Raw genomic sequence first — 114409 nt, 5'->3', positions numbered from 1 at the left:
TGTCGCAGCGCCAGCGTCATCGCGGGCCGGACTGGAGTGGCGTGTTTGTCGATGCCGGGGTGATCCTGGTGCACGAGCGCCTGGCCATCGTCGACCCGGCCAGTGGCGCGCAGCCGTTGCGTTCACGCGACGGCGCGCTGGCGCTGGCGGTGAACGGCGAAATCTACAACCACCGCGAGTTGCGTGAAGCCAGTGATTACGACTTCACCACCGGGTCGGACTGCGAAGTGATCAACGCGCTGTATCGCGATGTGGGCGCCGACTTCGTGGAACAACTCAACGGCATCTTCGCCTTCGCCTTGTGGGATGGCGAGGCGAAGCGTTACCTGATCGCGCGTGACCCGATCGGGGTGTGTCCGCTGTACTGGGGCCACGACGCGCAGGGGCGGCTGTGCGTGGCCTCGGAAATGAAGGCATTGGCAGGCGTGTGCGCGGATGTGTCGGCTTTCCCGCCGGGCCACGTTTACGACAGCGCCAGCGGCGAACTGCGCCGCTACTACAGCAAGCCATGGCGCGAGTACGCGGTGACGCAGGGCCATACGCCGACGCCGGCCGAATTGCGCCAGGCTTTCGAGCAGGCCGTGCATCGCCAGTTGATGACCGACGTGCCGTACGGCGTGTTGTTGTCCGGCGGCCTGGATTCATCGCTGGTCGCCGCCTGCGCTGCGCATTTCGCGCGCGAGCGGGTGGAAGACAACGATCGCAGCGAGGCCTGGTGGCCGCGCCTGCATTCCTTCGCGATCGGGCTGGAAGGCTCGCCCGACCTGGCCGCCGCGCAGGTGGCCGCCGATGCGCTGGGCACCGTGCATCACGGTTTCGTCTACACCTTCTGGGAAGGGCTGGACGCGCTGCCGGAGGTGATCCGCCATATCGAGACCTACGACGTCACCACCATCCGCGCGGCCACGCCGATGTACCTGCTGGCGCGGCGGATCAAGGCGATGGGCGTGAAGATGGTGCTGTCCGGTGAGGGCTCGGACGAGATCTTCGGCGGCTACCTGTACTTCCACAAGGCACCGTCCGCCGAAGCTTTCCACGAGGAAACCGTGCGCAAGCTGGATGCCTTGCACAGCTACGATTGCCTGCGTGCCAACAAGTCGATGATGGCCTGGGGCGTCGAGGCGCGGGTGCCGTTCCTCGACCTGGAATTCATCGACGTGGCGATGGGCATGGATGCGAAATACAAGATGGCCGGGCAAGGCAGGATCGAGAAAGCCGTGTTGCGCGAAGCCTTCGAGGGCGCATTGCCGAAGGAGATCCTGTGGCGGCAGAAGGAGCAGTTCAGCGACGGCGTCGGCTATGGCTGGATCGATGGCCTGAAGGCGCATGCCGAGCAATCGGTGAGCGATCGTGAATTCGCCGCCGCGGCAGCGCGTTATCCGTTCAACACGCCGGCCACCAAGGAGGCGTATTTCTATCGCCGCATCTTCGAACAGCACTACCCGGGTGAGGCTTGCGCCGCCACGGTGCCGGGTGGCAAGTCGATTGCCTGTTCGTCGCCGGCCGCGCTGGCGTGGGATCCCGCGTTCGCCAATGCGGCCGATCCGTCCGGCCGGGCGGTGAAGGGGGTGCACGAGCACGCCGTGGGCTGAAACGGGTCCGCTCGCACGGCGGTCCGTTTATCCGGGCGCATGCCTCGCCGGCATGCGCTCTGCTACCATGGACGGCCGTTTTCCCCATGATTCCGACCATGATCGAGACCAATCCCATCCATGCGCAGATTGCGGACCTTCGGGGCCGTGTCGAGTCGCTTAGGGGGTATCTTTGACTACGCTTCCAAGAGCGAACGCCTTGAGGAAGTAACCCGCGAACTGGAAAGTCCCACCGTCTGGGACGATCCGCCGCGCGCGCAGGAACTGGGCCGCGAACGCGCCCGCCTGCATACCGTGGTCGATGGCATCGACACGCTCACTGCCGGCCTCACCGATGCCGACGAGCTGCTGGACATGGCCGTCGCGGACAGCGATGACGAAACCGCCCAATCGGTGATCGACGACCTGGCCAAGCTTGAATCGAAGGTCGACAAGCTGGAATTCCAGCGCATGTTCTCGGGCAAGATGGATGCCTGCAACGCCTTCGTCGACATCCAGGCCGGCGCCGGCGGCACCGAGGCGCAGGACTGGGCCGAAATGCTGCTGCGCATGTACCTGCGCTGGTGCGAGTCGCGCGGCTGGAAGGCCGAGCTGATGGAAGCCAGCGGCGGCGACGTGGCTGGCATCAAGTCCGCCACCATCCGCGTCGAGGGCGACTACGCCTACGGCTGGCTGAAGACCGAGATCGGCGTGCACCGGCTGGTGCGCAAATCGCCGTTTGATTCGGACAACCGTCGGCATACCAGCTTCACCTCGGTGTTCGTGTCGCCGGAAGTCGACGACAGCATCGAGATCGACATCAATCCGGCCGATCTGCGCACCGACGTGTATCGTTCATCCGGCGCCGGCGGCCAGCACGTCAACAAGACCGAGTCGGCGGTGCGCATCACGCATATCCCGACCAATACCGTGGTGGCCTGCCAGACCGGCCGCAGCCAGCACCAGAACCGCGACACCGCGATGAAGATGCTGGCCGCCAAGCTGTACGAGCTGGAGATGCAGAAGCGCAATGCCGAGCGGGACGCGCTGGAGGCGACCAAGTCCGATATCGGCTGGGGCAGCCAGATCCGCAACTATGTGCTGGACCAGAGCCGCATCAAGGACCTGCGCACCGGTGTCGAGCGCACCGATACGCAGAAAGTGCTGGACGGCGATCTGGACGAATTCATCGAGGCCAGCTTGAAGTCCGGCCTGGAGGCCGGTTCCAAACGTGCGGATGCGTAAGTGTTGATCCGTTTTCCTTAGCTCTTACCGAACGGGAGTCATGCCATGAACAGCAAGAAGATCTGCGGCATCCTGATCGCCGGCGCGCTACTCGCGACGTACGGCGTGGTGGCGCAGGCCAGCCCGGGAGGCTTCGGCCAGGACGTCAAGCAGGATGCGAAAACCGTAGGCCATGGTGTGGCCGATGGTGCCCGCGACGTGGGTCATGCGACCCGCCGCGTGGCGAAAAAGGTCGGACACGGCGCCAAGGAGGCCGGCGTAGGCATCGGCCATGGTGCGAAAAAGGCCGGCATCGCCATTGGTCACGGCGCGAAAGAAGGCTGGGAAGCCACCAAGGACGCAACAAAGAAAGTGTTTGGCAAGGGCGGTTGATCGCCCGGGTTTTCAGCATGATCCCGTTCGCCCCGAGCGCAGGCCCGCAGGGGTGGAGTCGAAGGGCCGCGCCGCCTGGCGCTTCGACCCCGCCCGTTGTCGCAAGCTACGCTCGGCACGAACGGAAATATCGAGTCACTCCACAAGAAAATCAGCATCAGCCGACGTGAGCGCGCCGGCCACCACGGAAGCCCCATGAGCGAAGCCACCGATACCCCGATCATCGACGAGAACAAGCTGATCGCCGAGCGTCGCGAGAAACTGAAAGCGTTGCGCGGGCAGGGCATCGCCTTCCCCAACGACTTCAAGGTCGACAGCTTTGCCGGTGACCTGCAGGACGAGTTCGCCGACCGTGAGGTGCATACGGCCGAAGCGATCGAGGCCTCGGCGCGTCGGGTCAAGGTGGCTGGGCGCATCGTGCTCAAGCGCGTGCAGGGCAAGGTCAGTTTCGTGCAGTTGCAGGACATGACCGGGCGCATCCAGCTGTTCGTGCATGCCGGCACCGTGGGCGAGGTCTACGACGCCTTCAAGGGTTGGGACATGGGCGACATCGTGGGCGCCGAAGGCGTGCTGATGCGCACCAAGACCGGCGAATTGTCGATCAAGACGGATCAGCTGCGCCTGCTGACCAAGAGCCTGCGCCCGCTGCCGGACAAGCATCACGGCATGGCCGACGTCGAGCAGCGCTATCGCCAGCGCTATGTCGACCTGATCGTCACCGAGGAAGCGCGCGACACCTTCCAGAAGCGCTCGCGCATCATCGGCTTCATCCGCCAGTGGCTGGAGGCCGCGCCGCGCCGCTTCATGGAGGTGGAAACGCCGATGATGCACGTCATCCCCGGCGGTGCCACGGCCAAGCCCTTCATCACCCACCACAACGCGCTGGACATGGATCTCTACCTGCGCGTGGCGCCGGAGCTGTACCTCAAGCGCCTGGTGGTCGGCGGCTTCGATCGCGTCTACGAAATCAACCGCAACTTCCGCAACGAGGGCGTGTCGACCCGGCACAACCCCGAGTTCACCATGCTCGAGTTGTACCAGGCGTACGCCACCTACAACGAGATCATGGACCTCACCGAGAGTGTGATCCGCGAGACGGCCAAGGCGGTGATCGGCAGCACCGAATTGACCTGGGACGGCGCGCAGATCGACGTGGGTCCGGCTTTCCGCCGCTGGACGATGGAAGATGCAGTGCTGGAGCTGAACCCCGATATCAAGCGTGAGGAATTGCGCGACCGCGCGGCGATGGCTGCGCATGCGAAACGTCTCGGCGTGCAGGTCAAGGACGGTTACGGCTGGGGCAAACTGCTGCTGGAAATCTTCGAGAAGACGGTGGAGCACACCCTGATCCAGCCCACCTTCATCACCCAGCATCCGGTCGAGGTTTCGCCGCTGGCGCGCGAGAACGACAGCGACAAGGGCATCACCGACCGCTTCGAGTTGTTCGTCAACGGCAAGGAACTGGCCAACGGCTTCTCCGAATTGAACGATCCGGAAGACCAGGCCGCCCGTTTCAAGGCCCAGGTGGAAGCCAAGGACGCCGGCGACGACGAGGCGATGCACTTCGACGCCGACTACATCCGCGCGCTGGAGGTGGGCCTGCCGCCCACCGGCGGCCTCGGCATCGGCATCGACCGGCTGGTGATGCTGCTTACCGGCTCGGCCTCGATCCGCGACGTGCTGCTGTTCCCGTACATGCGGCCGGAAGGCTGAATTTGCGGATGACGCAAGCCCCGAAGGCCCGCCGCGTGCGGGCCTTCGGCGTTTCAGGCAGGGGGTTTCAGCGGAAGGCTGTCGGGCGCCGACCGGACGCCTTGATCCGAAAGCCTCCGGGTGATGATTTTCCGGAATCCCGTGCGACAGGGCGCAGTCGGGTAAAATGGTGAATCGCCCCAGCTACGGAGTCTGCATCATGTGGTTTGCCATCATCGCCAAGGATCATCCCGGTTCCCTCGACAAGCGCATGGCGGCGCGGCCCGCGCATCTGGAGCGACTGAATGCCTTGCAGAACGAAGGGCGCATGCTGCTGGCGGGTCCGTTTCCGGCGATCGAATCGGAAAATCCCGGTCCGGCCGGCTTCACCGGCAGCCTGATCATTGCCGAGTTCGCCAGCCAGGCCGACGCCGAAACCTGGGCCAAGGCCGACCCCTACGTGGCCGCTGACGTGTATGCGGACGTGGAGATCAAGCCGTTCCGCAAGGTCCTGCCGTGAGCGAGCCGATGGTCGACGAGATCCGCCAGCGCCTGATCGCGGCGCTGGCGCCCGTCGAACTGGACGTGCTGGACGAGGGCCACAAGCACGCCGGGCACGCCAATGCCGGCAAGGGCCATTTCCATGTGCGCATCGTCAGTGCCGCCTTCACGGGCATGCTGCCGGTGAAACGGCATCGCATGGTCTACGCTGCCCTGGATGACCTGATGAACGATGGCATTCACGCCCTGTCCATCGATGCCAAGGTGCCCTGAGCGCGGCATGGCCGGAGTGAGTCGCCTGTTGCGGTCTGATTCGCCAATCGAGGAGTGAACGATGCCGGACCGGCCCCGCGACGGATTCGCCTGGGAACGTGCCGCCCGGGCAGCAACCCTCGGCTTGCTGGTCCTGCTGGTTGTCTATACCGCCTGGTATCTGTTGCGTTACAGCGATTTCAGCAATGACGATCTGGACAACCTGGTGCTGATGCGGCACACGGGTTTCTGGCAGTTCGTGCTGATGCCCACCGATGTGCACTACGTGCCGTTGCATCGCCTGCTCAGCTGGCTGGTGTACCACGTCGACCCGATGGCGTTCGGGGTGGCGGTTGCGGTGATGCTGGCATTCCATGTGGGGACACTGGTCTATCTTGCCGCCAGCCTGCGCTTGCTTGGCCTGGGCAAGTCGGGCGGCCTGCTGGTGTGTGGTTATGCCGCGTCGGGGCTGGTGATCTACGGTCTGGCCTGGTGGGCGCATGCCGAACATCGGGTGCCCTATGTCTTTTTCGACATGTGCGCCATCTACCATTACCTGGCGTGGTTGAAGGGCGGACGTTCGCGCCACTTGTGGATGGCCGCATTGGCATTCGTGCTGGCTTTCGGGTTTTACGAAAAGGCAGTGATGATTCCCCTGCACATGCTGGTCGCAGGGTATCTGGCCGGGGAACAGCGTTTCCGCGAACGTCTGCTGCATCATGCGCGGCCGCCACTATTGCTGGTGGTGGGATCCGGTATCTATGTGCTTGTCTATCTCCTGCTTCACCCCGGCAGCGCCCAAGCGTCCCTGGCGCCGGCTCTCAGGGCGGACCTGGAGTTCGTGAAGGTGCTGTTCGCCGGGGCATCCGGCATCGGTGTGGAAACGGCTCGCGACGTCCCCGCGCACGGTTGGTCGTGGCAGCTGGCCACGATGCTCGCGGCAGGCTTGGCAATGCTGTTGTGGGGCGTTGGCCGGCGGCGTGGAGGCTGGAAGGTGTTGCCGGCCTTGCTGCTGGTACTGATGCTCGACAACCTGCCGATCGTCATGTCCAATCGCATCGCCTTGTTCGGACTGATGTCTCCGCACCAATATCGGTTCGGATACGAGGAACTCCATTTGGCGGTGCTGTTCATCGGGATCTGGTGGGCGCGCACAGCATTTGTTCCGACCTCCGCAACGGGCAGAAAGGTGGCCTGGTCGGCGGGATTCCTCGCGGTGCTGGCTTTTGCCGGGCTGAATGCCTCCGATATTCGGACGAGCCGTCATGCGACCTGGAGCAACCTGTGGCTGATGGCTGAATCGCATGCCTATCTGGCGCACTTGCGGCAAGGGCTTGCGGTGATCCGAAATCCGCGCCCGGTCTTCGAAAACGCCGCCGTGCCCGGTTACCTGTCGATTTTCCGGGGCACGCCGGACCTGCGTACCCTGCTTCCCCTGTTTGTTCCATCGGTCCGTTTCGATAGTGCCGCGCAAGCTCGTTACAGGGTGCTGCAAAATGGACAGATCGTTCATGTTCAGTAACTTGGCGGGTGTCGTGGTGGCCGTGCGCAGGCACGACCATTTGCCGATACGGGCCTGATCCGGGACACTTGGCTGGCTGTCCTGCACGCCAGCCGTATCTGATTCTTTCCACGGACATTTCATGCGTCTCACCACCATCAAACTTGCCGGATTCAAGTCCTTCGTCGATCCGACCACGCTGCACCTGACCGCCAACATGACAGGCGTGGTGGGGCCGAACGGTTGCGGCAAGTCCAACATCATCGACGCGGTGCGCTGGGTGATGGGCGAGAGCGCGGCCAGCCGCTTGCGTGGCGATTCGCTCACCGACGTGATCTTCTCCGGGTCCACCTCGCGCAAGCCGGTGGGCCAGGCCACGGTGGAGCTGATCTTCGACAACGCCGACGGCTCGATCCAGGGCGAGTACGGCCAGTACGCCGAGATCTCGGTGAAGCGCCAGGTCACCCGCGACGGACAGTCGTCGTACTACCTCAACGGTGCACGCTGCCGTCGCCGCGACATCACCGACCTGTTTCTCGGCACTGGCCTGGGCCCGCGCAGCTACTCGATCATCGAGCAGGGCATGATCTCGCAGATCATCGAGGCGCATCCGGAAGAGCTGCGCACGCACCTGGAAGAGGCGGCCGGCATCTCCAAGTACAAGGAGCGCCGCAAGGAAACCGAGAGCCGCATCAAGTCCACTCGCGAGAATCTCGACCGCGTGAAGGACGTGCGCGACGAGGTGGACAAGCAGCTCGAACACCTCAACCGCCAGGCCCGTGCGGCCGAGCGCTGGAAGGCGCTGAAGGAAGAGCAGACGCGCAAGGAAGCCGAACTGCGTGCGCTGGAATACCGGGCGCTGAAGAGCCAGCACGACGGCGAGGGCGAAGGCCTGTCCGCCGCCGAGATCGAGATCGAGAAACAGCTTGCCGGCCAGCGCCAGATCGAGGCGCAACTGGAAAGTGTGCGCGAGCGTCACAACGGCGCCAGTGAGCACCTCAACGCCGTGCAGGCCGACGTATACAAGGTCGGTGCCGAGATCGCCCGTGTCGAGCAGCAGGTGCGCCACAACAAGGAAAATGCCGAGCGCCTGGTGCGTGCGCAGACCGAGGTCGAGCGTGAGCACGCCGAGCTGGCCGAGCACATCGGTGCGGATCGACAACAGACCGAGGCGCTGCGCATGGCGCTGGCCGAGGGCGAGCCGAAGCTGGAAGCCCTGCAGCAGATGCAGGACGACACCGCCGAGGCCCAGCGCAGCACCGAAGCGAAGCTGGCCGATTGGCAGCAGCGCTGGGACACGCATACACGCACGGCTGGCGAATCCAACCGCGCTGCGGAAGTGGAGCGCACCAAGCTCAACTATCTCGATCGCCAGGCGCTCGATCTCGGCCGCCGACGCGAAGCGCTGGAGACGGAACAGAAAGCTACCGATGTCGCTGCCCTCGATGCCGCCGCCGAACAGCTCAGCCAGGAACACGAGACCCAGCGCGAGCGCGTCGAGTCGCTGGGCAGCCTGCTCGATCAGCACAAGGGCAATCACGAGAAGATCCTCGAGGAGGAACGCCAGCTGCAGTCCTCGTTGAACGAAGCGCGTCAGCAACTGCAGACGGCCCGCGGGCGGCAGGCCTCGCTGGAAGCGTTGCAGACCGCGGCGCTGGGTCAGGAAGAAAGTGCCGCCAGCGAATGGCTGGGCAAGCTCGGTCTGGACAAGGCGCGCCGCCTCGGTGCTTCGCTGCAGGTGGATGCCGGCTGGGAAGCTGCGGTGGAAACCGTGCTGGCCGGCCTGCTCGACGGCGTGCTGGTCGACGACCCGGTGGCGCTGGCCGCCGAATTCAACGATCTCGGTGAGGCCGATATCGCCTTGCTGCATGCCGAGCCGGGCGAGCCCGGTGCTGCCGGCACGCTGGCGGCGCGTGTGCGCGGTCCGGTCGCGGCGCTGCAGCTGCTGGCTCGCGTGCAGACCGCCGACACGCTGGATGAAGCACGCCAACGGGTCGGCTCGCTCGACGGCGGGCAGTCCGTCATCACCCGTGGTGGCGAATGGCTGGCCTCGCACTGGGCGCGCGTGCGTCGGGCGCAGGGCAACCAGGTCGGCGTGCTGGCGCGCGAACGCGAGCTGCGTACGCTGACCGAACAGGTCGCCACGCTGGAAGCGCAACTGGAAGAAGCCGGCGAACAACTGGAGGTGCTGCGCACGAGCAAGTTCGAGGCCGAGCGCGCTCGTGACGATGCGCAGCGCGAGCTGTACAACGCACATCGCCGTCAGTCCGAGTTGGCCGGCCAGTTGCAAAGCCACCGCGGCAAGGTGGAAACGGCTCGCGCCCGCGCAGAGAAAGTGGCTGGCGAATTGTCGGCCCTGATCGAGCAGATCGACGAGATGCAGGGCCAGACCCGCGAAGCGCGTGCGCGGCTGGACGAGTCGGTCAACCACATGGGCGATCTGGAGGACCAGCGCCGCGAGCTGGAGAACGAGCGCCGCGCCTTGCTGGAGGCGCGCGAGGAAGCACGCATGAACGCGCGCGAGGCGGCCGACCAATCACACGCGTTGGCGCTTTCGCTGGAGTCCAAGCGTTCCTCGCTGGCGTCGCTGGAACAGTCGCTGGCGCGCATGGACACCCAGTTGCGCCAGATCGAAGCGCGTCGTGGCGAGATTGCCGAGCAGCTCGCGGCCGGTTCCGATCCCATCGCCGAACTGGAGGCCGAGCGGCAGACTTACCTCGACCAGCGCCTGCTGGTCGACAAGCAGTTGGTTGAGGCACGCCGCGCACTGGAAGATTGCGACATCGAGTTCCGCAAGCTCGAGCAGCAACGCCAGTTGGCCGAGCAGGGGCTGTCCGCGCTGCGCGAAGGCTTGTCGCAAAAGCGCCTCGCAGCCCAAGCGCTGCAATTGCGCGCCGAGCAACTGGCCGAGGCGATCACCGGTTCCGGGCTCGAGCTCGAACCGCTGCTGGCCGAGTTGCCCGAAGACGTCGACGCCGCGCAGTGGCGTCAGCAGCTGGTCGATATCGGCCAGAAGATCGTGCGGCTGGAGCCGGTCAACCTGGCCGCGATCCAGGAACATGCCGAGCAGAGCGAGCGCAAGACCTATCTCGACAACCAGCTCACCGACCTGACCGATGCAATGGAAACGCTGGAGGGTGCGATCAAGAAGATCGATCGCGAGACCCGCATGCTTTTCAAGGAAACCTTCGAGAAGGTCAACGCCGGCGTGCAGGAACTGTTCCCGCGCCTGTTCGGCGGCGGCCACGCCTACCTGGAACTCACCGGCGACGACCTGCTCAGCACCGGCGTGTCGATCATGGCGCGGCCGCCAGGCAAGCGACCGTCCAACATTTCGTTGCTGTCCGGCGGCGAAAAGGCGCTGACCGCGGTCGCGCTGGTGTTCGCCATCTTCGGCCTCAACCCGGCGCCATTCTGCCTGCTCGACGAGGTGGACGCGCCGCTGGATGAAGCCAACGTGGGGCGCTTCTCCAACGTGGTGCGCGAGATGAGCGAGAAGGTGCAGTTCATCTTCATCAGCCACAACAAGGCTGCGATGGAAGCGGCCCACCAGTTGTGCGGCGTGACCATGCGCGAGCCGGGCGTGTCGCGATTGGTGCAGGTGGATCTGGCCGAAGCGGCTAAACTGGCCGGCGCCGCCTGAGCTCGTGAAGAAGTCTTGAGGAAACCATGATGACGCTGCCCCTCGTGTCCGCCTTTGCCTGGAACCCCGCCGTCGGCATTCCGCTGCTGATCGTCGGCGTGATCGTGCTGGCGTTGATCTGGTTGTTCGGCAAACCGAAGCAGGAGCAAGGGCGTCGGCGCCCGGCAGCCCCGGTCGAGCACGGGACGGGCGAGCGGCGCGAGCCGACCCTTGGTGGCAACAGCCTGGCCGACGATCCGGCTTTCGATGATTTCGGCAAGCCAGCCGGCGGCGCGGCCGAGCCGGCGCCGCAGCAAGGCGAGCTGGACATGGGCTTGCGCGAAGAGCTCGAACGGCTCGGCGCCACGCTGGCCGGCGAACGCGGTGGCGGCAGCCCGAAGAGCCGGCCGCCGATGAGCAGCACGGCCGCTTCCATCGTGAACACGCTGCGCAGCCCGGGCGAGGGCGCTGCGCCGCTGCCGTCCGCTGCCGCGGCACCGGCTCCTGTGCCTGCGCCCGTGCCGGCTCCAGCACCTGCGCCGGCGCCCGCGCCTGTTGCCACGCCACCGCGTTCCGATCTGGGTCGTCGCCCGGCACAGATGCAGGTGGAACGCATCGTCACCCTGTTCGTGATGGCGCGCGAAGGCGCCCACTTCAACGGGCCGGACCTGGTCGTGGCCGCCGAAAAGGCCGGCCTCGAATTCGGCGACATGGGCATCTATCACCGCTTGGTCGACGGCAAGCGCGAGCTGGGGCCGATCTTCAGCGTGGCCAACATGCTCAAGCCCGGCAGCTTCGACCTGGGGCGGCTTGACGCCTTGCGCACGCCCGGCGTGAGCTTCTTCATGACGCTGCCGGCGCCGGTGCCGGCACTGGATGCATGGGATGCCATGCTGCCCATCGCGCAACGCCTGGCCGAATTGCTGGATGGCCAGGTGCTCGACGAGGAGCGCAATGCGCTCGGCCGCCAACGCATTGCCTATATCCGCGACGAATTGCGTGGCTGGGATCGCGGCCACGAAGGCGAAGAGATCCATTTCGGGCATTGATCGCCGGGATGCGTTCCCGAGGTGGGAACGGACTCAGTCGCGATGCTTTTCGTTTTCCGCGGACCGCGCCGAGGGCGTCGTGGCTGAAGCTGCTCCCACGGGAAGTCGCCCCCACTCTGGGTCAGGTTGAAGCCGTGCAGGAGCGCGCCCTGTGCGCGAAAGGTTTTCGCGATACCCGGCCAAGAGCTATTCGTGCACGACGTGCGCTCGAAACAGTGGCGATGCCGGCTTCAGGTGGTGGGGGACGCTGCGTCCGTGTTCCCGTCGTCGTCGCGCAACCTGCGCACCAGCATGCTCTGTGGCGTGGACAACGGCAGGTTGGCAGCCCCCAGCCGCTTGAGGATGTCGAACAGCAGGTCGCTTTTCACGCCCGATACCTCGCGCGGACTGCGCACGTAGGCGACGATGCTGAAAGTCATCGCACTGGCGCTGATGTCGTCCAGCCGGACCACCGGAGCCGGCGTTTCCAGCGTTGATGGATGCGTGTGCAACGCTTCGAGCATGTGCTGGCGTGCCGCATCGGCATCGGTACTCAACGGCATCGGCAGCAGGATGCGCACGCGTCCCTGCGCGCTGCTGTGCGTCACGTTGCGCACGTTTTGCGTGATCAGTTGCGAGTTGGGCACGATCATGGTCGAGCGGTCGCCCAGCTGGATTTCGGTGGCGCGCACATTGATGCGGCGGATGTCGCCCTCCACGTCGGCCAGGCTGACCCAGTCGCCCACCTTCACCGGCCGCTCCACCAGGAGGATCAAGCCGGAAATGAAGTTCTGCACCACCGCCTGCAGGCCGAAGCCGATGCCCACGGACAGCGCGCTGGCGATCCAGGCGATGCTCTGCAGGTTCACATTCAGCGCCACCAGCGCCAGCGCGAAGACCAGCACGCCGCCCAGGTAGCCGAGCAGGGTGACGATGGAGTCGCGCATGCCCGGTTCCATCGTGGTCTTGGGCAGCAGTTGTTCGCCCAGCCAGCGCTTGAGCACGCGCAGTGCCACCAATCCCAGCACGAACACCGCGATCGCGCCCAGCACGGTACCCGGTTCGATCTTGAGCTGGCCCAGCTTGAGCCCGCCGAACAGCAGTTGCGCGCGCTGCGCCAGCTCGGCCGGGCCGGCGTCGAAAGGCACCAGCACCAGCGTCAGCGCCAACAAGGCAAGCAGCACGCGGCTGATGCCGGTGAGCAGGGTGGATGCTTGTTCCAGCGTGTCCGGAGCAAGGTCGAAACCTGCCTGCAGGCGCTGGCCGCTGCGTCCGCGCGGTGACAGCAGCGCCTCGAAAAGATCGGCTACCAGTTGCAGCAGCAGGTACAGGCTGGCTGCCACCAAGCCAGTCCACAGCATCTGTACTGCCACGAAGAAGGCCAGCGCGATGAAGCCCGTGCACACCGCCAGCCAGCACGTGACCACGCCCAGCGCGGCGGCGAAGCTCAACAGGCCCACCCACAATGGCCGCCGGGTCGGCGTGTCGCCGCTGGCATCGGTTTCGCGCCGCGCGTGGCGCAGATGCAGCAGTACCAGCCCGATCAATGCGCTGACCATCAATGCCAGCAAGGCGTGAAGTAGCACCGTCGCTGAAAGGCTGGAGCCTATGCTGCGAATGATGCGTTCGGTGAGGCCGGTGAGCAGCGCCGCGCCGCCGAGCAGCCAGGGGTAGGCGCGCAGTCGTTGCGTGGCGAGGTCGGACAATGGCAGCAATCGCCACGAGGTGTGCCGAGCGGACAGCATGGCGCTGCCCAGTCCGGCGATCAGCGCAGCGAAGCAGACGATGCGGACTGCCGCAGCAGCCAGGGCATCGAGATCGCTGTCCAGGGTGTCATTCCAATTGATGCCCATGTGCAGGCATTGCGCCGCCAGCCCGATCACCAGGGTGGTGGACAGCGCCATCACGGTGGCCATGGCACTGCGCCGCAAGTGCCCATCGGGTAGCCAGTGCGCGGCGACGTGCTGCCAGAGCCGATGCAGCGCCCAGCGGCCGGCGGCAAGCAGCAGCAGCGCGGCCAGCATGAAAGCCTGCAACGGTGTCCGGTTCGGCGGTTGCCAGGCATCGTGCCAGGCGTCGCTCCAGCGGCTGGCCAGGCGCCGGAAGCGGGCCATGTCGTTCGGTAGCGAGTCGGCCTGGTCGCTCCAGAAGGCGTGGCCCAGCGGCGTGTCCGTGCGCGCGGCCAGGCGCGCCTGGAACTGGTCGTTGCGCAGGCCGGTGATCTGGCTCACCAGTTGCAACGCATCCAGGTTCAGCGATCGGGCCTGCACCAGTTGCGCGTTGAGGCTGGTTTCGGCCTTGTCCAACTGGCGCCGCTGCGCCGCCACTTCCGGCGCCTCGGCGGGTGCGCCTTTGGCCGGAGGCGGCCCGAGCACGGTGACCTGGGCCTGCAGTGCCGCCATCTGCGGCGCCAGGCTGTCGGCCAGCTGGCGCGCCTGGTCCTGCACCTGCATGGCGCGCGTGCGCAGGTCGCCGAGTGCCGTGTCGCCGGCCGGCGTTTTCTGCGCATCCTTCAATGCGTCTTTCACGCTGTCGAGCTGGTCGCCCAGTTGCTGCAGTGCCTGGGCGGGCGTGGGCGCCGGCGTAGTGTGGTCCGTGTCCGGGCGCGCCCATGCCGCACCTGAGCCGAGCACCAGCAGAAAGGTCAGCAAGAAAGCCTGAAACACCGACAGGCGCGGGGATGGGGATGGCATGGCGCGCATGATCGGCGTGGCCTGCGCGGCGGTCAATCGGCCCGTGCGGCGCGCCTAGGCTTGCGTTCAGCCGGTTGGGGCGGATTGCCGGGACGGTGTCAGCGTAAAGCGCGTCGAAATGCAGTTAACGCAAATTGGTTTGCGTTGCAAACTTACTGACGTGCCACTTCGGAGCAAGACTCATGCACGACCCCATGTCATCCCGGCTGGACGAACTGGAGCGCCTGACCCGCGACTACGCGCGCTACTCGCGCAGCGCTGGCGGCCTGGCCTCGGTGCTGGGCGGGGCGTTCGCTCTGTTGGCGTACCTGGCGGGCGGTTTGCTTCCGCTGACGCCTGCACTGCGTATCGTGCTGGTGATGCTGCCGCTGGCGTGGGTGCTGGCACGGCAGTGGTTGATGCGGCGCTATTACCAGCGCTATGGCCGGGTGGAAGAGCAGGCACCGCTGTCGGTGCGGGTCACGCATCGCTTGTGCGTGGTGACGGTGGTTGGCGTGGCGATATGGGTGACCTACGCGTTGACCTCGCAGCCCCGACCGCTGAACGCCGGGGACTACGGCTATCTCGCACTGGTCTGGCTGCTGGCGCCGGTCGTCTGGTTCTGGTTGCGCAGTCCACTGGACTTCATCGTGGGTACCTTCCTGTTCTGCCAGGCGGCGGTGACGTGCGCGGGTTTCACCTATCCGGTGCTTGGCACCAGTGCGGCGGCCGCGAACCCGCCGATGGCGTTGATGACGGTGATGTTCCCGTTGGTCGCGGTGGTATTCATCGTTGCCGGTGTCGTCGAGCATCGACACTTCCTGGCCTTGCGTGAGCGCATGGCTCGCCTTCGCGATGGCGCGACGGCATGAGCGCACCGTCGCGCATCGGCGAGGTGATGGCGCTGGACCGGTTGGTGCATGAGCCAGCGCGGCTGCTGATCCTGGCCGTGCTGGCCAACGCAAAGGAAGTGGAGTTCGGCTTCCTCGAACAGGTAAGCGGGCTCAGCAAGGGCAATCTCTCCAGCCACATGAGCAAGCTGGAGGCCGGTGGCCTGATCGAGGTGAAGAAGAGCTTTCGCGGCAAACGTCCACTCACCGAGCTGCGCATCACCACGGCCGGCCGCAAGGCGTTGGCCGATTACCGGCAACGGCTGGCTGCCGTGATGCAGGAGCTTCCCGATACTCCCGCCACGAGGAAATCCTGATGCATCGCCTGTCCCTGACCCTGATAGCCGCGTTGGCAACCGCGGTACTTCCCGTTCATGCGCGCCCCCAGCAGTCTGTCCCGCCACGTCTCGATCGCATGGCCACAACGATGGTCGACGCAGGCGTGGCACCGGCCTTGGTCGCGGTGGTGGTCGACCACGGCCACGTGAGCATCCGCGGCTACGGCAAGTTGCCCGATGGCCGCGCGCCCGATGCCGATACCGTGTTCGAGCTGGGCTCGCTCAGCAAGACCTTCACTGCGCTGCTGCTGGCGCGCGAGCTGGAACAGGGCAAGGCCTCGCTTGATACCCCGGTGGGTCAGTGGCTGCCGGGCTGGTCGATACCCTCGCTGCACGGCAAGGCGATCACCCTGGGCCTGCTGGCCGAGCAGTATTCCGGCTTGCCGCGAGTGCCGGGCAACCTGGCCCCGCCGGCGCCGACCGATCCGTACGCCGATTACGGCGCGGACAAGCTGAAGCGCTTTCTGGCTGGTTATACCTTGCCGCGCGAGCCGGGTGCGCATTACGAATATTCCAATCTGGGCTTCGGCCTGCTCGGCTATGCGTTGGCTCGCCATGCCAGCTTGAGCTATGGCGCACTGCTGCAACGCGATGTGTTGCAGCCGCTGGGCATGCCGCATACCGGCGTGACGGCGCCGACGAAGGGCGCGCGGCTGGCACCGGGACACGGCCCCGACGGTGCGCCCGCGCCGGCATGGCATTGGCGCGATGCGCTGGCCGGTGCGGGCGCGATGCTCAGCGATGGCCACGACATGGCGATCTATCTGCAGGCCAGCATGGGCACGAAGTCCACGCCACTGGCCGCGGCGATCCGGCTGGCACAGCAGCCGCGCCGTGACGCCGGCCCGCTGGGGCGCATCGGCCTGGCCTGGATGACCACGCGCAGCGCCGATGGTGACGTGGTCTGGCACAACGGTGCCACCGGCGGCTACAGCAGCTTCATCGGCTTCAACGCCAGCCACCAGTACGGGGTGGTGCTGCTGGCCAACGGCTACGCCTCGAACCTGCTTACCGGCGTGGGCCTGGCGAGCTTGTCATCTGCATTGCCGATGCCGCCATTGCAGGTCTTGCCGGAAGCGACGCTGGAGCAGTACGTGGGGCGTTACGTGCTGGCGCCAGGCATGGTGTTCACCGTGAGCCGGCGCGGGCGGCAGCTCTATGCGCAGTTGACCGGGCAGCCGGCGCTTCCGGTATTTGCCTCGGCCAGTGACCGGTTCTCCTACACCGCCGTGCAGGCGGCGCTGGATTTCCAGCGTGATGCGCGCGGCCGGGTCGTGGCGCTGGTGCTGCACCAGAACGGGCAGTCCCGGCGCGCGCCGCGCACGCCATGACCACAGGCGATCGGCCGGTGGTCTGGGCATTTTCATCAGGAGAACGCGCATGACCGCTTCACTCGTTGTGATCCTCATCGCGATCATCGTGGCCAGCGCCTCCGCGCGCAGGCGACGACCGCCTCGCTGATCCGCAGGTTCGCCGCGTGTCGCACGACGCGCGGCCCTTGCGTCCTCGCGGTTGTGCATCCACGCTTGGGCCTTCTTCCCTGCACGCATCGCTCATGATCTTCCGCTGGTTCGAATCCCTCATCGATGCGTTCAAGGAGCCAGCCGACGAGATGCCACCGACGTCGGTCGGGCGTTTTTACCTGTTCTACCTGCGCCAGGTGTGGCCGTTGTTCGCCGCCGTGGTGCTGGTGGGTTTGTGCGTGGCGGGCATCGAGGTGGCGCTGTTCGGTTTCATTGGCCGGGTCGTGGACCTGGCCAAGGAGGTGCCGCAGCCCGGCTTCTTCCATCGCCACGGGCGCGAGTTGCTGTGGATGGCGGTGGTCATCGTGGTGGCGCGACCGATCTTCAACGCGCTGCACGATCTTCTGGTGAACCAGGCCATCGTGCCCAATCTCACCACGCGCATCCGCTGGCAGAACCATCGTTACGTGATTCGCCAGAGCCTGGGTTTCTTCCAGAACGACTACGCCGGGCGCATCGCCAACCGCATCATGCAGACTGGTGGCGCGTTGCGGCAGTCCACCGTGCAGGTCGTGGATGCGATCTGGTACGTGGTGGTCTATACCGGCAGTGCAGCGGCGCTGTTCGCGCATGCCAATGCCTGGCTGGCCTTGCCGCTGCTGGCCTGGGTGGTGTTCTACATCGGTGCCTTGGCGCTGTTCATTCCGCGCATCAAGCAGCGCTCGTGGCTGGCCTCGGCGGCGCGTTCAAAGCTGATGGGCCGCATCGTGGACGGATACGGCAACGTGCTCACGCTGAAGCTGTTCGCGCACGGTCGGCGCGAAGAGGCCTATGTGGCCGAGGCGATGGCCGAACAGAACGAAAAAACCCAGCGCATGACCCGCGTCACCACCGTGATGGATGCCAGCATCACTGCGTTGAACGGCCTGCTGATCGCCGGCACCTCGGCGCTGGCGCTGTGGCTGTGGAGCGAAGGCCGGGTAACGGTGGGCGCGATCGCGCTGTCCACGGGGCTGGTGATTCGCATTTCCAACATGTCCGGCTGGATCATGTGGGTGGTCAACGGCATTTTCGAGGACGTGGGCACCGTGCAGGACGGCATCACCACGATTTCGCAGCCGCGCCTGGTGCAGGATCGCGCGGGCGCCATGCCGCTGGAAGTGACCCGTGGCGCCGTGCATTTCCACGACATCCATTTTCATTACGGCAAGCAGGGTGGGGTGATCGCTGGATTGTCGCTGCAGGTGCGTGCAGGCGAGAAGATCGGCGTGGTCGGGCCGTCGGGCGCCGGCAAGTCCACCCTGGTCAACGTGCTGCTGCGGCTGTATGACCTGGAAGACGGGCACATCACCATCGATGGCCAGGACATTGCGCAGGTCACGCAGGAAAGCTTGCGCTCGCAAGTCGGCGTGGTGACACAGGACACCTCGCTGCTGCATCGGTCGATTCGCGACAACATCCTGTACGGACGGCCCGATGCGAGCGAGGCACAGGTGGTCGAGGCGGTGCGCAAGGCGCGCGCCGATGAATTCATCCCCACGCTTTCCGATGGCGAAGGTCGTGCGGGTTACGACGCGCTGGTCGGCGAGCGCGGCGTGAAGCTCAGCGGCGGTCAGCGCCAGCGCATTGCCATTGCCCGCGTGCTGCTGAAGGATGCGCCGATCCTGGTGCTCGACGAGGCCACCTCCGCGCTCGATTCCGAAGCCGAGGCGGCGATCCAGGAAAGCCTCGACATCCTGATGCAGGGCAAGACGGTGATCGCCATCGCCCATCGCTTGTCCACCATCGCCCGGATGGATCGGCTAGTGGTGCTGGACAAGGGCGTGATCGTGGAAACCGGCACGCATGCCGAACTGGTGGCGCGCGACGGGTTGTACGCGCGGCTGTGGAAGCGCCAGACCGGCGGCTTCGTGGCGGCGGAGGATGAACCGGCCTGAAGAAGAGGCCGGGCATGGACGCACCTGGCCTCGGCAGTCGACCGCGGATTCGCCACATCCGGTGTCCTCCAGCCACCCGCCCCCTCGACGTCATCCCAGCGAAAGCTGGGATCCAGCGACTTTCGGTTTTGGCGTACGCGCAAGGCACTGGATTCCAGCTTTCGCTGGAATGACGAGGGTAGGAGGGTGAGGTGGTGGGGGCTGTCGCCAGCCCCCGGTACTGCGTGTTGGCTTACAGCCCGAGCAGGCTCTCCGCCTTCACGTACTCCAGCGAGTGCGCCTGGGCCACTGGCTCGCAGGTGACCTTGCCTTCGCACACGTTCAGGCCGTTGCGCAGGTGCGCGTCCTGCGCCAGCGCCTGCTTCCAGCCCTTGTCGGCCAGCGCCAGCGCGAATGGCAGGGTGACGTTGTTCAACGCGAAGGTGGAGGTGCGTGCCACGGCGCCCGGCATGTTGGCCACACAGTAGTGCACCACGTCGTCGATCACGTAGGTGGGATCGGCATGGGTGGTGGCGTGCGAGGTTTCCACGCAGCCGCCCTGGTCGATGGCCACGTCGACGATTACCGAACCCGGCTTCATCGTCTTCAACATGTCGCGGGTAACCAGCTTCGGCGCGGCAGCACCCGGGATCAGCACGGTGCCGATCAGCAGGTCGGCGCGACGCACCAGTTCCTCGATCGCGGCGCGGGTGGAGAACACGGTGGAGATGGCGGTGCCGAACTGGGCCGACAGGCGCTTCAGCGCATCGGCGGAACGGTCGACCACGGTGACCTTGGCGCCCATGCCCACGGCGATGGTGGCCGCATGGCTGCCGGACACGCCGCCACCCAGAATCACCACTTCAGCCGCCGGCACGCCCGGCACGCCACCCAGCAGCACGCCGCGGCCACCCTGGGCCTTCTCCAGCGAATGCGCGCCCACCTGCGGGGCGAGCCGGCCGGCGACTTCGGACATCGGAGTCAGCAGCGGCAGCGAGCCGTTCGCGGCGGTGACGGTTTCGTAGGCGATGCAGATGGCGCCGGAGTCGATCAGGTCCTGGGTCTGCACGGCATCGGGTGCCAGGTGCAGGTAGGTGAACAGGATCTGGCCCTTGCGGAGCTTCTTGCGCTCGGCTGCCAGCGGCTCCTTCACCTTCACGATCATGTCGGCTTCGGCGAACACCTGGTCCGCGCCCTGGGCGATGCTGGCACCCGCCGCCACGTAGTCGGCGTCGTTGATGCCCGCACCCAGGCCGGCACCGGTTTCCACCAGCACCTGGTGGCCGTGATGCACCAGTTCCTGCACCGAGGAGGGGATGAGGCCCACGCGGTATTCGTGGTTCTTGATTTCTTTGGGCACACCGATGCGCATGGCAGTAAGTCTCTTGCTGGTGGGTGGATGTAAGGGGCGGCCGGCCACTGGCCTGAAAGTGCAGAAGTATGATCCGGATTACGAGCAATTTTGCGCGGATTTGTTGGCTTGTTGTCGATAAATGTAGAATTTAATTCTACGAAATAACAATGAGAGTAAAATTTAATGTCATATTCTTCCACGCAGCTCGATGAGCGTGATCGCAGCATCCTGCAATTGCTGCAGGAAGACGGTCGCCTGACCAATGTGGAGCTGGCCCAGCGGATCAACCTGTCGCCCTCGGCCTGCCTGCGGCGGGTGAAGTTGCTGGAGGAGCGCGGCCTGATCTCGCGCTACGTGATGCTGGTCGACGAAAAGGCCGTAGGCCTGTCCGGAACCGCCTTCGTGCTGGTCACGCTGGACCAGCAGGGCCGCGCCGCGCTCGATGCGTTCGAGGCGGCCATCCAGCACCATCCGGAAGTGACTGAATGCTGCCTGCTGGCCGGCGGTGCCGACTACATGGTGCGCGTGGCCTATGCCAACTCGGCCGACTTCGAGCGCATCCACACCGACGTGCTGACCCAATTGCCCGGCGTGGTGCGCGTGCACTCCACGCTGGCGCTGCGCACGGTGAAGAAGACCAGCGCGTTGCCGGTGTAGGTGAAAACAAACGCTTGACTCTGGACCTTGATCATGGGTCTAGACTTAGGCTATGAACACGCAAACCGTTTCCCTCACCATCGGTGCCGTCGCCAAGCGCGTCGGCGTGGCCATCGACACCATCCGCTATTACGAGCGCGAAGGCCTGTTGCCGGAACCGCAGCGGCGCGCTTCCGGCTATCGCAGCTATGGCGATGACGCGATTGCGCAGTTGCGCTTCATCCGTCGCGCCAAGAACCTGGGCTTCACGCTGGAGGAGATCCGCGAGCTGCTGAGCCTGTCCACCGACCGGCAGCGCGGCGTGAAGGCGGTGAAACAGCGCGCGCAGCAGCGGCTGGCGGCGATCGATCAGCGCATCGCCGAATTGCACAAGGTGCGCGACGGACTGGCCCAGTTGGTGGACTCGTGCCCGGGCCACGGCAAGCCGGAGGAATGTCCGATCCTGCGTGCGCTGGTCGAAGATCGGGACGAAGCATGAGCCCGGTCGATTCCTGCTGCCATGGCGAGGGTGCGGCACCGGGCGGAATGGCCATCGATCCCGTCTGTGGCATGACGGTGGATCCGGCCGCGACGAAGCACGCCAGCGTGCATGCCGGCCAGACCTTTCATTTCTGCTGTGCCGGCTGTCGGGAAAAATTCGAGGCCGAGCCGCAGCGATACGTCCGGCCCGTGAAGTCGTTGCCGCTCGAGCCGGCGACCGCGCCTTCCGCGTCGTCCTCGTGCTGTCACGGAAACCATGCCGCGAATTCCGGCGCGTCCGCCAAACGGCCCGGCGCGACTTCCACGGACCTGGTCTGCGGCATGAGCGTGGACCCGGACAGTGCGCAACATCGTGCCGAGCACGACGGTCGGACCTGGTATTTCTGCAGTGCCCGATGCCGCGAAAAATTCGTGGCCGATCCCTCAGCCTGGACGGGCGAACGCAAGCCATCGCCGGAGGCTCCAGCGGGCACGCTCTACACCTGTCCGATGCATCCGGAGGTGGAGCAGGTCGGGCCCGGCGATTGCCCGAAGTGCGGCATGGCGCTGGAGCCGATGTTGCCTGACGCGGATGCCGATAATGGCGGCGAGCTGGCGGCCATGACCCGGCGGTTCTGGACGCTGCTGGCGTTGACGGCGCCGGTGTTCGTGCTGGCGATGGGGCCCCATCTGTTTGGCTGGCATCTGCCGCCGCCGTGGGATCGCCTGTCTGGCTGGATCGAGGCGTTTCTGGCCAGCGTGGTGGTGTTGTGGGGCGGTGCGCCGTTCTTCCGGCGCGGCTGGCGTTCGCTGAAGCCGTGGCAACCGAACATGTACACGCTGATCGGATTGGGAGCCGGCGTGGCATGGCTGTACAGCGCGGTGGCGTTCATCTGGCCCGGAATTTTCCCGGCGGGCTTCCGCGATGCGCACGGTCGCGTTGGCGTGTATTTCGAGTCGGCCGCAGTCATCGTCACCCTGGTCACGCTGGGGGATTTCCTCGACATGCGCGCACGCCGGCGCACCGGTGCGGCATTGAAGGCATTGCTGGGGTTGGCGCCGAAGACGGCGCGACGCATCGCGGACGATGGCAGCGAAACCGATGTGCCATTGGACGAAGTGCGCACGGGCGATGTGCTGCGCGTGCGGCCGGGCGAAAAGCTGCCGGTCGATGGTGTGGTGATCGACGGCGCAAGCCATGTCGACGAATCCATGCTCACCGGCGAGCCGATGCCGGTGTCCAAACAGGTTGACGATGTGCTCACCGGCGGCACCGTGAATCAGGATGGTGCGTTGACCATGCGCGCCGAGAAAGTCGGTGGCGAAACCATGCTGGCGCAGATCGTGGCGCTGGTGGCCAAGGCGCAGCGCAGCAAGGCACCACTGCAACGCGTGGCCGACCGGGTGGCCGCGTGGTTCGTTCCGACGGTGGTTGCGGTGGCGTTGCTGGCGTTTGCCGTGTGGGCGCTGCTCGGCCCGCAGCCGCGGCTGGCGCATGCCCTGATCGCGGCGGTCTCGGTGCTGGTGATTGCCTGTCCCTGTGCGCTGGGCCTGGCCACGCCGATCTCGATCATGGTGGCCAGTGGTCGTGGTGCGCAGCAAGGCGTGTTGTTCAAGGATGCCGGCGTGATCGAAAGCCTGCGCGGGATCGACACCCTGGTGCTGGACAAGACCGGCACGCTGACGGAAGGCAAGCCGACCCTGGCCGATCTGGTGGTTCTCGGTGAATGGCCGCGCGAGCGGCTGCTGGCGCTGGCTGCTGCGCTGGAGCGTTCCAGCGAGCACCCGCTGGCCCGGGCCATTCTCCACGCAGCGAAAGCCGAGCATCTGCGCTTGCCGTCGGCGACCGACTTCCGCTCGGTGACCGGTCGCGGCGTCGCCGCCACCGTTGAGGGCGACGCCGTGTTGCTGGGCAACACCAGGTTGATGGCGGAGTCATCCGTTCCTGTCGATGACGATGCGAGTGCCCGCGCCGAACAGATGCGCGGGCAGGGCACCACGGCGATGTTCCTGGCCATCGATGGCCACCTGGCCGCCGTGCTGGCCGTGGCCGACAGGATCAAGTCGACCACGCCCGCCGCCATCAAGGCCCTGCATGCGGACGGCTTGCGCATCGTGATGCTGACCGGCGACAGCGCCATCACCGCGCAGGCGGTGGCTGGTGAACTGGGTATCGACGAAGTCCATGCCGATGTCTCGCCGACAGACAAGGCCGCGGTGGTGGAGCGCCTGAAAGCCGAAGGGCGACGCGTGGCGATGGCGGGCGATGGCATCAACGATGCGCCGGCACTGGCGGCGGCCGACATCGGCATCGCCATGGGCAGCGGTACCGACGTGGCGATGGAAAGCGCGCAACTCACCCTGGTCAAGAGTGATCTCGGTGCCATCGTGCGGGCACGCAAGCTGTCGCACGCCACCGTGCGCAACATCCATCAGAACCTGTTCTTCGCCTTCGTCTACAACGCCGTCGGCATACCGTTGGCGGCCGGCGTGCTGTACCCGTGGTTCGGCATCGTGCTGTCGCCGATGATCGCGGCGCTGGCGATGAGTCTGAGTTCGATCTCGGTGGTGAGCAATGCGTTGCGGCTGCGCAAGGTACGGCTTTGACAAGGCATGGCGTGACGCTTGTCATCGGCGATGGCTGACGACCGCTTCTGTCGACGAACAGGCTGCATCGCGAAGATATCTCCCACATCATCAAGTCACGGGAGATACCGCATGAACGCCATCGAAAACCTGCACCGTCACCTGCATCGCCACATGCCGCTGCTGATTGCCGCCAGCGCGACCGTCTGGACCGTCTTTGCCTGCGGCTGGTCGTTGTACGCGTTTGCCCATCCGTTGTGATGCCTGGCCACACGGGGAGGGCGTGCGCCGGTTCCGGATGGATGCTTTAAGCTTTGCGGGCCGGGTGCATGCCCGAGTCCGCCCCTCCCCATCAAAGCAATCGCATGAGCCGCAACCTCGCCGAATGGCTGGCGTATCAGGAGCGCGTGAATCCGCGCAGCATCGAACTCGGTCTGGAACGCGTGCGCCACGTGTGGCAACGCATGGGGGCGAGGCCGCCCGCGCGGCACGTCATCACCGTGGGCGGCACCAACGGCAAGGGCTCCACGGTAGCGTTGCTGGAAAGCATGCTGGAGGCGGCGGGACGGCGGACGGGTGCCTACACCTCGCCGCATCTGCTGCATTACAACGAGCGCATTCGCATTGGTGGCATCGATGCCGCTGACGAGGCGCTAGTTGCCAGCTTCGAGCGCATCGAGGCGGCGCGCGCCGAGATTCCGCTGACCTATTTCGAATTCGGCACGCTGGCGGCGCTGGACCTGTTCGCCCGAGCCGATCTGGATGTGGCCGTTCTCGAAGTGGGCCTGGGCGGTCGGCTGGATGCGGTGAACATCGTCGACGCCGATGTGGCGGTGATCACCACGATCGACCTCGATCACATGGATTGGCTGGGCCCGGACCGGGACAGCATTGGCCGCGAGAAGGCGGGCATTGCGCGCGCGGGGCGGCCGGCCATCGTGGGTGAACTGGATCCACCCGCGGGGCTGCTTGATGCGCTGGACGCCCGTGGCGCACGGGTGGTGCGCGCGGGTATGGATTTCTTCACGGAGCGGCATCCGGGCGGTTGGCGCTGGCGTCATCGCGACGGCACGGTGCTGGAGTTGCCCGATCCCGCCCTGGCCGCGCCGGTGCAATACGCCAACGCGGCGGCGGCGATCGCGGCCTTGCATGCCACGGATGCCGCCGGTACTCCGCTGTTGGCCGTGGACAGCCTGGCTAGCGCGGCCGCCTCCGGACTGCAGCGTGTCCGCGTGCCGGCACGCCTGCAATCGCTGGGGGGCGATCCGGAACTGTTTGTCGACGTGGGCCACAATCCGCAGGCCGCGCGCGCGTTGGCGGCGTGGCTCGCTGTGCAGCCGCCGGCCCGTGTGCATGCGGTTTACGGTGCGCTGGCCGACAAGGACGTGGCCGGGGTGATCGGCGTGCTTGGGCCGCATGTCGCGCACTGGCATCTGGCCGGCTTGGAGCATGACTCGCCGCGTGGCATGCCGGTGACGGCCCTGGCCGAACACCTGCGGCACGTGCTGCCGCACGCAAGCTTCGATCAACATGACAACGTCACCGCCGCCCTGGCTGCGGCGCGTGCTTCGGCGCAGCCCGGGGAGCGCATCCTCGCGTTCGGCTCGTTTTTCGTGGCCGCCGCGGTGGTGGGCGCGCCCTCCGCCTGAATCGCAAACCGCCGCTTATGCCATGAAGGCGGGTGCGGGCAGGTATAATCGCGCCGTTACGCGTTGTTCCGCCGTCCTTGGAGTGAACCTTGAACACACGTCTGCTTGGAGCCGCCGTCCTGATCGCATTGGCGGTGCTGTTCGTGCCGATGTTCTTCTCCAGCAAACCGCCGGCGGCGGGTGCTGACCAGCCGGTGAGCCTGGCGATTCCGCCGGCGCCGGACAGCGACCTGCAGACCAAGACCATGAGCCTGGTGCCGGGCGGCGCCAGTTCCGCGGTGGCGCCGGCTTCCACGGTGGGGCAGCCGGGAAACCCGGTGATTCCGATGACCACCACCACGCCCGGCTCGGGCAGCCAGCTGGCGACGGTGAACATCGGTTCGCGGCGTCCGCACGACGTGGGCACCGATGCCGCCGCTCCGGCGGATGCGCGTCCGGTGCAGACGCCACAGCCGACCACCACGACGCCAGCGCAGCAGCCGGTATCGAGGCCCGCGCCGTCCCGGCCGAGCACTCCGGTGACGAAGGCGCCCGCGCCGACGCCTGCACCGGCGTTGCCGCCGGCCACTGCGGCTCGCGGCCATTACACACTCAACCTCAGCGCCTATTCGGCCAGTGGTGCCGCGCACCTGATCCAGCGGGTCCGTGCGCTGGGCTATCCGGCCAGCGGCCACGTGATCCAGCGCGCGGGCAAGTCGCTGACCCTGGTCAACGCCGGCCCGTTCGAGACGCGTGCGGCGGCCGAGGCGGCTCGCCTGAAGATCGTGCAGTCGATCCCGGGCGCCCCTGCCCACCTGGAAAGTGGGGCCAGCACGCCCAGCGGCGATGCACCGGCAGCTCCCGCCGGCAGCCATGCGCGAGCGGGTGGCTGGGCGGTACAGGTAGCCGCGATGGGCAGCCAGTCCGATGCCAACGCCCTGCGCGACAAGTTGCGCGCGGCGGGTTTCGACGGTTTCGTGGACTCGGTCAACGTGAACGGCAAGCGCCTGTGGCGCGTGCGCGCGGGGCCGCAGACCCAGCGCGACGATGCGTCCCGCGTGCGCGACCAGATCAAGGCAAAACTCGGCCTGCCAGGCAATATCGTCAGCGTTCCCTGAGCGTTTGAACGGGGCTTGGGCATGGCTTCTTCCACTTCGAGGTAACGGACCGGGTGAGCTGGATCGACTACATCATTGTCGGCGTGCTGGGGCTGTCGGTCTTGATTGGCCTGTGGCGCGGCCTTATCTCCGAGGTGTTGGCGCTGGCCACGTGGGTTGCCGCGTTCTGGGTCGCATGGGCATTCGGGCCGGCGGTGTCGGCGCATTTCGAGCACAGCATCGACGTGCCGTCGATCCGTCTGGTGGTCGGTTACGGCTTGTGTTTCATCACCGTGCTGGTGCTTGGTGCGCTGGTGCGCTTCGTGATCCATCGGCTGGTGGAAAGTACCGGACTCAGCGGCACGGATCGGTTGCTGGGCATGATCTTCGGCTTTGCGCGCGGGGTGCTGCTGGTGACCCTGATGGTGTTCCTGGTGAGCTTCACCGCATTTACCCGCGACCCTTGGTGGAAACAGTCGGTGCTGTTGCCACAGTTCCAGGCGGCGGCGGCATGGTTGGGCGAACGCCTGCCCGCCGGCGTGCGCGAACATCTTCACCCGGACGCGTTGCAGGATCGCTTGCGCGCGCTTCCGGTCCCCTTGCCGGGGAGCCTCCAGCCCGCGCCCGGCAGCACGGCTCCATTGCCGGTTCCATCTCCCGCGACCGCAGCGATTCCCTCGCATTCGGCCACGATCAACAGCAGCAGGTAGCAGTTCCATGTGCGGAATCATCGGCATCGTCGGTACCACCGAAGTGGCATCGGCTCTTTATGACGGCCTGACCGTCCTGCAACACCGCGGCCAGGACGCGGCCGGCATTGCCACCGTGGATGGCGCGCGCCTGCGCCTGCATCGCGGCAATGGCCTGGTTCGCGACGTGTTCAACCAGAAGGCGATGAGCCAGTTGCACGGACGCATCGGCATCGGCCACTGCCGCTACCCCACGGCCGGTTCGGAGGGGGCGGAGGAGGCGCAGCCGTTCTACGTGAACTCGCCCTACGGCATTGCGATCGCGCACAACGGCAACCTGGTGAACACCGAGGAATTGCGGCGCCAGATGTTCGAGGACGACCGCCGCCACATCAACACCGATTCGGATTCGGAAATCCTGCTCAACGTGCTGGCGCACGAGCTGCAGATCCAGGAGCGGATGGCGCTGACGCCGGACCATATCTTCAAGGCGGTGGCTGCGGTGCATGCGCGTGCCCGTGGCGGTTATGCCTGCGTCTCGCTGCTGCTCGGCTACGGCGTGCTGGCGTTCCGCGATCCGAACGGCATCCGCCCGCTGGTGCTGGGCGAGCGGGTTACCGACGAGGGCCACGAATACGCGGTGGCCTCCGAGTCGGTGGCGCTGGACGTGCTTGGCTTCAAGCGCATGCGCGACGTGGCGCCGGGCGAGGCGGTGTTCATCACCAATGATGGCCAGCTGCATACGCGCCATTGCGCCGACGGTGCGGTGCATGCGCCGTGCATTTTCGAATACGTGTACCTGGCGCGCCCCGACTCGATGATCGAGAACGTGTCGGTGTACAAGGCACGCCTGCGCATGGGCCAGCGACTGGCCGAGAAGATCATGCGCGAATGCCCCGACCACGGCATCGATGCGGTGATTCCGATTCCGGATACCGCGCGCACGGCCGCCAGCTCGCTGGCCGAAGCGCTGGGCGTGCCGTTCCGCGAGGGTTTCGTCAAAAACCGCTACGTGGGCCGCACCTTCATCATGCCGGGGCAGGGCGACCGGGTGAAATCGGTGCGCCGCAAGCTCAACGCCATCGATCTGGAATTCCGCAACAAGACCGTACTGCTGGTGGACGACTCCATCGTGCGCGGCACCACCTCGCGGCAGATCATCCAGATGGCGCGCGATGCGGGTGCGAAGAAAGTCTACTTCGCCTCCGCTGCGCCGCCGGTGCGCTACCCCAACGTGTACGGCATCGACATGCCGTCCGTCACCGAACTGGTCGCCGCCGGTCGTACCGACAAGGAAGTGGAGCAGGTACTCGGCGCCGACTGGCTGATCTACCAGGACCTGGACGATCTGGTGTGGGCAGTGCAGGACGGCAACGAAGAACTGACGCAGTTCGATTCCTCCTGCTTCAACGGCGAATACGTTACCGGGCTCGACGAGCATTACCTGAAACAGATCGAGCTGCTGCGCTCCGACGACGCCAAGGCCGCCCGGCGCGACGTGTAGGGCCGAAGCTGCATGTAGGAGCGCACCCTGTGCGCGAAGGCTTTTCGTCGCGTGGCGAAGAGCTTTCGCGCACAGGGTGCGCTCCTACACAAACCCCATGACCGATCTCCATGCCACCGCCAAGGCTTGCCTAGATGCCGTTGACCCGGCCGAAAAGCTGCGCCTGACGCACGCCGCATGGGCGGCCGTGCAGGCAGGTGAGCTGTGCCCTGACCCGGCATCACCCCCACCCGAGCCGATCAGTGCGCCGGGGCGTCCTGCGAAACCACGGCTGGTCAGCGCTCGCCAGGTGCCGCATCGCGGTCTGGGCACGGACGAGGGTCGGGCGGCGCTGGTGCATGCGGTGGCGCATATCGAGCTGAACGCGATCGACCTCGCCTGGGACGCCGTTTATCGCTTCCGCGGCATGCCCGACGCGTACTACCGCGACTGGGCCAGCTGTGCGCACGACGAGGCACGCCATTTCGCGCTGCTGTCCGCCCGGCTGGCCGAGCTGGGCCACGTCTATGGCGATTTCGATGCCCATAATGGCTTGTGGGAGATGGCCGAGAAAACCGCGGGTCATGACACCGCCCGCATGGCGCTGGTGCCACGCGTACTGGAAGCGCGCGGGCTGGACGTGACGCCCGGCATGATCGAGCGCCTGCGCAGCGTGGGCGACGAGCGCACCATCGCCGTGCTGGAAGTGATCCTGCGCGAGGAAGTAGCCCACGTGGCCGCCGGCACGCGCTGGTTCCGCTGGTGCTGCGAACGCGACGGCAGCGACCCGTTCGACACCTTCTTCGAGCTGCTGCGTGATTACATGGGCGTCAGCCTGCGCGGCCCGTTCAATCGCCCGGCCCGGCTGGAGGCCGGTTTCGTCGAGGCCGAGCTGGATCGTCTGGCTGGACTGGCGCTGGTTGGCTGATTCGTCTTCAGGCAATCGATGGTGATCGATCTCATGTCTTGGAGTCGCCTGACTTCGTGCCATGCCGGTGAAAGAATCTCCGCCAACAGCCCGGAAAGCCCATCCGAGCCGCAACCGTCAGCTCATGTGCGGCGTGAGGTCTGCGGGAATGTTCCGGTCGCCGTAATGATGTCCGGTGCGGCACAATGTGCCGGTATACGTAACCGTTACGCTCGATAGCGGCAAGGAAACCGACGCATGTCTGCACGACGGTGTTCGGCACCCCATTGCTTGGCCGGCAATTCGACACCAGCACCAGCGGCCGCACTTGCCAGGAATCATGATGACCAGCTCCGAATCCACCAATACTGGCCTCGCGTACGCCGACACCCTGTGGAAATCGGCGGACACCCTGCGCGGCCAGATCGACGCCGCTGAGTAGATGGCACGTGAACTGACCGAGATGGTCAAGAAGATGCCCAAGCTCGACTGGACACAGCGTGAGTCGGTGAGGGCGAACCTGCGCCGCAACGTGCGGCGTCTGCTAGCCAAGTACGGGTATCCGCCCGACCTGGCCGAAGGGGCGACGCAGTTGATACTTCGTCAGGCTGAGTTGTCGACCGAGAACGGGGCATAGTAGCCAAGCTCATGCGCGACATCTGCACCGACGGTTGATTCGAGCCGGGTGCGAACTCACAGGGGATCATGGATGCAACCGAGCAAAACCACCGTCACCGGCCTGTTCAATTCGCCCTACCAGTACCAGATTCCGATTTTCCAGCGCGGCTATGTCTGGACGCTGGAAAAGCAGGTGGTGCCATTGTGGGCTGACATCCAGGATCGTGCCGACGCGCGGCTGGAACGCGACCAAGCGCAGCAAAGCGTGGGCGCCGCGGCACTCAAACCGTTGCAAAAGCACTTTCTGGGCTCGCTGGTGCTGACCCCGGTAACGCCACCATTCGGACGCGTGCCGGCGTACGAGGTGATTGACGGGCAGCAGCGTTCCACAACCTTGCAACTGCTTCTGTTGGCGTTCCGTGACGCTGCGCAGCGAGTCGGCGACAGTCAGCTGCCCAAGATGCTGGACACGCTCGTCCGTAACCCAGGCCCGTACACGGTGGACACCGACTACCACAAGGTCTGGCCCACCGAGGCTGGTCAGGACGAAATGCGGTTCCTCTACGAGGCCCAGAAGATCGAGGACATTTGCGCGGAGTATCCGGCTCGCGCTGGCCGGAAAAAGATCGAACGGCCGCTGCTGGTGCAGACGTACCTGTATTTCTACTTTGCCTGCCTTGCCTACCTGCAAAGCGTCGACCTTGCGGGTACGGGCGAAGCGGACGAACACACGCCCAGCGACGAGCTGGTCAAGCGGATTCGCAGCGGCAACGATGTGATGCCGCTGGAAGCCACGACTGCATTCGACCCCAAGCGTGCACAGGCGTTGTACATGGCGCTGGCAGAGAACGTGCAGATCATGACGCTGCAACTGGAGGCCGAGGATGATCCCCAGGTGATCTTCGAGACCCTCAATGCGCGCGGCGAACCGCTACTGGCTTCCGACTTGATCCGTAACTTCGTGTTTCTGGAAGCCGCGCGTGCCGGCAAACCGGTCAGCACGTTGTACGCGAAGTTCTGGAGTCCGTTCGATGTGGTGCCTGCAGGCAGCAAGGGTGTCACCAGCAACCGCTACTGGGCAGAAAAAGAGCGGCAAGGTCGCCTGACCTACCCGCGCATCGACCTGTTCTTTTACAGCTACACCGTGCTGCGCAGCCGCGAAACGACTCTCGTCGGGCATGTGTTCGAGGCGTTCAAGACGTGGTGGCAAAAGGAGCCGCGTGAATTGGAGCAGGAACTCAAACGCATCGTCACCGCCGGCAACCATTTCAAGGAATTGGTCTCGCCTGACGGAACCGGTTATCTGGCCGAGTTCGCGCGCTTGGTGAAGGCGCTGGATGTTGGCACCATTACGCCGGTGTACCTCGCGCTGCGCGAACGGCTGGCGGATGACAGTCAGGAGTTGCGGCAGGCCCTGAGCGATCTAGCCTCGTATCTGACGCGGCGTTCCGTATGCAACATGACCACCAAGGGCTACAACCGTTTCTTCATGCGGCTGTTGCAGGCGGTCGTGGCTGCCCAAAGCGAGCCACACCTAGCGCTGCGCAAGGTATTGCTAGCGGCAACGGCTGACAGCGAGCTGTGGCCGAGCGACGAGGCATTCAGGGCCCAGTGGCTGCACCGGCCTGTGTATCTCGCCATGAAGCCGGCAAGGGTATGCGGCATCCTGCGCGCGCTGGAATATGCCGCACGCGGAACCATGCAAGGCAGCAATCATGTTCCTGTGCAGTCCGCGCTCACGGTCGAACATGTCATGCCGCAAAGCTGGACGGTTGTGCCCAGTTACCAGCTGGACGGCATGACAGATGACCAGCGAGCAGCGCGCGATATCGCCATTCATGGCTTTGGCAACCTCACGCTGCTGACCCAACCCCTCAACAGCTCAGTGAGCAACGGGCCGTTCAATGACTGGCAGGATCCGTCCGGGCAGGCGGTGGAAGGCAAGCGCTCGAAACTAGGACAAAGCGCGCTGCTCATGAACACCTATTTCGGCCAGAAAGGCTTGGACAATTGGGGAGAGGAGACCATTGCCGCCCGTGCCGATGCCCTATATGACGCTGCGACGTTGGTGTGGTCACGTCCGGCGTCAGGTGCTGTGACGCCGACCGCGGTTGCACGCAAGCTTTCCGGCTGCGATACCAAAGGACAACAGGTCGAATCCACGCACACCGTACCAGCTGGCCACCATTGAACTCTTGCGGCCAGACAGCGCACGCACGGTGGCCCTACGGGCTTCACCTCTTTTTCGTTTATTTCGTATATTGCGATTGTTTCGTTTGTTGGGTAGACTGTGTTACCCAAGAGAAGACTTGGAAAGGATGAAGCTGCCATGTCTGCCCTAATGAACGAACAACTTGTCACGCCCCCGACCACCCCCGAAGAATCGAAGCTGGCACGCGAAAGCAGTCGGCTGCTGGCCGCGTGTATTGGCCGTGGCCCGACGGCGCGCTTGCGGGTGATCGACGGTGATGGCGAAATCGAAGTGCCAGTGGCTGCACTACGGATGCTGGTCGACATCTTGAACAACATGGCGGCTGGCAACGCGGTCAGCCTCGTGCCGATCCACGCCGAACTGACCACCCAGCAGACGGCCGACTTCCTCAACGTGTCACGTCCGTATGTGGTCGGGTTGTTGGAGCGTGGCGATCTTGCGCACCACATGGTGGGTACTCACCGTCGCGTGTATTTTCGCGACCTCATGGCCTACAAGGACGCCCAACTGGCCGAGAGCAAGACGCGGCTGACCGAGTTGGCCCGCGAGGCCCAGGAACAGGGCTTCTACTGATGTCGAACTTCGTCGCGTTGTACGACGCTTGCGTGCTGTACCCGGCGCCGCTGCGCGACTTGCTGATGCACCTGGCTGTGAGCGATCTGTTTCGTGCGCGCTGGACAACACGCGTTCACGACGAGTGGATGCGGAACCTGTTGGCCAAGAGGCCGGACCTCACGCGCGAGCAGCTGGAACGTACGCGTGACCGGATGAATGCCAGCGTGCCGGATTGCCTTGTCACCGACTACGAAGGTCTGGAAGCGCAGTTGACGCTGCCTGACCCGGATGACCGTCACGTTTTGGCCGCCGCGATCCTGTGCCAGGCCGGCACAATCGTGACATTTAATCTCAGGGATTTTCCAGCCGCAACGCTGGAGCCACTCGGCATCACCGCGCAACACCCGGACGAGTTCATCGAGCACGCTTTCGGTATCAGCCCAGCTGCCGTCATTGGGGCTGTGCACGATCATCGGGCCTCACTCAAGCATCCGCCGATGACGGTTGGTGACTTGTTGAATGGCTACATGAAACAAGGGCTCGTGACGACCGTGAGTCTGTTGCGACCGTACACCGCGCAACTCTGATAGTCGTGACACCCGCCGGTGTGTTTCGAGCGTGGCGCACAACGTGAAACCGTGTGCTCGCGAAGACATGCACAGCAGGTGGTTTAGGCAATCTGTAGGCAACGGGTACAAAAAAGCCACCGCGAAGGTGGCTTAAATGCTTGAATCTATTGGTCGGGGAGACAGGATTTGAACCTGCGACTTCTACGTCCCGAACGTAGCGCTCTACCAGGCTGAGCTACACCCCGTGGGAGCCGCGTATCTTAATGTCCGGATCGGAGCTTGGCAACAGGTTCGTGTGAATTCATCCTGCAGGCGCCGGGTCGGTGAAGGTCGGCCATCTGCTATCTTATGAGGCTGCCGTCGCACGGCGTTCCCCGTTACCGTCAGTAGAGGATTCCATGGCGCTTACCCCGGCCCGCACCATGCCAGGCGTGCTCGAGCTGTTGCCGCTCGACCAGATCGCGTTCCAGCGCATGCTCGACACGATTCGCCGCAATTACGAGCGCTTCGGCTTCCTGCCGGTGGAAACACCGGTGATCGAACATTCCGATGTGTTGCTGACCAAGACCGGTGGCGAGACCGAGCGCCAGGTGTATTTCGTGCAGTCCACCGGTGCGCTGGGCAAGGAAGGCACGCCCGAGCTGGCGCTGCGTTTCGACCTGACCGTGCCGCTCGCCCGTTACGTGGCCGAGCACGAGCGCGACCTGAGCTTTCCGTTCCGCCGCTACCAGATGCAGAAGGTGTATCGCGGCGAGCGTGCGCAGCGTGGGCGTTTTCGCGAGTTCTACCAGTGCGACATCGACGTGATCGGCAAGGATGCGTTGTCGGTGCGTTACGACGCCGAGATTCCGGCGGTGATCTACAGCGTGTTCCGCGAGCTGGACATTGGCGCGTTCACCATCCAGCTCAACAACCGCAAGATGATGCGCGGCTTTTTCGAGAGTCTGGGCATTGCCGATGGCGAGCAGCAGACCCTGGTGCTGCGTGAGGTGGACAAGCTGGACAAGCGCGGCGCCGATTACGTGCGCGACACGCTGACCGGCGAAGCTTTCGGCCTGCCTGCCGACGTGGCCGCGAAGATCCTGGACGTGGTGCAGGTGCGTTCCACCTCGCTGCAGGATGCCTTCGACAAGCTGGATGCGTTGGGCAGTGGCTCGGACACCATGGAGCAGGGCCGCTCGGAGCTGAAAGAGGTGCTTGGTCTGCTGCGTGACTTTGGCGTGCCGGAGTCGCACTACGCGCTCAACCTGTCGATCATGCGCGGTCTCGATTACTACACCGGCACGGTGTATGAGACCACGTTGAACGATCACCCGCAGATCGGCTCGATCTGCTCCGGTGGTCGTTACGAAAACCTGGCCAGCCAGTACACCAAGTCGAAACTGCCCGGCGTGGGCATCTCGATCGGCTTGACGCGGCTGTACTGGCAGTTGCGCGATGCGGGCCTGATCGACACCGCACGCAGCACGGTCGACGTGCTGGTAACGCAGATGGACGAGGCGCAGATGCCGGCTTATCTGGCGCTGGCCAGCGAGTTGCGCAGCGCCGGCATCGCCACCGAGGTGGTGCTGGAGGGCGGCAAGCTCGGCAAGCAGTTCAAGTACGCCGACCGCGCGGGCATCCGTTTCGTGGTCGTGCTGGGCGAGGACGAGATCGCCAAGGGCGTGGTCACGGTGAAGGACTTGCGTCGCGAAGACCAGTTCGAAGTGCCGCGCGAGGAACTGATCAAGACCCTGCGGGTGGAGTTGGAACAAGCCGCCGCGATGGGTTAGGGCAGCTGTTTCGCTGTCTATGGCGTCAGGCGTCGTAGTGACCAGGAATCGCCGTCTTCGGTGACGAAGGCGGCCGGGTGAACCGATTGGAGCATTCTGTAGTGAGCGAAACCATTCTTCTCGACGGCAGCCATTTCACCCGTGCCCAGCTCGTGGCCGTGGCTCGCCATGGCGCCAGGGTGCAACTGGACAGCGCGCAGCTCAAGCATGTGCAGCGTGCCGCCGATTTTCTCGCCGAAAAGGTGAATTGCGGCGAGCCGACCTACGGCGTCACCACCGGTTTCGGCAGCAACGCCGACAAATTGCTGGGCGCGCACCGCGTGCGCGACGAGCTGCCGGGCAGCCGCGAGCAGGTGCCGCAGGGCACGCTGATGGAAGAGCTGCAGCACAACCTGATCATCACCCATGCGGTGTGCGTGGGCGAGCCGTTTGCGCCGGACGTGGTGCGCGCCATGCTGGCAATCCGCATCAACACCTTGCTGCGTGGCCATTCCGGCATTCGCGTCAGCACGCTGGAAGCGTTGACGGCCATGCTCAACGCCGACGTGGTGCCGGTGGTACCGGCGAAAGGCTCGGTCGGTGCCAGTGGCGATCTGGCGCCGTTGTCGCATCTGGCGATCGTGCTGCTGGGTGGTGGCGAAGCGTTCTATCAGGGCGAGCGCATGCCCGGCGCGGAGGCATTGAAGCGCGCCGGCCTGCAGCCCGTGCGCCTGTCGTTCAAGGAGGGCCTGGCGCTCAACAACGGCACCGCGCAGATGCTTGCCACCGGCGCCCTGGCGTTGGATACGCTGGAATACCTGCTCGACCTCGCCGACACGGCGGCCTCGATGACGCTGGACGCGTTTGCCGGCCGCAGCGGCGCGTTGCGGCCGGAGGTGCATGCGTTGCGCCCGCATCCCGGGCAGGTGGCGGCGGCCGCACATGTGCGCGAGTTGCTGCAGGGTTCCACCCTGGTCGACATTCCTTACCATCTGGTGCCGCGCTTCAAGTCGTGGAGCGCCGAGGCGTGGGGCACGCCGGAAGACCAGGCACTGTCCTTCGACATCAGCTGGGACTGGGTGCCGGCCAACCAGCGCCATGGTCGCGAAGCGTTCTATGCGCGCTTCCTGCCGTTCAAGGGCGGCAAGAAGCACCAGCCGCAGGACGCCTACTGCCTGCGTTGCATGCCGCAGGTGCACGGCGCGGTGCGCGACGCGTGGGCCCAGGCCTGCCGCGTGTTCGACATCGAGTTGAATGCGGTCACCGACAACCCGCTGATCTTCCCGGACGCGGAAGACGCGCAGTTCATCGAGGACCAGGTGATCTCGGCCGGCCACTTCCACGGCATGCCGCTGGCACTGGCGATGAGCTACGTGAAAGCAGCGATCCCGGTGCTGGCGTCGATTTCCGAACGTCGCCTCAACAAATTGGTCGACCCGGCCAACAATGACGGCCTGCCGGCTTTCCTCACCGGTAACGAGGACGGTACCGATTCCGGTTTCATGATCGTGCAGTACACCGCCGCGGCGCTGGTCAACGACCTGGCCACGCGGGCGCATCCGGCCAGCGTGTATTCGGTGCCGACCAGTGCGAACGCCGAGGACCATGTCTCGATGGGCGCCAACGAAGCGCGCCACGTGCTGGAGATGGTGGACGACCTGGGCCACGTGCTGGCGCTGGAGCTGTACACCGCCGCGCAGGCGCTGGATTTCCGCCAGGAGATGCTCAACGCGGCCCGTCGTCTGGCGGCGCGTGGCGATTGGCGGGCGCTGGCCGCCAAAGTCGCCAACGCACCGCGCGAGGATCATCCAAGCTATGCGCAATTCGTCGACGAAGTGCAGAAGCTGATGGCGGCACTGGCGCACGTGGGCGATTTCCACGCCGGCGTTGCCGTGCGCAAGGCGCATGACGGTCTTCGTCAACAGGTGGGCTTCATGCATCGCGACCGTGCGATGGATGGCGATGTCCGCGTCGTGTGCGAACTGGTGCGGCAGCGGGCACTCCAGCCGGAGTGATCGGGCCGGTGATCGGCGAACACAAGAAAGGCGGCCGATGGCCGCCTTTCTTGTGTCTGGGGGCGATGCACCAAGGTTCGCGGGCGGGCAAGTGGGCTGTCTGCCGGCGCATGGATGGTATGACAGTCCCGCCGACGGGCTCGATCATGGCTTCCAGCGATGGCCATTGCGGAAGAGGCGCTTGCTGCACTGCGAAAAATCGCGTATGCTTTGATCCATTGTAATAACGCGTTAGTACATTATGAAGCGCCGATCGCTTGATCCGGAAACATCCATCGAGTCCGCCGAAACCAGTCTGTGCAAGGCTTTGCTGTCGCTGAAGAACGCGGCGGAGATGGCTGCGTTCCTGCATGATTTGTGCACGCCGGCCGAGCTGGAAGTGCTGGTGGATCGCTGGCGCGTGGTGCCGCTGTTGCTCGATGGCATGCCGTATCGGCAGATCCATGAGCGCACCGCAGTCAGCATCACCACCATCGGTCGCGTGGCGCGCTATCTCAACCAGGGTGACGGCGGCTACCTCGCTGCCGCGTCGCGGGCCACGCGCAGTCGTGCCACGGCCAAAAAATCACCCGCGAAACCCATATTGAAAAACGGGGCCAAGGCATGAAACCGCGCGATCGTTTGCGCATCGCCATGCAGAAATCCGGCCGGCTTACCGAGCCGGGTCTGGATCTGCTCAAGCGTTGCGGGCTCACCTTCCGGCAAAGCCGCGACAAGTTGTTCTGCTTCGGCGAAGGCGAGCCGGTGGACCTGCTGCTGGTCCGCGACGACGACATTCCCGGCCTGATTGCGCAGGGGGTGTGTGATCTGGGCATCGTCGGCCGCAACGTGCTGGCCGAGTTCCAGCTCACGGCGGGTCGCGAGACGGCGGCGTTGAGCGAGTTGCGGCCGCTGGGCTTCGGCCGTTGCCGCTTGTCGATCGCGGTGCCGCAGGAACTCGATTACCAGTCGCCGCAGCAACTGTCGGGCCTGAGTATCGCCACGTCGTATCCCGGCCTGCTGGGCGAATGGTTGCGCACGCAGGGCGTGGAGGCAGGCGTGGTGACCTTGGCGGGGTCGGTGGAAATCGCACCGCGGCTGGGTACGGCCGATGCCATCTGCGACCTGGTGCAGAGCGGCGGCACCCTGGTGGCCAACCAGTTGCGCGAGGCCGACGTGCTGCTTGAAAGCGAGGCGGTGCTGGCGGGTCCGGAAATCCTGCCGGCCGACGAGCGTGGCGACATGCTGGAACTGCTGCTCAAGCGGCTCGACGGGGTGATCCAGGTGCGCGAGTCGCGCTTGTTGCTGTTGCAAACCTCGCGCAGCACGCTGGAGTCGATTACCCGACTGTTGCCCGGTGGTCCGCAGCCCACCCTGTTGCCGGTGGAAGGGCAGCCCGATCAGCTGATGTTGCAGGCGTTGTGCGCTGGCGAAGTGAGCTGGCGGCAACTGGAAGAGATCAAGCGCGCCGGTGCCCGCGAGATGTTCGTGTTGCCGGTGGAGAAGATGCTGGCATGAACACCAAAGCGATCACCGTGCAGCGTCTGGCGTGGGAGCAGTTGGACGAGGCGGCACGTCGCGAGGCGTTGGCGCGTCCCGCGCAGTCACGCAACGACGAATTGCGTGCCGGGGTGGAACGCATCATCGAGGCCGTGCGCAAGGGCGGTGACGCCGCGCTGCGCGAGCTCAGCGCGACCTACGATCACTGCACACTCGATGCCATCGAGGTAGGTGCGGAGGAATTCGATGCAGCCGAAGCCACGCTGGCTCCGGCATTGAAGGCAGCCATCCACGAGGCGGCTGCACGTATCGAAACCTTTCATCGTGCCACGGCACCGCAACCCGCCGGCGTGAATACCGCGCCAGGTGTGCGGGTGGAGCGCATGTTGCGCCCCATCACGCGGGTCGGTCTGTATGTGCCGGCCGGCACCGCGCCGTTGCCGTCCACCGCATTGATGCTGGGCGTGCCCGCACGTATCGCCGGTTGCCGCGAAGTGGTGCTGTGCTCGCCGGCACGGGCCGATGGTCACTGCGATGCAGCCGTGCTTTATGCCGCGCGGGTGACTGGCGTGCACAAAGTGTTCAAGCTTGGCGGCGCACAGGCGATTGCGGCGATGGCTTACGGTACCGCCAGCGTGCCCGGGTGCGACAAGCTGTTCGGCCCGGGCAATGCCTGGGTGACCGAGGCGAAGTTGCAGGTGTCGTCCGATCCGGAAGGTGCCGCCATCGACATGCCCGCCGGGCCGTCCGAGGTACTGGTGATCGCCGACGCACAGGCCAACCCGGTATTCGTTGCGGCCGACTTGTTGTCGCAGGCCGAGCACGGCCCGGATTCGCAGGTGATCCTGCTCAGCGATTCGGATGCCTTGCTCGACAGCGTCGAGCGCGAGGTGCAGCGCCAGTGCGCCGAGTTGCCGCGGGCCGAGATTGCCGTGCAGGCGTTGTCGCGCAGTCGGCTGATTCGGGTCGCATCGCTGGCGCAGGCGGTGCAGGTGAGCAACCGGTACGCGCCTGAGCATTTGATTCTGCAGGTGGCTGATCCGCGCGCGTTGCTCGATGGCATCGACAGCGCCGGCTCGGTTTTCCTCGGCGCGTGGACGCCCGAATCGGTGGGCGACTACTGCAGCGGCAGCAACCACGTGCTGCCCACCTATGGCTACGCGCGCAGCTACAGCGGCGTGTCGGTGGCCAGTTTCCAGAAACAGATCACCGTGCAGCAACTCAGTGCCGAAGGCCTGCGTGCCATTGGCCCGTGCACGGCAATCCTGGCCGCAGCGGAGCAGCTTGAAGCGCACCGCCGTGCGGTGACCTTGCGTCTTGCAGCGCTGGGCGACGATGTGTTGGTCCCCCCCTCAACGGAGAATGTGGCATGAACGTGCTCGACCTGGCGCGACCGGAAATCCGCGTCATGCAAGCTTATTCCTCGGCCCGGATGGAATCGGCCGGTGGCCAGCTCATGCTCAACGCCAACGAATCGGCCTGGGCGCCGGTGGGCGACACCGGGCAGGGCTGCAACCGTTATCCGGACCCGCAGCCGGTCGCATTGCTCGACGCGCTGGCGCTGCTGTACGGCGTCCGTCGCGAGCAATTGCTGGTGGGGCGCGGCAGTGACGAAGCCATCGATTTGCTGGTGCGTGCGTTCTGCTGTGCCGGCGAGGATGCGATCCTGATCCAGCCGCCCACCTTCGGCATGTACGCGGTCTGCGCGCGGATCCAGAACGCGGGCGTGGTCGAGGTGCCGCTGGGCGACGATTTTGCGCTGGACGTGGACGCGGTGCTGGCAGCCGTCACTCCGGCGGTGAAGCTGGTATTTGTCTGCCGGCCGAACAACCCGGCGGGCCAGGATGTGTCGCGCGCCGACATCGAGCGCCTGGCGCAGACCTTGTCCGGCCGGGCACTGGTGGTGGTGGACGAAGCCTATGTGGAGTTCGCTGACGAAGGCAGCGTGGCCGACATGATCGACCAGTACGACAACCTGGCCGTGCTGCGTACCCTGTCCAAGGCCTGGGCGCTGGCCGGCGCGCGCATTGGCAGCCTGCTGGCGAGTGCCGAAGTGGTCGCCTTGCTGCGCCGGATCATGCCTCCGTACCCATTGCCGCAGCCCTGCGTGGATGCGGCGCTGATTGCGCTGTCCGGTTGGGGCCAGGCCAATGTGCGTCAACGTCTGGCCATCGTGCGCAAGCAGCGCAAGTTGATCGGTGAACAGCTCTCGCGCTTGCCGGGTGTGCGCGAAGTGCTCCCTTCGCAGGCGAACTTCCTTACCGTGCGCTTCGAGGATGCCGACGATGCCGGTCGGCGGCTGGAAGCGGCAGGCATCGTGGTGCGCGATGTGCGTCGTCATCCGCGCCTGGGCGATGCGTTGCGCATCACGCTCGGCACACCCGAGGAAAATGCGCGGGTGATCGGTGCGCTGAAGCGCCCATTGCTGCGTGGCCGTCGCACGGTCGGCGGCGCCATCCCGGGCAAGTGTGCATGAGTCGGAAGCTGCTCTTTGTCGACCGTGACGGTTGCCTGATCGAGGAGCCGGCCGATCAGCAGATCGACAGCTATGACAAGCTGGCGCTGCTGCCTGGCGTGATTGCCGCGTTGCAGCGCTTCGTGGCGGCGGGTTACGAACTGGTGATGGTCACCAACCAGGATGGCCTGGGTACGGACAGTTTTCCCGAGGCGGATTTCACCGGTCCACACCAGCTGCTGATGCGCATCCTGTCTTCGCAGGGCATCGGCTTCCGCGAAGTGCTGATCGATCGCAGCCTGCCGCATGAAGGCAAGGACACGCGCAAACCCGGCATTGGCATGGCACGGCATTTTCTCGCCGACGACAGCTGGAGTCGCGCGGCGTCGGCGATGGTGGGCGATCGGGAAAGTGATCTGCAATTCGCAGCCAACCTCGGCGTGCGCGGTTTTCGCGTGGGTCCGCAAGGTCACGATTGGGGTGCGATCGCGCATCAGCTGCTGGACGCGCCGCGCACGGCGACGGTGACGCGCAACACCAGGGAAACCCGCATCACGGTGGAGGTGGACCTGGATCGGGTCGCCGAGCCGCAGGTGCACACGGGTCTGGGTTTCTTCGACCACATGCTGGAGCAGATCGGCAAGCACGGCGGTTTCGCGTTGAAGCTGAACTGCGATGGCGATACCCACATCGACGAACACCACACCATCGAGGATTGTGCGCTGGCACTCGGCCAGGCGTTGAAGCAGGCGCTGGGCGACAAGCGCGGCATCGGTCGCTACGGCTTCTCGCTGCCGATGGACGAGAGTGCGGCGGATGCGCGGCTGGATCTGTCCGGCCGACCGTACTTCGTGTTCGAGGGCAGCTTCCCGCGTGAGCGCGTGGGCGAGGTGCCGACCGAACTGGTGCCGCATTTCTTCCGCTCGCTGTGCGAAACCCTAGGTGCCAATCTGCACCTGAGCGTACGCGGCGACAACGCGCACCACATGGTTGAAGCCTGCTTCAAGGTGGTGGCGCGGACCTTGCGCCAGGCGCTCCGCCGCGAAGGCAGCGAATTGCCCAGCACCAAGGGATCGCTGTAATGAGCGTGGTTCTGGTCGATGCCGGTGGCACGAATATCGGTTCGGTGCGCTATGCCTTGCAGCGGCTCGGCGTGGATGCGGCGCTGACCTCCGATGCGGCAACGATTCGTGCCGCAGACAAGGTGATCCTGCCCGGCGTGGGCGCAGCCGGTCCGGGCATGGCGCGGCTGCGCGAACTCGGTTTGGTCGAGCTGTTGCGCTCGCTGACGCAGCCGGTGCTTGGTGTCTGCCTTGGCATGCAGTTGCTGTGCGCGCATTCGGAAGAGGGCGATACCGAATGCCTGGGATTGATTCCCGCGCCGGTGCGTCGTTTCGTCGAGGCGCCTGGTGTGCGCGTGCCGCACATGGGCTGGAACCGGGTGGTTGCCCGGCGCGAACATCCGTTGCTGGCGGGTCTGGGTGAGGACGACCAAGCCTATTTCGTGCACAGCTATGCCGTGCCGACAGGCGACTGGACGCTGGCCAGCAGCGATTATGGCCAACCGTTCTCCGCAGTGATCGCGCGCGACAACTTCCACGGCATGCAATTCCACCCCGAGCGTTCCGCCGCCGTTGGCGCGAAGCTCCTGAAGAATTTCCTCGACTCATGACTTTTGCAGTGATTCCCGCCATCGACTTGCGCGGCGGCCAGGTGGTGCGTCTGAAGCAGGGCGACTATGCGCAGCAGACGACCTATGCGGCCGATCCGCGCGAACTGGCCCAGCGTTACGCAGCCGCCGGCGCACGCTGGTTGCATCTGGTTGATCTGGACGGCGCGCGTTCCGGCAATCTCGACAATCTCGCGGTGATCCAGTCCATCGCTGCCGACGGCATGGCGATCCAGGCGGGTGGTGGCGTGCGCGAGGAAGTCGACCTGCAACGGCTGTTCGACGCCGGCGTGCAGCGCGTGGTGCTGGGTAGCGTGGCCATCCGTGATCCCGAACGCGTGGCCGCATGGCTCGACGCCTACGGCGCGGAACGCCTCACGCTGGCACTGGATACGCGTCGCATCGACGGTCGCTGGGCCTTGCCCAGTGCCGGTTGGACCGAGGTCGAGGCGCGCACCCTGGACGAGTTGGCGCCGTGGTACGCCGAGCGTGGCGCGCGGCATCTGCTGTGCACTGACATCGATCGCGACGGCATGCTCGCGGGCTTCAATCTCGACCTCTATCGCCACCTGGCCGACAGTGTGCCGCAACTGGCCGTGCAGGCATCCGGCGGCGTGCGCTCGCTGGACGACATCCGCGCGGCACGCGAGGCTGGCGCGAAGGGTGTGATCCTCGGACGCGCCCTGCTGGAAGGGCGTTTCACGGTAGAGGAAGCTCTCGCATGCTGAGCCGCCGCATCATTCCCTGCCTCGATGTGCGCGATGGCCAGGTGGTCAAGGGCGTGCGTTTTCGCGACCACGTGGTGATGGGCGAGATCGTCGAGCTGGCGCTGCGCTATCGCGATGAAGGCGCCGACGAACTGGTGTTCTACGACATCACCGCCAGTCCCGAAGGCCGCAGCGTGGACCGCACGTGGGTGGAGAAAGTCGCCCGCGTGATCGACATCCCGTTCTGTGTCGCCGGTGGCATCCGCTCGGTCGACGAGGCGCGCGCCGTGCTGCATGCCGGAGCCGACAAGATCTCGGTGAACTCGCCGGCATTGGAACGACCGGAGTTGATCGATGCGTTGGCTGCTGCCTTTGGCGTGCAGTGCGTGGTGGTCGGCATCGACTCGCTGCGCGATGCCGATGGCGAATGGCGCGTACGCCAGTACACCGGCGATCCGTCCAAAACGCAGGCGCTGCCGCGCCGCACGCTGGACTGGATGATCGAGGCACAGCAGCGCGGCGCTGGAGAAATCGTGCTCAACTGCATGGGCAGCGACGGCGTGCGCCGCGGCTATGATCTGGAACAACTCTCGGTGGCTCGCGCGATCTGCCACGTGCCGCTGATCGCCTCCGGCGGTGCCGGTGAGCCGGAGCATTTCCGCGATGCCTTCGTCGAGGCTGACGTGGATGGCGCACTGGCCGCCAGCGTGTTTCACTCAGGCAGCATCGCCATTCCTGCGCTCAAGCGTTACCTGCATGAGCAAGGCGTGAGCATGCGTGTTTCCTAGGAAAGGCCTGATTTTGCTCGTCATCCCAGCGAGAGCTGGGATCCGGTGTCTCTCAAGCCTTGTTGCAGGAGTAAAGGCGCTGGGTTCCAGCTTTCGCTGGAATGACGAGGCCATGGATTTTCCCGCCAGCTTCAGTATTCGTCGGCAACAGGTGTCCTCATGACCGTCAGCAATCCCAACGATCTTTCCCGCCTCGACTGGGCCAAGGGCGACGGCCTGCTTCCTGCCATCGTGCAGCACTGGCGCAGCGGCGAAGTGCTGATGCTCGGCTACATGAACGCTGAAGCATTGGCCGAGACGCAGTCCAGCGGCCATGTCACCTTCTACAGCCGCAGCAAGCAGCGCCTGTGGACCAAGGGCGAAAGTTCAGGCCACGTCCTTGCACTGAAGAGTATCCGCATCGACTGCGACGCCGACACCTTGCTGATCCTGGCTGATCCGCACGGCCCGACTTGCCACATCGGTACCTCCAGCTGCTTTGGCGACAGCGCCGAAGTGCGCCCGCCACTGGGCTTTCTCGCCGAACTCGATGCGCTGGTCGAACAACGCCACGCCAAGCGGCCCGAAGGCAGCTATACCACCCAGCTGTTCGAAGGCGGCATTCGCCGCATCGCGCAGAAAGTGGGCGAGGAAGGCGTCGAAACCGCGCTGGCGGCAGTGGCGCAGGGCGATGAGGAATTGCTGGGTGAGGCAGCGGACCTGGTATTTCATCTCACCGTGGCATTGCGGGCGCGCGGGCTGTCGCTGGAAGATGTGGCGAAGGTGCTGGCAAATCGGCATCGCGCCAGGTAGGAGCGTGGGCGGCAGAAATCTTCCGGGCTGCAGAAGTGGCTGCGTGGTCCATATGTCCGTCGCTTCTTGGCCCATAGAACCACTATGGGCCGGCGAATCGTCGAAAATCTGTCCTCACGCAGCCACTTTTTCGCCTCGAAAGTTTCTACCGCCCACGCTCCCAGGGATTAAAAGACCGGAGAGCACCGCGGCCGGTAATGGCATTGAGCAGGCTCAGGGCGATCCGTGCCCTACGGGTGCAAGCCAAACTTCGCAGCACGCGCATCGATTCCCGGTTCCAGCGAGCGTGCCGCCGACAAGTAGGCTTTGCCCGTGGCGGCTTGGCTGCTGCGGAGTTCCGCCAGACCGAGGCCGTACCAGGACCAAGCCGACTTTGGCATCAGCGTGACGGCCTGGTCGTAGGCCTCGATCGATTTTGCGTAATGTCCCAGCCGCAGCTGCACCAAGCCTAGGCTGTCGAGATACGCGGGCTTTTTACCGTCGCGCCGGATCGCCTTGCGGCAATCGCGCAGGGCTTTGTCGAGCATCTGGTTGCTCAGGCTGCGCGCCCAGCAGCGTGCGTTGAGTGCCATGCCGAGCCTGGCGTCGTCGTCGTGCATCTGGATCCACTGGTCGAGCAGCGGCAGTGCAGCGGCCGGTTGACCCAGTGCTATATCCAGGGAGGCGATCTGTCGGGCCTGCGGTGAACCGGCCGTTGCCAGCGTGCTCGCTGCCGTCACGTCGGCTGTCGCACCGGTTAGATCATGCTGTTTGAGGCGAAATTCGGCGCGCAAAAGCAGGGCATCGATGTCTTTCGGATCAAGGCTCAACGACTTGTCCAGGTCGGCGCGGGCCGCATCAATCTGCTTCCCGGTTGCGTAAGCCCGCGCCCGAGCTGCGTAGTAAGGGGCTTCAGCCGGAGCCATCTGGATGGCCTTGCTCAAATCGGCCACGGCAGCATCGAGTTCGCCACGCGACAGGTGCGCCTCTCCCCGTAACGCATAGTCGCTGGCGGTGGTGAGCGCGGCTTCGCCGAGATTGGCAGCAGTGGCTGGATGGCTTCCATCAGTGGCTTTGGCGAAAGTGAATACGCGTCCGCCGTTATAGGTGAAGTACATTTTTCGCTGGCTGTTGGCGATGTACACATGATGGGCGAGCAGAAAGTCCACGCCGAGCAGCATGTCGGTGTCGCCGCCGATGCGGCCGTCAATGACCTCCATCTGGCTGTGATGGATGGTTTCCGTGCCGACTGAAAACGAATCAATCGGTACCGTCCAGGTCTTGACCGGCTTGGAGCCAATGCCGAAGCCGAGTCTGCCCACCTTGACGTTCGATCCGTCAAGATGGATACCGATCCGCTTGGCGGCGTCAAGGCTGAGCAAGGTGGCGTAGGCACCCGAATCAAGCACCGCCCGCACCTGTTTGCCATCTATGGTCACCTTGAGAAAGGTGCGCCGATCATTGTTGTTCTCGGCTGGCTCGGTGTCGACTACGTCGTAGTTGCCGCCTTTTGTCCAATACGCCAATGCGCTTTTTTTGCAGCCCTGGGGGCGGAATAGAGTCATTTTTCCGTTTTCCAGATCGATTTCCAGGTCGGCAAGGTCGAGCAGATTGGCGCCGAGCAATCCGCGGCCGATATCTGTGCCACCGACGATGAACTCGACACGTTTGATCGTCGTACCGAGGATGCCGAAATTCTTCACCTGCGCAAGATCGACGGAGGTAGAGCCGCCCACACCTCCCAAGCGAAAACCAAAGGGTGCAGGCCGCAGCCATAGTCCCAGCGACAGTGCCTTGGCACGCGACATCGTATTGAAGAACGCGCCGGTATCGAGGGTGAAGCGCGTGTCTTTTCCATCGACTTTCACGATGGTTGTGGCACTTTCACCGACCATGGCCACCGGCAATGTGCCGTAGGACATCAAGTGGCAGGTGCCCGCCCAAGCCGGGCTCGTGAGCAAAAGGAAGAGACCCGTCAAGCCCAGACGCAACGTCCTGATCACGATGTTCCCCCTTGTGCGCCGCAAGACCGCTATATGCGTATTTGGAATTCAAACGCCGATGGGTCACGGCGCTCGCGGCATCTTAGTGAAAAATGATGGGAAACTCCGAAGCCGAGGCTGATGGGCTGTTGAGCGTGCGCAATGCCGCTGCCGTCGTGGTCGACCGCATGAGCATGTCCCGCGCCGGTCTTTGCGGCTATCTGAAAGAAGTCCGAAAGAGACGAGCAGCCGGCGGTTGATTCACGCCGTGATCCGGGCCAGCCCGGCGGCAAGCTTTCATCGCTTCAGCCATGTTCAGCCCGAGCCCCTGTCTCTTGACAGGGTTTGGGCATCAATGCACTATCGTTCCACGTGTAATATTTTTATGACATGTGAAGAAATATTTTGAAAGAAATATCGCCCAGCGCGCAGGAACTCAGTAGTCGGTTGGCGGCGATCGCCAGTCCTCAGCGGATGCGCATTCTGGCGATGCTGGTGGGGGAACCCATGCATGTCAGTGAACTGGCGCGGCGGCTGGGCATGTCGCGACCGTTGTTGTACATGCACTTGACCAAGCTGGAAGAGGCCGGTTTCGTCACCGGGCACCTGGAATTGTCCGACGATGGCAAGGCGTTGAAGTGCTTCACGATTCATCCATTCAGTCTGACGATCGATCAGAAGACGATTGTCGCGGCTGTGGCGTCCGAATAAACAAGGGAGAGGGTCATGTTCAGCAGCTACGCGGTTTTTCTCATTCCGATTGTCGCCATCCTGGCCTGGGGCGCGCACGGCGTGGTCAGGGAAATCTACAAGGGCAAGGCGAGGGTGGCCGAGGCGGCCCGGGGCGATACAAGCAACGACACCGTTGCCGCCAACAGGCAGGTGTTGGCAAAGCTGGAAAGCATTGAGGCGCGGCTGGCTAGCGTGGAGAAGACGCTCAACGACATCCCGTCGTGAGTTTGTGGCATCAGGGCGCTGCGCTGGTTGTCGCCGGAGCGGGTGGTACCGGTCGGAATGGAACGGTCGGCCCCGGCGTGATTCCTTTGCGCCAGCGTGCCAGTTGCGCGGCGATGCCGCTACCGATGGATATCTGCGGTTTCGATGGGGTGAGCTTGTCGTGCTTTTCCCAATCGGCAATCTCGTGGCTGGCCTGGTGGAACGCATCGACGAAGTTGTCGGTGTGGTTCAGCGCGTCGACCAGCCAGGCGTGGCCGAAGTAGGTGATGTCCGATTCGGTGCCGCAGCCGAATGAGCTGCGGTCGCTGCGCGCGGCCGTCATCACCAGCGTGTCGCTTCCACGCAGCGGTGGAATGAAACCGCCGGAATAGCAGGCGTTCACCACGATCACTTTCCACTTGAACGGGTGCTCGGCGAGGATGCCGGGCAAGTCGGTGGCGCCGATCGCGTCCAGCGGCAACGGGTCCATGTCCACCAGCAGCTGGTGGTCCTCGCTACCGTGGCTGGTGAAATAGAGCATCAGGATGTCGTCGGGTTTCATCACCCGGGCAAGCCCATCCAGCGCGATTTCCAGATTGCTCCAGTCGGCCAGCGGTGCCGTCTGCAGCGTCGCAGGATTGTTCTCCAGCACCAGCGCATGCGTAGTGGAGCCGAAACGACGAGTGAACAGGCGGGCGACGTATTCGGCTTCGTTGCGGAACACATTCTGGCTGCCGTCGCCGGCGAAGGCGATCAGGTAGAGATTGGGCTTGCCGGGGACGCGCGGGCTCAGGTGGTTCAACGCGTCCTGCACCATCGATGGTTGCGCGTACATCACCTGTTCGGGCGTGGGTGCGCTGTCCGGCCAGGCGTTGTTATCGGCATTGTTGTCGGCGGGATTGACCGTGGAGCTGCTGCTGGCCGGCAGCGAAGTGGGTGATGCGGTGGTGGCGACAGTGGCTGTGCTCACCGGAACCAGTGGAACGGTAGGTGCGGGAGCGTGGCTGCCCGAGAACAGCATCAGCAGAACCCCTGCGGCGAAGGCGAGCAGGGCAATGATCACGGTGCGCATGGCGGATCGATCAGGGTGCGATGGCGTCGAAGTCGGCGAAGGCGGGGTGTTGTGACTGGGCCGGCAACGGATGTGGCGGACGCACCAGCCATGCCGTGCGGAAACCGGCGGCGCGGGCTGCGTCCAGCTCTTCGACGATGTCGGACAGGAACAGCAGGTGTTCCGGTTGTTCGCCGATGGCGTCGGCGATGCGTTCGTAAGAGGCGCGTTCGCGTTTGGGGCCGGTTTCGGTGTCGAAGTAGCCGGCAAACAGCGGGGTCAGGTCGCCTGCCTCGCTGTAACCGAAGAACAGTTTCTGTGCGGGTACCGAGCCGGAGGAATAGACATACAGGCGCAACCCGTCCGCGCGCCATGCGCGAAGCCGCGCAGCGACTTCGGGATACATGTGGGCCTGATAGTCGCCCGCCTCGTAACCTTCCTGCCAGATCATCCCCTGCAGCGCTTTCAGCGCGGTCGACTTGCGATCTTCGTCGATCCAGCGCAGCAGCAGTTCCACCACTTCCTGCCGGGTGGCCTCGACGTAACCGGCTTCTTTCGCAGCCTCGTGCAGCCAATGCTGTACTTCGGGGCGATCGCCATGGGTTTCGATGAAGGCCGGCAGTCGCTTGCGGGCGTAGGGAAACAGCACGTCCCTGACGAAGCTGATCGAGCTGGTAGTGCCTTCGATGTCGGTGACGATGGCGCGGATTTCGGACATGGTGGTTACCGCCGGATATCGGTGTGCAGGGTGCATGCAGCGTAACAACAAAGCGCCGCTCCGGCGAAGGCCGGGCGGCGCATGTGCGTGTCAGGGTTCCGCGATCAGCTGGCGGAAGCGGCCGCCGGATGTGGCGTCATGCGCGGGAACCGGTCGGCGATATCCTCGCCGGTGAAGTTCGCGACCCAGCCATCCTTGTTGGTGAACAGGCGGATCGCCACGAAGTACGGCGATTCGCTCATGTCGAACCAGTGGCGGGTGCCATCGGGCACGCCGATCAGGTCGCCGGCCTCGCACAGTACGTCGTAGACCTTGCCGTCGATATGCAGGGTGAACTGGCCCGCGCCGGCCACGAAGAAGCGCACCTCGTCCTCGCTGTGGGTGTGCTCGCTTAGGAATTTGCGCCGCAGCGTGGCGCGCTCCGGGTGGTCGGGCTTCAGGCTGATCACGTCGACCGACTGGTAGCCTTCCTCACGCATCAGGCGATCGATGTCGCCGTGGTAGGCGGCGATCACTTCGTCCTGGCTGGCGCCGGGGGCGACGGGCTGGTTGGCAGCCCATTGCTCGAAACGCACGCCGACGCGGCCCAGTTCGCGGGTGATGTCGGGATGGCTGGCGTATTCGGCCATTGGTGTCTGGGGCCGGGTTTCGTCGAAGATGCGCAAGCGGCTCATGCGGACAGTCTCCTCAAATCAAGTTCGCAGCCAAGCAGGAATTCCAGAGCTTCGAGGTGGCGGCGGGTTTCGGCCATGTCGCGACCCCAGGTGTAGATGCCGTGGCCATCGATCAGGTAGGCGTGCAGCGGTTTGCCGGCATCCAGCCATGCGTCCACTCGGGCCACCAGTTCCGGCATGTGCTGGGTGTTGGGGAAGACCGGGATTTGCAGCACGCTTTCGTGCGTGGTGTAGCCGGTGATGGCTTTTTGCAGCTCCCAGCCTTGCAGTCGCACCATGCCGGCCTTGGCGAACAATCGCGAGGCCACGCTCTGCGTGCGCGAGTGGGTATGCAGCACGGCGTTCATTTGCGGCCAGCGGCGATAAACCTGCGTGTGCAGCTCGGTCTCGGCACTGGGGCGTGCGTCGGTGCCCACGGCCTTGCCCTGCATGTCCACCAGCATGATGTCGTCGCGACCCAGTCGCCCCTTGTCGCGACCGGAGATGGTGATGGCCGCGTGGTCGGCATCCACGCGCATCGAGAAGTTGCTGCTGGTGGCTGGTGTCCAGCCGAGCGCCGACAGTTCACGTGCGGCAGCGGCCACGGCATCGGCGCGTTCGGCGAACAGCGTGGTTGGGATGGTTTCTGGCAAGGCCTGGCTCATGCAAATGGACGTCCAAATGAGTGGAACTATACATCATGCCCGCAGGGCTTCTTGGGTGGAAATGCGATCCATTCTCGCCGCGCCCGCGGTGGTAGGCGTAGCATAACGACGGTTTCACTGCCTTTGCGCAGTGCAAGTTGTGTCCACGACGGAGGTTCCCAATGTCGAACGAAGAAAGCAACGAGTCGCGTCGCCGTTTCCTCAAGATTGCCGCCGGCACCGCAGCGGTGGCGGTTGTTGCCGGCGGGTTGCCGCGGATGGCTCGCGCAGCCGATCTGCCGCATGTCACCGATGCCGATCCCACCGCCAAGGCGCTGGGTTACGTCGAGGACAACACCACGACCAAGAATCCCAAGCACAAGGCGGGTGACGATTGCTCGAACTGCCAGTTCTATTCCGGCGGTCCCACGGGTTATGGCCCGTGCCAGTTGTTCCCGGGCAAGTCGGTCAGCGCGAAGGGCTGGTGCGTGTCGCACTCGCCGAAAAAGGCCTGACCGCCTTTTCATTCGCCATGATTCGCTTGAAAGGCCGGCCTTTGCGCCGGCCTTTTTCATGGCTGCAGCGTGGCCGGCAGCACGGGCAACGGATGCGCGAGGCGCATGCTGCGCATGGGGCATGACTTGCCGGCCGGCAGAGAGGGCATGCCGACACGGATCGAATGGAGACGGAGGAGGCTGGAAGCGGAGGGCTTCGAAAAATGCTGCCCGACGCATCAGACTGAGGAGCTGACTCGCCTGACGCGCCGGGCGGCGATCCGGGGCCCACTGCCAAGTGATCAACCCACGGACTGAGGATCATACTCCGGTTGATCGGCGTGGGCGAACCATGAGCGCTGTTTCATGGTTGGTGCAATATTTTTACATTTAAATCAATGGCATGAGGCACTCTCCTAACTTCCGGGAAAGAATGCTCTCATGGATTGAATTTCGCGCCATTTAGGCGATTTTTGTGAATTCTTCGGGGATTTAAAGGGCGATCAAGGCTTTTCGACGACAATTGCCTGAGAGGCGTTTTTTTGCCGCCGAAGGTGGCTGTGACGGTAGCCGTAACCAAAGTAGATAAGCAGCCCGACCGCGGTCCAGCCGAGCATCAACGCCCAGTTGAACCACTCGAAAGTGAGCAGCAAGGCCAGGCAGCTGAGCACGCCGGCCGGGCAGATCACCCAGGCCCATGGCACGCGGAAAGTGCGCGGCAATTCGGGCGAGGTGTAGCGCAGGATCAGCACGCCGGCGCACACGGCGACGAAGGCGATCAGCGTTCCCATCGAGGTGAGGTTGGCGAGCAGGTCGAGCGGGAAGATGGCCGCCAGCACGGCGATGCACAGGCCGGTGATCACCGTGTTGATGTGCGGCGTGCGATGACGCGGATGGATGCGACCCAACACTTTCGGCAGCAGGCCGTCGCGCGACATGATCATGAAGATGCGCGGCTGCGCGATGATCATCACCAGGATCACCGACGACAGGCCGATCAGCGCGCCTACTTCCACCACCAGGCGCAGCCAGTCGAGTTGCGGATGCGCCCTGACGGCGGTGACGACGGGCTCGACGGTATCCAGCATCGAGTAGGGAATCAGGCCGGTGAGCACCGCGGCCATGGCCAGATAGAGAATGGTGCAGATGGCCAGCGACACCAGCATGCCGAAGGGCAGGTCGCGCTGCGGATTCTTGCACTCCTGCGCGGCCGTGGAGGTGGCCTCGAAACCGATGTAGGCGAAGAACACCATCGCCGCGCCGCGGAAGATGCCTGACCAGCCGTATTTGTCCGGCCCCTGTTGCGCAGGGATGAACGGGTGCCAGTTGGCGGTGTCGATATAGCGATAGCCGGCCACCACCACGATGATGATCAGGCCCACCTTGAGCGCGACCATCATCAGGTTGATGCCGGCCGACTCCTTGATGCCGACGTAGCACAGCCAGGTCAGCGCCAGCACGATGGCCACAGCCGGCAGGTTGATCAGCGCGCCGGTGGTGACCAGGTGGCCGTTGGTGAATGCCAGTGGCGCGGAACTCAGCGTCGACGGCAGATGCATGCCGAAATGGTCGAGCAGGCTGGTGAAGTAACCGGTCCAACTGGCGGCCACGGCCGAAGCCGAGATGCCGTATTCCAGCACCATGTTCCAGCCGATGAACCAGGCCAGCAGTTCGCCCAGGGTGGCGTAGGCGTAGGAATACGAGCTGCCCGAGATCGGGATCAGGGTGGCGAATTCGGCATAGCACAGCGCGGTGAAACCGCTGCAGATTGCAGCCAGCAGGAACGAGATGAGCACTGCCGGACCGGCGTGCTCGGCAGCGGCCTGGCCGGTGACCACGAAGATGCCGGTGCCGATGACCGCGCCAATGCCCAGGGCAGTGACGCCCCAAGGGCCCAGCGTACGGCGCAGGCCGTTGCCGTGCAGGTCATCGTCGTTGGTGAAGTCGGTCTTGCGGGCAAGAAGCTGCTTGAGCATCGGTATCGGTTTCTTCCGTAGGGGCGATAGCGGCCGGGTGCAAAAACGAACGAGCCGATGCACAAGGGCATCGGCTCGTTGGATCGGGTCAGGCGGCGGAACGACGCAGCTTGCTGTTGCGGTAGCCGTAGAAGCCGTAGATCAGGAAACCGATGGCGGTCCAGCCGAGGATCAGCCACCAGCGCTGCGTGAACACCTGCCAGAACAGGAACAGGCACGCGGCCGCACCCAGCGGGCAGACCACCCACGGCCACGGCACGCGGAACGAGCGCGGCAATTCGGGGCGGGTATAGCGCAGTACCAGCACGCCGATGCAGACGGTGGTGAACGCCAGCAAGGTGCCCATCGAGACCAGGTCGCCAAGCACGTCGACCGGGAACAGGCTGGCCAGCACGGCGGCGATCACGCCCACGATGATGGTGCCGATGTAGGGCGTGCGATGCTTGGGATGCACCTTGCCCAGCACCTTCGGCAGCAGGCCGTCGCCGGACATCGCGTAGAAGATGCGCGGCTGGCCCATCAGCATCACCAGCACCACCGAGCTCAGGCCCGCCAGCGCAGCGAACACCACCAGGATCTTCAGTACGCCCAGGATATGGCTGGCCATGCTGCCGGCCGCCACCGTGCCCAGCACGTAGTTCAGTGCGGTAGCCACCGGCTCGGGCGTATTCAGATCACGGAACGGCGCCAGGCCGGTCAAGGCGGCAGACATGGCGATGTACAGCACCGTGCAGATCACCAGCGAGCCGAGGATGCCGATCGGCATGTCACGTTGCGGATTCTTGGCTTCGCCGGCCGCCGTCGATACCGCGTCGAATCCGATGTAGGCGAAGAACACCAGGGTGGCCGCGCGGATCACGCCGCTCCAGCCATAGGTGGCGCCACCCTCGTTGGCGGGAATGAACGGGTGCCACAGCGATGGATTGAGGAAGTGGAAGGTCACCACCAGGAACAGCAGGATCACGATGACCTTGATCGCCACGATGATCGCGTTGACCGTGGCCGACTGGGTGATGCCGCGGTAGCACAGCCAGCTGATCGCGGCGACGATCAGCAGCGCCGGCAGGTTGATCAGGGTGCCGGTGGCCACCAGGTGGCCGGCCGCGTTGAAGGTGAACGGCGCCGAGGCCAGCGATGGCGGCAGCGTGAGGGTGAGGCCGGTCCAGTCGCTGAGCATGCGCAGCAACTCGTTGAAATAACCTGACCAGCCCACCGCCACGGTCGAGGCCGCGAACAGGTATTCCAGCACCAGGTTCCAGCCGACGAACCAGGCCACCACCTCGCCCAGCGTGGCATACGAATAGGAGTAGGCGCTGCCCGAGACCGGCAGCATGGCGGCGAACTCGGCATAGCACAGGCCGGCCAGCGCGCAGGTGAAACCCGCCATCATGAAGCTGATCACCAGCGCCGGGCCGGCGAACTGTGCGGCGGCGGTGCCGGTCAGCACGAAGATGCCCGCGCCGATCACGGCGCCGACGCCCAGCATGACCAGGTGCTTCGCGGTCAGTGCGCGTTTCAGCGTGGGATCGCCGTGCACGCCATGGGCATCGCCAAGGACGACTTCGCCAGCTTCCACCTCCGGCATGGCGTCGATCGGGTGGGTGGCGAACAGGTTCTTGAACATCAGGCTCCCCTCATGACAAACGATGACGCCCGCGGCTGTATCCGCTGCGGTGCGTTGTCCCTGCGTCTGCGACGCATCAGCGAGCCACCATAGCCCAGCGCGGCCCCGCCATACAAGCGTTGGCCGGTGTCTCAAGGAGGTATGCTGGGCGCTGTTTTGCAACACAAAAAGAGCGCACATGACGATGCCAAGCGAATCGCTGGACGCTGCCCTGCGGCACTACCATGACCAATGGCAGGGGGAGGGCGAGCCCGTCGCGCAGTTCGTCGAATTTCTGCATTCGCATGCGGATGTTTTCCGGCGCAGCCACGGCGAGGGACATTTCACCGGATCGGCCTGGCTGGTGAGCGCGGATGGACAGCGAGCCATGCTGATGCATCACCGCAAACTCGATCGCTGGTTGCAGCCCGGCGGGCATGCCGATGGCGATGCCGACCTGGCACGGGTGGCGCTGCGCGAGGCGCAGGAGGAGACCGGCATTGCCGGGTTGCGCGTGAAGGACAACATTTTCGACATCGACCGGCATCGCATCCCAGCGCGTGCCCACGAGCCGGAGCATTGGCATTACGACGTGCGCTACGTGGTCACCACCACGGTGACCGAAGCGTTTGCGGCGAACGAGGAATCGCTGGAGCTGGCATGGTGGCCGATCGACGAGATCGCGCAGGACGAGCAGGCGGACGAGTCGTTGCGGCGGATGGCGCGCAAGTGGCTGGCGCGCGCATAGCCTGGGCGGCTGTGGCTGCGGCGGAAGCCGCGCCTACGCGTATTTCGCCGGTGCCGGATTGAGGTGCCCGCAGCTTTCGCAGGTGCGGGCTTCGCGTGAACCGTAGAAGCGGTTGAATACTGGCGGGAAATCGTGCTCGATGCTTTCCAGCACGAAATACGCTTCGAACAGCTTGTGGTTGCAGCGCTCGCAGAACCACAGCAAGCCGTCCTTCTCGTGCGGCAGGCGGCGACGCTCGACCACCAGGCCGATCGATTCGGGCATGCGCTGGGGTGAATGCGGCACGCGTGGCGGCAGGTAGAACATTTCGCCGGCACGAATCGGCAGGTCGCGCGCCACGCCATCGTCCTGCACCTTCAGCACCATCTCGCCCTCGATCTGGTAGAAGAATTCCGGGCCTTCGTCCCAGTGGTAGTCGGTGCGCGCGTTGGGGCCGCCGACGATCATCACGATGAAATCGCCATCGACGATGCATTTGTTGCCCACCGGCGGCTTGAGCAGGTGGCGGTGTTCGTCGATCCAGCACTGCAGGTTGAACGGAGGCGTGAGGGCCATGTCCGGCGATCCATGGAAGATCCGCCTACCTTAGCGCCGCTGCTGCCCCACGCAAACCGCCCCGGCGGGCGGGGCGGTTTGCGTGCCTTGGGTCTTGCCGCCTCTGGACGAATGCCCGCGACTTTCCGCTTACGGCATCAACACCTTGTCGATCACGAAGATCACACCGTTGGATTGCATCACGTTGGCAATGGTGATGTGGGCGGTGTTGCCCTTGGCGTCGGTGACGTCCCAGCCACTGCCGTCCTTGCTCACGGTGAGGTTTTCGCCCTCGACCGTCTTCAGCTCGGCCTTGCCGCCGTGGGCAGCGGCTTTCGCGGCCAGGTCCTGCGCGGTGTAGCGACCGGGCACTACGTGGTAGGTGAGGATCTTCACCAGCGTGGCCTTGTTCGCGGGCTTCAGCAGGGTTTGCACGGTACCGGCGGGCAGCGCCGCGAACGCCTCATTGGTGGGCGCGAACACGGTGAACGGGCCCTTGCCTTCCAGCGTACCGACCAGACCGGCAGCTTTCACCGCGGCGACGAGGGTGGTGTGATCCTTCGAGTTCAACGCGTTCTGGATGATGTTGCGCGACGGATACATCGCGGCGCCACCCACCATCACGGTCTTGTCCATGTTGTTTGGCGTCGCGCTGGCCGCGAGCGGCAGCCCGATCAGGGCGAAGGCGAGGGCGGTGGACAGCACGCGGACATGGCGATTGAGCAGTTTCATGGGGTATCTCCCTGAGGGAATGACTTCCGGACTGGAAGCACAGGGAGATACGTGGCCCATGGGCCGGCGGATGCAATGGCGTTGCGGCGAAGGTTCAATCGCCGCCGGCGGCATTCACACTTCCAGCGTGGCCAGGTCGCCCTTTTCCTCAAGCCACGCCTTGCGATCGCTGGCGCGCTTTTTCGCCAGCAGCATGTCCATCAGTTTCGCGGTGCCATCGTCATCGCCCACGGTCAACTGCACCAATCGTCGCGTATCGGGGTGGATGGTGGATTCGCGCAGCTGCGGGGGATTCATCTCGCCCAGGCCCTTGAAGCGGGTGGTGCTGACGGCGCCCTTCATCTTCTCGCGCTCGATGCGATCGAGCATGGCCTGCTTCTCGCCTTCGTCGAGGCAGTAGAACACCTGCTTGCCCACGTCCACGCGGAACAGCGGCGGCATCGCCACGAACACGTGGCCTTCGCTGACCAGGTGCGGGAAGTGCTTGAGGAACAGCGCGGAAAGCAGGGTGGCGATGTGCAGGCCGTCGGAATCGGCATCGGCGAGGATGATGACCTTGCCGTAGCGCAGGCCGGTGAGGTCGTCCTTGCCGGGGTCGCAGCCGATCGCCACGGCGAGGTTGTGCACTTCCTCGGAAGCCAGCACCGACGTGGATTCCACTTCCCAGGTGTTGAGGATCTTGCCGCGCAACGGCAGGATCGCCTGGAATTCCTTGTCGCGCGCCTGCTTGGCGCTGCCGCCGGCGGAGTCGCCTTCGACCAGGAACAGCTCGGTGCGGCTGAGGTCGGTGGCGGTGCAGTCGGCCAGCTTGCCGGGCAGCGCCGGGCCCTGGGTGATCTTCTTGCGCACCACCTGCTTGGCCGCCTTGAGCCGCGCGCTGGCGTGCTCGATGGCGAGCTGGGCGATGCGTTCGCCGGTGTCCACGTTCTGGTTCAGCCACAGGCTGAAGGCGTCGTGGATCACGTTCTCGACTAGCGCGGCGGCCTGGCGCGAGGACAGCCGCTCCTTGGTCTGGCCGGCGAATTGTGGGTCGAGCAACTTGGCGCTGAGCACGAACGACAGCCGTTCCCACACGTCTTCCGGCGCCAGCTTCACGCCGCGCGGCAGCAGGTTGCGGATGTCGCAGAATTCGCGGATGGCGTTGGTCAGGCCCGAGCGCAGGCCGTTGACATGGGTGCCACCCTGCGCGGTGGGAATCAGGTTGACGTAGCTTTCCTGCACCAGTTCGCCTTCGGGCAACCAGGTCAGGGCCACGTCCATGCCTTCGGTGTCGCGTGCCACATGGTGCACGAACAGTTCCTGCGGCAAGGTCTCGGCCTGGCCCAGCTCGCCGCGCAGGTAGTCGTGCAGGCCGTCCTCGTAGAACCATTCGCTGGTTTCGCCACTGGCCTCGTCGAGCAATTTCACGCGCAGGCCCGCACACAGCACGGCCTTGGCGCGCAGCAGGTGCTTGAGCTTGCCCAGCGAGATCTTCGGCGAGTCGAAATATTTCGGGTCGGGCCAGAAGTGCACGGTGGTGCCGGTCTTCTTCTTCGCCACGCTGCCGATGATTTCGAGCTCGCTGACGCGATCGCCGTTCTCGAACGCCATGCGGTATTCGTTGCCGTCGCGACGGATGGTGACTTCGACGCGGGTCGACAGCGCATTCACCACCGACACGCCCACGCCGTGCAGGCCGCCGGAGAAGTTGTAGTTCTTGCCGCTGAACTTGCCGCCCGCGTGCAGCCGGGTGAGGATCAGCTCGACGCCGGGGACGCCTTCCTCGGGATGGATGTCCACCGGCATGCCGCGGCCGTCGTCGCTGACTTCGACCGAGCCGTCGCCGTAGACGACGACATCGATGTTTTTCGCGTGGCCGGCCAGCGCCTCGTCCACCGAGTTGTCCACCACCTCCTGCGCCATGTGGTTGGGGCGGGTGGTGTCGGTGTACATGCCCGGCCGGCGTTTGACCGGGTCCAGGCCGGAAAGGACTTCAATGTCGGCGGCGTTGTAGCGACTGCTCATGCGTGTGATCGGCGTAGACGGAACAATGCAGGATGGCGTCGGCCGCCCTGAGGGTCAAGCGCTGGTCGTGTCGGTCGGGTCACGCTGCGAGAGGCGGGGCAGCAGTGTCCAGAGGATCGACACGATGGCGATGCTCAGCACGCAGGCTGCTGGCGGCCACCAGCAATCGGCCACGCGCAGCAGGAGCAGGCTGGTCAGCAGCGACAGCAGCGTGCCAAGCAGCGCGGCTCCCCGGATGCGGCGCAAGCCGGGCAACCCGTAGAGCAGGCACGGCAAGGCCAGCAGCAGGGCACCCGTTGCGAATTGAGTGGTGAAGTCCAGCGGCGTGATCAGGCTGCCACGACGCAGCGATTCGAGCATGCTGGCCTGGTATTCCACGCCGGGCATCAGACCGTCCGGCGTGCGGATGATGTCGCCCATGCCTTCAGCGGTGGCGCCGACCAGCACCACGCGACCCTTGAGCAGCGAGGCGGGTACGCGACCATCCAGCACGTCGGCGTAGGACACCCGGCCAAACGTGCCGGCCGGCCCGGCGAAGCGCATCAGCGCATAGTAGTCACGCACCCACAGGTAGGGCGACGTGCCGGCCAGAGCGGGATTGCGCAGCCCCGGCAAATGGGCCGTGCCCGTGCCCGGATGATCGAGGCGGTAAAGCGCCAGCGCCAGGGCGGGCCAGTACGCACTGCCGAGCCCGGCTTTCAGGTAGACGCCGCGCGTGATGCCATCCGCGCCCAGGGTGACATCCACCTGGCCGAGGGCTTTCGCGTCCCGGGCCAGGACGGGGATGGGCTGGGCTTCCTCCAGCGTTCCACCCAGGTCGTCGGCCTCGGCGAAGACCGGCATCACCACGTGCCCATTGCGATGCAGGGCCGCAGCCAGGGCATGATCGTCGCGCGGGTGCGCGGTATCCGGGGTCGACATGGTGATGTCCATGCCGATGGCGCGGACGCCGGCGTCCGTGAGGCGATCGATCAACCGCGCATGCAGTGACCGCGGCCACGGCCAGCGACCGAGTTCGGCCAGGCTCTTGGGGTCGATCGCCACGATGACCGCGTCGTCGCCGGGCACATAGGTCCAGTGCCGCATGTTCAGGTCGTACAGCGATTCATCGATCGGCCGGGACACGTGGGTGATCAGCAACAGGGCAAGCAGTCCGGTGGCGGTGAGCCATACCGCGCCGCGCACCAGCCAGGCGAAGATGCGCGGCGACATCAGCGTGCCCGGCGTTGGCGAAGCGTGCGCGTCATGCTCGCTTCACAGCAGCAGCCAGAGCAGCGCGCCGCCACCGACGCCCGCAGCGATGCGACAGGGCATGCACGGCAACCTGATCTTCTGTGCCGGCCCCCAGTCGCCGACATAGCCGTCGGTGTCGATGGTCTGCACGCGCACATACCAGGTGCCCGAGGCGGGCTTGTGGATGTGCAGCCGGGGCTGGTCCAGGGTCTGGTCGATCTTCGGCTTGGCGAACGTGCTGCTGCGGGCCATCTGCACGTGATAGCGCTGGCCCGGCGAGCCAGCCGGCCAGCCCAGGGTCAGCTCGTTGCCCGAACGCGTGGGCGCACCCACGCTCGGCGCCGGCGGCGGCGCCACGCGGTCGAAGGGCAATGCATCGGTATACGGCCCCAATTGGCCGTGGCGGTCGCGGCTGGCAATGCGCCAGTAGTAGCGACCCAGCGGCAGCGCTTGCGGAGCCCGCAAGTGATCGCCGGTGAGCTGCGGACGTTCGGCCAGCAGATGGGTGAATTGTGCGTCGCTGGCCAGCTGCCATGAATAGGACGCCGCTTCGGAACTTTCGCTCCAGCGGAAATCCGGGCGCGGGTGGCGTGCCTTGCCGTTCGCCTGGGGTGCCTGCACCAGCGGTGGCTGCGGATGCATGGCCGCATGCACGGGGCAGGTCGCGTCGAGGCCTTCAAGGCCATCGGCATCGATACCGCGGACGCGCAACGCATAATGGCCATTCGGCAGGTCGGGCAGGCTGGCGTGCGGCAGGGCGCCGGTGACGCGATTGAGCAACAGCGTCTCGAAGCGGGTATCCGGGGCGATCTGCAGGCGGTAATGCCGGGCGCCGGACAGGGCTGGCCAGCCCAGCGCATAGCCGATTCGCGTGATGGCCTGCGCGGGGCAGTCCAGTGCGGGTGCCGGCAGCAGGCGCTGCACGCGTCCGGGCCGTTTGCCGTTGGCCACGGCCACGCCGGAACCATGGTTGACCTGGACGTGACGATGGCTGCCGCCTACATCCACGCGCCCTTTCAGTACCTCGGTCTGTGACTGGCTGGCGCCGGCGGCTACGCGAAAATGCGTGCCCCGAACACTCGAAATGGCACTTGGGGTCTGCACGGTGAAATGCGCGTCGTTGCCCGGCATCGGTGTCACGGCGTTGAAGATCCGTCCGCGCTGCAGGCGCAGGTGGGTATCGGCCATGCCGGTGTTGCCATAGGCACTCATGCGATCAAGCTGGAGTTCGCTGTCGCCTTGCATCAGCACGTGCGAGCCGTCGGCGAATTCGAGCGTGAGGCTGGCGTGGGCGCCGGTATCGATACGCGCGCCGTAGCCGAGCTGCATGCCTGCGGTGACGGCTACGGCAGTCGGCTGTCCGGGCAGCCAGGCCTTGGCATCGCCGTTCACGGCCGCCACGGTGGCCTTGGCCGGTTGCACGCGCAACCATGCCACCGGGATGCGCAGGCGCGAGCCCGGCGGCAGGTGGTGCGGGTCGGCGATCTTGTTGTAGGCCTGCAGTTTTTGCCAGGAAATGCCGGGTTTCAGGTAATGCCCGCTGAGCGTCCAGATGTTGTCATGCGGACGCACGCTGTAGAACCAGTCGCCGGCGCGGGCTGCGGGCAGGGCCAGCAGGACCAGGGTCGCGGCGGCCACGCAGCGCAGAAAGTGGCTGTGCCATCGACGGGTGATTTGCATGTCTTGAAACCCCTTCAGCTCGCCCACGGCGTTTGACCGGGACGACGGGCGCCCCCCGCGCTCCGAGCTGGCCGACATGCGCGATCCGCATCCTCGAATCGTGCAGCACGGCACAGCGTCTCTGCCGGGAATTCTGGGGGAGTGGCTCGAAAAACGCCAACGCCAGCGCATGTTGACCCGCTTCAATCGACCCCATTGGAGACGGGGTGTTCGAGGCGGTCGAGCAGTTTGCGCAGATCGGCAAGATCGGCCGGAAGTTGCCGGAGGGCCTCACCGGCCCGATCGCCGTGCAGTTCGTCGACTCGCTGCAGGGCTTGGGCGAGTGCGGCTTCGCCGGTAAAGATCTGCAGGCCACCCAGCAAGCGGTGCAGGCGTTGGGCGGCTATCGATGCATTGCCTTGCGCAAGCGCCTGCTCGATGGCGGAAAGGTCGTCGCGGCTGGTTTCCAGCAGCAGGCGCAGCATGTCGCCATGCAAGGCCGGTGGCTCTTTGGTCGTGGCGCTGGCATCGAGCGGGGCAGCACGGGCCGTCCACGCGAGCAGTTTTTCTTCCAGTGCATGCAGTTGCACGGGTTTGCCGAGGCAGTCATCCATGCCGGCCTGGTGGAAACGGGCCACGTCGTTGCCAAGCATGTGTGCGGTCATCGCAATGATCGGCAGGCGTTGCGTGTGCCCCTCCCGCGTTTCGTGCTCGCGCCATGCCGTGGCCAGCGCGCAACCATCCATCACCGGCATCTGGCAGTCGGTGAGCAGCAGGGAATAACCGGTGCGACACAACGCTTCGTAGGCGGCCTGGCCATCGTCGACCACGTCGCAGCTCCAGCCGAGCAGGTCGAGCTGGCGGCGCACCAGCGATTGATTCACCGGGTGATCCTCGGCCACCAGGATGCGGCCGCTGCGTGGTGGCCGGGTGGGAGTGGCTGGCGCGGAAACGTTGTCGCGCGCGACGCGCGGCGCGATGTTTTCTTGTGGTTGCAGCGCCAACGTGCAGGCGCGTACGACCGCCTGCCATTTCAGCGGATGGACGCTGAGCAGGATGCGCTCCCCGTCAGCACCGGGAGAGGCTGGTGCCTGGGGTGTGGCGTCGACGGCAATGACACGTGCGGCGATCAGCTTCGCGCTGTCGTGATCGTGGGCGTCGACAAACAGGAAATCGGCGGCGACGCCCGGACGCAAGGGATGCGAGGGCGGCATCGCCTCGACGCTGAGGCCGAGCGCGGCCAGGTGTCCGTCCAACGCATGGGCCAGTTCGGCGGATGCCAGCCGGACTACGGCGTGTCGACCGCGCAGGCCGGCGGGACCGTCGACCTCGCGCTGGATGATCGGCAGGCGCAACTCCACGGTCACGGTGGTGCCGACGCCGACATCGCTGGTCAGCTCGATGCTGCCCCCCATCAGTTGCACCAGGTGCCGGCAGATGGCCAGGCCCAGGCCGGTGCCGCCGTGTCGGCGAGCCGTCCACGCTTCGGCCTGCGTGAACGGGGTGAACAGGCCGACTTGCTTGTCGGGCGGAATGCCGATGCCGGTATCGGTCACGCTGAGGCGGAAACGCTGGTGCTGATCGTCATCACCGAGGACCCGCACGGTCACGCTGATGCGGCCTTGTTCGGTGAACTTCCCCGCGTTGTTCAGCAGGTTGAGCAGGATCTGGCGCAGCCGCACGTCGTCGCCAAGCAGGCGGCCTGCAAGCATCGAATCCATCGCTACGGCGATATCGAGTCCCTTGCGACGCAGGGAGCCGGCGCTGAGGCTGACCACGTTGTCGACCAGGGTGCGCGGGTCGAACGGTACGGGGTCGAGGCGCAGGTTGCCGGCTTCCAGCTTGGAGAAATCCAGCACGTCGTCGAGGATCTGCAGCAGCACGCTGGCCGAATCTTCCACGGCGTGCAGCAGTTCGTGCTGGTCGGCATCGAGCGAGGTACGGCCCAGCAGTTCGAGCATGCCGATCACACCGTTCATCGGGGTGCGGATCTCGTGGCTCATCGTGGCCAGGAAATCCGCCTTGGCGCGTGAGGCGCGTTCGGCCGCGTCGCGTGCCGCCCGCAGGGTCTGGTTGTGCGTATGGATGGGGGTGGTGTCGATGAGATAGCCGACCCAACGGGTTTCACCGGTGCCCTGGCGGTGCGCAACCATGGCCAGGTGGAGCCAGCGCAGGCTTTCCGGGCCACAGGCGCGGAAGTCGAACGAGGTGGCCTGCGCATGGCGCATGGCCTGGCGCAGGTGCTGGCGCAGACGCTCCCGGTCCTCGGGGTGGATGCGGTCCTGGAACGGCCATTCGCGCAGCACGTCGTCACTTTCCAGCATGTCCTGCGGATCGAGGCCGAGCAGCGCGCGCAGGTTTCCCGCCAGGAACGACAGGCGTGGGCGTCGATCCCTGCCACGGCGCACGACAAACACCACCACCGGCACATGCCAGGTGATTTCGCGCAGGCTCTGTTCGGTGGCGCGCGTGCGCCGTTCGTTCTCGCGGTGCGCCTCCATGTCCAGGGCCAGCTGCCGGAGCCGCTTTTCGGCCTGTTTCAGCCGGCGCTGTTGCAGCCAGATCGCCCGGAGCAGAATCAAGGCCAGTACGCCGCTCAGGCTGAGCAGGGCAGCGAGGATCTCGATGGTCGCCGTAAGGGTCATGCCGGGTTGCTTGTCCTTTGCAGCGTCATCATGGCGGTGCCGCTTTCATCAAATTCGGCGTCTTCACGCAGCGGTTTGTGTATTTCGGCAAAATTAAGCTTGGTGAAAGGATGCTACTTCAAGTAGTGGCAGAAGGATTTCAACGAAAGTGACGATGTCGAATATCAGGGGGCCGCTGCGCATTGTCATTGCCGACGACCATCCCGTGGTTTTGCTGGGCATCAAGACGCTCCTGCAGGGGCATGGCAGTGGCATGCAGGTGGTCGGTGAGGCGGGTGGCAGTCGGGAGTTGCTGGAATTGCTGCCCGAATGCGAATGCGATTTGCTTATTACGGATTACTCGATGCCTGACGCGGCCGGTGCCGAGGACGGATTGGCCTGGCTCAAGCGCCTGCGCCGCGAATATCCCGATCTGCCGGTGATCGTGATGACCATGATCCATAACCCGGCGCTGGTGCGCGGCATGCTGAGAGTCGGCGTCAATGGCGTGGTCGGCAAGGCCGCCATGACCAGCGAGTTGCTGCTGGCGATCCAGGCCGTGACGAGTGGGCGGCCCTATGTGAGTGAGCATGTGCGCGAGGCGGTGGCCGGCAACGCCGTGCCGGAATCCGGGGTGGAGTTCGCCGTCACCGGTGATGATCCATCCACGCTGTCGCGGCGCGAAGCCGAGATTGTGCGCCTGTATGCCTCCGGCCTTTCCATCACCCAGATCGCCGAGCGCGTGCATCGCAGCGTGAAGACGATCAGCCAGCAGAAGAACAGCGCCATGCGCAAGCTGGGCTTTACCAGCAACAGCCAGCTTTACGAATATGCGCGGTTATGGGGTTTGCTTACCTGAACTTGCCTGCCTGAACCGGCGATGGCCGATTGCTGTACTCAGCCTGTGCGTGAAAGCCGGAAATTCCGATTTTTAGGAATTGTCTGATCTCAATTGGCGGCCATCATCGGCATCATGGAACAGTGACGCGAGCAGGCCTCCACCGGCATTCGCCGGTTCGTTTATTGGGGGATTGCCGCGTCAATGCTTTTCCACGTGCCGAAGGATCGGTACGGGTCGATGAGTTTACGTCGACGGTCGGTATGTCCTCACCCCCTGAGCCTTGCCGCCCGGAAAACCTCGTGGACAGATCGGCGCCGACGGTGCGGGAACCTCGGCGCCGATTTTTTTCAGCTGGCCAGCGGCGCGCAGTGCCGGGTCAGCCATGCCAGGTCGGCACCGTCGAGCAGCGGACTCAGCGCGGCGCGCACGCCGGCGTGGTAATCGTCGAGCCAGGCGCGTTCGTCCGGGTTGAGCAGGCTGATGTCGAGCGCCCGTCGATCGAACGGGCACAGCGTCAGTGTCTCGAAGGCGTAGTAGTCGCCGAATTCGGTCTGTTCCGCTTCCACCACCACGGCCAGGTTCTCGTGGCGGATGCCGTGGCGACCCGGCTTGTACAGGCCCGGTTCGATCGAGCTGATCATGCCCGGTTCCAGCGGTACCAGCGCGCCACCGGTAACCGGCGGGCGGATCGACTGCGGGCCTTCGTGCACGTTGAGGAAGTAGCCCACGCCGTGGCCGGTGCCGTGGCCGTAGTCGCAGCCGGCCGCCCACAGCGGCGCGCGCGCCAGCGCGTCGAGCTGCGGGCCGCTGGCGCCTTTCGGGAAGCGCGCGCGGGAGAGCCCGATCATGCCCTTCATCACCAGGGTGGCGTCGCGGCGCTGCTCGGCGCTGACCGGGCCGAGCGCCAGCACGCGGGTGATGTCGGTGGTGCCGCCCAGGTACTGGCCGCCGGAGTCGATCAGCAGCAGGCCTTCGGCCTTCAGCGCGCTGTGCGATTCCTGCGTGGCGCGGTAGTGCGGCATGGCGCCGTTGGCCTGGTAACCGGCGATGGTGGCGAAGCTTTCGCCGACGAAATCCGGCTGCGCGGCACGAGCCGCATGCACCAGGCGGTGCACGTCCAGTTCGGTCAGTGCTTTGCCTTCGCCGAGCTGGTGCTCGATTTCATGGAAGGCGTGGGCCAGCGCAGCGCCGTCGCGGCGCATCACTTCGCGAATGTGATCCAGCTCGTCGGCATTCTTCACTGCCTTGAATGCGGTGGACGGGTTGGCTGCCTCGATGCGCTGCACGGTCACCGGGATGGCCGCGGCAATGGCACTGACCACGCGGCCGGGATCGAGCAACAGCGCGCTGCCGGCGGGCAGGCTGGCGAGGGCATCGGTGACGGTGGCGTAATCGGCGACGGTAATGCCGTCGGCGGCGAGTGTCGCGACGGTGCGGTCGTCCAGCTTGGTGCGCCCGGTGAACAGGGTGGCGCCGGCATCGGCGGACACCAGCAGGTGGGCGAGGAAGACCGGATTGCACTCCACGTCGCTGCCGCGCAGGTTGGTGAGCCAGGCAATGTCGTCAACACTGGACACCAGATGGTGCGTGGCCTTGCGCTTGCGCATGGCGCTGCGCAGGCGCGCGAACTTGTCGGCGCGCGAGGTGCAGGCGTAGGCGAGCACGTGCTCGGTGATTGGCGCATGGGGCAGGGCCGGGCGATCCGTCCAGATCTCGCCGGGCAGGTCGAGATCCGTGCGCAGGCGCGCGCCGGCCTCGCCCAGCAGGTTTTCCATCTGGCGTTGCGCCGCCAGCGGCACGCTGTCGCCGGCCACGGCTACCGTGTCGCCGCCATGCAGTTGTTCCGCCAGCCATTGCAGGTGTTCCGGCGTATGCGGCACGCGCAGTTTCATCAGCGTGAAGCCGGTGCCGTCGAGTTGGCGTTCGGCCTGCGAGAAGTAGCGCGAGTCGGTCCACAGGCCGGCGTGGCGTGCGGTCACCACTAGGGTGCCGGCCGAGCCGGTGAAGCCGGACAGCCATGCCCGCGCCTGCCAGTGTTCGGGCAGGTATTCGGACAGGTGCGGGTCGGCACTGGGGACGATGCATGCGGCCACGCCATGCTGCTGCATGGCCTGGCGCAAGGCGGCGAGGCGGGCGGGGATGAGTGTATTCATCCGCGCATGGTAGAGCGTGTGTGACCGCTTCGCACGGCCCGGATCAGCCCCGGCCAGCGACGCCAATGTGCTTGGCGAAAGGAGGCGAAGGCCGGTTCGGCCGAGCCCACAAGCTTTTCGTTGCACAGATGCATGGGGATACGCAACTGCGACATTGTGTCTCGGGTGATGTCATTTGGTGCATTGCATCGTTAGCCTATGCGCCGCCGTTCCCCCGGCACACCCCCTCCGTTTGTCTGTTCAAGGGCTGTACGTGAACAAGCGATCTATCGTTACCTCCCTGCGCTGGATGTGCGCAGGCGTCGCCGTGTTGCTCAGCGGTTGCCACATGGAAGTCCTTTCGCCGAAGGGCGACATCGGCATGGATGAGCGCTCGCTCATCTACATCGCGCTGGGACTGATGTCCCTGGTGGTGATTCCGGTGATCGTGCTGACCCTGGTGTTTGCGTGGAAATACCGTGCCTCCAACACCAAGGCCACCTACGCGCCGAAGTGGTCGCACTCCACCGCCATCGAGGCGGCGATGTGGGCGATCCCGTGCGTCATCATCGCGATCCTGGCGTACATCACCTGGACGTCGACGCAACGGCTCGATCCGTATCGCCCGCTGCAGTCGAAGGTCAAGCCGATCACCATCCAGGCGGTATCGCTGGACTGGAAGTGGTTGTTCATCTACCCCGATTACGGCGTGGCCAGCGTCAACCAGATCGCTTTCCCGGTGGACGTTCCGGTGCATTTCGAGATCACCTCGGGCACGGTGATGAACGCATTCTTCATTCCGCAGCTCGGCAGCCAGATCTATGCGATGTCGGGCATGGAAACCCAGCTGCACCTGATCGCGCGCGAGAAGGGCACCTATGGCGGCCTGTCGTCGAACTACAGCGGCGCCGGCTTCTCGGACATGCGCTTCAACGCCATCGCCACGTCGCAGCAGGGTTTCCAGGACTGGATCAAGCAGGCCAGGGCGGCGCCGGCCACGCTTGACGCGAGCGCGTACCAGTCGCTGCTGGTGCCGAGCCAGAAGGTGCCGGTGTCGTATTACGGCTCGGTCACGCCTGGCATGTTCGGCCACATTCTCCAACCGGGTATGAAGGGCATGGCCCGCGCCGACAAGCCGATGGACGGCATGTCCGCGGCGGCAGGCATGGCCGTTGTTCCGGCGCATCCCACCCAGTCCAAGGTTGCGGAGTAAGTCATGTTCGGAAAACTTTCCCTATCGTCGATTCCGTTCGACCAGCCGATCGTCATGTGGACCCTGGCCGGCGTGGTCATCATGGGTGCGTTCGTGCTCGGCGCGGTGACCTATTACCGCAAGTGGACCTACCTCTGGAAAGAGTGGTTCACCACGGTGGACCACAAGCGCATCGGCATCATGTACATCATCCTGGCGCTGGTGATGCTGCTGCGCGGCTTCGCCGACGCGATCATGATGCGCGGCCAGCAGGCGATGGCCGCGGCCGGCGCCCAGGGCTACCTGCCGCCGCACCACTTCGACCAGATCTTCTCCGCCCACGGCACCATCATGATCTTCTTCATGGCGATGCCGTTCGTGGTGGGCCTGATGAACATCATCGTGCCGTTGCAGATCGGTGCGCGCGACGTGGCCTATCCGTTCCTGAACTCGCTCAGCTTCTGGCTGACCGCGTGCGGCGTGGTGCTGATCATGCTGTCGCTGTTCATCGGTGACTTCTCGGCCACCGGCTGGCTGGCGTACCCGCCGCTGTCGGAGTTGAAGTTCAGTCCGACCGTGGGCGTGGACTACTACATCTGGGCATTGCAGCTGGCCGGTCTCGGCACGACCTTGAGCGGCATCAACTTCGTGGTGACGATCCTGCGCATGCGCACGCCCGGCATGGCGCTGATGAAGATGCCGGTGTTCACCTGGACGGCGCTGGTCACCAACATCCTGATCGTGGCCGCGTTCCCGGCGCTGACCGTGGCGCTGGCGCTGCTCGGCGCCGACCGCTACCTGGGCATGCATTTCTTCACCAACGATCTTGGCGGCAACGCCATGATGTACATCAACCTGATCTGGATCTGGGGCCACCCCGAGGTCTACATCCTGATGGTGCCGTGTTTCGGCGTGTACTCGGAGATCATCTCCACGTTCTCCGGCAAGCCGCTGTTCGGCTACAAGTCGATGGTCTACGCCACCGTGGCGATCGGCGTGATGTCGTTCCTGGTGTGGCTGCACCACTTCTTCACCATGGGCTCGGGCGCCAACGTGAATGCCTTCTTTGGCATTGCCACGATGATCATCTCGATCCCCACCGGCGTGAAGGTATTCAACTGGCTGTTCACCATGTACCGCGGGCGCATCCGTTTCACGGTGCCGGTGCTGTGGACGATCGGCTTCATGGTGACCTTCGTGATCGGCGGCATGACCGGCGTGCTGCTGGCGGTGCCGGGCGCGGACTTCGTGCTGCACAACAGCCTGTTCCTGATCGCGCACTTCCACAACATGATCATCGGTGGCGTGGTGTTCGGCTGCCTGGCCGCGCTGAACTTCTGGTTCCCGAAGGCGATGGGCTTCAAGCTGGAGGAACGCTGGGGCAAGTGGTCGTTCTGGTGCTGGCTGGTGGGCTTCTACGTGGCCTTCGTGCCGCTGTACATGCTCGGCCTGATGGGCGCCACCCGTCGCATGCAGCACTACGACAACCCCGCCTGGCAGCCGTATTTCGTGGTGGCCTTCATCGGCGCGGCGATCATCTTTGCCGGTATCGGCTTCACCCTGCTGCAGATCGTGGTGAGCGTTCGCAACCGCGAGGCCAATCGTGACCTGACCGGCGACCCGTGGGGCGGCCGCACCCTGGAGTGGGCGACCAGCTCGCCGCCGCCGTTCTACAACTTTGCCGTGCTGCCCAAGGGCGAGGAACTGGACCAGTTCTGGCACGACAAGGAAGCGGGTGTGGCCTATCGCCAGCCGGCGAAGTACGAGGACATCCACATGCCGCGCAACACCGGCGTCGGTGTGTTCATGGGTGCCTTCGGCGTGCTGCTCGGTTTCGGCCTGATCTGGCATATCTGGTGGCTGGCCATCCTGGGCCTGGTCGGCATGATCGGTTCGTTCCTGACCCGCGCCTACGACCGTGATGTCGATTACTACGTGCCGGCCGCCGAGGTCGAGAAGATCGAGCGTGCCCGCATGGTGCCGCTCAACGGCCTGATCGACCGCGTCGACGTGGCTGCGTCCGAACAGAGGGTTGCCTGAGCCATGAACAGTTCCGTCATTACCGCCGACGGCATCGCCGTCCACGAAGAGCACCACGACGACAGCTCCAAGACCCTGCTGGGGTTCTGGATCTACCTGATGAGCGACTGCCTGATCTTCTCGGCATTGTTCGCGACCTTTGCCGTGTTGTCGCACGCCTATGCGGGCGGCCCCACCGGCAAGGACATCTTCGACCTCAAGTACGTGCTGGGCGAGACCATGCTGCTGCTGGTCAGCAGCTTCACCTTCGGCATGGCCATGCTCAACATGCATGCCGACAAGCGCAACAAGCTGCTGGGCTGGATGGTGATCACCTTCCTGTTCGGCGCCGCTTTCGTGGGCATGGAAATCCACGAGTTCGTCGGCCTCATCCACGAAGGCGCGGGCCCGGACCGCAGCGCGTTCCTGTCGGCCTACTTCTTCCTGGTCGGTACGCACGGCCTGCATGTGACCTGCGGCCTGATCTGGATGGGCGTGATGATGCACATGGTGCATCGCTACGGCCTGGACGGCATCGTCAAGCGCCGGTTGTCGTGCCTGAGCCTGTTCTGGCACTTCCTGGACGTGATCTGGATCTGCGTGTTCACTTTTGTCTATCTGCACGGGGTGCTCTGATGTCGAACGCTCACGAACAACATGCCGCCAGCGGCGGCCACCACGGCTCGCTGAAGTCCTACATGGTCGGTTTCGGCCTGTCGATCGCGCTGACCCTGCTGTCGTTCGGCTGCGTGATGGCCGGGCTGGTGCCGCACCACCTGATCATGCCGGCGCTGATGGTGTTCTGCATCGCGCAGGTGCTGGTGCAGCTGGGCTTCTTCCTGCACATGGGCATCGCCCCGGAGCAGCGCGAGAACCTGATGGTGATGGTCTGCGCGCTGATCTTCATCGGCATCGTGGTCGTCGGCTCGCTGTGGGTGCTGCACAACATGAACGCCTACATGATGCCCGGGATGTCGCACGGCGGCTGACGCCACCTCGGCATTCCCGCGCCACCACCGGCGGCCCCCGCAAGGGAGCCGCCGGTTTTGTTTTGGCCGGGCGGACGGGTTTTCCCGGGCTCGGCGGGGCTTTGCGGGCCGTGGCATGGGCCGCGCCTGAATCGCGATCGTCGAAGTATCTCGCGAAGAAGCCGTTCTGCCGCTAAAATGGACATTTCCAGCACGGCTACATCCCATGACCCCCCTGATTTTCGTCACCGGCGGTGTGGTGTCCTCTCTTGGCAAGGGCATCGCCGCGGCGTCGCTGGCTTCCATCCTGGAAGCGCGCGGACTCTCGGTCACCATGATGAAGCTCGATCCCTACATCAATGTGGATCCGGGCACCATGAGTCCCTTCCAGCACGGCGAGGTCTACGTGACCGACGACGGCGCGGAGACCGATCTCGACCTGGGGCACTACGAGCGCTTCGTGCATACCCGCCTGACCGGCAAGAATTCCATCACCACCGGCAAGATCTACGAGTCGGTGATCCGCAAGGAGCGCCGCGGTGATTATCTCGGCGCCACCGTGCAGGTGATTCCGCACATCACCGACGAGATCAAGCACCGTGTCCACGAGGCGACGCGTGGTTTCGACGTGGCGCTGGTGGAGATCGGCGGCACCGTGGGCGACATCGAGTCACTGCCGTTCCTGGAGGCGATCCGCCAGTTGCGCATCGAGCATGGCCCGGAGAAGGTGGTGTTCATGCATCTCACGCTGGTGCCGTATATCAAGGCCGCCGGTGAGATCAAGACCAAGCCGACCCAGCATTCGGTGAAGGAACTGCGTTCGATCGGTATCCAGCCGGACATTCTGCTGTGCCGCTGCGAGGAGCCGCTGCCCGAGGGCGAGCGCCGCAAGATCGCGCTGTTCACCAACGTGCCCGAGTCCGCCGTCATCAGCGCAGCCGACGTGGACGTGATCTACAAGATGCCGCTGTGGTTGCACGAGCAGGGGCTGGACGAGATCGTGGTGAAAAAGCTCGGGCTGGACGCCAAGCCGGCCGACCTTTCGGCCTGGCAGCGCACGGTGGACGCGGTGATCCATCCCAAGGACGAGGTGACCGTCGCCGTCGTCGGCAAGTATGTCGAGCACAAGGACGCCTACAAGTCGCTGGGCGAGGCGTTGCGCCACGGTGGCATCAAGCAGCTGACCCGGGTCAACCTGGACTGGATCGATTCGGAGCGGATCGAGGCCGAAGGTGCGGCCAAGGTGCTGGGTGGCGTCGACGCGATCCTGGTGCCGGGCGGCTTCGGCAAGCGCGGTTTCGAAGGCAAGGTGCTGGCGGCGAAATATGCCCGCGAGCATGGCGTGCCGTACTTCGGCATCTGCTACGGCATGCACGCGGCAGTGGTGGATTTCGCCCGCCACGTGGCCGGACTGGCCGATGCCGATTCCAGCGAGAATGATCGCAACACGCCGAACCCGGTGATCGGCCTGATCACCGAATGGACTACCGCCAGCGGTGAAGTCGAGCAGCGCAGCGAGCGTTCCGACCTCGGCGGCACCATGCGCCTGGGTTCGCAGGAATGTCGCCTGAAAACCGGCACGCTGGCGCGCGAGATGTACGGCCAGGATGTGGTGCGCGAGCGCCATCGTCACCGCTATGAATTCAACAACCGCTATCGTCAGTCGTTCGAAGACCAGGGCCTGGTGATCTCCGGCAAGTCGATGGACGACCTGCTGGTGGAGATCGTCGAACTGCCGCAACAGCAGCATCCGTGGTTCCTCGGCTGCCAGGCGCATCCGGAATTCACCTCTACCCCGCGCGACGGCCATCCGCTGTTCATCGGTTTCGTGCGCGCGGCGCGCGAATACAAGGCCGTGCATGACGGCGAGAAACTGGCGAAGGAGGCGACGGCATGAAGCTCTGCCATTTCGAGGCCGGTCTCGACCAGCCGCTGTTCCTGATCGCCGGCCCCTGCGTGATCGAGTCCGAACAACTGCAGGTGGATACCGCCGGCACCTTGAAGGAAATCACCGGCAGGCTCGGGGTGAACTTCATCTTCAAGTCCAGCTTCGACAAGGCCAACCGTTCCTCCGGCACCAGCTTTCGCGGGCTAGGCATGGAAGAAGGCCTGCGCATCCTGGGCGAAGTGAGGCGCCAGGTCGGCGTGCCGGTGCTCACCGATGTGCACGAGTACACACCGTTCGACGAAGTCGCCTCGGTGGTGGACGTGTTGCAGACGCCGGCCTTCCTTTGCCGGCAGACCGACTTTATCCAGAAGGTGGCCCGGGCCGGCAAGCCGGTGAACATCAAGAAAGGCCAGTTCCTCGCGCCGTGGGACATGACGCACGTGGTAGCCAAGGCCAAGGCCGTCGGCAACGAGCAGATCATGGTCTGCGAGCGCGGCGCCAGCTTCGGCTACAACAACCTCGTGTCGGACATGCGCTCGCTGAGCGCGATGCGCGAGACCGGTTGCCCGGTGGTGTTCGACGCCACCCATTCGGTGCAATTGCCCGGCGGGCAGGGCGCCAGTTCGGGTGGCCAGCGCGAGTTCGTGCCGGTACTGGCGCGTGCCGCCGTGGCTGCCGGCGTGTCGGGCCTGTTCGCCGAAACGCATCCGGATCCGAGCAAGGCGCTCAGCGATGGGCCGAACGCGTGGCCGCTGGGCAAGATGGAGGCCTTGCTGGAAACCCTGATGGAACTGGACGCCGTGACCAAGCGCCACGGCTTCCTCGAACAATCGATCTGATATCGGCGCGCGGGTTCTCCCCCGCGCCGTTTTTTTGCGTATCTTTAGTCTCTTCCCTCAATCCGACCCACAGGACCGCCATGAGCACAGCCATCAGCCGCATCCACGCCCGTGAAATCCTCGACTCGCGCGGTAATCCCACGCTGGAAGCCGAAGTCACTCTGGCCGATGGCAGCTTTGGCCGTGCGGCGGTGCCGAGCGGCGCATCCACCGGTTCGCGCGAAGCGGTGGAGCTGCGCGATGGCGACAAGTCCCGCTACGGCGGCAAGGGCGTGAAGAATGCGGTGGGCAACGTCAACGGTGCCATCGCCAAGACGCTGGACGGCTTCGACGCGGCCGACCAGAAGGGGCTGGATGCGAAGCTGATCGCGCTGGACGGCACGCCGAACAAGGGCAAGCTGGGCGCAAACGCCATCCTCGGCGTGTCGATGGCCGCGGCCCACGCGATGGCCGCCTCGCGGCATGAGCCGCTGTGGGCTTATCTGTCGTCTGGCAAGCCGGGCGCGCTGCCGGTGCCGATGATGAACATCATCAACGGCGGCGAACATGCCGACAACAACATCGACGTGCAGGAGTTCATGGTGCTGCCGGTGGGCCTGCCCAGCTTCAGCGAAGCACTGCGTGCCGGCGCCGAGATCTTCCACGCGCTGAAGGGCGTGTTGAAGGCCAAGGGCCTGAACACGGCGGTGGGCGATGAAGGCGGCTTCGCGCCGAACCTGCGCTCGAACATCGAGGCCATGGACACCATCCTCGAGGCGGTCAACAAGACCGGCTACAAGGTCGGCAGCGAGATCCTGCTGGGCCTGGATGCGGCCAGCTCCGAGTTCTATCGCGATGGCAAGTACGACCTGGCGGGCGAGGGCAAGCAGTACACCTCGGAACAGTTCGTCGAACTGCTGGCCGGCTGGACGAAGCAGTACCCCATCGTCACCATCGAGGACGGCATGGCCGAGGGCGACTGGGACGGCTGGAAGCTGCTCACCGACGCTATCGGCGAGCGCATCCAGGTGGTCGGTGACGACCTGTTCGTCACCAATCCGGCGATCTTCCGCGAAGGCATCGAAAAGCACATCGCCAACTCGATCCTGATCAAGGTGAACCAGATCGGCACGCTGTCCGAGACGCTGGAAGCCATCGCCATGGCCGATGCGGCGAAGTATTCGGCGGTGATCTCGCACCGTTCGGGCGAAACCGAGGACAGCACCATCGCCGATATCGCGGTGGCCACCACGGCGACGCAGATCAAGACCGGTTCGCTGTGCCGCAGCGATCGCATCGCCAAGTACAACCAGTTGCTGCGCATCGAGGAAGCGTTGGGTTCGGCGGCACGCTACGCCGGCCGCAATGCCTTCCCGAACCTGACCCGTTTGCCGGGCTGAGACGGAACAAGTCGCGCCCATGTTGCGCTGGATTGCCCTGCTGTTGCTGTTGCTGCTGATCGGGCTGCAGATCAAGCTGTGGTCGCCGCACGGCGGCATGCCCGAGGTCAGGAGCCTGCGCGTCGCCGTGCAGAAACAGACCGACGAGAACAGCAAGCTGACCCAGCGCAACCAGGCACTGGAAGCGGACGTGCATGACCTCAAGCATGGTGACGAGGCCATCGAGGCACGTGCGCGCGCCGAACTGGGCCTGATCAAGCCGGGCGAAACGTTCTACCAGGTGGTGCCGAAGTCGGCCGCCAGCGCTGTGGCGCCGCCGGTGGACGACGGCACGGTCGGGCATTGATCGTGGCTGGGTTGTGGTGTGTGGTACCGGCGGCAGGGCGCGGCATGCGGGTTGGTGGACCGATGCCCAAGCAATACATGGATTTGGCTGGGGTGCCGATGATCGAGCGCACACTCGACCGTCTGGCTGCCCATCCGATGATCGAAGGCCTAGTGGTTGTGCTGGCCGCCGGCGATGAGCGCTGGGAAGGTATAGAGCGTACATGGGGAAAGCGGCTGCTGGCGGCGACCGGTGGCGACGAACGTTGCGATTCGGTGCTGGCTGGCTTGAGAGCGTTGCCGCCGGATGTGCGCACAGACGACTTCGTCTTGGTGCATGATGCGGCGCGCCCCTGTGTGCGTCATGAGGATATTACCCGACTCATCGAACGCGGTTCTGCGGTCGATGGTGGGCTTCTCGGTGCACCATTACGTGACACGCTCAAGCGGTCAGACAGCATGAGCTGCAGTCAAGGAACCGAACCGCGCGATTATCGCTGGCGTGCATTTACGCCCCAGATGTTCAGGCGTGGCCAATTGGCTACGGCGCTGCAGAGGGCGGTGGACACTAACGTGAAGGTCAGCGACGAGGCGATGGCGATGGAACTCGCCGGCTTTGCGCCCTTGCTCGTCGAAGGCGCCGAGGACAATATCAAGGTGACCACGGCGGCCGATTTCGCGCTGGCCGAATTCCTGCTGGCGAGGACCACATGACGATGCGCATTGGCCAGGGTTTCGACGTGCATGCGTTTGGCGAGGGCGACCACGTCACGCTGGGTGGCGTGCGCGTGCCGCATCATCGTGGCGTGGTGGCGCATTCCGATGGCGACGTGGTGATCCACGCGCTGTGCGACGCGATCTTCGGTGCGCTGGCGCTAGGTGACATCGGCCAGCATTTCCCGCCGAGCGACGAACGCTGGCGCCATGCCGACAGCCGCCAGTTCCTGCGTCACGCGGCGATGCTGATGGCGCAACACGGCTACGCGCTGGGCAATGCCGATGTCACCGTGATCAGCGAGGCCCCCAAGGTCGGTCCGCACGCGCAGGCGATGCGCGAAAACCTGGCGGCTGACCTCGAGTGCGACATCGGCTGCATCAGCATCAAGGCCACCACCACCGAGAAACTCGGCTTCACCGGTCGCGGCGAAGGCATCGCTGCCCAGGCCTGCGTGTTGCTGGAACGCCGCTGACCTTTTCTCGGCATCTTTCAACAACCGAAGGGTGGGTCATCCGGCAGCGAACAGATCGGGTTGTCGCGAAAGCCAAACCATTTTCAGCGCTTGATCCGGGCCTGCACCTGGATGGCAACCCTGCATTTCGAGGCAACGATGTCCGATTACGAGCTCCCCCGCGCCCACGCCGAAACCCCGCCCCTCACTGCGCGCCTGCGCAGCACCCCCGAGGATTTCCGGGTCGAGGAAATCCTCGGTTACGACGCCGACGGCAGTGGCGAACACGCCTTGCTATGGGTGGAAAAGCGCGAAGCCAATACCGACTGGGTGGCGCGCGAACTGGCAAAGTTCGCCGGCGTGCCACCGCTCAACGTCGGTTATGCCGGCCTGAAGGATCGCCATGCAGTGACGCGACAGGCCTTCACCGTGCAATTGGCGGGCAAGCCGGACCCGGACTGGTCGACGTTCCCGCACGCCGAAGTGAAGGTGCTGGCAGCCACACGCCATTCGCGCAAGCTCAAGCGTGGCGCCTTGCGCGGCAACCGCTTCGTGCTGGTGCTGCGTGAAGTGCAGGGCGACCGTGCGCGTGCCGAGGAGGTGCTGGCCGAGATCTCCGCGCGCGGCGTGCCGAACTATTTCGGCGAGCAGCGCTTCGGGCGCGAGGGCGGCAACCTGGCCCAGGCGCGGGCGATGTTCGCGGGGCGCAGGATGGACCGTGCCAAGCGCTCCATCCTGTTGTCCGCTGCGCGTTCACACATATTCAACGCCGTGCTGGCCGCGCGGGTCGAGCGTGGCGCGTGGGATGCGCCGCTGGATGGCGAAATCTGGTCGCTGGCCGGTTCACGTTCTTGGTTCGGCCCGGAGCCGTTTACCGATGCGCTGGCCGAGCGCCTGGCGCGCGGCGATATCCATCCGTCCGGCCCGCTGTGGGGACAGGGCGAACCGCCGAGCAGTGGCGAAGTGGCTGAACTGGAGCGCGAGTTGGCAGCGGCCAATACCGACCTGGTCGATGGTCTGGTCGCTGCACGCATGGACCAGGAGCGCCGGGCGTTGCGCCTGCTGCCGCAGAACCTCACATGGCGCTGGCTGGCCGACGATGCGCTGGAACTGGCATTCGAGTTGCCGGCCGGGGCCTATGCCACGGTGGTGATGCGGGAGTTGGCGGCAACTTTATAGACGACTCATCAATCAAGAGCGCCGCTTTTGATGGTCGCCAAAGTGCGTCCTGCACTTTGGCGACTCGCCCGTTCCGGGCTCCGTCTGGCTGGCGCGAAGCGCCTGCCAGACGTTGAGCCATCCATGGCCCAATCGTGCTGCTCAGTGCCTGAGCAGCACGATCACCGCCCCCGTTCCGCCTTGTGCCGGCCGGGCCGAGGCAAATGCCACGATGTCGTCGCGTCGGCGCAGCAGGCGATCGGTGAGGGCTTTCAGTACCGGGCCGGCGGCTTTCGAGCGCAATCCCTTGCCGTGCACGATGCGCACGCAATGCAGGTCGTGCTGGCGTGCCTCGGCCAGGAAGGCGACGATGCTGGCTTGGGCTGCGGCGGCATTCATGTGGTGCAGGTCCAGTTCGTCCTGCACGCTGAACTGGCCGCGCTTGAGCCGGCGCAGCAGGTGGGGTGGATAGCCGTCGCGCAGATAGCTGAGCTCTTCGCCCACTTCCATCGAGGCGGGGTCGAAAGCCATGTCCAGCAGCTCGCCGGACACGGCGGCCTCGTCCGCCTCGAACATGCGCGGGCGCGGCAGCGGTTTCGGCAGGCTCGGCGGCAGCGGTACCGGATCGATCCGGCGCACCTCGCCGATCGCTTCGCGGAACAGGCGCGCGTCGTCGTCGCTGATCGTGGCGGGAGCTCGGCGTTTCATGCAGCCATGCTAACCAAAGTCGCGGGCCGTGGTGCGATTGCCGCGGGCGACCCGACGCGGGGCGGCCCGGCGCGGCAAATCATGGACTCGGGCAGTATCCGGCCACGCGAAAATCGCTGGATGGCGGTTGCCGGGGCGTGGCATGCGCGGGCGGATGTCGTGAAACCGCTTGACCGCTCCGGTAGACTCGGGGGATATCGAAGGTGCGTGCGCCGCCATGCCGGCTGCATGCTGTTGAAGCTCTTTACGGATGATCATGCGAGTTCTCGTAAGCAACGACGACGGCGTGGATGCGATCGGCATCCGCGTGCTCGCCGATCGCCTCGGTGCGGTTGGCAAGGTAACGGTAGTGGCACCCGACCGGGATCGTTCCGGCGCCAGCAATTCCCTGACGCTGGACGTGCCGATCCGGGCGACGCGCATGGACGACGGCCGCTACCGCGTCGCCGGCACCCCGACCGACTGCGTGCACCTGGCGCTGTCCGGATTGCTCGACGAGGAGCCGGAGATCGTGGTCTCCGGCATCAACAATTCCGCCAACCTCGGCGATGACGTGATCTATTCGGGCACCGTCTCGGCGGCGATGGAAGGCCGCTTCCTCGGCCTGCCGGCCATCGCGGTGTCGCTGGTCAGCCATGATCACAAGGGCGAGCATTACGACTCGGCAGCGCAGGCGGTGTTGCTGCTGATGCGGCGACTGCTGGTCGATCCGCTGCCGGCCGACACCATTCTCAACGTCAATGTGCCCGACCTTCCGTGGAGCGAAATCCACGGTTTCGAAGTGACCCGGCTGGGACGCCGGCATCGTTCCGCGCCCTGCATCGAGCAGACCGATCCCCGCGGGCGACAGGTCTGGTGGATCGGGCCGGCCGGGGATATCGACGACGCCGGTCCCGGCACGGACTTCAATGCCGTGCGACGGGGTTTCGTATCGGTCACGCCGATCCACGTTGATCTCACCCGCTTCCAGGCGCTGGACAAGGTCAGCAGCTGGATGGAATCGCTCACCGACAACATGGCCGATGCCGGCCACAAGGCGGCTTGAGCGATGAATGTCCATCCATTGCCCGCATCGGCCCTGAAAGGCGAGGGCATGACCTCGCAGCGCGCACGCGACCGGCTGGCCGCGCAGCTCAAGGAAAGCGGTATCCGCGATGCGCGCGTGATCGACGTGATCCGCAATACGCCACGACACCATTTCATCGACCAGGCCTTGCACGCGCGCGCCTACGAGAACACCGCGCTGCCGATCGGCCACGGCCAGACCATTTCGCAGCCGTGGGTGGTCGCGCGGATGACCGAGGCGCTGCTCGAACACTTCGACCTGCGCGGCGAGGCGCCGCCGCAGAAGGTGCTGGAGATCGGCACCGGCTCGGGTTACCAGGCGGTGGTGCTGGCCGCACTGGTCGGGCAGCTCTACACGGTCGAGCGCATCGAGGAACTGCTGCGCCAGGCACGCCGGCGCTTCCGCCAGCTAGGCCTGACCAACATCCGCTCGCGTTATGACGATGGCAAGCTGGGCTGGGCCGATGAGGCGCCCTTCGATGCGATCATCCTCACCGCGGCGGGCGATGCGATCCCCGCGGCCTTGCTGGATCAGCTCAGCCCCGCCGGCGTGCTGGTGGCGCCGGTCGGTTCGCCCAGCAGCCAGGTGCTGTTGCGCATGCGCGGCGACGGGCAGGGCGATTTCGTGCAGGAAGAACTCGGAGCGGTGAGTTTCGTGCCGCTGCTTGGCGGCATCGGCTGATGCGGCTGTTCGGCAACCTGTATGCGCGCGCATTGAATTGGGCGCGCGATCCGCGTGCGGTCTATTACCTGTGCGGCCTGAGCTTCGTCGAAGCCTTCATTTTCCCGATCATGCCGGAAGTGATGCTGGCGCCGATGATGCTGGGCAAGCGGCATCGGGCGTTCTTCTACGCCAACATCAGCCTGTTGTTTTCGCTGCTCGGTTCACTGGTCGGATACGCACTGGGGCATTGGGCGTTCCACGCGCTGAGTCCGGTGCTTGAGGCGCTGCACGTGTTGGCACCGATCGAGCAGGGCGTGGAACAGCTGCGCACGCAAATGAACCAGCACTGGCTGGGCCTGCTGCTGGTGTTGTTCCTTGCCGCCTTGCAGCCCGTGGTGCCGATGAAGTTCGTGACCTGGGCATCGGGCATCGTCGGCGTGCCGATCCTGCCGTTCCTGGTCTGCGTGGCGCTGGGGCGCGGCAAGCGGGTATGGCTGCTGGCCTTGCTGATCCGCTGGTTTGGCGAGCGCGCCGAGCGCATGCTGCACAAACATATCGAGACGATCGGCTGGGCCGCGCTGGCGATCCTGGCCGGGTTGGCCATCTGGTGGTTCGGCTTGCGATGAAAACAGGAACGACCCCCGCTATGCTGATACGCATGAATGGAATGACGCGATGGCTGATGGCTGCCGGCCTGATCTCGGCACTGGCGGCGTGCAGTACGGTGGTGGTCGAGCCCGCACCCGGGGCACACACGTCTGCGCCGACGGCACAGGCGCGTGCCCACGACGGCACGTATCGGGTGAAGAAGGGCGATACGCTCTATTCCATCGCCTTCCGCAATGGCGTGGATTTCCGCAGCCTGGCCAGCTGGAACGGCATAGCCGCGCCTTACACGATCTGGCCGGGGCAAGTGCTGCACCTGTCGCCGGGGCATGCCGTTGCCTCTTCGGCGGCGGTGGCGGCGACGCATCCGGAACCGACGCATGCGGTTGCAGTGGCGCCACATGCGGCTGCGCCGGTGTTCGAGCCGGTGGGTTCAACCCCGCCAGCCCATGTCGTGACGCCACCCGCGCCAACAAAGCTGCCAGCGCCTGCACACGTCGCCTCCACCACGGTTCCGGTGGCGGGCGAGCCGGTGCATGCCGTGCCGCCGCCGGCATCGACCGCGCCGGTCGTGTCCACCGGCGGCAGTCGTTCGGCCGGTGGCGTGGTCTGGCATTGGCCCGTCTCGGGAGCGCTGCTGAAGCGTTTCCAGAGCAGTGACGCCATTCCCGGTATCGAGATTGCCGGCAAGGCGGGTGATCCGGTGCGTGCGGCGGCAGACGGCGTGGTGGTCTACAGCGGCAATGGCCTGGTCGGCTATGGCGAGCTGGTCATCATCAAGCACAACGACAGCTTCCTGTCGGCTTACGGGCACAACCGCAAGCGGCTGGTGACCGAAGGACAGCACGTGAAGGCGGGGCAGGAGATTGCCGAGATGGGTTCCACCGGTGCTTCGCGCGACGAGCTGGAATTCCAGATCCGCAAGGATGGCAATCCGGTCGATCCGCTGGATTACCTGCCGTCGCGCTGATGCGACTCGGGTTCAGGCCAGTCCATTGCGAACTGGCCTGCGGTTGATTGCGCCGATCAGGCGGGCGGCAGGATGAAGGCGGCCACAACGTGCCGCCCTTCGCCGGCAAGCAGGTCGTAGGTGCGCGCGGCGGCCGCGTTGTCCATCACTTCGATGCCGATGCCCTTGCGCAGGAAGCCGGCCATGAACGCCGGCGCCGGAAATACCTGGCGGGTTCCGGTGCCCAGCAGTACCAGCTCCGGCTGCAGTTCAAGAATGGCATCGATGTGCGCGGCGTCGAGTGTGCTGGCGTCGGTGACCGGCCAACCCTCGACCGCGCGATCCGGCGTCAGCAGAAAGCTGCGTTCCAGTTCGCGGTCGACCACGGTGACGCTGCGCTCGCTCACGCGGCGCACATGGAGATAATCGCCGTTGTGTTCGAGCGAGAGATCCATGGCGCGGCCTTCAGCGTGGCAGGGCGAGCTTCGGCTCGTCCTCGTTGCGGCGGAACAGCACCACCACGTGGCCGATCTGCTGCACGTTCTCGGCGCCGGTGCCGCCGGCAAGGAAGTCGATCTGGGCGTCGCGTTCGGCCTTGTCGCCGCCGGACAGCTTCACCTTGACCAGTTCGTGATGGCTCAGCGCACCGTCCAGCTCCTTGAGCACGGCGTCCGTGGCGCCCTTGGCACCCAGCAGGATGACCGGGTTCAGGTCGTGGGCGAGGCTGCGCAGGTAACGGCGCTGCGAGGGGGAAAGGGCCATGCGTTCAGTCTCGGATTCGCGGTCAGGGGACGGCAAAGGGTATCATGCAGACCTCATTCCCCCTATCTGTGGCCGTTGCCGACCATGTCTCGCAGCAAAAGCAGTTCCCGCTGGCTGCGGGAGCACTTCGATGATGTCTACGTAAAGAAGGCGCAGGCCGACGGCCTGCGTTCGCGCGCCGTATTCAAGCTGGAGGAGCTGATCGAGCGCGATCGCCTGCTCAAGCCCGGCATGCGCGTGGTGGACCTTGGCGCGGCTCCCGGTGGCTGGTCGCAGCTGGTGCGCCAGCGGCTGGGCGACACCGGTACCGTGGTGGCGCTGGATATCCTGCCGATGCAGGGGATTGGCGGGGTGGACTTCCTGCAGGGCGATTTCCGTGAAGAAAGCGTGCTGCACGAGCTGGAAGCCCGGCTGGACGGCCAGAAGCTGGATCTTGTGCTGTCGGACATGGCCCCCAATATGAGTGGTGTGGCCCTGGCCGACCAGATCCGGGCGATGGACCTGGCCGAGCTGGCGCTCGATTTTTCCCGGCACTGGCTGAAGCCGGGCGGCGCGTTCCTGATCAAGCTTTTCCAGGGCGCCGGCTTCGATGATTACTTGCGCAGCTTGCGCGCGGACTTCACGCGCGTGACCATGCGTAAACCCAAGGCCTCGCGCGCACGTTCGCGTGAGGTATATGCGCTTGCCACGGGGCGAAAGGCCACGGGCGGGCAAAACGGCGAGAACCGCGCATGAACGAAACAGTCAAAACCTTGTTGCTCTGGGTGGTCATCGCGATCGTTCTGATCACGGTGTTCCAGAGCTTCAACCCGCACGGCAGCGGCTCGTCCGACCTGCCCTACAGCAGCTTCGTGCAGAGCGTGGACAACGGCAACGTGGCCACGGCCTCGATCAGCGCCGAGAATCCCGCCACGATCAGCGGCAAGCTGAAAGACGGCAGTGCCTATCGCACCATCGCCCCGGTGCTCGGCTTCTCCACCAATGGCGTGGTCAAGCAGATGCAGGACAAGGGCGTCACGGTGAGCCAGGATTCGGCGAGCAGCTTCTCGCTGATCAGCTTGCTGGTGAGCTGGCTGCCGGTGATCCTGATCATCGGCGTGTTCATCTGGTTCATGCGCCAGATGCAGCAAGGCGGCGGTGGCGGCCGCGGGGCGATGAGCTTCGGCCGTTCGCGCGCCAAGTTGCAGGGCGAGGACCAGATCAAGGTCAATTTCACCGATGTGGCCGGTTGCGACGAGGCCAAGGAAGAGGTTGGCGAGCTGGTCGAGTTCCTGCGCGACCCGGGCAAGTTCCAGAAACTGGGTGGCAAGATTCCGCGGGGCGTGTTGATGGTCGGCCCGCCCGGTACCGGCAAGACCCTGCTGGCCAAGGCCATTGCGGGCGAGGCCAAGGTGCCGTTCTTCTCGATCTCCGGTTCGGACTTCGTGGAGATGTTCGTCGGCGTCGGCGCCAGCCGCGTGCGCGACATGTTCGAGCAGGCCAAGAAGCACGCGCCGTGCATCATCTTCATCGACGAGATCGACGCGGTGGGTCGCCATCGCGGCGCCGGCCTCGGCGGTGGTCACGATGAGCGCGAGCAGACCCTGAACCAGTTGCTGGTCGAAATGGACGGTTTCGAGGGTACCGAAGGCGTCATCGTCATCGCGGCCACCAACCGCGCGGACGTGCTCGATCCGGCGCTGCTGCGCCCGGGCCGTTTCGATCGGCAGGTGGTGGTCGGCTTGCCGGACGTGAAGGGGCGCGAGCAGATCCTCAAGGTGCACCTGCGCAAGGTGCCTACCGCCAGTGACGTGGTGCCGATGGTGATCGCGCGCGGTACGCCGGGCTTTTCCGGCGCCGACCTGGCCAACCTGGTCAACGAGGCCGCGTTGTTCGCCGCCCGTGAGAATGCGCGCGAAGTGCGCATGAGCCATCTCGACAAGGCGCGCGACAAGATCCTGATGGGGTCGGAGCGTCGCTCGATGGTGATGAGCGAGGACGAGAAGAAGCTCACTGCTTACCACGAGTCCGGCCACGCCATCGTCGGCCGCCTGGTGCCCGAGCATGATCCGGTCTACAAGGTCACCATCATCCCGCGCGGCCGGGCGCTGGGTGTCACCATGTACCTGCCGGAAAACGACAAGTACAGCATCAACCGCGTGGCGATCCAGTCGCAGTTGTGCTCGCTGTATGGCGGGCGCGTGGCCGAAGAGCTGATCTTCGGTGAGGACAAGGTCACCACCGGTGCCTCCAACGACATCGAGCGGGCCACCAAGATGGCGCGCAACATGGTCACCAAGTGGGGCCTGTCCGACAAGCTCGGCCCGGTGACCTACGGCGAGGACGAGGACGAGGTGTTCCTCGGCCGTTCGGTGACGCAGCACAAGAGTGTTTCCGATGAAACCGCGCGCAAGATCGACGAAGTGGTGCGCGAGATCCTCGATACGGCATATGCCCGCACCAAGCGCCTGCTTACCGAGAATATCGACAAGCTGCATGTGATGGCCGGCGCGTTGCTGGAGTACGAAACCATCGACGCGCGCCAGATCGACGACATCATGGACGGGCGCGTTCCCGGTCCGCCGGCGGATTGGGACAAGGCAGCACCGACCGGCAGCACGCCGCCGCCCCCGCCGCCGCCGCGCGGCGATGCCAGCGCCAAGGTGGGTGATCCGGCGACGCAAAGCCACCTCTGAGTCACCATTCCCGACGACTTGATCGGGGACATCAAAAAAGCCGAAGGGCCGCTCGCGAGAGCGGCCCTTCGGCTTTTCGGTGTTGGCATCGCTTGGGCTGTCAGGCGCGGTGGGCTTCCATCCGCCGTTGACGCATGGCTCAGAGGATCGCCAGCACGGCCTCGGGTGGACGGCCGATCGCGGCCTTGCCGTGGGCGACCACGATGGGTCGCTCGATCAGCTTTGGATGCGTGGTCATGGCCTGGACGAGGGCGTCGTCGTCGAGCTCGGGATTGTCCAGTCCGAGCGTCTTGTAGTCGTCCTCGCCAGTGCGCAGCAGCTTCCGTGCGGGCATCCCCAGCAGGCCGAGCAGGGTTTTCAGCTCTGCGGCGCTGGGCGGGGTATCGAGGTAGTTGACGATCTCGAGCGGCTCACCCCGCTGCTCCAGCAACGCCAGCGTGGCGCGCGACTTGGAGCAGCGGTTGTTGTGGTAGATGCGGATCATCGCGGCCTCGGCTTAACGGTTGCCGGAGCGGTTGCCGCCACGACCGCCGCTACCGCCGCCGCCTTGCGGACGACCGCCAGGGCTGGACGGGCGCTTGCCACCACGGTTCTGCGGGCGGCCGCCGGCATTCTGGCCGGGGCGGTTGCCGCCGCCGTGGGCGCGAGGCTTGCCGCTGGTGCCACCGAAACCGGCGTACGGGCTGTTGCCCGCGCTGCGGTTGCCGGCGCCGGCCGGTTTGCCACCTGCGTTGCCGCGGTTGCCGGCGCCAGCCGGCCGACCGCCTGCGTTGCCACGGTTGGCGCCTGGTCGGCCGGCACCCTCACGGCTTTCGCCGGCAAACCAGGTGCGCACCGACGGCAGCTCCTGGCCTGGGGCCACGCCGCGCTTGCCGCGGCCACGGCCGGCGCTTGGCGCGCGTTCGGGGCGAGCGACGTTGCCATTCACTTCCTTGCCCGGTTTGCGCGGTTTCTGGCGGCCGCGGGTGGGCTCTTCGCGAATCCGGTCGAATGCACGCAGCTCGCGGGCTTCGTCGTGATAGGCGCCACTCCAGGCCGCGGGTGCGCTGCCTTCGGGGCGGTATTCGGTGATGTTGCGGTTGGCGCGGCGCTGGTGCAGCACCGGGCTCAGCGTGAGCACCGGCTGCGGCGCGCCCAGGCCGCCGGCTTCGCGCAACTGCTTCACGGCGTCTTCGCCGAGAGTTTCGCAGTCGCCACGACGCAGCAGGCGCGGCAATTCGATGCCGCCGTAGCGGATGCGCTTGAGTCGACTGACCAGGTAACCCTGCGAATCCCACAGGCGGCGCACCTCGCGGTTGCGGCCCTCGCGAATCACCACGCGGAACCAGCTGTGGCTGCCACCACGGCTGATCACGGCGATTTCGTCGAAGCGGGCAGGGCCGTCTTCCAGTTCCACGCCGGCTTTGAGCTTCTCGATGATCTCGTCGGGCACTTCGCCGTGCACGCGGCACAGGTATTCGCGCTCCAGTCCGCTCTTGGGGTGCATCAGTGCGTTGGCCAGTTCACCGTCGGTGGTGAGCAGCAGCAGGCCGGTGGTATTGATGTCGAGACGGCCAACGGCGACCCAGCGCGCACCCTTCAGGCGCGGCAGCTGTTCGAAGACGGTGGGGCGGCCTTCGGGATCGTCGCGGGTGCTCATCACGCCTTCGGGCTTGTGATAGATCAGCACTTCGGCGTTGTCGCGGCTGTCGGTGGAAACGACGAATTGCTTGCCGTCCAGCACTACGCGGTCGCCGGCATGCACGCTGGCACCGGTGCCGGCAGGGCTGCCGTTGAGCTCGACTTCACCGGCCAGGATGCGCTGTTCCAGCATGCGGCGCGAGCCGAGGCCGGCATTGGCCAGCACCTTGTGCAGGCGCTCTTCCAGTGCGGCGATTTCTTCGGTGCGCGGTTCGCGCTTCAGGGTCAGAACGGATTTTTGCGGCGCAGTCATGCGCGGTACTCCTTGGTGTCTTGCTCGGCGTCGCCGTCGTCGGCGTCCGCGCGGTCCGCTGCCTCGGCGGCAGTGGCGATGGATGGATCGGCGTCCGTGGCATCCGCTTCGTGGGCGGCGGAAACGTCGGTGTCGGGAGCGGCCAGGGTGGTTTCGGCCGTGGAATCGGGATGATCGACGCCGGTGTCGGGCGTGGCGTCGAGCGTGTTTTCGGAGTTGGCTTCGTCCATATCGATGGCGCTGGCGATAGCCGTGCTCTCGTCGATGGAAGCCGGGGTGGCCGCCTCGCCGTCAGTGGCTTCCCCGTCGGCGATTTCCTCGTCCGGGTCGATCGGCAGGTCCTTCACCACGCGAGCGGGCAACGGCTCGTCGTTGAAGCGGAGCTGGGGATCTTCCATGTCGCGGATTTCGGACAGTGGTGGCAGTTCGTCCAGTGATTTCAGGTTGAAGTAGTCGAGAAAGGCGCGGGTGGTGCCGAACAGCGCCGGTTTGCCGGGTACGTCGCGATGGCCGACCACGCGGATCCATTCGCGTTCTTCCATCGTCTTGATGATGTTGGAGGAGACCACCACGCCACGAATCTGTTCGATCTCCGGGCGGGTGATCGGCTGGCGGTAGGCGATCAGCGCCAGCGTTTCGAGCAGGGCGCGCGAATAGCGGCTGGGACGCTCGGTCCACATCCGCGAGACCCACGGATGCACATCCTGGCGGACCTGGTAGCGGAAGCCGGAAGCGACTTCCTTCAGCTCGACGCCGCGGCCCTGGCAGTCTTCTGCCAGCAGCTCCAGTGCGCGGGCGATGTCGTCGCGGGCGACCTCGTCGTCTTCGACGAACAGGTCACCCAGATGCATCACCGTCAGCGGCTGGGTGGCGGCAAGCAGGGCTGCCTCGATAATCGGTTTGATTTGCTCGATCTGCATGGCCTGGTCTGGATGCGGATGTCCGATGGTGCGGTTGGGCGAAAGCCGGTGTTACTCGGCGGCGGATGCCGGAATGTCGGCCGTGTCTTCGTCGATGGGCTCGGCGGCTGTCTCGTGGGAGTCGGCCTTGGCCTTCACGTAGATCGGCGCAAGCGGTTCCTCCTGGACGATCTCGATCAGCATTTCCTTGGCCAGCTCCAGCATGGCCAGGAACGTGACCACCACGCCGAGGCGGCCTTCGCTGACGTCGAACAGCGTCTCGAAACGGCTGAACCCGACATGGTCCAGCCGGCTCAACAGCTCACTCATGCGCTGGCGTACGCTGAGCACCTCGCGCTTGATGGCGTGGTGCCCGAACAATTCGGCGCGGCGCAATACATCCTTCAGCGCCAGCAGCATTTCCTTCAGATCCAGCGGCGGCGGCACCTTGATGACGTTGCGCTCGCCGGTGTCGGCCTGGGCTATGGCCGTGTCGCGCTCCAGCCGGGGCAGGGCCTCGATGTCCTCGGCCGCCTTCTTGAAGCGTTCGTACTCCTGCAGGCGGCGTACCAGTTCGGCACGCGGATCCTCTTCGACACCTTCCTCGGCAGGCGGTCGCGGCAGCAACAGGCGCGACTTGATCTCGGCCAGGATCGCGGCCATCAGCAGGTATTCCGCCGCCAGCTCCAACCGCATCACATCGCGCATCAGCTCGATGTAGGTCATGTACTGCCGGGTGATCTCGGCAACCGGGATGTCCAGGATGTCCAGATTCTGCCGGCGAATCAGGTAAAGCAAAAGATCCAGCGGTCCCTCGAACGCTTCCAGGATGACTTCCAGGGCATCCGGCGGAATGTACAGGTCCTGCGGCATCTGCAGGATCGGTTCGCCACGCACGATCGCCAGCGGCATTTCCTGCTGCTGCGGGACCGGCGCGAAGGCGCCTTGGACTGGTTCAACCGGCTGAGACTCTGGCTCAGTACTCATCAATGCATGTCGTCGGGCCGCTCGGTGCGGCTGGGCAGTGCTTTCAGTACACCCGGAGCCTTCCCACTGGTGGGCGGGAACCCCGAAAGGCATCCGTCCCCGGATGGAAAGGCCTGTTCGATACCTGTCGCAGCGCAAGGGCGGTATCGCGGCGGGCCGGCGAGATGAAGGCGCATGGCGCGACTTCGGTCAGGCGGTCTTGCTGCGGTCGCCCTGTGCACGGGCCGGGCCGGCAAGCCACGGTACGGGCACGAGGCAGCGCGACGCGCGGGCGTCGCGAGCGGTTCAAGCGGTCGACTACGGAATCGGTGGTCGCGGCGGCTGCCGGATATGTCGAACAGCGGTTGCCCACGAACCTACGCGTGGGTCACAGGGTAATGGTTGCGCGGCGGCAAGTCCAGTGGGCGGATGGCCGGTTGTTGACGGGCGGGGCGATGGGCAAGGGCAGCATGTGACACGTTGCGTCGATTCCGGCCTGCCCGCGTGCCTGCGACGTCGAGGCGAGCGATGGAATCGGGATTCCGTGATGTGGCACACGCTTTGCTTGCTTCGGTTCAACGGGTGTTGTCTGTATGTTGTTTGCGCCCAGGGGAGGGGCCGGCGGGAATCGGTGCGAATGGGACGTCAGCCCCGCGCATTGCATCCTGCCCGGCATGATGAAGCCGGGAAAATACCAGGCGTGTCGCAGGATTCGCGGCGCGAACGGAGATGAAGTGCATGACCATGACCGATGACGAAGCCAGGGATGGTTCCAGCAAGGAGCAACTGCGCCCAGCGCGCATGCGCATCCAGACCACGGTGCTGATGAGCCACGGCGACGAATCGCACCCCACCGAGTTGGTGGACATTTCGGCGACGGGCGTGTTGTTGCGTCGACCACTGGGCTGGAATGGTGAATCCGGCCAGAGCTGGGTGCTGGACATGATCTTCGGACACGACCTGCACATCCATCTGGAGGCGCAGGTGGCGCGGGTGTCCGCCCGCCATATCGGTTTTGCTTACACGCATATCCCGGAAGACAAGCAGGTGCCGTTGTGGAACCTGCTGGGTGGCTACGCCGATATCCTGGAGTTGTGGCAGGACGAGTGATGGCGCTCCTCGACGGAATACATGAAAACGCCCGCTTTCGCGGGCGTTTTCATGTGCGGGTGCGCTGAAACTCAGGTCGCGGGTGCAGCTTTCTTCTCGTCGCGCAATTCACGACGCAGGATCTTGCCCACGTTGCTCTTCGGCAGCGAGTCGCGGAACTCGATGATCTTCGGACGCTTGTAGCCGGTGAGATTGTCGTGGCAGAACTGCTTGAGCGCATCGGCGGTGAGGGCCGGGTCCTTGCGTACCACGAACAGCTTCACCACTTCGCCGGAATGTTCGTCCGGCGCACCGACGGCCGCCACCTCCAGCACGCCGGGATGCTGCATCACCACGTCCTCGACTTCGTTCGGATAGACGTTGAAACCGGACACCAGGATCATGTCCTTCTTGCGGTCGACGATATAGAAGTAGCCGTTGGCGTCCATCTTCGCGATATCGCCGGTGTGCAACCAGCCGTCGGGGCCGAGCACCTTGGCGGTTTCCTCGGGGCGCTTCCAGTAACCCTTCATCACCTGCGGGCCGCGCACCATCAGCTCGCCCACTTCACCGACCGGCAGCGGCTGGTTGTCCTCGGACCAGATCGCCACCTCGGTGGAGGGGATCGGCAGGCCGATCGAGCCGTTGTATGCCTTCAGGTCGAGCGGGTTGATGCATGCAGCGGGCGAGGTCTCGGTGAGGCCGTAGGCCTCGGCCAACGTGCAGCCGGTAGCCTTTTTCCAGCGCTCGGCCACCGCGCGTTGCACGGCCATGCCGCCGCCGAGCGTCAGGTGCAGGCGCGAAAAATCCACCTCGCTGAAACCCGGGGTGTTGAGCAGGCCGTTGAACAGCGTGTTGACGCCGGTCAGCGCGGTGAAGCGCGATTTCTTCAGTTCCTTGACGAAGCCGGGCATGTCGCGCGGGTTGGTGATCAGCCAGTTCAGGCCGCCCAGGCGCATGAACACCAGGCCGTTGGCGCACAACGAAAAGATGTGATACAGCGGCAGCGCGGTGATGATGACTTCCTCGCCTTCCTTCGCGTTCTTGCCGATCCACGAGCCGGCCTGCAACATGTTGGCGACCATGTTGCCGTGGCTGAGCATGGCGCCCTTGGCCACGCCGGTGGTGCCGCCGGTGTACTGCAGGAAAGCGATGTCGTCGTGGCCCAGTTCCACCTTCGACAGCGAATGCGCGCTGCCCTGCGCCAACGCATCACGGAAACGCACTGCCGACGGCAGGTGGTAAGCCGGTACCATTTTTTTCACGTGCTTGAGCGCGAAGTTGATCAGTGCGCCCTTGGGGAAGCCGAGCAGGTCGCCGATGCCGGTGGTGATGATGTGCTTCACCTCGGTGTCGGCGACCACCTGCTGCAGCGTGGAGGCGAAATTGTCCAGCACCACGATGGCCTTGGCACCGGAGTCCTCGAGTTGGTGCTTCAGTTCGCGGGCGGTGTACATCGGATTGGTGTTGACCACGATCAGCCCGGCGCGCAACGCGCCGAACAGGGCGATCGGGTATTGCAGGACGTTCGGCATCATGATCGCGATGCGGTCGCCCTTGCCGAGTTTCAGCACGCCGGTGAGATAGCCGGCGAACTGGCGGCTCAGCGCGTCGATCTGGCCATAATCCAGCTGCTTGCCGAAGTTGCTGAAGGCAGGGCGGTCGCGGAAGCGTTCGAAGACTTCGTCCAGCACCGCCACGATCGAGGAATAGGTATCCAGGTCGATTTGCGTGGGTACGCCAGCCGGGTAGTGGTCAAGCCACGGACGCTCGTTGCTCATGATGGATGTCGACTCCTGATCTTGATCGCCAAGGCATGTGATGGTGGCGATATCCCCTGCTGGCATTGGAGCATACGCGCGCGTACAGCGGCAAGCCGCGGGCAGGGATGGCGGATGGTTCGGACGCATGTCGGCCGGGTATTTTCCCGCATGAAAAAAGCCGCCCCGACGAACGTCGAGGCGGCTTTTCATTTCAACGCGACATGCGGCTTGGCTCAGGCGGCTTTCTTGCCGGCGAGCTGACGCAGCACGTACTGCAGGATGCCACCGTGACGGAAGAAGTCGCGCTCCTTCGGGGTCAGCAGCATCACCTTGACGGTGAACTCCTTCTTGCTGCCGTCTTCGGCGGTGGCCACCACCTTGGCCTGCTTCGCATTGCCGTCGTCCAGACCGGTGACGTCGAAGCTCTCGTTGCCGGTCAGGCCCAGCGACTTGGCGTTCTCGCCGTCCTTGAAGCACAGCGGCAGCACGCCCATGCCAACCAGGTTCGAACGATGGATGCGCTCGAAGCTTTCGGCGATGACCGCCTTCACGCCCAGCAGCAGGGTGCCCTTGGCGGCCCAGTCACGCGACGAGCCGGTGCCGTATTCCTTGCCAGCGAGGACCACCAGCGGGGTGCCCGCTTCCTTGTACTTCATGGCGGCGTCGTAGATCGCCATCTGCTCGCCGCTGGGCACGTGGCGGGTGAAGCCGCCTTCGACGCCATCCAGCATCTGGTTCTTGATGCGGATGTTGGCGAAGGTGCCGCGCACCATCACGTCGTCGTTGCCGCGACGCGAACCGTAGGAGTTGAAGTCCTTCGGCTCCACGCCACGACCGATCAGGAACTTGCCCGCGGGTGAGTCCTTCTTGATCGAGCCGGCCGGCGAGATGTGGTCGGTGGTGATCGAGTCGCCGAACAGGCCCAGGCAGCGGGCGGCGTGGATGTCCTCGACCTTGCCCACTTCCATCGTCATACCGTCGAAGTAGGGCGGGTTCTTGATGTAGGTGGACTTCTCGTCCCACGCGTACAGCGCGCCGTCCGGCGAGGCGATCGCATTCCAGCGCTCGTCGCCCTTGAACACGTCGGCGTAGTTCTTCTTGAACATGTCCGAGGTGACCGCGCTGGCCATCAGGTCACTGATTTCCTGGTTGCTCGGCCAGACGTCCTTGAGGAACACGTCCTTGCCGTCCTTGTCCTGGCCCAGCGGCTCGGTGGTCAGGTTCAGGTTGAGCGAGCCGGCCAGCGCATAGGCCACCACCAGCGGCGGCGAGGCCAGGTAGTTCATCTTCACTTCGGCGTGCACGCGGCCTTCGAAGTTGCGGTTGCCGGAGATCACGGCGCCCACGGTGAGATCACCGGCAGTGATCGCCTTGCTGATTTCCTGCGGCAGCGGACCGGAGTTGCCGATGCAGGTGGTGCAGCCGTAGCCGACCAGGAAGAAGCCGGTCTTTTCCAGCTCGGTCAGCAGGCCGGTCTTTTCCAGATAATCGGTGACCACCTTGGAACCCGGCGCCAGTGAGGTCTTCACCCACGGCTTGGCCTTCAGACCGCGTGCCGCCGCCTTCTTGGCGACCAGACCGGCAGCCAGCATCACGGCGGGGTTGGAAGTGTTGGTGCACGAGGTGATCGCGGCGATGACCACGGAGCCATCATTGACGTTGAAATCCTTGCCGTTCATCGAAACATGCTGGCCCGGAGCGCTCTGGCTCTGGTCATGGCCGACGGCAGTGTCGCCACCCTCGTTGGCGAAGCGGGCTTCGGCGCCGTTGCGGTTGGCGGTGGTAGCGCCCACGTTCTCGTTGTAGTTCTTCTTGACGTCGGTCAGCAGCACGCGATCCTGCGGGCGCTTCGGGCCGGCCATCGACGGCTTGACGTCGGCCAGGTCCAGCTCCAGCGTGGCGCTGAATTCGGCGTGCGGGCTGTTCTCGTCGTGCCACAGACCCTGGGCCTTGGCATAGGCTTCGACCAGCGCGACCTGTTCGTCGCTGCGGCCGGACAGGCGCAGGTACTTCAGCGACTCGGCGTCGACCGGGAAGATGCCGCAGGTCGCGCCGTATTCCGGAGCCATGTTGCCGATGGTGGCGCGATCGGCCAGTGCCAGATGCTGCAGGCCCGGGCCGAAGAACTCCACGAACTTGCCGACCACGCCCTGCTTGCGCAGCATCTGCGTCACGGTCAGCACCAGATCGGTGGCGGTGGCGCCTTCCGGCAGACGGCCGGACAGCTTGAAGCCGACCACCTGCGGAATCAGCATGGAGGACGGCTGGCCCAGCATGGCGGCTTCGGCCTCGATGCCGCCCACGCCCCAGCCCAGCACGCCCAGGCCGTTGATCATGGTGGTGTGCGAGTCGGTACCGAACACGGTGTCCGGGTAGGCCCACTGCTGGCCGTCGACTTCATTGGCCATGACCACACGGCCCAGATGCTCCAGGTTGACCTGGTGCACGATGCCGGTACGCGGCGGCACCACCTTGAAATCGGTCAGGGCTTTCTGGCCCCAGCGCAGGAAGCTGTAGCGGGCCTGGTTGCGATCGAACTCGATGGCGACGTTCTTTTCCAGCGCGTCTTCGCTGCCGAACACATCGACCTGCACGGAGTGGTCGATCACCAGCTCGGCCGGCGACAGCGGGTTGATCAGGGTCGGGTCGCCGCCCAGCGACTTCATCGCGTCACGCATCGCCGCCAGGTCGACCACGCACGGCACGCCGGTGAAGTCCTGCAGCAGCACGCGCGCGGGCATGAAGGAAATCTCGGTATCCGGCTCCTTCTTCGCGTCCCACTGGGCCACGGCCTCGATTTCCTTCGAGGTGACCTCGCTGCCGTCTTCATGGCGCAGCAGGTTTTCCAGCAGGATCTTCATCGAATACGGCAGGCGCTTCAGGTCGAAGCGTTCGCCCAGCTTGGCCAGACTGGCAAAGGCGTACTTCTTGCCGTTGACCTCGAGGGTGTCGCGTACGGAAAAGGTGTCTTTCATGGGGACGTGCTCCTGGCTGAATCCTGCGGCTGGGATGGGGAAGGTCGGCGGCTGACAAACGCCGTCCGAGCCGGAAAAGACCGCAATTATCGCGCAAACGCCGCGCCGCCGTCAGTCGGTAGAGAGGTGTCGGTTCATGCGCGGGCCTTGCGGCAACACCAATGCCGACCGGTAGACTGCATCATCGGCGGGCATGCGGTGGGTACACCGCATAGCATGGCGCCCCGGGCCATCACGCACAAACGCATTTCATGACATGCAGCATTCGATGATTTCGTTGACCCTTGCGGCCGTCTCGCTGCGTGACCTGGCGTTGGTGCAGGCCGTGCATCGTCACGGCAGCTTCAACAGTGCGGCACGCGCCATGCACATCAGTCCCTCCGGCTTGTCGCACCAGGTGCAGAAGGTGGAGCAGGCGTTGGGCACGCCGTTGTTCGAGCGCGGCGGGCGCAAGATCGTGCCCACGGCCGGCGGAAAGCGACTGCTGCTGCAGATCGATGCCGTGCTGGGCGCGGCCGAACTCCTGCAGCAGACCGCACGCAGTGGTGCGGTGGCGTTTGGCGGGGAATTGCGGCTGGGCGTGCCGGCGTCGCTGGGGCCGTATCTGTTGCCGCATCTGATCGGCCCGTTTCCGCAGCATTTTCCAGGCGCGCGCCTGAGCCTTTCCGAAGGCAAGCCGCGTGGCCTGCTGCGGCGTTTGCACGAGGGCGAGCTGGATGCGGTGCTGGCGCCACCGATGCAAGCGGCCAGCGGCATCGCGGTGCGGCCGTTGTTCTTCGAGCCGTGGGACCTGATGTTGCGGGCCGACCACGCGCTGGCCGGTCGCCGCCACGTGGCACTGGAGCAGCTCGATGCCGGCGATGCCACGCTGATGGCCGAAAACCATGCCGACGGCATGCCCGGCGATGGCACCGAGCATGGTCATGTGCAGGATGTCAGCCTGGAAAGCCTGGCCGCGCTGGTGGTGTTGCGTGGTGGTTATGCACTGGTGCCGGCGCTGGCACGGGAGCGGCTGGCATCGATTCCCGACATCACCCTGGCCAAGCTCAAGGGGCCGGGGCAGGGTCGTGAGATCGACCTGTACTGGCGCGAAGCCATGCCGTGGCGCGAGGACATTGCCGCCTTCGGCCATCTGCTGCTGACCTTGGCGGGTCAGCTGCCGGTACTGCGCAAGCTGGCACCGGCGAAGGCCGTCGAGAAGAAGACCGTCGGCAAGAAATCCGCAGCCAGGAAATCGGTCGGCAAGTAGCTTGCCGTCTGTCGTTCACCGGGATATTTCGCGCATCCCCAGCCGGGCCAGCGTGACGAAATGCTGCACGGCCGCCGAACGGTCATCGCGTCGGTAGGCGAGGGCGATCGGTGCACGCGGCATGTCGCCGACAATCGGCAGGTAGGTCACCTCGGGGCCGTTGATCCGGTTCACCGAGCGCGGTACCACGGAGACGCCGAAGCCGGCCTCGACCATCGGGATGATCGAGGATATCTGCGGCGCCGCCAGTCCCAGTTTCGGACTGAAGCCCGCACGATGGCAGGCGCCGACCACGGCGTCATAAAGCCCGTGCCCGATCTCGCGCGGAAACAGGATGAAGGTTTCCCCGGCCAGTGCCTCCAGCGAAATCGCCTCGGCCTTGACCGCGAGCGGATGCCGGTGTGGCAGCACGACCAGCATGTCCTCTTCCACCAGGGTTTCGACCACCAGTGCGTCATCGGCTTCGATGGGTGGGCGGATGAAGGCCAGGTCGATGGTGTTGGCGTGCAGGCCTTCGATCAGCGCCGGCGTATTGCTCTGCTCGGGCAGCAGTTGCACATCGGGGTGCTGTTCGCGATAGCTCTGGATCAGCGCCGGCACCCGTGGCTGGAAATAGGTGGCGCCGGCGAAACCCAGTCGCAAGCGTCCCGACTCGCCGCGTGCCAGTCGCAATACGTCGGTCTTGGCCTGCTCGACTTGCGCCATGATCGATTCGGCCCGTTCCAGCAGCAACTGACCGGCCTCGGTCAGCTCGACCCCGCGCGACAGCCGGCGGAACAGACGCACGCCCAGTTCCCGTTCCAGCTGGCGGATCTGCATGCTCAGTGGTGGTTGGCCGATCCCCAGGCGGGCGGCGGCGCGGGTGAAGTGACGTTCGGTCGCCACGGCGACGAAGTAGCGCAGATGCCGCAATTCCACGTTGTCTGGCCTTTGTTATTCTCGAAAATATATCGAATTCGATAATTCCATATATTAGACGACGATGGCTGGTCAGGCGCATAGTTTTTCCATTCCCCGCGGAGAACCGTCATGCCCAAGATCACGCTCGCCGACCAGATGGCCGCCACGCTCGCCCAGGCTGGCGTCAAACGCATCTGGGGCGTCACCGGCGACAGTCTCAATGGCCTCAACGACAGCCTGCGCCGCCTGAAAAGCATCGAGTGGATGCATGTGCGGCATGAAGAAGTGGCGGCCTTCGCTGCCGGTGCCGAAGCCGCCGTGACTGGCGAGCTGGCGGTGTGCGCCGGCAGTTGCGGCCCGGGCAACCTGCATCTCATCAACGGGCTGTTCGACTGTCACCGCAACCACGTGCCGGTGCTGGCGATCGCCGCGCACATCCCGTCCTCCGAGATCGGCCTGGAGTATTTTCAGGAAACCCATCCGCAGGAACTGTTCAAGGAATGCAGCCACTACGTCGAGCTGGTGACCAATCCCGCGCAGATGCCGCAGGTGCTGCATCGGGCCATGCGCGCGGCGATCCTGCAGCGCGGCGTGGCCGTGGTGGTGATTCCCGGTGACGTGGCCTTGCAGGAAGCCGTGGCGCCGCTGGGCAACTGGCCCGCGCTGACGCCGCCGCGGATGCTGCCGAACGATGCCGATCTGGATCATCTGGCCGGCGTGCTGAACGACGGTGGCGCGGTCACCATCCTCTGTGGCAGCGGCTGTGCCGATGCACATGACGAAGTGGTGGCGCTCGCCGATGCACTTGGCGCGCCCGTGGTGCACGCCCTGCGCGGCAAGGAATACGTGGAGTGGGACAACCCCTTCAGCGTGGGCATGACCGGCTTCATCGGTTTCAGCTCGGGCTATCACGCGATGCTGAATTGCGACACCTTGCTGATGCTCGGCACCGATTTTCCATACCGGCATTTCTATCCGGGCAAGGCGAAGGTGGTGCAGGTCGATTGCGATCCCTCGGCGTTGGGGCGTCGCGCGCGGCTGGATCTTGGCGTGGTCGCCGATGTGGGCGAAACCGTGCGGGCCCTGCTGCCGCGGCTGCAGAAGCGGACCGATCGTCGCTTCCTCGAAACCGCCCGCAAGCATTACGTCGCCGCGCGCAAAGGGTTGGACGATCTGGCCGTGCCGTCGCCGGCGGGGCGGGCCATCCATCCGCAATACCTGACCCGGCTGGTCAACGAGATGGCGTCCGAGGATGCCATCTTCACCGCCGATGTAGGCACGCCGACGGTATGGGCTGCGCGCTACCTGCAGATGAATGGCCAGCGTCGCCTGCTGGGGTCGTTCAACCACGGCTCGATGGCCAACGCGATGCCGCAGGCGATCGGCGCGCAGGCGGCCTTCCCGCAGCGGCAGGTGATTTCGTTGTCCGGTGATGGCGGTTTCGCCATGTTGATGGGCGACTTCATCACGCTGGCTCAACTGAAGTTGCCGGTGAAGGTGATCGTCTACGACAACAGCTCGCTGGGTTTCGTGGCGATGGAGATGAAAGCCAACGGTTACCTGGATACCAATACCGATCTGGCGAATCCGGATTTTGCCGCGATGGCCAACGCGATGGGCGTGCTCGGCATCCGCGTCGAGGCCTCGGAAGATCTGGAGCCGGCACTGCGCCGTGCCTTCAATCACGATGGTCCGGTGCTGGTCGACGTGGTGACGGCGAAGCAGGAATTGGTGCTGCCGCCGAAGATCCAGTTGGAGCAGGCGCGTGGCTTCAGCCTGTACATGCTCAAGGCGATCATGAACGGGCGTGGTGACGAGGTGGTCGAGCTGGCCCAGACCAACTGGCGGCGTTGACGGCGCGCCGGCCGAGCCCGCAGGAGCGGGAATCGCGCCGAATCGAAAAGGCTCAGCCGTTGTCCAGCGTGGTGCCGGTGAGCAGGCCGCGAGCCAGCATGCTGCACTGGCGACGATTGAGCAGGAACTGCCACTGGCGACCGCCGACCTGGCGCCACAACACTGCCGACCGCACCGCGGCCAGCAGGCTGGCGCGGACTTTTTCCACCACGGTCTCCTGTTGCAGCAGCTGCGGGTTGCCGGTGACCATCACGCGCGGTTTCAGCGTGGACAAGGTCGACGAATACACTGCGGCCAGTCGGCTGATCACCTGGGGCGAGTCTTGGCCGAAGTGGTCCACTTGTCGTTGCGCGGCGACGATGCCTTGTTGCAGTTGATCCAGCAGTTCGTGGCGGGATGACAGGCTGCGTTCAAGTCGCATCACCGTGACTGCCATGCGCGTCACCGCCATGTCGCGGCCGTTCTCGTCGAGTTGGGCGATCAGCGTACGCAGGCCCAGCCGCACGCCGGAGACGTTGCCGTAGACGCCCACGACCGACGGCGCGTCGATGCGGAACACACTCTTCAGGCTGGCTTCCAGCGCCTGCTCGTCGCAGCGGCCTTCGTTAGCCAGTTGTTGCGCCAGCGCCGTGGCCTGGAACAGGCCGGCAACCGCGAGCACGCGCTCTTCATTCATGGCAAAGGCTTCAAACACCGTTGTGCTGCTCTCGTTCGTGTGGGGACAGGCCGCCGTAGGCGGCATCGGTGGCGGCAATCACGGCGCCACCCAGGCAGGCCTCGCCATCATAGAAGACTACCGATTGACCCGGGGTTACGGCACGTTGCAGCGTATCGAAGCGGACGTCGAGGCCACCATCGCACAGTTGCACCTCGCACGGCTGATCGGCCTGGCGATAGCGGGTCTTCGCCGTGCAGCGAAAGCGGTCCGCCGGAGCGTGGCCGGCCACCCAGCTGGGCGCTTCGGAGCGCAGGCGCTGCGAATTCAGCCAGTGGTTCTCGCCGCCCTGGGCCACGTACAGCACATTGGCGGCGACATCCTTGCCGACCACGTACCAGGGTTCGCCACCGGCATTCGTGCGGCCGCCGATGCCCAGGCCGTTGCGCTGGCCCAGGGTGTAATACATCACGCCCTGGTGCTCGCCCACCCGCAGTCCGTCTGGCGTGCGCATGTCGCCGGGACGTGCCGGGATGTACTGCGCCAGGAAGCTGCGAAAGTCGCGTTCGCCGATGAAGCAGATGCCGGTGGAGTCTTTCTTGGCATGGGTGGGCAGCGCCGCTTCGTGAGCCAGTTCGCGCACCCGGGATTTCTCGATCTCGCCGACCGGGAACAGCGTGGCCGCCAGTTGCGGCTGGCCCAGTGCGTGCAGGAAATAAGTCTGGTCCTTGGACGCATCGACCGCGCGCAGCAGGCGGTATTCGCCATGGCGGCAATCGACGCGGGCGTAATGGCCGGTGGCGATCTTTTCCGCACCCAGCGCGCGTGCCTCGTCGAGGAAGGTCTTGAACTTGATCTCGCGATTGCACAGCACGTCGGGATTGGGCGTGCGGCCGGCGCGGTATTCGTCGAGGAAATGGGTGAACACGCTATCCCAGTATTCGCTGGCAAAATTGCGCGCATGGAACGGAATGCCCAGCCGGCCGCATACGGCCACGGCGTCCTTGCGGTCGACGTCGGTGGTGCAGGGGCCGTTGCGGTCGTCCTCCTCCCAGTTCTGCATGAACAGGCCTTCGACCTCATGCCCAGCCTGTTGCAGCAGCAGCGCCGCGACGGAGGAGTCGACGCCGCCGGAAATGCCCAGCATCACCTTCATGGCGAGGCCGGATCGGGCAGCCAGTGCAGGGTGTCCAGCGGCAGGCGCGAACCGGCCAGCCAGGCGTCGATGCTCTGCAATACCAGCGGACTGCGCAGGCGATCGCCCAGTGCGGCAATTTCATCGCGGCTCAGCCAGAGCGCGCGGCGAATGCCAGTGTCCAGCGGTTGCGCCGGATCATGGCTGATCGCACGGGCGGCGAAGCTGAAACGCAGCACCGCGTCGCCGTGTTCGGTACTGCGCCACTGGTGCACGCCGACCAGGTGCTGCAGTTGCACCGTCCAACCGGTCTCTTCCAGGGTTTCACGCACGGCCGCCCGGGCCAGGCTTTCGCCATCGTCCAGGTGCCCTGCGGGCTGATTGTAAGCGAGGCGGCCGTTCACTTCCTCTTCGACCATCAGGTAGCGTGCGCCGTCCGCGACGATGCAGGCGACGGTGACATGCGGGCGCCAGCGTTCGCTGGCAGGAGAGAGTGGGCTGGACACGGTGGGGAGGGGGCTGGAAAAGACGTCATTGTGCCATCACCTTCAAGCCGTTGCCGGCGCGGGAGCGAATCCGTCGCGGCGTATAATCGACATCGAAATATCTTCCAGAGGCAACATGGCTCACGAACCCGACCACGAGCATGACCACGAGCGCGGCCTGGCTGTCGAAACCTCGCGCCCCGAGGTCATGCGCCCGCCGTTGTTCCAGGTGGTTCTGCTCAATGACGATTTCACCCCGATGGACTTCGTGGTCGAGGTATTGCGCGGGTTTTTCGCGCTGGACCAGGAACAGGCGGTCCAGGTGATGCTGCACGTGCATACCCGCGGCAAGGGGGTGTGCGGCGTGTTTACCCGCGAGGTGGCCGAGACCAAGGTGACCCAGGTCAACGAATATTCACGCTCCCATCAGCACCCTTTGTTGTGCACTATGGAAAAGCTCTGATCGACCCCATTTCGGGGACAACGGGCAACGCCCTCGCCATTTGCAACGGAGAAGGTCCGAATGTTCAGCAAGGATCTCGAAGTCACCATCGGTCAGTGCTACAAGCAGGCACGCGAACAGCGCCACGAATTCATGACCGTGGAGCACCTGCTGTTGGCGCTTACCGAGAATCAATCCGCGCTTGGCGCATTGCGCGCCTGCGGCGCTGACCTGCCGCGGCTGTCGGCCGAGCTCGAGAAGATCATCGCCGAGACCGTGCCGGTATTGCCGCACGGTGACGAGCGCGATACGCAGCCCACGCTGGGTTTCCAGCGCGTGCTGCAGCGGGCGGTCTATCACGTGCAATCCTCCGGGCGGAAGGAAGTCACCGGGGCGAATGTGCTGGTGGCGATCTTCGGCGAAAAGGATTCGCATGCGGTGTATTTCCTGCACCAGCAGGAGATCACCCGGCTCGACGTGGTCAATTACATCTCGCACGGTATCGCCAAGATCGGCGACGAGCCGGCCGCCGGTGTCGCCGGCGGCGAGCGCGAGGGCGAGGAAGGCGGCGAGTCCAAGGGCAATCCCCTGGTCGAATACGCCAGCAATCTCAACGAGTTGGCGCTGGAAGGCAAGATCGATCCGCTGATCGGCCGTGCCGACGAGATCGAACGCACCATCCAGGTGTTGTGCCGCCGGCGCAAGAACAATCCGCTGTATGTCGGCGAGGCCGGCGTGGGCAAGACCGCGCTGGCCGAAGGGCTGGCCAAGCGCATCGTCGACGGCGAGGTGCCCGAGGTGCTGGAAAGCGCCACGATCTGGTCGCTGGACCTGGGCGCGCTGGTGGCCGGCACCAAGTATCGCGGCGACTTCGAAAAGCGGCTGAAGGCCGTCATCGCCCAATTGAAGAAGCAGCCGGGCGCGATCCTGTTCATCGACGAGATCCATACCATCATCGGCGCGGGTTCCGCGTCGGGCGGCACCATGGATGCGTCGAACCTGATCAAGCCGATGCTGGCGTCCGGTGAGCTGCGCTGCATCGGTTCGACCACGTTCCAGGAATTCCGCGGCATCTTCGAGAAGGACCGCGCGCTGGCGCGGCGCTTCCAGAAGATCGACGTGGTGGAACCCACCGTGATGGACAGCATCGAGATCCTCAAGGGCCTGCGTTCGCGCTTCGAGGAACACCACAACGTGGTCTATACCAACGAGGCGTTGAGGGCGGCAGTGGATCTTTCGGTGAAGCACATCCCCGACCGCCTGCTGCCGGACAAGGCCATCGACGTCATCGACGAGGCAGGTGCGCGCCAGCGGCTGCTGCCGGAAGACGAGCGCACCGGCCGGGTCGACGTGCCCGAGGTGGAGTACATCGTCGCCAAGATGGCACGCATCCCGGCCAAGCAGGTGTCGGCCTCGGACCGCGACGTGCTGAAGAACCTCGAGCGCAACCTGAAAATGGTGGTGTTCGGACAGGACCCGGCGATCGAGGCGCTGGCTGCCTCGATCAAGATGGCGCGCTCCGGCCTGGCTGATCCGTCCAAGCCGATCGGCAGCTTCCTGCTCGCAGGTCCCACTGGCGTGGGCAAGACCGAAGTCACCAAGCAACTGGCGATGCAGCTGGGCATCGAGATGATCCGCTTCGACATGTCCGAATACATGGAGGCGCATTCGGTCTCGCGGCTGGTCGGCGCCCCTCCGGGTTACGTCGGATTCGATCAGGGCGGCCTGCTGACCGAGGCCGTCACCAAGCATCCGCATGCGGTGCTGCTGCTGGACGAGATCGAGAAGGCGCACCCGGATGTCTTCAACGTGCTGCTGCAGATCATGGACCGCGGCGTGCTCACCGACACCAACGGTCGCGAGGCGAATTTCAAGAACGTGATCGTGGTGATGACCACCAATGCCGGTGCGGCACAGGCCTCGCGGCGCAGCATCGGCTTCGTGGAGCAGAGCCACGTCACCGACGCCATGGAAGTGATCCGCCGCACCTTCACGCCGGAGTTCCGCAACCGGCTGGATGCGATCATCCAGTTCGGCGCGCTGGACTTCGAGCACATCCTGCGGGTGGTGGACAAGTTCCTGATCGAGCTGGAGGCACAACTGGCGGACAAGCATGTCGCGCTGGACGTGGACGCCGATGCCCGCCACTGGCTCGCCGAGCACGGCTTCGACCCGCAGATGGGCGCGCGCCCGATGGCGCGGGTGATCCAGGAAAAGGTGAAACGCGCACTGGCCGACGAGTTGCTGTTCGGCAAGCTGTCCGAAGGCGGCAAGGTGATGCTTGGCGTGAAGGACGGCGAACTGCAGGTGCGCACCGAGGCGGCGGAAAAACTGCCGGCGGTGGTGGAATAGCCGGCGGGAGCGGTGGCGCTCCCAAACGCCGGGCAACACAAAAGGGCCGCGCGATGCGCGGCCCTTTTGTTTCGATGCGTACCCGCCGTTACTTCATGCGGTAGGTGATGCGGCCCTTGGTCAGGTCGTATGGAGTCATCTCGATCTTGACCTTGTCGCCGGTCAGGATGCGGATGTAATGCTTGCGCATGCGGCCGGAAATATGGGCAATGACCACGTGCCCGTTTTCCAGTTGCACACGGAACATGGTATTGGGCAGGGTCTCAAGGACCGTGCCTTCCATTTCGATGACGTCGTCTTTGGCCATGTGTTCCCAAGGGTTCGCGCACAGCCGTCGTGGCTGCGTAAGCCGTCGATTATGCCACGTTCCGGCGTCTGGTTAAAGATTCGTCAGAAGACCCGTTTCCAGGGCGCAAGACGGGCTTTCAGGCGAAATGCTCGTCCAGCTTGCGCTGGATCTCCTGTTCCACCATGCCCTTGAGCGGTGCCAGCATCAGGCCGAGTTCGGCGTTGACATGAATCTCGTTGGCGGCCACCGCGATGCTGCCCTTCACGCCGGAGCGTGAAAAATTCAGCGTGTCGCCTTGCCACTGGCTGGTCATGCCGAATTTTTCCTGCATGCGGCTGCCCACCTTGTCGACGATGGCGCGGGCTTCGGCCAGGGGCAGGGCATGGGGGCGGCGGATGTCGATACTGGGCATGGCAGGGCTTCGATGCGAAAAGTGTCGACATGATACGGGAGCCGGCATGGCGAGGTGCCGGCTTTCTGGCCGTTATCTGTCGGGTTTGGGCCGACCGGTTTGCCGTGGCGGTAGTGCGGTGCGTGTTTCCGTCGTTTTGCTCGCCAGGGAACCACGATGGCTCGGCGAATCGTCGACAGTCCGGCCTCGCGCCTCGACCACCAAAGCCCGGCAGGCTGCTAAAGTTCGCTGATCAGGTATCGGCCCGTCCATGCGCATCCAGTTTCCCCATTCCGCCCGTGAATCGTTCCCGTGGACGCAGCCACAATTGCGTATCGGCAGCGCACCGGACAACGATCTGGTGCTGGCTGCCGATCAGGCCAATCCGCACCATCTGCACATCCAGCAGGATCATCGGGGGCTGGTGCTGCAGGTATTGCCGTCGGCTGGCCGCATCTATGTGAACGCGCGACCGGTACGTGAGCGAGCCATCCTGCGGGCGGGCGACATGCTCAGCGTGGGAACGTGTCGCATGCTGTTGAGCGCCGATGACGAAGTCGTCCACGACCTTCCGCCCGTATCCGAGCGGCAGCGCTGCACGGTGGCGCTGCGGGCGGTCGCAGGTCCGCTGTCCGGTCGCGTGCTGCCGTTGCGCGACCGGCTGGAGTTGGGGCCGGGAGGCCACTTGCCGCTGGAGTTGCCGCAGGACGAATCCACCGCGCTGTACATTTCCTGGCGCGATGGCCATTTGTTGCTGGAAGGTGGGGCGCAAGCTTCAACGCGTTACCCGCTGCGTCTCAATGGCAGGGTCGTGCAAACGGCGCGGTTGTCGCCCGGTGACCAGATCGGCGTGGCCATGCATCGCTTCGTGATCGATGCCCCCGGCATGCGCCCGGAGCCCGAGATCGTGATGCCGGAACCGCCTGCGCCGAAGCGTTTGCCCGAAGACGAGGCTGGCCCGCGTGGCGAGGTGTGGTGGCTGATCGCCACCGCCGCGGTGATTGCCCTGGGCATTGCCCTGGTGTTGCTGGTTCGTTTCTAGGAGCGTGGGCGGTAGAAACTTTCGAGGCGAAAAAGTGGCTGCGTGAGGACAGATTTTCGACGATTCGCCGGCCCATAGTGGTTCTATGGGCCAAGAAGCGATGGAAATATGGACCACGCAGGCGCTTTTGCAGCCCGGAAGATTTCTGCCGCCCACGCTCCTGGGCCGCTATCGGGCTTGTGCCGAATGGCCATTGACGACCGGTTGCTGCGGCGCGGCATAATGCGCTGAACGCAGCCACGGGAAGTCGAACGGTGAGTCAGGTCTGGAATTTCAGTGCGGGCCCGGCGGCCCTGCCGCCTCCGGTACTCGAGCGCGCGCAGCGCGAGTTGCTGGACTGGAACGGCAGTGGCGCATCGGTGATGGAGCAGTCGCATCGCGGCAAGCGCTTCATCGCGATGGCCGAACGGGTCGAGGCCGATCTGCGCGAACTGCTGGCCATTCCTGCCGACTATGCCGTGCTGTTCCTGCAAGGCGGTGCCACCCAGCATTTCGCCCAGATTCCGATGAACCTGGCGGGCGAGGGCGACAGCGCCGACTACGTCGTCAACGGCCATTGGGGCGCGAAGGCGGCCGGTGAGGCCGCGCCTTATGTTCGCGTCAACGTGGCGGCCAGCAGCCAGGCCGACAATTATCTGCGGCTGCCGCCACGCGAAAGCTGGCAGCTCGATCCGCGCGCAGCCTACGTGCACTACACGCCGAACGAGACCATCCACGGCGTGGAATACCATGACGTACCTGTGGTGGGCGACGTGCCGCTGGTGGCGGACATGTCCTCGAACATCCTGTCCGAACCGCTCGACGTGTCGCGCTTCGGGCTGATCTATGCCGGTGCGCAGAAGAACATCGGGCCCTCCGGGCTGGTGTTGATGATCGTGCGTCGCGATCTGCTGGAACGCAGCTCGCGGCCGATGGCGCGGATCTTCCGCTATGCCGAGCACGCCGCCGCGGCATCCATGCTGAACACCCCCAACACCTGGGGCTGGTATCTGGCCGGGCTCACCTTCGAGTGGCTGAAAGAGCAGGGCGGCGTGGCGGCCATGGGTGAGCACAACCGGGCCAAGGCCGAAAAACTGTATGCGGTGATCGACGGCTCCGGTGGCTATTACCGCAACCCGGTCGATCCGGCCGCGCGCTCGCGCATGAATGTGCCATTCACCCTGCACGACAGTGCGCTCGATGCCGATTTCCTGAAGGAATCCGAGGCGGCCGGCCTGATGGCATTGAAGGGCCACAAGGCGCTCGGTGGCATGCGTGCCTCGCTGTACAACGCAGTGCCGCTGGCCGCGGTGGATGCACTGGTGGCGTTCATGGGTGACTTCGCGCGCCGGCACGGCTGAAACTTTTCAGGCATCATGCCCGTTCACCGTTTGGACTTCTTTACGCCAAGACTGCCGAAATGACCGATACGAAAACCTCCCTGCCCGAGGTGCGCGAGCGCATCGACAGCATCGACCGGCAGATCCAGGAATTGATCTCCGAACGCGCGAACTGGGCGCAGGAAGTGGCGAAGGTGAAGGGCGAAGGCCTCTCGGCCATCGACTATTACCGTCCGGAACGCGAAGCCCACGTGCTGCGCATGGTGGTGGACCGCAACAAGGGGCCATTGCCGGATGCCGAGATGGTGCGCCTGTTCCGCGAGATCATGTCCTCGTGCCTGGCGCAGGAGGATCCGCTGAAGATCGGTTACCTCGGCCCCGAGGGCACCTTCAGCGAGCAGGCGGTGCGCAAGCATTTCGGCCATGCCGCCTATGGCCTGCCGCTGGGCAGCATCGAAGAGGTGTTCCAGGAAGTGGCCGCCGGTCATGCCGATTTCGGTGTGGTGCCGGTAGAGAATTCTGGTCAGGGCATGATCCAGGTGACCCTGGACATGTTCCTCACCTCCGACGCGCGGATCTGCGGCGAAGTGGAACTGCGCGTGCACCAGTGCCTGCATTCCATGGCCGGCAAGCTGGATGGCATCAAGCGCGTCTACGCGCACGCGCAGTCGTTGCAACAGTGCAAAACGTGGCTGCGCATGAACTTGCCCGGCGTGGAATGCGAGGCGGTCAGCAGCAATGCCGAGGCGGCGCGGCTGGCGCGGCATGCCGACGACGTCGGTGCGATCGCCGGCGAAACGGCAGGCAAGGTTTACGGGCTGAAGACGCTGGCCACCGGCATCGAGGATCGTGCCGACAACACCACGCGCTTCCTGGTGATCGGCCGCTCGCTGTTTCCGCCGTCCGGCAACGATCGCACCTCGCTGCTGATCACGGTGAACGACAAGCCAGGCGCGCTCTACGACGTGCTCAGCCCGTTCGCCAGGCATGACGTCAGCCTCAACCGCATCGAGTCGCGCCCGGCGCACTCGGGCAAGTGGCAGTACGCGTTCTTCATCGATGTCTCGGGACATATCAACGATGAAGCACTGCAGGGTGCGGTGAAGGACATCGAGCAATCCGTGGCGCAATTGCGTGTGCTCGGCTCCTACCCGGTAGCGTTGCCGTGAGCGCTCGGCTGGACTGGCGCAGTGGCCCCGCCGGGCCGCTGCGGGGAACTGTTCGCGTGCCTGGCGACAAGTCCGTGTCGCATCGTGCACTGATGCTTTCGGCGCTGGCCGACGGCAGCACGCGCATCCGCGGTTTCCTGGAGGGCGAGGATACCCGCGCCACCGCTGCGGTACTGGCCCAGTTGGGCGTGCGCATCGAGACGCCGGCCGATGGTGAGCGCGTGGTACACGGCGTGGGCCTGCACGGCCTGCGTGCCAGCACACAGGCGCTGGATTGCGGCAATGCCGGCACCGGCATGCGCCTGCTCGCGGGCCTGCTCGCCGGGCAGGCGTTCGACAGCACGCTGGTGGGCGATGCCTCGTTGTCGAAGCGGCCGATGCGGCGCGTAACCGATCCGTTGGCGGCCATGGGTGCACGTATCGATACCCGCGAGGGTTTGCCGCCGCTGGTCGTGCGCGGTGGCCACTCCCTGCGTGGCATCCGTTACGAATTGCCGGTGGCCAGCGCGCAGGTGAAGTCGGCGTTGTTGCTGGCTGGCCTGTATGCCGAAGGCGAAACCGAAGTGGTCGAGCCGCATCCCACGCGCGACTACACCGAGCGCATGCTAGCCGCCTTTGGCTGGCCGATTGTTTTCGAGCCGGGTCGCGCAAAGCTTTCGGGCGGACATGCCTTGCATGCCGTCGACGTCGACGTACCGGCGGATTTTTCCTCGGCGGCATTCTTCCTGGTCGCGGCCAGCATCGTGCCAGGCTCCGAACTGCGACTTTCCGCCGTGGGTCTGAATCCGCGGCGCACCGGCCTGCTGCAGGCCTTGCGCCTGATGGGGGCGGACATCCGCGTCGAGAACGAGCGCGAAAGCGGCGGCGAGCCGGTGGGCGATCTGCTGGTGCGTCATGCCGCATTGCATGGCGCCGAGTTCCCCGAGTCGCTGGTGCCGGACATGATCGACGAATTCCCTGCACTGTTCGTGGCCGCGTCCGTGGCCAACGGCCGCAGCGTGATCCGCGGTGCCGCCGAGCTGCGCGTGAAGGAATCCGATCGGCTCGCCACCATGGCGACGGGTTTGCGAACCTTGGGCGCGCAGATCGAGGAAACACCCGATGGCGCGATCATCGAAGGCGGTGCGCTGACCGGGGGCACGGTGGAAAGCCTCACCGATCACCGTATCGCGATGAGCTTCGCGGTGGCCGGGCTGGTGGCTGGCGGGCCGGTGCGGATCAATGAGTGCCGCCATGTGGCCACTTCATTTCCCGGCTTCATGGATCTGGCCAATGGCTGCGGATTTGCGCTGGACGTCGCGGACTGACAATCGGTGCGGCTGTCATGCGGCGGGTTGCACCGTGCGACGCTTGAGCCTCTTTCCCGCCGGGAGATGGGTGAGGCTTCGGGCTTGCGATGGTTTGCGCTCCTGCGGCCGGCAGTGGCAATTGGGTTAAAGTCGCAGCCAGTTTCCGCCCGAGCCCATCATGTCCACCGTCCCGTCGTTCATCGTCGCCATTCCCGCCCGTTACGGTTCCACCCGGCTGCCGGCCAAGCCGTTGCGCGAGATCGGTGGTGTGCCGATGGTGGTTCGCGTGGCGCAGCGTGCCTTGCAGGCCGGTGCCATGCAGGTGGTGGTGGCGGTCGACGACGCGCGCATCGCCGAGGCACTGGACGGACAGGGCGTGCAGGTGTGCATGACCCGGGCCGACCATGCCTCAGGCAGTGATCGTCTGGCCGAATGCGCAGCTCAATGTGGCTGGCCCGACGACGCTATCGTGGTGAACCTGCAAGGCGATGAGCCGTTTGCGCCGGCCGCCGGGATTCGTGAGGTGGCGCGCGCCCTGGCCGAGGACGATGCGCCGATGGCCACACTGGCCACGCCAATCAGCGATGCCCACGAGTTGTTCGATCCGAACGTGGTGAAGCTGGTGCACGGGGGCAATGGCCGGGCGCTGTATTTCAGCCGGGCACCGTTGCCGTGGGCGCGCGATGCGTTTGCCGCGGACCGCGATGCCTTGCCGATCGGTATGCCGTTTCTGCGCCATATCGGCATCTATGCCTATCGCGCAAGTTTCCTCGGCCAGTACGCGCAGTTGCCGCGCACGCCACTGGAACAGGCGGAGTCGCTGGAGCAATTGCGCGTGCTCGAACACGGACACGCGATTGCCGTGCGGTTGACGCCGGAACCGTTTCCGCCAGGTATCGATACCGAAGCCGATCTGGAACGCGCCGAGCGCTGGTTGCAGTCCGCGGGCTGAGAGCCTCAGCGGCGCCGGCGCAGCAGCGCGATAAAGGCGCTGGCCAGCCCCAGCCCCATGGCCAGGCCGATGCCCGCGCCCCAGAGTGCGCCGCGATCGCCCCAGAACACGGAGCCGATCACGACACCGAGCACGAACAGGATGGGAATGGGCAGGCAACCCATGCGGCGGTCTCCGGCGGTGGTCAGGCAGGGCATGATAACGGTGCCGGACGCACGAATCGCAGGCCGGGACCAGATAGAATCCACGCATGCAGCCTACATCGCCGCAGGCCTTCGATGGCAAGGCCTTCGTCCACACCCTGACTACCTCGCCCGGCGTCTACCGTTACTTCGATGCGGAGGACGAGCTGCTGTACGTGGGCAAGGCCGGCAACCTGAAGAAGCGTGTCGGCAGCTACTTCCTGAAACCACGGATGGAGCCGCGCATTGCCGCGATGGTGGCGCAGATCGCGCGCGCCGAGATCACCGTGACGCGCACCGAGGGCGAGGCGCTGCTGCTGGAATCGCAGCTGATCAAGTCGCTCAAGCCGCGTTACAACATCCTGCTGCGCGACGACAAGAGCTATCCCTACATCTACCTGTCCGGTGGCGAGGACTATCCGCGGCTGGCCTTCCATCGTGGCGCGAAGAACCTTCCCGGGCGCTATTTCGGGCCTTACCCGAGCACGTTCGCGGTGCGCGAAAGCCTCAGCCTGATGCAGAAGCTGTTCAAGGTGCGCCAGTGCGAGGACAGCTATTTCCGCAACCGCTCACGGCCATGCCTGCAGCATCAGATCGGCCGTTGTACCGCGCCATGCGTTGAACTGATTTCGGTGGAGGATTACCGCCGCGACGTGCGCCATGCCGAGATGTTCCTGGAAGGGCGCAGCAGTGCGGTGATCGACGAGCTGGCCGCCGGGATGGAGCAGGCCAGTCAGGCATTGCAGTTCGAACGCGCGGCCGCGTTGCGCGACCAGGTGGCGGCCTTGCGCCAGTTGCAGGCGCAGCACCACGTGCAGGGCGCCAGTGCCGACATGGACGTGATCGCCTGCCGCATCGAGTCGGGCATGGCCTGCGTCAGCGTGCTGTTCTTCCGCGACGGCATCAGCCTTGGCACGCGCGATTTCTTCCCGCGCCTGCCGCTGGATGCCGAGCCGGGCGATGTGCTGACGCAGTTCATCGCGCAGTACTACCTGGAGCGTCCGGTGCCACGCGAGCTGATTCTTGGCGAGGCCCTCGCCGATCAGGAGATTCTTGCCGAGCTGCTGGCGCAGCATGCCGGGCACGCGGTGGAACTGAAGACCCGCGTGCGTGGCGAGCGCGCGCGTTTCCTTCAGATGGCCGAGCGCAACGCGCAGGCCTCGCTGACCCAGCGACTGGCCAGCCGGCAGACGCTGGGCACGCGTTTCGAGGATTTGCAGAAACTGCTCGGGTTGCCCGAGCCGCCGCGACGGCTGGAATGTTTCGACATCAGCCACACGCGTGGCGAATTGAGCGTGGCCTCGTGCGTGGTGTTCGGTCCGGAAGGCCCGGAAAAATCCCATTACCGTCGATTCAACATCGACGGCATCACGCCCGGCGACGATTACGCCGCCATGCACCAGGCGCTGACGCGGCGCTTCCGCAAGGTGGCCGAAGGCGAGGGCGCGCGCCCCGACGTGCTGCTGATCGACGGCGGCGATGGACAGGTGGCGCAGGCGCTGGACGTGCTGAAGGGCCTGGGTGTCGAAGGGATCCATGTGGTCGGCGTGGCCAAGGGGCCGGCCCGACGCGCCGGCGAGGAGACCCTGATCCTGGCCGACCGGCCGCCGGGCAGCCCCGGCCGCGAGATCCATCCCGGGCCGGCGTCGCCCGCGCTGCATCTGGTGGCGGCCGTGCGCGACGAGTCGCACCGCTTCGCCATCAGTGGTCATCGCAAACGACGCGAGAAGGCGCGCGAACGCAGCGTGCTGGAAGACGTGCCCGGCGTCGGCGCGCGCCGCCGTTCCGCGTTGCTGCGAACCTTCGGTGGCCTGGCTGGCGTGGAGGCGGCAGGCGTGGAAGAGTTGATGCGGGTGAAAGGCATCGACCGCGGCCTGGCCGAACGCATTTACGCGGCGTTGCACGGCTGAGCGGCATATTGCGCGGGCAGCCCACTTGCAAACCATGCGACACTGGGCCCAGAAATCCGGAAGCGAGCCATGCGCATCAATTTACCCACCTGGTTGACCCTGTTCCGCGTGGCGCTGCTGCCGGTGATGGTGGTCGTTTTCTACCTGCCGTTCCGGGGGCACAACATCACCGCGGCGATCGTGTTCGTGCTGGCCGCCGTCACCGATTGGCTGGACGGCTATCTGGCTCGCCGCATGAATCTCACTTCAGCCTTCGGTGCCTTCCTGGACCCGGTGGCCGACAAGCTGATGGTGGCGGTGACGCTGTTCCTGCTGGTGGAGGCGCATCGCCCCGGTTGGTCAAGCATCCTGATGGCAGTGACTGCGGCGATCATCGTCGGTCGCGAGATCAGCGTATCGGCGTTGCGCGAGTGGATGGCCGAGATCGGCATGCGTGCCACGGTCAAGGTGGCCTTCATCGGCAAGCTGAAGACGGTGATGCAGATGGTGGCGCTGGTGGTGCTGATCGTGCAGCACGAAAAGGAAGCCAAGCTGCTCAGCCTGTACAACATCGGCGAATGGCTGCTGGTGATCGCCGGCGTGCTGACGATCTGGTCGGGCCTGACCTACCTGCGTGCAGCGTGGCCCAGCCTGCAGGATCGCGGGACGAACGATCCCTCCGAATGAATGATGCGCGACGCGTGGGCTTGACGATCCGGTTCCACGTATTAGAATGCGCGCCTCCGATG

General features: G+C 65.1%; 103 protein-coding genes and 1 tRNA gene (1 of these 104 running past the window's edge). 71 read left to right on the top strand and 33 right to left on the bottom strand.

Annotated features, from left to right (window positions below):
• The 9 genes from asnB to zipA all read left to right on the top strand — a co-directional run.
• A protein-coding gene (asnB, locus tag AB7849_RS05670) for an asparagine synthase B (protein WP_008212010.1) crosses the window boundary here: on the top strand, positions 1-1592 show its 3' portion. It extends 76 nt beyond the left edge of the window; only the last 1592 of its 1668 coding nucleotides appear in the window; its start codon lies off the left edge, out of view; it ends in the stop codon at positions 1590-1592.
• 98 nt (positions 1593-1690) lie between these two features.
• Positions 1691-2816 (top strand): peptide chain release factor 2 gene (gene prfB, locus AB7849_RS05665; protein WP_139201727.1). Its coding sequence is split into 2 segments (ribosomal slippage): positions 1691-1765 and positions 1767-2816, totalling 1125 coding nucleotides; the frame shifts between segments, so codons are not numbered across the junction.
• A gap of 45 nt (positions 2817-2861) precedes the next feature.
• Positions 2862-3188, top strand: coding sequence for a hypothetical protein (locus AB7849_RS05660; RefSeq protein ID WP_037100049.1), 327 nt, complete (start codon positions 2862-2864; stop codon positions 3186-3188).
• A gap of 195 nt (positions 3189-3383) precedes the next feature.
• Positions 3384-4901 (top strand): lysine--tRNA ligase, encoded by a 1518-nt coding sequence (gene lysS, locus AB7849_RS05655; protein ID WP_369500694.1) that lies wholly within the window; start codon positions 3384-3386, stop codon positions 4899-4901.
• A 199-nt stretch (positions 4902-5100) separates the two neighbouring features.
• Entirely contained in the window at positions 5101-5400 is a 300-nt protein-coding gene (locus AB7849_RS05650; RefSeq protein WP_008211999.1) for a YciI family protein, read from the top strand.
• Positions 5401-5408: 8 nt separating this feature from the next.
• Positions 5409-5654 carry a BolA family protein gene (locus tag AB7849_RS05645; RefSeq protein ID WP_008211997.1) on the top strand — a complete coding sequence of 82 codons (246 nt, stop codon included), beginning with the start codon at positions 5409-5411 and terminating at the stop codon, positions 5652-5654.
• A 61-nt stretch (positions 5655-5715) separates the two neighbouring features.
• A complete protein-coding gene (locus tag AB7849_RS05640) occupies positions 5716-7155 on the top strand; it encodes a hypothetical protein (protein WP_369500693.1) in 1440 nt (479 codons plus the stop codon).
• 121 nt (positions 7156-7276) lie between these two features.
• Positions 7277-10777 (top strand): chromosome segregation protein SMC, encoded by a 3501-nt coding sequence (gene smc / locus AB7849_RS05635; RefSeq protein WP_008211993.1) that lies wholly within the window; start codon positions 7277-7279, stop codon positions 10775-10777.
• 29 nt (positions 10778-10806) lie between these two features.
• Positions 10807-11805, top strand: coding sequence for a cell division protein ZipA (gene zipA, locus AB7849_RS05630; protein WP_369500692.1), 999 nt, complete (start codon positions 10807-10809; stop codon positions 11803-11805).
• A gap of 230 nt (positions 11806-12035) precedes the next feature.
• Here the strand turns inward: zipA and AB7849_RS05625 are convergent, their stop codons facing one another.
• Positions 12036-14477, bottom strand: a complete 2442-nt coding sequence (locus AB7849_RS05625) for a DUF3772 domain-containing protein (RefSeq protein ID WP_050984403.1) — start codon at positions 14475-14477, stop codon at positions 12036-12038.
• 182 nt (positions 14478-14659) lie between these two features.
• On the opposite strand from AB7849_RS05625, the gene AB7849_RS05620 reads away from it, so the two are divergent.
• From AB7849_RS05620 to AB7849_RS05605, 4 genes are all read left to right on the top strand, one after another.
• A complete protein-coding gene (locus tag AB7849_RS05620) occupies positions 14660-15328 on the top strand; it encodes a hypothetical protein (protein ID WP_008217172.1) in 669 nt (222 codons plus the stop codon).
• Entirely contained in the window at positions 15325-15663 is a 339-nt protein-coding gene (locus AB7849_RS05615; RefSeq protein WP_008217170.1) for a transcriptional regulator, read from the top strand. The genes AB7849_RS05620 and AB7849_RS05615 overlap by 4 nt, the downstream gene beginning before the upstream one ends.
• Positions 15663-17015, top strand: coding sequence for a serine hydrolase (locus tag AB7849_RS05610; protein WP_369500691.1), 1353 nt, complete (start codon positions 15663-15665; stop codon positions 17013-17015). The genes AB7849_RS05615 and AB7849_RS05610 overlap by 1 nt, the downstream gene beginning before the upstream one ends.
• 227 nt (positions 17016-17242) lie before the next feature.
• The gene (locus AB7849_RS05605) at positions 17243-19084 is read left to right on the top strand and encodes an ABC transporter ATP-binding protein (protein ID WP_037100207.1); all 1842 of its coding nucleotides are present in this window, start codon (positions 17243-17245) and stop codon (positions 19082-19084) included.
• A 232-nt stretch (positions 19085-19316) separates the two neighbouring features.
• Here AB7849_RS05605 and ald read toward each other — a convergent pair whose 3' ends face one another.
• Positions 19317-20435 carry an alanine dehydrogenase gene (gene ald, locus AB7849_RS05600; protein ID WP_092703406.1) on the bottom strand — a complete coding sequence of 373 codons (1119 nt, stop codon included), beginning with the start codon at positions 20433-20435 and terminating at the stop codon, positions 19317-19319.
• Between the two features lie 165 nt (positions 20436-20600).
• On the opposite strand from ald, the gene AB7849_RS05595 reads away from it, so the two are divergent.
• The 13 genes from AB7849_RS05595 (at position 20601) to AB7849_RS05535 (ending at position 33895) form a co-directional block, all read left to right on the top strand.
• The gene (locus AB7849_RS05595) at positions 20601-21074 is read left to right on the top strand and encodes an Lrp/AsnC family transcriptional regulator (protein ID WP_008212334.1); all 474 of its coding nucleotides are present in this window, start codon (positions 20601-20603) and stop codon (positions 21072-21074) included.
• 52 nt (positions 21075-21126) lie between these two features.
• Entirely contained in the window at positions 21127-21552 is a 426-nt protein-coding gene (locus AB7849_RS05590) for a heavy metal-responsive transcriptional regulator (RefSeq protein ID WP_008212335.1), read from the top strand.
• The gene (locus tag AB7849_RS05585; RefSeq protein ID WP_369500689.1) at positions 21549-24140 is read left to right on the top strand and encodes a heavy metal translocating P-type ATPase; all 2592 of its coding nucleotides are present in this window, start codon (positions 21549-21551) and stop codon (positions 24138-24140) included. The genes AB7849_RS05590 and AB7849_RS05585 overlap by 4 nt, the downstream gene beginning before the upstream one ends.
• Before the next feature lie 111 nt (positions 24141-24251).
• Positions 24252-24380: a hypothetical protein gene (locus AB7849_RS05580; protein WP_256364910.1), complete on the top strand. Its 129-nt coding sequence runs from the start codon at positions 24252-24254 to the stop codon at positions 24378-24380.
• Between the two features lie 104 nt (positions 24381-24484).
• Positions 24485-25768 carry a bifunctional tetrahydrofolate synthase/dihydrofolate synthase gene (folC, locus tag AB7849_RS05575; RefSeq protein ID WP_008212340.1) on the top strand — a complete coding sequence of 428 codons (1284 nt, stop codon included), beginning with the start codon at positions 24485-24487 and terminating at the stop codon, positions 25766-25768.
• A gap of 89 nt (positions 25769-25857) precedes the next feature.
• The gene (locus AB7849_RS05570; protein WP_092703412.1) at positions 25858-26865 is read left to right on the top strand and encodes an SPOR domain-containing protein; all 1008 of its coding nucleotides are present in this window, start codon (positions 25858-25860) and stop codon (positions 26863-26865) included.
• 53 nt (positions 26866-26918) lie between these two features.
• Positions 26919-27554 carry a CvpA family protein gene (locus tag AB7849_RS05565; RefSeq protein ID WP_008212344.1) on the top strand — a complete coding sequence of 212 codons (636 nt, stop codon included), beginning with the start codon at positions 26919-26921 and terminating at the stop codon, positions 27552-27554.
• Between the two features lie 7 nt (positions 27555-27561).
• Entirely contained in the window at positions 27562-29037 is a 1476-nt protein-coding gene (gene purF, locus AB7849_RS05560; protein ID WP_092703416.1) for an amidophosphoribosyltransferase, read from the top strand.
• 97 nt (positions 29038-29134) lie between these two features.
• Complete coding sequence (locus tag AB7849_RS05555) at positions 29135-29944, top strand: ferritin-like domain-containing protein (protein WP_008212346.1); 810 nt, start codon at positions 29135-29137, stop codon at positions 29942-29944.
• 421 nt (positions 29945-30365) lie between these two features.
• Positions 30366-30560 carry a type I restriction enzyme endonuclease domain-containing protein gene (locus tag AB7849_RS05550; protein WP_008212350.1) on the top strand — a complete coding sequence of 65 codons (195 nt, stop codon included), beginning with the start codon at positions 30366-30368 and terminating at the stop codon, positions 30558-30560.
• 72 nt (positions 30561-30632) lie between these two features.
• A complete protein-coding gene (locus AB7849_RS05545) occupies positions 30633-32732 on the top strand; it encodes a DUF262 domain-containing protein (RefSeq protein WP_369500688.1) in 2100 nt (699 codons plus the stop codon).
• Positions 32733-32870: 138 nt separating this feature from the next.
• Positions 32871-33326: an excisionase family DNA-binding protein gene (locus AB7849_RS05540; protein ID WP_037100198.1), complete on the top strand. Its 456-nt coding sequence runs from the start codon at positions 32871-32873 to the stop codon at positions 33324-33326.
• Entirely contained in the window at positions 33326-33895 is a 570-nt protein-coding gene (locus AB7849_RS05535; protein ID WP_008212354.1) for a PIN domain-containing protein, read from the top strand. The genes AB7849_RS05540 and AB7849_RS05535 overlap by 1 nt, the downstream gene beginning before the upstream one ends.
• Positions 33896-34045: 150 nt before the next feature.
• Here AB7849_RS05535 and AB7849_RS05530 read toward each other — a convergent pair.
• Positions 34046-34122, bottom strand: a tRNA-Pro gene (locus tag AB7849_RS05530).
• Between the two features lie 153 nt (positions 34123-34275).
• Here AB7849_RS05530 and hisS point away from each other — a divergent pair.
• From hisS to hisIE, 11 genes are all read left to right on the top strand, one after another.
• The gene (gene hisS, locus AB7849_RS05525) at positions 34276-35649 is read left to right on the top strand and encodes a histidine--tRNA ligase (RefSeq protein ID WP_008212356.1); all 1374 of its coding nucleotides are present in this window, start codon (positions 34276-34278) and stop codon (positions 35647-35649) included.
• A gap of 101 nt (positions 35650-35750) precedes the next feature.
• The gene (locus AB7849_RS05520; RefSeq protein ID WP_008212358.1) at positions 35751-37643 is read left to right on the top strand and encodes an HAL/PAL/TAL family ammonia-lyase; all 1893 of its coding nucleotides are present in this window, start codon (positions 35751-35753) and stop codon (positions 37641-37643) included.
• 241 nt (positions 37644-37884) lie between these two features.
• Positions 37885-38250, top strand: a complete 366-nt coding sequence (locus AB7849_RS05515; protein WP_008212360.1) for a YerC/YecD family TrpR-related protein — start codon at positions 37885-37887, stop codon at positions 38248-38250.
• Positions 38247-39140 carry an ATP phosphoribosyltransferase gene (hisG, locus tag AB7849_RS05510; RefSeq protein ID WP_008212362.1) on the top strand — a complete coding sequence of 298 codons (894 nt, stop codon included), beginning with the start codon at positions 38247-38249 and terminating at the stop codon, positions 39138-39140. Before AB7849_RS05515 ends, hisG begins: the two co-directional genes overlap by 4 nt.
• A 17-nt stretch (positions 39141-39157) precedes the next feature.
• Positions 39158-40495: a histidinol dehydrogenase gene (gene hisD, locus AB7849_RS05505; RefSeq protein ID WP_050984326.1), complete on the top strand. Its 1338-nt coding sequence runs from the start codon at positions 39158-39160 to the stop codon at positions 40493-40495.
• Positions 40492-41598: a histidinol-phosphate transaminase gene (hisC, locus tag AB7849_RS05500; protein WP_008212367.1), complete on the top strand. Its 1107-nt coding sequence runs from the start codon at positions 40492-40494 to the stop codon at positions 41596-41598. Before hisD ends, hisC begins: the two co-directional genes overlap by 4 nt.
• A complete protein-coding gene (gene hisB / locus AB7849_RS05495; protein ID WP_008212368.1) occupies positions 41595-42659 on the top strand; it encodes a bifunctional histidinol-phosphatase/imidazoleglycerol-phosphate dehydratase HisB in 1065 nt (354 codons plus the stop codon). Before hisC ends, hisB begins: the two co-directional genes overlap by 4 nt.
• Positions 42659-43249, top strand: a complete 591-nt coding sequence (gene hisH / locus AB7849_RS05490) for an imidazole glycerol phosphate synthase subunit HisH (protein ID WP_008212370.1) — start codon at positions 42659-42661, stop codon at positions 43247-43249. Before hisB ends, hisH begins: the two co-directional genes overlap by 1 nt.
• The gene (gene hisA, locus AB7849_RS05485) at positions 43246-43974 is read left to right on the top strand and encodes a 1-(5-phosphoribosyl)-5-[(5-phosphoribosylamino)methylideneamino]imidazole-4-carboxamide isomerase (RefSeq protein WP_008212371.1); all 729 of its coding nucleotides are present in this window, start codon (positions 43246-43248) and stop codon (positions 43972-43974) included. The genes hisH and hisA overlap by 4 nt, the downstream gene beginning before the upstream one ends.
• The gene (gene hisF, locus AB7849_RS05480; protein WP_008212373.1) at positions 43968-44741 is read left to right on the top strand and encodes an imidazole glycerol phosphate synthase subunit HisF; all 774 of its coding nucleotides are present in this window, start codon (positions 43968-43970) and stop codon (positions 44739-44741) included. Before hisA ends, hisF begins: the two co-directional genes overlap by 7 nt.
• A gap of 159 nt (positions 44742-44900) precedes the next feature.
• Positions 44901-45533 (top strand): bifunctional phosphoribosyl-AMP cyclohydrolase/phosphoribosyl-ATP diphosphatase HisIE, encoded by a 633-nt coding sequence (gene hisIE / locus AB7849_RS05475; RefSeq protein WP_092703432.1) that lies wholly within the window; start codon positions 44901-44903, stop codon positions 45531-45533.
• Positions 45534-45763: 230 nt separating this feature from the next.
• Here hisIE and AB7849_RS05470 read toward each other — a convergent pair whose 3' ends face one another.
• Positions 45764-47515, bottom strand: a complete 1752-nt coding sequence (locus tag AB7849_RS05470; RefSeq protein ID WP_237711749.1) for a retropepsin-like aspartic protease — start codon at positions 47513-47515, stop codon at positions 45764-45766.
• A 426-nt stretch (positions 47516-47941) separates the two neighbouring features.
• On the opposite strand from AB7849_RS05470, the gene AB7849_RS05465 reads away from it, so the two are divergent.
• Positions 47942-48205 (top strand): ArsR/SmtB family transcription factor, encoded by a 264-nt coding sequence (locus tag AB7849_RS05465; protein ID WP_202799608.1) that lies wholly within the window; start codon positions 47942-47944, stop codon positions 48203-48205.
• Between the two features lie 15 nt (positions 48206-48220).
• On the top strand, positions 48221-48451 hold the full coding sequence (locus AB7849_RS05460; protein WP_008208234.1) for a hypothetical protein: 231 nt from the start codon (positions 48221-48223) through the stop codon (positions 48449-48451).
• A 10-nt stretch (positions 48452-48461) separates the two neighbouring features.
• Here the strand turns inward: AB7849_RS05460 and AB7849_RS05455 are convergent, their stop codons facing one another.
• From AB7849_RS05455 to AB7849_RS05440, 4 genes are all read right to left on the bottom strand, one after another.
• Complete coding sequence (locus tag AB7849_RS05455) at positions 48462-49502, bottom strand: C13 family peptidase (protein WP_008208235.1); 1041 nt, start codon at positions 49500-49502, stop codon at positions 48462-48464.
• 10 nt (positions 49503-49512) lie between these two features.
• Positions 49513-50199 (bottom strand): acireductone synthase, encoded by a 687-nt coding sequence (gene mtnC / locus AB7849_RS05450; protein WP_008208236.1) that lies wholly within the window; start codon positions 50197-50199, stop codon positions 49513-49515.
• A 104-nt stretch (positions 50200-50303) separates the two neighbouring features.
• Positions 50304-50873 (bottom strand): 1,2-dihydroxy-3-keto-5-methylthiopentene dioxygenase, encoded by a 570-nt coding sequence (locus AB7849_RS05445; RefSeq protein ID WP_008208238.1) that lies wholly within the window; start codon positions 50871-50873, stop codon positions 50304-50306.
• On the bottom strand, positions 50870-51517 hold the full coding sequence (locus AB7849_RS05440; RefSeq protein WP_008208240.1) for a methylthioribulose 1-phosphate dehydratase: 648 nt from the start codon (positions 51515-51517) through the stop codon (positions 50870-50872). The genes AB7849_RS05445 and AB7849_RS05440 overlap by 4 nt, the downstream gene beginning before the upstream one ends.
• A gap of 161 nt (positions 51518-51678) precedes the next feature.
• On the opposite strand from AB7849_RS05440, the gene AB7849_RS05435 reads away from it, so the two are divergent.
• Positions 51679-52011, top strand: coding sequence for a high-potential iron-sulfur protein (locus tag AB7849_RS05435; protein ID WP_008208242.1), 333 nt, complete (start codon positions 51679-51681; stop codon positions 52009-52011).
• A 482-nt stretch (positions 52012-52493) separates the two neighbouring features.
• Here AB7849_RS05435 and AB7849_RS05430 read toward each other — a convergent pair whose 3' ends face one another.
• Positions 52494-53966 (bottom strand): amino acid permease, encoded by a 1473-nt coding sequence (locus AB7849_RS05430; RefSeq protein WP_008208243.1) that lies wholly within the window; start codon positions 53964-53966, stop codon positions 52494-52496.
• Between the two features lie 88 nt (positions 53967-54054).
• A complete protein-coding gene (locus tag AB7849_RS05425) occupies positions 54055-55590 on the bottom strand; it encodes an amino acid permease (protein ID WP_008208245.1) in 1536 nt (511 codons plus the stop codon).
• 184 nt (positions 55591-55774) lie between these two features.
• Here AB7849_RS05425 and AB7849_RS05420 point away from each other — a divergent pair, with 184 nt between their 5' ends.
• The gene (locus AB7849_RS05420) at positions 55775-56317 is read left to right on the top strand and encodes an NUDIX hydrolase (RefSeq protein ID WP_157617999.1); all 543 of its coding nucleotides are present in this window, start codon (positions 55775-55777) and stop codon (positions 56315-56317) included.
• A gap of 33 nt (positions 56318-56350) precedes the next feature.
• Here the strand turns inward: AB7849_RS05420 and AB7849_RS05415 are convergent, their stop codons facing one another.
• The 6 genes from AB7849_RS05415 to AB7849_RS05390 form a co-directional block, all read right to left on the bottom strand.
• Positions 56351-56872, bottom strand: coding sequence for a 3-hydroxyanthranilate 3,4-dioxygenase (locus AB7849_RS05415; RefSeq protein ID WP_008208248.1), 522 nt, complete (start codon positions 56870-56872; stop codon positions 56351-56353).
• A gap of 129 nt (positions 56873-57001) precedes the next feature.
• On the bottom strand, positions 57002-57583 hold the full coding sequence (locus AB7849_RS05410) for a fasciclin domain-containing protein (protein WP_092703444.1): 582 nt from the start codon (positions 57581-57583) through the stop codon (positions 57002-57004).
• A 114-nt stretch (positions 57584-57697) separates the two neighbouring features.
• Positions 57698-59587, bottom strand: coding sequence for a DNA topoisomerase IV subunit B (gene parE, locus AB7849_RS05405; protein ID WP_008208253.1), 1890 nt, complete (start codon positions 59585-59587; stop codon positions 57698-57700).
• A 54-nt stretch (positions 59588-59641) separates the two neighbouring features.
• Complete coding sequence (locus AB7849_RS05400; protein WP_369500687.1) at positions 59642-60799, bottom strand: CHASE2 domain-containing protein; 1158 nt, start codon at positions 60797-60799, stop codon at positions 59642-59644.
• 42 nt (positions 60800-60841) lie between these two features.
• Positions 60842-62500, bottom strand: coding sequence for a FecR domain-containing protein (locus AB7849_RS05395; protein WP_175481544.1), 1659 nt, complete (start codon positions 62498-62500; stop codon positions 60842-60844).
• 182 nt (positions 62501-62682) lie between these two features.
• The gene (locus AB7849_RS05390; RefSeq protein WP_008209599.1) at positions 62683-65124 is read right to left on the bottom strand and encodes an ATP-binding protein; all 2442 of its coding nucleotides are present in this window, start codon (positions 65122-65124) and stop codon (positions 62683-62685) included.
• Positions 65125-65278: 154 nt separating this feature from the next.
• On the opposite strand from AB7849_RS05390, the gene AB7849_RS05385 reads away from it, so the two are divergent.
• On the top strand, positions 65279-65962 hold the full coding sequence (locus AB7849_RS05385; protein ID WP_008209600.1) for a response regulator transcription factor: 684 nt from the start codon (positions 65279-65281) through the stop codon (positions 65960-65962).
• A 329-nt stretch (positions 65963-66291) separates the two neighbouring features.
• Here AB7849_RS05385 and AB7849_RS05380 read toward each other — a convergent pair whose 3' ends face one another.
• A complete protein-coding gene (locus tag AB7849_RS05380; protein WP_369500686.1) occupies positions 66292-68097 on the bottom strand; it encodes an aminopeptidase P family protein in 1806 nt (601 codons plus the stop codon).
• 289 nt (positions 68098-68386) lie between these two features.
• Here AB7849_RS05380 and cyoA point away from each other — a divergent pair, with 289 nt between their 5' ends.
• The 11 genes from cyoA (at position 68387) to truD (ending at position 79033) form a co-directional block, all read left to right on the top strand.
• On the top strand, positions 68387-69289 hold the full coding sequence (gene cyoA / locus AB7849_RS05375; protein ID WP_008216225.1) for a ubiquinol oxidase subunit II: 903 nt from the start codon (positions 68387-68389) through the stop codon (positions 69287-69289).
• A 3-nt stretch (positions 69290-69292) separates the two neighbouring features.
• On the top strand, positions 69293-71308 hold the full coding sequence (gene cyoB / locus AB7849_RS05370; protein WP_369500685.1) for a cytochrome o ubiquinol oxidase subunit I: 2016 nt from the start codon (positions 69293-69295) through the stop codon (positions 71306-71308).
• Between the two features lie 3 nt (positions 71309-71311).
• On the top strand, positions 71312-71923 hold the full coding sequence (gene cyoC / locus AB7849_RS05365) for a cytochrome o ubiquinol oxidase subunit III (protein WP_008216220.1): 612 nt from the start codon (positions 71312-71314) through the stop codon (positions 71921-71923).
• Positions 71923-72276, top strand: a complete 354-nt coding sequence (cyoD, locus tag AB7849_RS05360) for a cytochrome o ubiquinol oxidase subunit IV (RefSeq protein ID WP_147627507.1) — start codon at positions 71923-71925, stop codon at positions 72274-72276. Before cyoC ends, cyoD begins: the two co-directional genes overlap by 1 nt.
• 205 nt (positions 72277-72481) lie before the next feature.
• Positions 72482-74152 carry a CTP synthase gene (locus tag AB7849_RS05355; RefSeq protein ID WP_008216216.1) on the top strand — a complete coding sequence of 557 codons (1671 nt, stop codon included), beginning with the start codon at positions 72482-72484 and terminating at the stop codon, positions 74150-74152.
• Entirely contained in the window at positions 74149-74982 is an 834-nt protein-coding gene (kdsA, locus tag AB7849_RS05350) for a 3-deoxy-8-phosphooctulonate synthase (RefSeq protein ID WP_008216212.1), read from the top strand. The genes AB7849_RS05355 and kdsA overlap by 4 nt, the downstream gene beginning before the upstream one ends.
• A gap of 80 nt (positions 74983-75062) precedes the next feature.
• On the top strand, positions 75063-76361 hold the full coding sequence (gene eno / locus AB7849_RS05345; RefSeq protein WP_369500684.1) for a phosphopyruvate hydratase: 1299 nt from the start codon (positions 75063-75065) through the stop codon (positions 76359-76361).
• Positions 76362-76380: 19 nt separating this feature from the next.
• Complete coding sequence (gene ftsB, locus AB7849_RS05340) at positions 76381-76707, top strand: cell division protein FtsB (protein ID WP_008216210.1); 327 nt, start codon at positions 76381-76383, stop codon at positions 76705-76707.
• 2 nt (positions 76708-76709) lie between these two features.
• The gene (gene ispD / locus AB7849_RS05335; protein ID WP_439822707.1) at positions 76710-77399 is read left to right on the top strand and encodes a 2-C-methyl-D-erythritol 4-phosphate cytidylyltransferase; all 690 of its coding nucleotides are present in this window, start codon (positions 76710-76712) and stop codon (positions 77397-77399) included.
• A 2-nt stretch (positions 77400-77401) separates the two neighbouring features.
• The gene (ispF, locus tag AB7849_RS05330; RefSeq protein ID WP_008216205.1) at positions 77402-77875 is read left to right on the top strand and encodes a 2-C-methyl-D-erythritol 2,4-cyclodiphosphate synthase; all 474 of its coding nucleotides are present in this window, start codon (positions 77402-77404) and stop codon (positions 77873-77875) included.
• Positions 77876-78013: 138 nt separating this feature from the next.
• Positions 78014-79033 carry a tRNA pseudouridine(13) synthase TruD gene (gene truD / locus AB7849_RS05325; protein WP_037102278.1) on the top strand — a complete coding sequence of 340 codons (1020 nt, stop codon included), beginning with the start codon at positions 78014-78016 and terminating at the stop codon, positions 79031-79033.
• Positions 79034-79174: 141 nt separating this feature from the next.
• Here the strand turns inward: truD and AB7849_RS05320 are convergent, their stop codons facing one another.
• On the bottom strand, positions 79175-79720 hold the full coding sequence (locus AB7849_RS05320; protein ID WP_008216201.1) for a Smr/MutS family protein: 546 nt from the start codon (positions 79718-79720) through the stop codon (positions 79175-79177).
• Between the two features lie 256 nt (positions 79721-79976).
• Here AB7849_RS05320 and surE point away from each other — a divergent pair, with 256 nt between their 5' ends.
• The 4 genes from surE to AB7849_RS05300 are packed head-to-tail and all read left to right on the top strand — an operon-like array spanning position 79977 to position 83025.
• Positions 79977-80765 (top strand): 5'/3'-nucleotidase SurE, encoded by a 789-nt coding sequence (gene surE, locus AB7849_RS05315; RefSeq protein WP_037102272.1) that lies wholly within the window; start codon positions 79977-79979, stop codon positions 80763-80765.
• Positions 80766-80768: 3 nt separating this feature from the next.
• Entirely contained in the window at positions 80769-81467 is a 699-nt protein-coding gene (locus AB7849_RS05310) for a protein-L-isoaspartate(D-aspartate) O-methyltransferase (RefSeq protein WP_008216198.1), read from the top strand.
• The gene (locus AB7849_RS05305; protein ID WP_008216196.1) at positions 81467-82075 is read left to right on the top strand and encodes a YqaA family protein; all 609 of its coding nucleotides are present in this window, start codon (positions 81467-81469) and stop codon (positions 82073-82075) included. Before AB7849_RS05310 ends, AB7849_RS05305 begins: the two co-directional genes overlap by 1 nt.
• Before the next feature lie 41 nt (positions 82076-82116).
• Positions 82117-83025 carry a peptidoglycan DD-metalloendopeptidase family protein gene (locus AB7849_RS05300; protein WP_008216194.1) on the top strand — a complete coding sequence of 303 codons (909 nt, stop codon included), beginning with the start codon at positions 82117-82119 and terminating at the stop codon, positions 83023-83025.
• 56 nt (positions 83026-83081) lie between these two features.
• Here AB7849_RS05300 and AB7849_RS05295 read toward each other — a convergent pair whose 3' ends face one another.
• Together AB7849_RS05295 and yhbY are read right to left on the bottom strand one after the other, a co-directional pair.
• Complete coding sequence (locus tag AB7849_RS05295) at positions 83082-83459, bottom strand: Mth938-like domain-containing protein (protein ID WP_008216192.1); 378 nt, start codon at positions 83457-83459, stop codon at positions 83082-83084.
• A 10-nt stretch (positions 83460-83469) separates the two neighbouring features.
• Entirely contained in the window at positions 83470-83766 is a 297-nt protein-coding gene (gene yhbY, locus AB7849_RS05290; RefSeq protein WP_008216190.1) for a ribosome assembly RNA-binding protein YhbY, read from the bottom strand.
• A gap of 84 nt (positions 83767-83850) precedes the next feature.
• On the opposite strand from yhbY, the gene rlmE reads away from it, so the two are divergent.
• Both rlmE and ftsH read left to right on the top strand, forming a co-directional pair.
• The gene (gene rlmE / locus AB7849_RS05285) at positions 83851-84501 is read left to right on the top strand and encodes a 23S rRNA (uridine(2552)-2'-O)-methyltransferase RlmE (protein WP_008216188.1); all 651 of its coding nucleotides are present in this window, start codon (positions 83851-83853) and stop codon (positions 84499-84501) included.
• Positions 84498-86441, top strand: a complete 1944-nt coding sequence (ftsH, locus tag AB7849_RS05280; RefSeq protein ID WP_172624070.1) for an ATP-dependent zinc metalloprotease FtsH — start codon at positions 84498-84500, stop codon at positions 86439-86441. The genes rlmE and ftsH overlap by 4 nt, the downstream gene beginning before the upstream one ends.
• A 139-nt stretch (positions 86442-86580) precedes the next feature.
• Here the strand turns inward: ftsH and arsC are convergent, their stop codons facing one another.
• The 4 genes from arsC to AB7849_RS05260 are packed head-to-tail and all read right to left on the bottom strand — an operon-like array spanning position 86581 to position 90260.
• A complete protein-coding gene (gene arsC, locus AB7849_RS05275; protein ID WP_369500683.1) occupies positions 86581-86925 on the bottom strand; it encodes an arsenate reductase (glutaredoxin) in 345 nt (114 codons plus the stop codon).
• Positions 86926-86937: 12 nt separating this feature from the next.
• Entirely contained in the window at positions 86938-88374 is a 1437-nt protein-coding gene (locus AB7849_RS05270; RefSeq protein ID WP_369500682.1) for a pseudouridine synthase, read from the bottom strand.
• Complete coding sequence (gene scpB, locus AB7849_RS05265; RefSeq protein ID WP_008209773.1) at positions 88371-89294, bottom strand: SMC-Scp complex subunit ScpB; 924 nt, start codon at positions 89292-89294, stop codon at positions 88371-88373. Before scpB ends, AB7849_RS05270 begins: the two co-directional genes overlap by 4 nt.
• A 51-nt stretch (positions 89295-89345) precedes the next feature.
• On the bottom strand, positions 89346-90260 hold the full coding sequence (locus tag AB7849_RS05260; RefSeq protein ID WP_050984296.1) for a segregation and condensation protein A: 915 nt from the start codon (positions 90258-90260) through the stop codon (positions 89346-89348).
• A 717-nt stretch (positions 90261-90977) separates the two neighbouring features.
• On the opposite strand from AB7849_RS05260, the gene AB7849_RS05255 reads away from it, so the two are divergent.
• Complete coding sequence (locus AB7849_RS05255) at positions 90978-91349, top strand: PilZ domain-containing protein (protein ID WP_008209768.1); 372 nt, start codon at positions 90978-90980, stop codon at positions 91347-91349.
• A gap of 71 nt (positions 91350-91420) precedes the next feature.
• On the opposite strand, the gene AB7849_RS05250 is transcribed toward AB7849_RS05255, so the two are convergent.
• Together AB7849_RS05250 and acnA are read right to left on the bottom strand one after the other, a co-directional pair.
• Entirely contained in the window at positions 91421-93109 is a 1689-nt protein-coding gene (locus tag AB7849_RS05250; protein WP_008209767.1) for an AMP-binding protein, read from the bottom strand.
• Between the two features lie 215 nt (positions 93110-93324).
• Positions 93325-96066: an aconitate hydratase AcnA gene (acnA, locus tag AB7849_RS05245; protein ID WP_147627490.1), complete on the bottom strand. Its 2742-nt coding sequence runs from the start codon at positions 96064-96066 to the stop codon at positions 93325-93327.
• Between the two features lie 256 nt (positions 96067-96322).
• Here acnA and AB7849_RS05240 point away from each other — a divergent pair, with 256 nt between their 5' ends.
• Positions 96323-97315: a LysR family transcriptional regulator gene (locus AB7849_RS05240; protein ID WP_008209762.1), complete on the top strand. Its 993-nt coding sequence runs from the start codon at positions 96323-96325 to the stop codon at positions 97313-97315.
• 15 nt (positions 97316-97330) lie between these two features.
• Here AB7849_RS05240 and AB7849_RS05235 read toward each other — a convergent pair whose 3' ends face one another.
• Entirely contained in the window at positions 97331-98233 is a 903-nt protein-coding gene (locus AB7849_RS05235) for a LysR family transcriptional regulator (RefSeq protein WP_008209759.1), read from the bottom strand.
• 111 nt (positions 98234-98344) lie between these two features.
• Here AB7849_RS05235 and poxB point away from each other — a divergent pair, with 111 nt between their 5' ends.
• Complete coding sequence (gene poxB / locus AB7849_RS05230; RefSeq protein WP_008209758.1) at positions 98345-100069, top strand: ubiquinone-dependent pyruvate dehydrogenase; 1725 nt, start codon at positions 98345-98347, stop codon at positions 100067-100069.
• A 52-nt stretch (positions 100070-100121) separates the two neighbouring features.
• Here poxB and hflD read toward each other — a convergent pair whose 3' ends face one another.
• From hflD to AB7849_RS05215, 3 genes are read right to left on the bottom strand one after another with little or no spacing between them, the layout of a single operon-like run.
• Positions 100122-100745, bottom strand: a complete 624-nt coding sequence (hflD, locus tag AB7849_RS05225; protein ID WP_008209756.1) for a high frequency lysogenization protein HflD — start codon at positions 100743-100745, stop codon at positions 100122-100124.
• 10 nt (positions 100746-100755) lie between these two features.
• The gene (gene mnmA, locus AB7849_RS05220) at positions 100756-101880 is read right to left on the bottom strand and encodes a tRNA 2-thiouridine(34) synthase MnmA (RefSeq protein ID WP_008209754.1); all 1125 of its coding nucleotides are present in this window, start codon (positions 101878-101880) and stop codon (positions 100756-100758) included.
• The gene (locus tag AB7849_RS05215; protein WP_008209753.1) at positions 101877-102365 is read right to left on the bottom strand and encodes an NUDIX hydrolase; all 489 of its coding nucleotides are present in this window, start codon (positions 102363-102365) and stop codon (positions 101877-101879) included. Before AB7849_RS05215 ends, mnmA begins: the two co-directional genes overlap by 4 nt.
• Positions 102366-102480: 115 nt before the next feature.
• On the opposite strand from AB7849_RS05215, the gene clpS reads away from it, so the two are divergent.
• Both clpS and clpA read left to right on the top strand, forming a co-directional pair.
• Complete coding sequence (clpS, locus tag AB7849_RS05210; RefSeq protein ID WP_008209752.1) at positions 102481-102807, top strand: ATP-dependent Clp protease adapter ClpS; 327 nt, start codon at positions 102481-102483, stop codon at positions 102805-102807.
• Between the two features lie 60 nt (positions 102808-102867).
• Positions 102868-105138 (top strand): ATP-dependent Clp protease ATP-binding subunit ClpA, encoded by a 2271-nt coding sequence (gene clpA / locus AB7849_RS05205; protein ID WP_008209750.1) that lies wholly within the window; start codon positions 102868-102870, stop codon positions 105136-105138.
• A gap of 88 nt (positions 105139-105226) precedes the next feature.
• Here the strand turns inward: clpA and infA are convergent, their stop codons facing one another.
• Positions 105227-105445 (bottom strand): translation initiation factor IF-1, encoded by a 219-nt coding sequence (infA, locus tag AB7849_RS05200; RefSeq protein WP_008209748.1) that lies wholly within the window; start codon positions 105443-105445, stop codon positions 105227-105229.
• 118 nt (positions 105446-105563) lie between these two features.
• Entirely contained in the window at positions 105564-105839 is a 276-nt protein-coding gene (locus tag AB7849_RS05195; RefSeq protein WP_008209745.1) for a polyhydroxyalkanoic acid system family protein, read from the bottom strand.
• A 250-nt stretch (positions 105840-106089) separates the two neighbouring features.
• Here AB7849_RS05195 and AB7849_RS05190 point away from each other — a divergent pair, with 250 nt between their 5' ends.
• From AB7849_RS05190 to kdsB, 5 genes are all read left to right on the top strand, one after another.
• Entirely contained in the window at positions 106090-106860 is a 771-nt protein-coding gene (locus AB7849_RS05190) for an FHA domain-containing protein (protein ID WP_092703492.1), read from the top strand.
• Between the two features lie 254 nt (positions 106861-107114).
• The gene (gene serC / locus AB7849_RS05185) at positions 107115-108200 is read left to right on the top strand and encodes a 3-phosphoserine/phosphohydroxythreonine transaminase (protein ID WP_008213876.1); all 1086 of its coding nucleotides are present in this window, start codon (positions 107115-107117) and stop codon (positions 108198-108200) included.
• Positions 108201-108259: 59 nt separating this feature from the next.
• Complete coding sequence (pheA, locus tag AB7849_RS05180) at positions 108260-109348, top strand: prephenate dehydratase (protein WP_008213875.1); 1089 nt, start codon at positions 108260-108262, stop codon at positions 109346-109348.
• Positions 109345-110655 carry a 3-phosphoshikimate 1-carboxyvinyltransferase gene (gene aroA / locus AB7849_RS05175; RefSeq protein WP_037101169.1) on the top strand — a complete coding sequence of 437 codons (1311 nt, stop codon included), beginning with the start codon at positions 109345-109347 and terminating at the stop codon, positions 110653-110655. Before pheA ends, aroA begins: the two co-directional genes overlap by 4 nt.
• Positions 110656-110815: 160 nt before the next feature.
• Positions 110816-111589: a 3-deoxy-manno-octulosonate cytidylyltransferase gene (gene kdsB, locus AB7849_RS05170; RefSeq protein WP_008213873.1), complete on the top strand. Its 774-nt coding sequence runs from the start codon at positions 110816-110818 to the stop codon at positions 111587-111589.
• A gap of 5 nt (positions 111590-111594) precedes the next feature.
• Here the strand turns inward: kdsB and AB7849_RS05165 are convergent, their stop codons facing one another.
• A complete protein-coding gene (locus tag AB7849_RS05165) occupies positions 111595-111753 on the bottom strand; it encodes a hypothetical protein (RefSeq protein ID WP_008213872.1) in 159 nt (52 codons plus the stop codon).
• 86 nt (positions 111754-111839) lie between these two features.
• On the opposite strand from AB7849_RS05165, the gene uvrC reads away from it, so the two are divergent.
• Positions 111840-113681: an excinuclease ABC subunit UvrC gene (gene uvrC / locus AB7849_RS05160; RefSeq protein WP_369500680.1), complete on the top strand. Its 1842-nt coding sequence runs from the start codon at positions 111840-111842 to the stop codon at positions 113679-113681.
• Between the two features lie 69 nt (positions 113682-113750).
• On the top strand, positions 113751-114347 hold the full coding sequence (gene pgsA, locus AB7849_RS05155; protein WP_008214708.1) for a CDP-diacylglycerol--glycerol-3-phosphate 3-phosphatidyltransferase: 597 nt from the start codon (positions 113751-113753) through the stop codon (positions 114345-114347).
• Positions 114348-114409: the final 62 nt, after the last annotated feature.

The sequence above is a fragment of the Rhodanobacter sp. FW021-MT20 genome, from assembly GCF_041107475.1.
GTDB classification, from domain to species: domain Bacteria; phylum Pseudomonadota; class Gammaproteobacteria; order Xanthomonadales; family Rhodanobacteraceae; genus Rhodanobacter_A; species Rhodanobacter_A glycinis.
This window is presented reverse-complemented; position numbering and strand designations above follow the sequence as displayed.

Coding starts and splice junctions, on each gene's coding strand:
- AB7849_RS05660 (WP_037100049.1), top strand. CDS start 2,862: ATGAACAGCAAGAAGATCTGCGGCATCCTGATCGCCGGCGCGCTACTC.
- lysS (WP_369500694.1), top strand. CDS start 3,384: ATGAGCGAAGCCACCGATACCCCGATCATCGACGAGAACAAGCTGATC.
- AB7849_RS05650 (WP_008211999.1), top strand. CDS start 5,101: ATGTGGTTTGCCATCATCGCCAAGGATCATCCCGGTTCCCTCGACAAG.
- AB7849_RS05645 (WP_008211997.1), top strand. CDS start 5,409: ATGGTCGACGAGATCCGCCAGCGCCTGATCGCGGCGCTGGCGCCCGTC.
- AB7849_RS05640 (WP_369500693.1), top strand. CDS start 5,716: ATGCCGGACCGGCCCCGCGACGGATTCGCCTGGGAACGTGCCGCCCGG.
- smc (WP_008211993.1), top strand. CDS start 7,277: ATGCGTCTCACCACCATCAAACTTGCCGGATTCAAGTCCTTCGTCGAT.
- zipA (WP_369500692.1), top strand. CDS start 10,807: ATGACGCTGCCCCTCGTGTCCGCCTTTGCCTGGAACCCCGCCGTCGGC.
- AB7849_RS05625 (WP_050984403.1), bottom strand. CDS start 14,477: ATGCCATCCCCATCCCCGCGCCTGTCGGTGTTTCAGGCTTTCTTGCTG.
- AB7849_RS05620 (WP_008217172.1), top strand. CDS start 14,660: ATGCACGACCCCATGTCATCCCGGCTGGACGAACTGGAGCGCCTGACC.
- AB7849_RS05615 (WP_008217170.1), top strand. CDS start 15,325: ATGAGCGCACCGTCGCGCATCGGCGAGGTGATGGCGCTGGACCGGTTG.
- AB7849_RS05610 (WP_369500691.1), top strand. CDS start 15,663: ATGCATCGCCTGTCCCTGACCCTGATAGCCGCGTTGGCAACCGCGGTA.
- ald (WP_092703406.1), bottom strand. CDS start 20,435: ATGCGCATCGGTGTGCCCAAAGAAATCAAGAACCACGAATACCGCGTG.
- AB7849_RS05595 (WP_008212334.1), top strand. CDS start 20,601: ATGTCATATTCTTCCACGCAGCTCGATGAGCGTGATCGCAGCATCCTG.
- AB7849_RS05590 (WP_008212335.1), top strand. CDS start 21,127: ATGAACACGCAAACCGTTTCCCTCACCATCGGTGCCGTCGCCAAGCGC.
- AB7849_RS05585 (WP_369500689.1), top strand. CDS start 21,549: ATGAGCCCGGTCGATTCCTGCTGCCATGGCGAGGGTGCGGCACCGGGC.
- AB7849_RS05580 (WP_256364910.1), top strand. CDS start 24,252: ATGAACGCCATCGAAAACCTGCACCGTCACCTGCATCGCCACATGCCG.
- folC (WP_008212340.1), top strand. CDS start 24,485: ATGAGCCGCAACCTCGCCGAATGGCTGGCGTATCAGGAGCGCGTGAAT.
- purF (WP_092703416.1), top strand. CDS start 27,562: ATGTGCGGAATCATCGGCATCGTCGGTACCACCGAAGTGGCATCGGCT.
- AB7849_RS05555 (WP_008212346.1), top strand. CDS start 29,135: ATGACCGATCTCCATGCCACCGCCAAGGCTTGCCTAGATGCCGTTGAC.
- AB7849_RS05550 (WP_008212350.1), top strand. CDS start 30,366: ATGGCACGTGAACTGACCGAGATGGTCAAGAAGATGCCCAAGCTCGAC.
- AB7849_RS05545 (WP_369500688.1), top strand. CDS start 30,633: ATGCAACCGAGCAAAACCACCGTCACCGGCCTGTTCAATTCGCCCTAC.
- AB7849_RS05540 (WP_037100198.1), top strand. CDS start 32,871: ATGTCTGCCCTAATGAACGAACAACTTGTCACGCCCCCGACCACCCCC.
- AB7849_RS05535 (WP_008212354.1), top strand. CDS start 33,326: ATGTCGAACTTCGTCGCGTTGTACGACGCTTGCGTGCTGTACCCGGCG.
- hisS (WP_008212356.1), top strand. CDS start 34,276: ATGGCGCTTACCCCGGCCCGCACCATGCCAGGCGTGCTCGAGCTGTTG.
- AB7849_RS05515 (WP_008212360.1), top strand. CDS start 37,885: ATGAAGCGCCGATCGCTTGATCCGGAAACATCCATCGAGTCCGCCGAA.
- hisG (WP_008212362.1), top strand. CDS start 38,247: ATGAAACCGCGCGATCGTTTGCGCATCGCCATGCAGAAATCCGGCCGG.
- hisC (WP_008212367.1), top strand. CDS start 40,492: ATGAACGTGCTCGACCTGGCGCGACCGGAAATCCGCGTCATGCAAGCT.
- hisB (WP_008212368.1), top strand. CDS start 41,595: ATGAGTCGGAAGCTGCTCTTTGTCGACCGTGACGGTTGCCTGATCGAG.
- hisH (WP_008212370.1), top strand. CDS start 42,659: ATGAGCGTGGTTCTGGTCGATGCCGGTGGCACGAATATCGGTTCGGTG.
- hisA (WP_008212371.1), top strand. CDS start 43,246: ATGACTTTTGCAGTGATTCCCGCCATCGACTTGCGCGGCGGCCAGGTG.
- hisF (WP_008212373.1), top strand. CDS start 43,968: ATGCTGAGCCGCCGCATCATTCCCTGCCTCGATGTGCGCGATGGCCAG.
- hisIE (WP_092703432.1), top strand. CDS start 44,901: ATGACCGTCAGCAATCCCAACGATCTTTCCCGCCTCGACTGGGCCAAG.
- AB7849_RS05460 (WP_008208234.1), top strand. CDS start 48,221: ATGTTCAGCAGCTACGCGGTTTTTCTCATTCCGATTGTCGCCATCCTG.
- AB7849_RS05455 (WP_008208235.1), bottom strand. CDS start 49,502: ATGCGCACCGTGATCATTGCCCTGCTCGCCTTCGCCGCAGGGGTTCTG.
- mtnC (WP_008208236.1), bottom strand. CDS start 50,199: ATGTCCGAAATCCGCGCCATCGTCACCGACATCGAAGGCACTACCAGC.
- AB7849_RS05445 (WP_008208238.1), bottom strand. CDS start 50,873: ATGAGCCGCTTGCGCATCTTCGACGAAACCCGGCCCCAGACACCAATG.
- AB7849_RS05440 (WP_008208240.1), bottom strand. CDS start 51,517: ATGAGCCAGGCCTTGCCAGAAACCATCCCAACCACGCTGTTCGCCGAA.
- AB7849_RS05435 (WP_008208242.1), top strand. CDS start 51,679: ATGTCGAACGAAGAAAGCAACGAGTCGCGTCGCCGTTTCCTCAAGATT.
- AB7849_RS05430 (WP_008208243.1), bottom strand. CDS start 53,966: ATGCTCAAGCAGCTTCTTGCCCGCAAGACCGACTTCACCAACGACGAT.
- AB7849_RS05425 (WP_008208245.1), bottom strand. CDS start 55,590: ATGTTCAAGAACCTGTTCGCCACCCACCCGATCGACGCCATGCCGGAG.
- AB7849_RS05420 (WP_157617999.1), top strand. CDS start 55,775: ATGCCAAGCGAATCGCTGGACGCTGCCCTGCGGCACTACCATGACCAA.
- AB7849_RS05415 (WP_008208248.1), bottom strand. CDS start 56,872: ATGGCCCTCACGCCTCCGTTCAACCTGCAGTGCTGGATCGACGAACAC.
- AB7849_RS05410 (WP_092703444.1), bottom strand. CDS start 57,583: ATGAAACTGCTCAATCGCCATGTCCGCGTGCTGTCCACCGCCCTCGCC.
- parE (WP_008208253.1), bottom strand. CDS start 59,587: ATGAGCAGTCGCTACAACGCCGCCGACATTGAAGTCCTTTCCGGCCTG.
- AB7849_RS05400 (WP_369500687.1), bottom strand. CDS start 60,799: ATGTCGCCGCGCATCTTCGCCTGGCTGGTGCGCGGCGCGGTATGGCTC.
- AB7849_RS05395 (WP_175481544.1), bottom strand. CDS start 62,500: ATGCAAATCACCCGTCGATGGCACAGCCACTTTCTGCGCTGCGTGGCC.
- AB7849_RS05390 (WP_008209599.1), bottom strand. CDS start 65,124: ATGACCCTTACGGCGACCATCGAGATCCTCGCTGCCCTGCTCAGCCTG.
- AB7849_RS05385 (WP_008209600.1), top strand. CDS start 65,279: ATGTCGAATATCAGGGGGCCGCTGCGCATTGTCATTGCCGACGACCAT.
- AB7849_RS05380 (WP_369500686.1), bottom strand. CDS start 68,097: ATGAATACACTCATCCCCGCCCGCCTCGCCGCCTTGCGCCAGGCCATG.
- cyoA (WP_008216225.1), top strand. CDS start 68,387: ATGTGCGCAGGCGTCGCCGTGTTGCTCAGCGGTTGCCACATGGAAGTC.
- cyoB (WP_369500685.1), top strand. CDS start 69,293: ATGTTCGGAAAACTTTCCCTATCGTCGATTCCGTTCGACCAGCCGATC.
- cyoC (WP_008216220.1), top strand. CDS start 71,312: ATGAACAGTTCCGTCATTACCGCCGACGGCATCGCCGTCCACGAAGAG.
- cyoD (WP_147627507.1), top strand. CDS start 71,923: ATGTCGAACGCTCACGAACAACATGCCGCCAGCGGCGGCCACCACGGC.
- AB7849_RS05355 (WP_008216216.1), top strand. CDS start 72,482: ATGACCCCCCTGATTTTCGTCACCGGCGGTGTGGTGTCCTCTCTTGGC.
- kdsA (WP_008216212.1), top strand. CDS start 74,149: ATGAAGCTCTGCCATTTCGAGGCCGGTCTCGACCAGCCGCTGTTCCTG.
- eno (WP_369500684.1), top strand. CDS start 75,063: ATGAGCACAGCCATCAGCCGCATCCACGCCCGTGAAATCCTCGACTCG.
- ftsB (WP_008216210.1), top strand. CDS start 76,381: ATGTTGCGCTGGATTGCCCTGCTGTTGCTGTTGCTGCTGATCGGGCTG.
- ispF (WP_008216205.1), top strand. CDS start 77,402: ATGCGCATTGGCCAGGGTTTCGACGTGCATGCGTTTGGCGAGGGCGAC.
- truD (WP_037102278.1), top strand. CDS start 78,014: ATGTCCGATTACGAGCTCCCCCGCGCCCACGCCGAAACCCCGCCCCTC.
- AB7849_RS05320 (WP_008216201.1), bottom strand. CDS start 79,720: ATGAAACGCCGAGCTCCCGCCACGATCAGCGACGACGACGCGCGCCTG.
- surE (WP_037102272.1), top strand. CDS start 79,977: ATGCGAGTTCTCGTAAGCAACGACGACGGCGTGGATGCGATCGGCATC.
- AB7849_RS05310 (WP_008216198.1), top strand. CDS start 80,769: ATGAATGTCCATCCATTGCCCGCATCGGCCCTGAAAGGCGAGGGCATG.
- AB7849_RS05305 (WP_008216196.1), top strand. CDS start 81,467: ATGCGGCTGTTCGGCAACCTGTATGCGCGCGCATTGAATTGGGCGCGC.
- AB7849_RS05300 (WP_008216194.1), top strand. CDS start 82,117: ATGACGCGATGGCTGATGGCTGCCGGCCTGATCTCGGCACTGGCGGCG.
- AB7849_RS05295 (WP_008216192.1), bottom strand. CDS start 83,459: ATGGATCTCTCGCTCGAACACAACGGCGATTATCTCCATGTGCGCCGC.
- yhbY (WP_008216190.1), bottom strand. CDS start 83,766: ATGGCCCTTTCCCCCTCGCAGCGCCGTTACCTGCGCAGCCTCGCCCAC.
- rlmE (WP_008216188.1), top strand. CDS start 83,851: ATGTCTCGCAGCAAAAGCAGTTCCCGCTGGCTGCGGGAGCACTTCGAT.
- ftsH (WP_172624070.1), top strand. CDS start 84,498: ATGAACGAAACAGTCAAAACCTTGTTGCTCTGGGTGGTCATCGCGATC.
- arsC (WP_369500683.1), bottom strand. CDS start 86,925: ATGATCCGCATCTACCACAACAACCGCTGCTCCAAGTCGCGCGCCACG.
- AB7849_RS05270 (WP_369500682.1), bottom strand. CDS start 88,374: ATGACTGCGCCGCAAAAATCCGTTCTGACCCTGAAGCGCGAACCGCGC.
- scpB (WP_008209773.1), bottom strand. CDS start 89,294: ATGCAGATCGAGCAAATCAAACCGATTATCGAGGCAGCCCTGCTTGCC.
- AB7849_RS05260 (WP_050984296.1), bottom strand. CDS start 90,260: ATGAGTACTGAGCCAGAGTCTCAGCCGGTTGAACCAGTCCAAGGCGCC.
- AB7849_RS05255 (WP_008209768.1), top strand. CDS start 90,978: ATGACCATGACCGATGACGAAGCCAGGGATGGTTCCAGCAAGGAGCAA.
- AB7849_RS05250 (WP_008209767.1), bottom strand. CDS start 93,109: ATGAGCAACGAGCGTCCGTGGCTTGACCACTACCCGGCTGGCGTACCC.
- acnA (WP_147627490.1), bottom strand. CDS start 96,066: ATGAAAGACACCTTTTCCGTACGCGACACCCTCGAGGTCAACGGCAAG.
- AB7849_RS05240 (WP_008209762.1), top strand. CDS start 96,323: ATGCAGCATTCGATGATTTCGTTGACCCTTGCGGCCGTCTCGCTGCGT.
- poxB (WP_008209758.1), top strand. CDS start 98,345: ATGCCCAAGATCACGCTCGCCGACCAGATGGCCGCCACGCTCGCCCAG.
- hflD (WP_008209756.1), bottom strand. CDS start 100,745: ATGAATGAAGAGCGCGTGCTCGCGGTTGCCGGCCTGTTCCAGGCCACG.
- mnmA (WP_008209754.1), bottom strand. CDS start 101,880: ATGAAGGTGATGCTGGGCATTTCCGGCGGCGTCGACTCCTCCGTCGCG.
- clpS (WP_008209752.1), top strand. CDS start 102,481: ATGGCTCACGAACCCGACCACGAGCATGACCACGAGCGCGGCCTGGCT.
- clpA (WP_008209750.1), top strand. CDS start 102,868: ATGTTCAGCAAGGATCTCGAAGTCACCATCGGTCAGTGCTACAAGCAG.
- infA (WP_008209748.1), bottom strand. CDS start 105,445: ATGGCCAAAGACGACGTCATCGAAATGGAAGGCACGGTCCTTGAGACC.
- AB7849_RS05195 (WP_008209745.1), bottom strand. CDS start 105,839: ATGCCCAGTATCGACATCCGCCGCCCCCATGCCCTGCCCCTGGCCGAA.
- AB7849_RS05190 (WP_092703492.1), top strand. CDS start 106,090: ATGCGCATCCAGTTTCCCCATTCCGCCCGTGAATCGTTCCCGTGGACG.
- pheA (WP_008213875.1), top strand. CDS start 108,260: ATGACCGATACGAAAACCTCCCTGCCCGAGGTGCGCGAGCGCATCGAC.
- kdsB (WP_008213873.1), top strand. CDS start 110,816: ATGTCCACCGTCCCGTCGTTCATCGTCGCCATTCCCGCCCGTTACGGT.
- AB7849_RS05165 (WP_008213872.1), bottom strand. CDS start 111,753: ATGGGTTGCCTGCCCATTCCCATCCTGTTCGTGCTCGGTGTCGTGATC.
- uvrC (WP_369500680.1), top strand. CDS start 111,840: ATGCAGCCTACATCGCCGCAGGCCTTCGATGGCAAGGCCTTCGTCCAC.
- pgsA (WP_008214708.1), top strand. CDS start 113,751: ATGCGCATCAATTTACCCACCTGGTTGACCCTGTTCCGCGTGGCGCTG.